The organism is Oceanimonas marisflavi (assembly GCF_003049725.1).
Classification (GTDB): Bacteria; Pseudomonadota; Gammaproteobacteria; order Enterobacterales; family Aeromonadaceae; genus Oceanimonas; species Oceanimonas marisflavi.
On record NZ_QAGM01000013.1, the window covers coordinates 1 to 98,171 of the forward strand.

Annotated in this window: 94 protein-coding genes, 3 pseudogenes and 1 riboswitch; of the genes and pseudogenes, 56 read left to right on the forward strand and 41 right to left on the reverse strand. The window is 60.4% G+C overall.

The window, feature by feature from the left end; translation table 11 throughout:
* Window positions 1–799: ISAs1 family transposase (locus tag DA373_RS09565; RefSeq protein WP_107852085.1), on the reverse strand; the 799-nt coding region annotated here is incomplete at its 3' end.
* A gap of 86 nt (window positions 800–885) precedes the next feature.
* Here DA373_RS09565 and DA373_RS09570 point away from each other — a divergent pair.
* The 3 genes and pseudogenes from DA373_RS09570 to DA373_RS09580 form a co-directional block, all read left to right on the forward strand.
* Window positions 886–1,311 (forward strand): annotated as a pseudogene (locus tag DA373_RS09570) (ISAs1 family transposase); the annotation flags it as partial.
* Window positions 1,312–1,338: 27 nt separating this feature from the next.
* Window positions 1,339–2,124: pseudogene (locus tag DA373_RS09575) on the forward strand (TAXI family TRAP transporter solute-binding subunit); the annotation flags it as partial.
* Window positions 2,125–2,227: 103 nt separating this feature from the next.
* On the forward strand, window positions 2,228–4,804 hold the full coding sequence (locus DA373_RS09580; protein ID WP_107852087.1) for a TRAP transporter permease: 2,577 nt from the start codon (window positions 2,228–2,230) through the stop codon (window positions 4,802–4,804).
* Window positions 4,805–4,865: 61 nt separating this feature from the next.
* Here the strand turns inward: DA373_RS09580 and DA373_RS09585 are convergent, their stop codons facing one another.
* Window positions 4,866–7,526 (reverse strand): bifunctional acetate--CoA ligase family protein/GNAT family N-acetyltransferase, encoded by a 2,661-nt coding sequence (locus DA373_RS09585; RefSeq protein ID WP_107852088.1) that lies wholly within the window; start codon window positions 7,524–7,526, stop codon window positions 4,866–4,868.
* A 107-nt stretch (window positions 7,527–7,633) separates the two neighbouring features.
* Here DA373_RS09585 and DA373_RS09590 point away from each other — a divergent pair, with 107 nt between their 5' ends.
* The gene (locus DA373_RS09590) at window positions 7,634–8,251 is read left to right on the forward strand and encodes a LysE family translocator (protein WP_107852089.1); all 618 of its coding nucleotides are present in this window, start codon (window positions 7,634–7,636) and stop codon (window positions 8,249–8,251) included.
* 64 nt (window positions 8,252–8,315) lie between these two features.
* Entirely contained in the window at window positions 8,316–9,206 is an 891-nt protein-coding gene (gene cysM, locus DA373_RS09595) for a cysteine synthase CysM (RefSeq protein ID WP_107852090.1), read from the forward strand.
* Here the strand turns inward: cysM and DA373_RS09600 are convergent.
* From DA373_RS09600 to DA373_RS09640, 9 genes are all read right to left on the reverse strand, one after another.
* On the reverse strand, window positions 9,176–10,426 hold the full coding sequence (locus DA373_RS09600) for a benzoate/H(+) symporter BenE family transporter (protein WP_107852175.1): 1,251 nt from the start codon (window positions 10,424–10,426) through the stop codon (window positions 9,176–9,178). The two genes, cysM and DA373_RS09600, sit on opposite strands and share 31 nt — an antisense overlap.
* 78 nt (window positions 10,427–10,504) lie before the next feature.
* Window positions 10,505–11,845 carry an MFS transporter gene (locus tag DA373_RS09605; protein ID WP_107852091.1) on the reverse strand — a complete coding sequence of 447 codons (1,341 nt, stop codon included), beginning with the start codon at window positions 11,843–11,845 and terminating at the stop codon, window positions 10,505–10,507.
* 101 nt (window positions 11,846–11,946) lie between these two features.
* A complete protein-coding gene (benD, locus tag DA373_RS09610) occupies window positions 11,947–12,726 on the reverse strand; it encodes a benzoate diol dehydrogenase BenD (protein ID WP_107852092.1) in 780 nt (259 codons plus the stop codon).
* The gene (gene benC, locus DA373_RS09615) at window positions 12,723–13,751 is read right to left on the reverse strand and encodes a benzoate 1,2-dioxygenase electron transfer component BenC (RefSeq protein WP_107852093.1); all 1,029 of its coding nucleotides are present in this window, start codon (window positions 13,749–13,751) and stop codon (window positions 12,723–12,725) included. The genes benD and benC overlap by 4 nt, the downstream gene beginning before the upstream one ends.
* Before the next feature lie 17 nt (window positions 13,752–13,768).
* The gene (gene benB, locus DA373_RS09620) at window positions 13,769–14,290 is read right to left on the reverse strand and encodes a benzoate 1,2-dioxygenase small subunit (protein WP_269801426.1); all 522 of its coding nucleotides are present in this window, start codon (window positions 14,288–14,290) and stop codon (window positions 13,769–13,771) included.
* Window positions 14,287–15,663: a Rieske 2Fe-2S domain-containing protein gene (locus tag DA373_RS09625; protein WP_107852094.1), complete on the reverse strand. Its 1,377-nt coding sequence runs from the start codon at window positions 15,661–15,663 to the stop codon at window positions 14,287–14,289. Before DA373_RS09625 ends, benB begins: the two co-directional genes overlap by 4 nt.
* A 75-nt stretch (window positions 15,664–15,738) precedes the next feature.
* Complete coding sequence (catA, locus tag DA373_RS09630) at window positions 15,739–16,677, reverse strand: catechol 1,2-dioxygenase (protein WP_107852095.1); 939 nt, start codon at window positions 16,675–16,677, stop codon at window positions 15,739–15,741.
* 55 nt (window positions 16,678–16,732) lie between these two features.
* A complete protein-coding gene (catC, locus tag DA373_RS09635; RefSeq protein WP_107852096.1) occupies window positions 16,733–17,023 on the reverse strand; it encodes a muconolactone Delta-isomerase in 291 nt (96 codons plus the stop codon).
* Window positions 17,024–17,063: 40 nt separating this feature from the next.
* On the reverse strand, window positions 17,064–18,182 hold the full coding sequence (locus tag DA373_RS09640; protein WP_107852097.1) for a muconate/chloromuconate family cycloisomerase: 1,119 nt from the start codon (window positions 18,180–18,182) through the stop codon (window positions 17,064–17,066).
* A 108-nt stretch (window positions 18,183–18,290) separates the two neighbouring features.
* On the opposite strand from DA373_RS09640, the gene DA373_RS09645 reads away from it, so the two are divergent.
* The gene (locus tag DA373_RS09645; RefSeq protein WP_107852098.1) at window positions 18,291–19,193 is read left to right on the forward strand and encodes a LysR family transcriptional regulator; all 903 of its coding nucleotides are present in this window, start codon (window positions 18,291–18,293) and stop codon (window positions 19,191–19,193) included.
* A 1-nt stretch (window position 19,194) separates the two neighbouring features.
* Here the strand turns inward: DA373_RS09645 and DA373_RS09650 are convergent, their stop codons facing one another.
* A complete protein-coding gene (locus DA373_RS09650) occupies window positions 19,195–19,980 on the reverse strand; it encodes an IclR family transcriptional regulator domain-containing protein (RefSeq protein WP_107852099.1) in 786 nt (261 codons plus the stop codon).
* Between the two features lie 253 nt (window positions 19,981–20,233).
* On the opposite strand from DA373_RS09650, the gene DA373_RS09655 reads away from it, so the two are divergent.
* The 4 genes from DA373_RS09655 (at window position 20,234) to DA373_RS09670 (ending at window position 24,000) form a co-directional block, all read left to right on the forward strand.
* Window positions 20,234–21,052 carry a CoA transferase subunit A gene (locus DA373_RS09655; protein ID WP_107852100.1) on the forward strand — a complete coding sequence of 273 codons (819 nt, stop codon included), beginning with the start codon at window positions 20,234–20,236 and terminating at the stop codon, window positions 21,050–21,052.
* Window positions 21,052–21,846 carry a CoA-transferase subunit beta gene (locus DA373_RS09660; protein WP_107852101.1) on the forward strand — a complete coding sequence of 265 codons (795 nt, stop codon included), beginning with the start codon at window positions 21,052–21,054 and terminating at the stop codon, window positions 21,844–21,846. The genes DA373_RS09655 and DA373_RS09660 overlap by 1 nt, the downstream gene beginning before the upstream one ends.
* Complete coding sequence (gene pcaF / locus DA373_RS09665) at window positions 21,843–23,048, forward strand: 3-oxoadipyl-CoA thiolase (protein ID WP_107852102.1); 1,206 nt, start codon at window positions 21,843–21,845, stop codon at window positions 23,046–23,048. The genes DA373_RS09660 and pcaF overlap by 4 nt, the downstream gene beginning before the upstream one ends.
* Window positions 23,049–23,217: 169 nt before the next feature.
* A complete protein-coding gene (locus DA373_RS09670; RefSeq protein ID WP_107852103.1) occupies window positions 23,218–24,000 on the forward strand; it encodes an alpha/beta fold hydrolase in 783 nt (260 codons plus the stop codon).
* Between the two features lie 66 nt (window positions 24,001–24,066).
* On the opposite strand, the gene DA373_RS09675 is transcribed toward DA373_RS09670, so the two are convergent.
* Window positions 24,067–24,972 carry a LysR family transcriptional regulator gene (locus tag DA373_RS09675; RefSeq protein ID WP_107852104.1) on the reverse strand — a complete coding sequence of 302 codons (906 nt, stop codon included), beginning with the start codon at window positions 24,970–24,972 and terminating at the stop codon, window positions 24,067–24,069.
* Window positions 24,973–25,087: 115 nt separating this feature from the next.
* On the opposite strand from DA373_RS09675, the gene DA373_RS09680 reads away from it, so the two are divergent.
* From DA373_RS09680 to DA373_RS09690, 3 genes are read left to right on the forward strand one after another with little or no spacing between them, the layout of a single operon-like run.
* A complete protein-coding gene (locus DA373_RS09680) occupies window positions 25,088–26,554 on the forward strand; it encodes a sodium/glutamate symporter (RefSeq protein ID WP_198650285.1) in 1,467 nt (488 codons plus the stop codon).
* A complete protein-coding gene (locus DA373_RS09685; protein WP_107852106.1) occupies window positions 26,551–28,179 on the forward strand; it encodes an amidohydrolase in 1,629 nt (542 codons plus the stop codon). The genes DA373_RS09680 and DA373_RS09685 overlap by 4 nt, the downstream gene beginning before the upstream one ends.
* Complete coding sequence (locus tag DA373_RS09690; RefSeq protein WP_107852107.1) at window positions 28,166–29,059, forward strand: CobW family GTP-binding protein; 894 nt, start codon at window positions 28,166–28,168, stop codon at window positions 29,057–29,059. Before DA373_RS09685 ends, DA373_RS09690 begins: the two co-directional genes overlap by 14 nt.
* An 86-nt stretch (window positions 29,060–29,145) precedes the next feature.
* Here DA373_RS09690 and DA373_RS09695 read toward each other — a convergent pair whose 3' ends face one another.
* Both DA373_RS09695 and DA373_RS09700 read right to left on the reverse strand, forming a co-directional pair.
* On the reverse strand, window positions 29,146–31,125 hold the full coding sequence (locus DA373_RS09695; protein WP_107852108.1) for an exoribonuclease II: 1,980 nt from the start codon (window positions 31,123–31,125) through the stop codon (window positions 29,146–29,148).
* 107 nt (window positions 31,126–31,232) lie between these two features.
* A complete protein-coding gene (locus DA373_RS09700) occupies window positions 31,233–32,144 on the reverse strand; it encodes an o-succinylbenzoic acid (OSB) synthetase (RefSeq protein WP_107852109.1) in 912 nt (303 codons plus the stop codon).
* Between the two features lie 177 nt (window positions 32,145–32,321).
* A riboswitch (TPP riboswitch) is annotated at window positions 32,322–32,425 on the forward strand.
* A gap of 76 nt (window positions 32,426–32,501) precedes the next feature.
* Between DA373_RS09700 and thiC the strand changes: the two genes are divergently transcribed.
* From thiC to DA373_RS09735, 7 genes are all read left to right on the forward strand, one after another.
* Window positions 32,502–34,457, forward strand: a complete 1,956-nt coding sequence (gene thiC, locus DA373_RS09705) for a phosphomethylpyrimidine synthase ThiC (protein WP_107852110.1) — start codon at window positions 32,502–32,504, stop codon at window positions 34,455–34,457.
* Window positions 34,454–35,962, forward strand: a complete 1,509-nt coding sequence (gene thiE, locus DA373_RS09710) for a thiamine phosphate synthase (protein ID WP_107852111.1) — start codon at window positions 34,454–34,456, stop codon at window positions 35,960–35,962. Before thiC ends, thiE begins: the two co-directional genes overlap by 4 nt.
* 2 nt (window positions 35,963–35,964) lie before the next feature.
* Window positions 35,965–36,717 (forward strand): HesA/MoeB/ThiF family protein, encoded by a 753-nt coding sequence (locus DA373_RS09715; RefSeq protein ID WP_107852112.1) that lies wholly within the window; start codon window positions 35,965–35,967, stop codon window positions 36,715–36,717.
* A gap of 5 nt (window positions 36,718–36,722) precedes the next feature.
* Window positions 36,723–36,923 carry a sulfur carrier protein ThiS gene (thiS, locus tag DA373_RS09720; protein ID WP_107852113.1) on the forward strand — a complete coding sequence of 67 codons (201 nt, stop codon included), beginning with the start codon at window positions 36,723–36,725 and terminating at the stop codon, window positions 36,921–36,923.
* Window position 36,924: 1 nt separating this feature from the next.
* Entirely contained in the window at window positions 36,925–37,695 is a 771-nt protein-coding gene (locus DA373_RS09725; RefSeq protein WP_107852114.1) for a thiazole synthase, read from the forward strand.
* Complete coding sequence (gene thiH, locus DA373_RS09730; protein WP_107852115.1) at window positions 37,692–38,813, forward strand: 2-iminoacetate synthase ThiH; 1,122 nt, start codon at window positions 37,692–37,694, stop codon at window positions 38,811–38,813. The genes DA373_RS09725 and thiH overlap by 4 nt, the downstream gene beginning before the upstream one ends.
* A gap of 224 nt (window positions 38,814–39,037) precedes the next feature.
* A complete protein-coding gene (locus tag DA373_RS09735) occupies window positions 39,038–39,439 on the forward strand; it encodes an NINE protein (protein ID WP_107852116.1) in 402 nt (133 codons plus the stop codon).
* Between the two features lie 6 nt (window positions 39,440–39,445).
* On the opposite strand, the gene DA373_RS09740 is transcribed toward DA373_RS09735, so the two are convergent.
* Window positions 39,446–40,015, reverse strand: coding sequence for a TetR/AcrR family transcriptional regulator (locus DA373_RS09740; RefSeq protein WP_107852117.1), 570 nt, complete (start codon window positions 40,013–40,015; stop codon window positions 39,446–39,448).
* Between the two features lie 105 nt (window positions 40,016–40,120).
* On the opposite strand from DA373_RS09740, the gene DA373_RS09745 reads away from it, so the two are divergent.
* Entirely contained in the window at window positions 40,121–40,609 is a 489-nt protein-coding gene (locus tag DA373_RS09745) for an HPP family protein (RefSeq protein WP_232821242.1), read from the forward strand.
* Between the two features lie 10 nt (window positions 40,610–40,619).
* Here the strand turns inward: DA373_RS09745 and DA373_RS09750 are convergent, their stop codons facing one another.
* Window positions 40,620–41,777, reverse strand: coding sequence for a hypothetical protein (locus DA373_RS09750; RefSeq protein ID WP_107852118.1), 1,158 nt, complete (start codon window positions 41,775–41,777; stop codon window positions 40,620–40,622).
* Between the two features lie 218 nt (window positions 41,778–41,995).
* On the opposite strand from DA373_RS09750, the gene DA373_RS09755 reads away from it, so the two are divergent.
* A complete protein-coding gene (locus DA373_RS09755) occupies window positions 41,996–43,378 on the forward strand; it encodes an NAD(P)-binding domain-containing protein (RefSeq protein ID WP_107852119.1) in 1,383 nt (460 codons plus the stop codon).
* A 172-nt stretch (window positions 43,379–43,550) separates the two neighbouring features.
* Here the strand turns inward: DA373_RS09755 and DA373_RS09760 are convergent, their stop codons facing one another.
* From DA373_RS09760 to DA373_RS09770, 3 genes are read right to left on the reverse strand one after another with little or no spacing between them, the layout of a single operon-like run.
* On the reverse strand, window positions 43,551–44,471 hold the full coding sequence (locus DA373_RS09760; protein WP_107852120.1) for a 5-oxoprolinase subunit C family protein: 921 nt from the start codon (window positions 44,469–44,471) through the stop codon (window positions 43,551–43,553).
* On the reverse strand, window positions 44,468–45,172 hold the full coding sequence (pxpB, locus tag DA373_RS09765; RefSeq protein WP_107852121.1) for a 5-oxoprolinase subunit PxpB: 705 nt from the start codon (window positions 45,170–45,172) through the stop codon (window positions 44,468–44,470). Before pxpB ends, DA373_RS09760 begins: the two co-directional genes overlap by 4 nt.
* Window positions 45,169–45,915, reverse strand: coding sequence for a 5-oxoprolinase subunit PxpA (locus DA373_RS09770; protein WP_107852122.1), 747 nt, complete (start codon window positions 45,913–45,915; stop codon window positions 45,169–45,171). The genes pxpB and DA373_RS09770 overlap by 4 nt, the downstream gene beginning before the upstream one ends.
* A gap of 330 nt (window positions 45,916–46,245) precedes the next feature.
* On the opposite strand from DA373_RS09770, the gene DA373_RS09775 reads away from it, so the two are divergent.
* Window positions 46,246–47,778: a TerC family protein gene (locus DA373_RS09775; RefSeq protein ID WP_107852123.1), complete on the forward strand. Its 1,533-nt coding sequence runs from the start codon at window positions 46,246–46,248 to the stop codon at window positions 47,776–47,778.
* Between the two features lie 520 nt (window positions 47,779–48,298).
* Here DA373_RS09775 and DA373_RS09780 read toward each other — a convergent pair.
* Complete coding sequence (locus DA373_RS09780) at window positions 48,299–48,838, reverse strand: glutathione peroxidase (protein ID WP_107852124.1); 540 nt, start codon at window positions 48,836–48,838, stop codon at window positions 48,299–48,301.
* A 59-nt stretch (window positions 48,839–48,897) separates the two neighbouring features.
* A complete protein-coding gene (gene zntB, locus DA373_RS09785; RefSeq protein ID WP_107852125.1) occupies window positions 48,898–49,869 on the reverse strand; it encodes a zinc transporter ZntB in 972 nt (323 codons plus the stop codon).
* 145 nt (window positions 49,870–50,014) lie between these two features.
* Between zntB and DA373_RS09790 the strand changes: the two genes are divergently transcribed.
* From DA373_RS09790 to DA373_RS09805, 4 genes are read left to right on the forward strand one after another with little or no spacing between them, the layout of a single operon-like run.
* Window positions 50,015–50,674, forward strand: a complete 660-nt coding sequence (locus DA373_RS09790) for a DUF2459 domain-containing protein (protein WP_157953700.1) — start codon at window positions 50,015–50,017, stop codon at window positions 50,672–50,674.
* Between the two features lie 3 nt (window positions 50,675–50,677).
* Complete coding sequence (locus DA373_RS09795) at window positions 50,678–52,477, forward strand: ABCB family ABC transporter ATP-binding protein/permease (RefSeq protein ID WP_107852127.1); 1,800 nt, start codon at window positions 50,678–50,680, stop codon at window positions 52,475–52,477.
* Window positions 52,474–52,758 carry a DUF1294 domain-containing protein gene (locus DA373_RS09800; RefSeq protein WP_107852128.1) on the forward strand — a complete coding sequence of 95 codons (285 nt, stop codon included), beginning with the start codon at window positions 52,474–52,476 and terminating at the stop codon, window positions 52,756–52,758. The genes DA373_RS09795 and DA373_RS09800 overlap by 4 nt, the downstream gene beginning before the upstream one ends.
* Window positions 52,759–52,797: 39 nt before the next feature.
* On the forward strand, window positions 52,798–53,427 hold the full coding sequence (locus tag DA373_RS09805; protein WP_107852129.1) for a DUF3047 domain-containing protein: 630 nt from the start codon (window positions 52,798–52,800) through the stop codon (window positions 53,425–53,427).
* Window positions 53,428–53,433: 6 nt separating this feature from the next.
* Here DA373_RS09805 and DA373_RS09810 read toward each other — a convergent pair whose 3' ends face one another.
* Together DA373_RS09810 and DA373_RS09815 are read right to left on the reverse strand one after the other, a co-directional pair.
* On the reverse strand, window positions 53,434–54,651 hold the full coding sequence (locus tag DA373_RS09810; protein WP_107852130.1) for a BCCT family transporter: 1,218 nt from the start codon (window positions 54,649–54,651) through the stop codon (window positions 53,434–53,436).
* 404 nt (window positions 54,652–55,055) lie between these two features.
* A complete protein-coding gene (locus DA373_RS09815; RefSeq protein ID WP_107852131.1) occupies window positions 55,056–55,472 on the reverse strand; it encodes a universal stress protein in 417 nt (138 codons plus the stop codon).
* A gap of 221 nt (window positions 55,473–55,693) precedes the next feature.
* Here DA373_RS09815 and DA373_RS09820 point away from each other — a divergent pair, with 221 nt between their 5' ends.
* Window positions 55,694–56,155 (forward strand): c-type cytochrome, encoded by a 462-nt coding sequence (locus DA373_RS09820; protein WP_107852132.1) that lies wholly within the window; start codon window positions 55,694–55,696, stop codon window positions 56,153–56,155.
* Window positions 56,156–56,259: 104 nt separating this feature from the next.
* On the opposite strand, the gene DA373_RS09825 is transcribed toward DA373_RS09820, so the two are convergent.
* The 3 genes from DA373_RS09825 to DA373_RS09835 form a co-directional block, all read right to left on the reverse strand.
* Complete coding sequence (locus DA373_RS09825; RefSeq protein WP_107852133.1) at window positions 56,260–56,934, reverse strand: cytochrome b/b6 domain-containing protein; 675 nt, start codon at window positions 56,932–56,934, stop codon at window positions 56,260–56,262.
* Window positions 56,935–57,069: 135 nt separating this feature from the next.
* On the reverse strand, window positions 57,070–57,756 hold the full coding sequence (locus tag DA373_RS09830) for a hypothetical protein (RefSeq protein WP_107852134.1): 687 nt from the start codon (window positions 57,754–57,756) through the stop codon (window positions 57,070–57,072).
* A gap of 71 nt (window positions 57,757–57,827) precedes the next feature.
* The gene (locus DA373_RS09835) at window positions 57,828–58,145 is read right to left on the reverse strand and encodes a DUF3634 family protein (RefSeq protein WP_107852135.1); all 318 of its coding nucleotides are present in this window, start codon (window positions 58,143–58,145) and stop codon (window positions 57,828–57,830) included.
* A 67-nt stretch (window positions 58,146–58,212) separates the two neighbouring features.
* Here DA373_RS09835 and DA373_RS09840 point away from each other — a divergent pair, with 67 nt between their 5' ends.
* The 4 genes from DA373_RS09840 (at window position 58,213) to gltS (ending at window position 62,685) form a co-directional block, all read left to right on the forward strand.
* Window positions 58,213–59,328 carry an endonuclease/exonuclease/phosphatase family protein gene (locus DA373_RS09840; RefSeq protein WP_107852136.1) on the forward strand — a complete coding sequence of 372 codons (1,116 nt, stop codon included), beginning with the start codon at window positions 58,213–58,215 and terminating at the stop codon, window positions 59,326–59,328.
* A gap of 419 nt (window positions 59,329–59,747) precedes the next feature.
* Window positions 59,748–60,470, forward strand: coding sequence for an IclR family transcriptional regulator (locus tag DA373_RS09845; protein ID WP_107852137.1), 723 nt, complete (start codon window positions 59,748–59,750; stop codon window positions 60,468–60,470).
* A gap of 21 nt (window positions 60,471–60,491) precedes the next feature.
* Window positions 60,492–61,442 (forward strand): formimidoylglutamase, encoded by a 951-nt coding sequence (hutG, locus tag DA373_RS09850; protein WP_107852138.1) that lies wholly within the window; start codon window positions 60,492–60,494, stop codon window positions 61,440–61,442.
* A gap of 34 nt (window positions 61,443–61,476) precedes the next feature.
* Entirely contained in the window at window positions 61,477–62,685 is a 1,209-nt protein-coding gene (gene gltS, locus DA373_RS09855; protein WP_107852139.1) for a sodium/glutamate symporter, read from the forward strand.
* 177 nt (window positions 62,686–62,862) lie between these two features.
* Here the strand turns inward: gltS and ftsZ are convergent, their stop codons facing one another.
* Window positions 62,863–63,948, reverse strand: a complete 1,086-nt coding sequence (gene ftsZ, locus DA373_RS09860; protein WP_107852140.1) for a cell division protein FtsZ — start codon at window positions 63,946–63,948, stop codon at window positions 62,863–62,865.
* Window positions 63,949–64,017: 69 nt separating this feature from the next.
* On the reverse strand, window positions 64,018–64,980 hold the full coding sequence (locus DA373_RS09865) for a helix-turn-helix transcriptional regulator (protein WP_107852141.1): 963 nt from the start codon (window positions 64,978–64,980) through the stop codon (window positions 64,018–64,020).
* 200 nt (window positions 64,981–65,180) lie between these two features.
* Between DA373_RS09865 and DA373_RS09870 the strand changes: the two are divergent.
* Window positions 65,181–66,734, forward strand: a pseudogene (locus tag DA373_RS09870) (M14 family zinc carboxypeptidase); the annotation flags it as partial.
* Window positions 66,735–66,753: 19 nt separating this feature from the next.
* On the opposite strand, the gene DA373_RS09875 reads toward DA373_RS09870, so the two are convergent.
* Entirely contained in the window at window positions 66,754–67,143 is a 390-nt protein-coding gene (locus DA373_RS09875) for a SirB2 family protein (RefSeq protein ID WP_107852142.1), read from the reverse strand.
* Between the two features lie 142 nt (window positions 67,144–67,285).
* Between DA373_RS09875 and DA373_RS09880 the strand changes: the two genes are divergently transcribed.
* The gene (locus DA373_RS09880) at window positions 67,286–67,708 is read left to right on the forward strand and encodes a DUF411 domain-containing protein (protein ID WP_107852143.1); all 423 of its coding nucleotides are present in this window, start codon (window positions 67,286–67,288) and stop codon (window positions 67,706–67,708) included.
* On the opposite strand, the gene DA373_RS09885 is transcribed toward DA373_RS09880, so the two are convergent.
* Complete coding sequence (locus DA373_RS09885) at window positions 67,689–68,045, reverse strand: DUF2500 domain-containing protein (protein ID WP_107852144.1); 357 nt, start codon at window positions 68,043–68,045, stop codon at window positions 67,689–67,691. The two genes, DA373_RS09880 and DA373_RS09885, sit on opposite strands and share 20 nt — an antisense overlap.
* A gap of 68 nt (window positions 68,046–68,113) precedes the next feature.
* On the opposite strand from DA373_RS09885, the gene DA373_RS09890 reads away from it, so the two are divergent.
* From DA373_RS09890 to DA373_RS09905, 4 genes are all read left to right on the forward strand, one after another.
* Window positions 68,114–69,907, forward strand: coding sequence for a YdbH domain-containing protein (locus tag DA373_RS09890; RefSeq protein ID WP_107852145.1), 1,794 nt, complete (start codon window positions 68,114–68,116; stop codon window positions 69,905–69,907).
* Window positions 69,904–70,086 (forward strand): YnbE family lipoprotein, encoded by a 183-nt coding sequence (locus DA373_RS09895; protein ID WP_107852146.1) that lies wholly within the window; start codon window positions 69,904–69,906, stop codon window positions 70,084–70,086. The genes DA373_RS09890 and DA373_RS09895 overlap by 4 nt, the downstream gene beginning before the upstream one ends.
* Before the next feature lie 10 nt (window positions 70,087–70,096).
* Complete coding sequence (locus tag DA373_RS09900; protein ID WP_232821243.1) at window positions 70,097–70,411, forward strand: YdbL family protein; 315 nt, start codon at window positions 70,097–70,099, stop codon at window positions 70,409–70,411.
* A 175-nt stretch (window positions 70,412–70,586) separates the two neighbouring features.
* A complete protein-coding gene (locus tag DA373_RS09905; RefSeq protein ID WP_232821244.1) occupies window positions 70,587–72,740 on the forward strand; it encodes a S9 family peptidase in 2,154 nt (717 codons plus the stop codon).
* Window positions 72,741–73,172: 432 nt separating this feature from the next.
* Here DA373_RS09905 and DA373_RS09910 read toward each other — a convergent pair whose 3' ends face one another.
* Entirely contained in the window at window positions 73,173–74,522 is a 1,350-nt protein-coding gene (locus DA373_RS09910; RefSeq protein ID WP_107852148.1) for a sodium-dependent transporter, read from the reverse strand.
* Between the two features lie 308 nt (window positions 74,523–74,830).
* On the opposite strand from DA373_RS09910, the gene fabR reads away from it, so the two are divergent.
* Window positions 74,831–75,442, forward strand: coding sequence for an HTH-type transcriptional repressor FabR (fabR, locus tag DA373_RS09915; protein ID WP_107852149.1), 612 nt, complete (start codon window positions 74,831–74,833; stop codon window positions 75,440–75,442).
* Window positions 75,443–75,465: 23 nt separating this feature from the next.
* A complete protein-coding gene (locus tag DA373_RS09920) occupies window positions 75,466–75,843 on the forward strand; it encodes a YijD family membrane protein (RefSeq protein ID WP_107852150.1) in 378 nt (125 codons plus the stop codon).
* A 51-nt stretch (window positions 75,844–75,894) separates the two neighbouring features.
* Here DA373_RS09920 and DA373_RS09925 read toward each other — a convergent pair whose 3' ends face one another.
* On the reverse strand, window positions 75,895–76,752 hold the full coding sequence (locus tag DA373_RS09925; RefSeq protein WP_107852151.1) for a sulfurtransferase: 858 nt from the start codon (window positions 76,750–76,752) through the stop codon (window positions 75,895–75,897).
* Window positions 76,753–77,338: 586 nt separating this feature from the next.
* Between DA373_RS09925 and DA373_RS09930 the strand changes: the two genes are divergently transcribed.
* Window positions 77,339–77,650 (forward strand): putative signal transducing protein, encoded by a 312-nt coding sequence (locus DA373_RS09930; RefSeq protein WP_107852152.1) that lies wholly within the window; start codon window positions 77,339–77,341, stop codon window positions 77,648–77,650.
* Between the two features lie 81 nt (window positions 77,651–77,731).
* Here the strand turns inward: DA373_RS09930 and DA373_RS09935 are convergent, their stop codons facing one another.
* Together DA373_RS09935 and rsmD are read right to left on the reverse strand one after the other, a co-directional pair.
* Window positions 77,732–78,016 carry a DUF1145 domain-containing protein gene (locus DA373_RS09935; RefSeq protein WP_107852153.1) on the reverse strand — a complete coding sequence of 95 codons (285 nt, stop codon included), beginning with the start codon at window positions 78,014–78,016 and terminating at the stop codon, window positions 77,732–77,734.
* Window positions 78,016–78,612, reverse strand: coding sequence for a 16S rRNA (guanine(966)-N(2))-methyltransferase RsmD (gene rsmD, locus DA373_RS09940; protein ID WP_107852154.1), 597 nt, complete (start codon window positions 78,610–78,612; stop codon window positions 78,016–78,018). The genes DA373_RS09935 and rsmD overlap by 1 nt, the downstream gene beginning before the upstream one ends.
* A 132-nt stretch (window positions 78,613–78,744) precedes the next feature.
* Between rsmD and ftsY the strand changes: the two genes are divergently transcribed.
* The 7 genes from ftsY (at window position 78,745) to DA373_RS09975 (ending at window position 86,301) form a co-directional block, all read left to right on the forward strand.
* Window positions 78,745–80,448: a signal recognition particle-docking protein FtsY gene (ftsY, locus tag DA373_RS09945; RefSeq protein ID WP_107852155.1), complete on the forward strand. Its 1,704-nt coding sequence runs from the start codon at window positions 78,745–78,747 to the stop codon at window positions 80,446–80,448.
* Window positions 80,449–81,111: a cell division ATP-binding protein FtsE gene (gene ftsE, locus DA373_RS09950; RefSeq protein WP_107852156.1), complete on the forward strand. Its 663-nt coding sequence runs from the start codon at window positions 80,449–80,451 to the stop codon at window positions 81,109–81,111. It abuts the gene before it with no gap.
* Entirely contained in the window at window positions 81,108–82,058 is a 951-nt protein-coding gene (gene ftsX / locus DA373_RS09955) for a permease-like cell division protein FtsX (protein WP_107852157.1), read from the forward strand. Before ftsE ends, ftsX begins: the two co-directional genes overlap by 4 nt.
* A gap of 176 nt (window positions 82,059–82,234) precedes the next feature.
* Entirely contained in the window at window positions 82,235–83,092 is an 858-nt protein-coding gene (rpoH, locus tag DA373_RS09960; RefSeq protein ID WP_107852158.1) for an RNA polymerase sigma factor RpoH, read from the forward strand.
* Window positions 83,093–83,195: 103 nt separating this feature from the next.
* Window positions 83,196–83,855, forward strand: a complete 660-nt coding sequence (gene can / locus DA373_RS09965; protein WP_107852159.1) for a carbonate dehydratase — start codon at window positions 83,196–83,198, stop codon at window positions 83,853–83,855.
* A gap of 17 nt (window positions 83,856–83,872) precedes the next feature.
* Window positions 83,873–84,880, forward strand: a complete 1,008-nt coding sequence (gene glpX / locus DA373_RS09970; RefSeq protein WP_107852160.1) for a class II fructose-bisphosphatase — start codon at window positions 83,873–83,875, stop codon at window positions 84,878–84,880.
* 74 nt (window positions 84,881–84,954) lie between these two features.
* Window positions 84,955–86,301 carry a DASH family cryptochrome gene (locus DA373_RS09975; protein WP_107852161.1) on the forward strand — a complete coding sequence of 449 codons (1,347 nt, stop codon included), beginning with the start codon at window positions 84,955–84,957 and terminating at the stop codon, window positions 86,299–86,301.
* Window positions 86,302–86,563: 262 nt separating this feature from the next.
* Here DA373_RS09975 and DA373_RS09980 read toward each other — a convergent pair whose 3' ends face one another.
* Together DA373_RS09980 and DA373_RS09985 are read right to left on the reverse strand one after the other, a co-directional pair.
* On the reverse strand, window positions 86,564–87,946 hold the full coding sequence (locus DA373_RS09980; protein WP_107852162.1) for a class II fumarate hydratase: 1,383 nt from the start codon (window positions 87,944–87,946) through the stop codon (window positions 86,564–86,566).
* Window positions 87,947–87,975: 29 nt separating this feature from the next.
* On the reverse strand, window positions 87,976–88,347 hold the full coding sequence (locus tag DA373_RS09985; RefSeq protein ID WP_107852163.1) for an acetyl-CoA sensor PanZ family protein: 372 nt from the start codon (window positions 88,345–88,347) through the stop codon (window positions 87,976–87,978).
* Window positions 88,348–88,473: 126 nt separating this feature from the next.
* Between DA373_RS09985 and DA373_RS09990 the strand changes: the two genes are divergently transcribed.
* Window positions 88,474–88,725, forward strand: coding sequence for a YkgJ family cysteine cluster protein (locus DA373_RS09990; RefSeq protein WP_107852164.1), 252 nt, complete (start codon window positions 88,474–88,476; stop codon window positions 88,723–88,725).
* Here the strand turns inward: DA373_RS09990 and envC are convergent.
* Together envC and gpmM are read right to left on the reverse strand one after the other, a co-directional pair.
* On the reverse strand, window positions 88,722–89,945 hold the full coding sequence (gene envC / locus DA373_RS09995) for a murein hydrolase activator EnvC (protein WP_107852165.1): 1,224 nt from the start codon (window positions 89,943–89,945) through the stop codon (window positions 88,722–88,724). The genes DA373_RS09990 and envC overlap by 4 nt on opposite strands.
* A gap of 10 nt (window positions 89,946–89,955) precedes the next feature.
* Window positions 89,956–91,488: a 2,3-bisphosphoglycerate-independent phosphoglycerate mutase gene (gene gpmM / locus DA373_RS10000; protein WP_107852166.1), complete on the reverse strand. Its 1,533-nt coding sequence runs from the start codon at window positions 91,486–91,488 to the stop codon at window positions 89,956–89,958.
* Window positions 91,489–91,705: 217 nt separating this feature from the next.
* Between gpmM and DA373_RS10005 the strand changes: the two genes are divergently transcribed.
* The 3 genes from DA373_RS10005 to gpsA are packed head-to-tail and all read left to right on the forward strand — an operon-like array spanning window position 91,706 to window position 93,657.
* On the forward strand, window positions 91,706–92,134 hold the full coding sequence (locus DA373_RS10005) for a rhodanese-like domain-containing protein (protein ID WP_107852167.1): 429 nt from the start codon (window positions 91,706–91,708) through the stop codon (window positions 92,132–92,134).
* A 33-nt stretch (window positions 92,135–92,167) separates the two neighbouring features.
* Complete coding sequence (gene secB, locus DA373_RS10010; RefSeq protein ID WP_107852168.1) at window positions 92,168–92,656, forward strand: protein-export chaperone SecB; 489 nt, start codon at window positions 92,168–92,170, stop codon at window positions 92,654–92,656.
* A complete protein-coding gene (gene gpsA / locus DA373_RS10015; protein ID WP_107852169.1) occupies window positions 92,656–93,657 on the forward strand; it encodes an NAD(P)H-dependent glycerol-3-phosphate dehydrogenase in 1,002 nt (333 codons plus the stop codon). The genes secB and gpsA overlap by 1 nt, the downstream gene beginning before the upstream one ends.
* Before the next feature lie 145 nt (window positions 93,658–93,802).
* Here gpsA and nfuA read toward each other — a convergent pair whose 3' ends face one another.
* Together nfuA and DA373_RS10025 are read right to left on the reverse strand one after the other, a co-directional pair.
* A complete protein-coding gene (gene nfuA / locus DA373_RS10020; protein ID WP_107852170.1) occupies window positions 93,803–94,381 on the reverse strand; it encodes a Fe-S biogenesis protein NfuA in 579 nt (192 codons plus the stop codon).
* A 72-nt stretch (window positions 94,382–94,453) separates the two neighbouring features.
* The gene (locus tag DA373_RS10025) at window positions 94,454–95,149 is read right to left on the reverse strand and encodes a ComF family protein (RefSeq protein WP_107852171.1); all 696 of its coding nucleotides are present in this window, start codon (window positions 95,147–95,149) and stop codon (window positions 94,454–94,456) included.
* A gap of 27 nt (window positions 95,150–95,176) precedes the next feature.
* Here DA373_RS10025 and bioH point away from each other — a divergent pair, with 27 nt between their 5' ends.
* From bioH to DA373_RS10045, 4 genes are all read left to right on the forward strand, one after another.
* Window positions 95,177–95,947, forward strand: a complete 771-nt coding sequence (gene bioH, locus DA373_RS10030; protein WP_107852172.1) for a pimeloyl-ACP methyl ester esterase BioH — start codon at window positions 95,177–95,179, stop codon at window positions 95,945–95,947.
* A gap of 60 nt (window positions 95,948–96,007) precedes the next feature.
* The gene (locus DA373_RS10035; RefSeq protein ID WP_107852173.1) at window positions 96,008–96,718 is read left to right on the forward strand and encodes a ferredoxin--NADP reductase; all 711 of its coding nucleotides are present in this window, start codon (window positions 96,008–96,010) and stop codon (window positions 96,716–96,718) included.
* A gap of 86 nt (window positions 96,719–96,804) precedes the next feature.
* Window positions 96,805–97,521, forward strand: a complete 717-nt coding sequence (locus DA373_RS10040; RefSeq protein ID WP_107852174.1) for a YebC/PmpR family DNA-binding transcriptional regulator — start codon at window positions 96,805–96,807, stop codon at window positions 97,519–97,521.
* 349 nt (window positions 97,522–97,870) lie between these two features.
* The coding region (locus DA373_RS10045) for an aspartate/glutamate racemase family protein (protein ID WP_232821245.1) at window positions 97,871–98,171 on the forward strand (301 nt) is incomplete at its 3' end.

Here is a 98,171-nt window from a genome sequence, read left to right on the forward strand (position 1 = left end):
TACCATTGATGGTTCGGTGCCGTTCAACCGCGATAATACTGCGGATAGTCGGCCATTTTTCTGCCAGACCCTCAGGAAGTTTCGCTTTTAATTGAAAGACATAGCGCTCTTCCTTGCGGCCATGACCGGTTTCTTTGTGCTCGACCACGACCTTCTCTTTACCGGCGTCGAAGACGGCCTGGAACTGAGACTGGACTGCTTCGCGTAGCTTCCGCTGATTGTGTTTTACCTGCACCACCACATGAGCTTTTTTATCCTGAATTTGCTCCAGTGTTTCACGCTGACAGTGCAGCGCATCAAGCGTAACCACAGCACCTTTGAGATTGAGCACTTCGAGCATTTCTCGAACAGTCGCGATTTCCCCTTTCTTGGAAGGCGTCGCTTTTTGGCTTAACACCAAGCCGTTTTCGGTATCGTAAGCGGTAACCAGCTGTACTGCTTTGGAGGCATTCTTTCGGTAAGCGCCGCGCAGCACCTTACCGTCAAAAGCAATCACGGGCTTGCCATGATGGGTTCGGTGCTCATTAACCCACCCCAGCAAGGCGTCCATCAAAGACTCAACGACCACGCACCGCATAATGCGTGCAATGGTATGCCGACGAGGAATGCCGTGAGCGAAAGGACGATACTTTCGTAACCAGTCTGCTTTAGAATCACCATATGTTTCAATATCTTGCCAACCTTCAGCACCGGCCATGATAGCACTGACAACCAAGAACATGACATCGACTAAATCATGCTTTTGATTGATATCTGAGCGAGTTTCTTCAACAAGTGTGAGGTGTTCAATCAGGGTCATGGCAGGCTCCTTTAGCAAGAAGCGCTGATTAGATCACAGACGATCTGCCTGTTCAAATTTCATTAACAAAGTTTGATCCCGCCCTGGGTCATGGCCGCAAGGAAGAGCGCTATGTCTTTCAATTAAAAGCGAAACTTCCTGAGGGTCTGGCAGAAAAATGGCCGACTATCCGCAGTATTATCGCGGTTGAACGGCACCGAACCATCAATGGTAAAGGGACAGTTGATACCTCTTATTATGTCAGCTCACTGTCGCCGAAACACAAGCTGCTGGGGCACTATATTCGTCAGCACTGGCGTATAGAAAACAGCCAACACTACATTCTTGATGTGGTGTTTAACGAAGATACTTCACGGATTGCCACGGGAGACGCTGTGGAGAACATGGCGTTGTTCCGGCGGTTTATCATGAACATCCTCAAGCAAAGCGAGTGTGGCTCACCGAGTCAACGCAACAAACTGAAACGGGCCAGTTGGAACGACGATTACCGGGCTCAATTATTCTTTGGTTAAATTAACAGCAAAGTATGCTCTTGCCCTGAGTGTAATGCCCCATCATCAGCGGGAAGTGTCGGAAATATTGTGTCGCTGCAAAATGGGGACTATGACTTTGGATTTATCCAGTCAGATCACCAGTATAAAGCCATAGAAGGTTTGGCGCCTTTTGATGATAAGCCGGTAAAAGAGCTACGTGCCGTTTTCTCTCTGCAAAGCGAGATACTAACCGTGGTGGTACGTAACGATAGTGCCATTGATGACTTTGATGATCTCAAAGGTAAGCGGGTCAATATTGGCGTACCGGGATCTGGCAGCCGTGATACCTTTGATGAACTCATGCAGAAGAATGGCTGGAACAAGGGGAGCTTCTCACTTGCAGCCGAGTTGAAGCCGGCAGAAATGGCAGCGGCTCTGAGTGATAATAACCTGGATGCGATCACTTATGTGGTGGGTCACCCAAGCGGCGCAATACAGGAAGCATTGACAACAACCGATGCCAAAATAATCCCGGTAGAGGGTGACGGTGTCGATGCACTGTTAGATCAAGCCAGTTATTTTACTCGTGCTCATATCCCTGCTGGTCTCTATCCGGGAATTGATAAGCCAATTCCATCCATTGGTGGCAAAGCGGTGCTGGCCACTACAGAGCAGACTGATCCAGACATCGTTTATCAGCTGGTCAAATCTGTTTTTGAGAATCTCGAGCGCTTCAAACGCCTGCATCCCGCTTTTGCCAATATAAAGACTGAAGAGATGATCAGCGCTGGTATCACGGCTCCACTGCATGAGGGAGCAGAGCGTTACTACAGGGAAAAAGGCTGGCTGTAACCGGTTGATACCGGGTCAGTATTTTTGTGGCAGCCAAACCTCTCTTGCTGCGGTGAGAGAGGTTTTTGACTTGTTGTTGAAAAATAAAGAATAGGTATCCCCTATGTCTGAAAAAAAACTGTCCGCCGAGGAAATGATCGCTCAGGATGTTGGTGCCCGCATGCCGAGTGGCATTATGGCTTGGGTGATTGCCGGGCTAGCTCTGTGCTGGTCGTTATTTCAGCTCTGGATTGCTTCGCCATTACCTTTCATTTTTGGTTTTGGTGTTCTCAATAATACAGAGACACGCTCTATCCACCTTGCCTTTGCCTTGCTGCTGGCTTTTTTGGTCTTTCCCGCCTTTAGTAGTTCGCCGCGTCATCGGGTGCCGCTCATCGATATGGTCTTTGGCTTGGCAGTATCTGCCGCTGCAGCCTACCTTTTTGTGTTTTATCAAGAACTCTCTCAGCGCCCTGGCAGCCTGACCCTGGCAGATTTGGCAACGGCGTGTATTGGTATAATACTGCTGCTTGAAGCCACTCGACGTGCACTGGGGCCGCCATTGGCGATTATAGCCCTGATTTTTCTTGTCTATAGTCTGGCTGGTCCTTATATGCCGAGCTTGCTGGCTCACCGGGGTGTAAGCTTTACCGCCTTGGCCAATCACCAGTGGATCACCACCGAAGGGGTCTTTGGTATCGCCCTTGGGGTGTCTACCAGCTTTGTTTTTCTGTTTGTACTGTTTGGTGCACTCCTCGAGCGGGCAGGGGCCGGTCATTACTTTATTCAGCTGGCTTTTAGTCTGCTCGGCCATTTTCGCGGTGGTCCGGCCAAGGCGGCGGTAGTTGCTTCGGGACTGACGGGCATGATCTCTGGTTCATCCATCGCCAATGTGGTTACCACAGGTACCTTCACTATTCCCATGATGAAGCGCACCGGTTTTTCTGCCGAGAAAGCGGGTGCGGTAGAGGTTGCTTCTTCGGTGAATGGTCAGATCATGCCGCCGGTTATGGGAGCGGCTGCCTTTCTGATGGTGGAGTATATCGGTATGCCCTATGTTGAAATCATCAAGCATGCCTTTCTGCCGGCTGCCATATCCTATATCGCGCTGCTTTACATTGTGCATCTGGAGTCGCTAAAACTCGGCCTGCAGCCGATAGGTGACCAGCAGCCCAGGCCCTGGTTACTCCGCCTGACCGGGTTTGCCTTCGGTGCGACACTGATCTGTGGCCTGTCACTGGCAGTCTACTTCGGTCTTGGCTGGCTCAAACCTGCTCTGGGTGATTATGCACTGGAGGGGGTTGGCGTACTGTTGACATTGAGCTATCTGGGACTACTGAAGATCGCTTCGAGCGTTGCTCCACTGGAACCGGAAGACGCTAACGCGCCGCTAGATGCTTTGCCGCAAACTCGTGCTGTTCTGTTATCCGGTTTGCACTTTCTGTTGCCGGTGGTGGTACTGGTCTGGTGTTTGATGGTTGAACGTCTGTCCCCCGGGCTGTCGGCTTTCTGGGGCAGCATGGTGCTGGTAGTTATACTGCTCACACAGCGGCCACTGCTTAGCTGGATGCGGACTGACGGCCTGTATGAGCATGGCTCCTTTATAGACGGAGCGATCGATCTGCGTGAGGGACTGCTGGCTGGTGCCCGCAACATGATTGGCATTGGCATTGCTACCGCTGCCGCCGGCCTGATTGTGGGTGCTGTCTCACAGACCGGTGTTGGGCTGGTGCTGGCCGAGCTGGTTGAACTGTTGTCGATGGGCAATTTGCTGTTGATGCTGATACTTATCGCAGTGTTCAGCCTGGTTCTTGGTATGGGTCTGCCGACCACAGCTAACTATATCGTTGTATCCAGCCTGTTGGCGCCGGTGGTTGTGAGCCTGGGTCAGCAGAATGGTCTGATAGTGCCCTTGATTGCTGTGCACCTGTTTGTATTTTACTTTGGCATTATGGCGGATGTTACCCCACCAGTAGGCTTGGCTTCATTTGCGGCGTCTGCTGTTTCCAAGGGGGCACCGCTCAAGACCGGGCTCACTGCTTTCTACTACAGCCTGCGCACTGCTGCTTTGCCTTTCCTGTTTATTTTTAATACCGATCTTTTGTTGATCGATGTGAGTTTCTGGCATGGCGTGTTGATTTTTATTATTTCAACTGCCGCTATGCTTATCTTCGCTGCCGGAACCCAAGGTTTTTTTCTGGTGCGAAGTCGTTGGTATGAAGGGGCGCTGCTACTGTTGGTTTCTTTTACCTTGTTCCGGCCGGGTTTTTGGATGGACATGTTGCATGATCCCTATCGAGAGGTATCACCGTCGCAACTGGAACAGGTGCTTGGTGAAGTTGAGGCCGAGAGTCAGTTGCGTTTACGCATTCGTGGAGAAAATGCGGTTGGCGACTTGCAGGAGTTCAGTATATTACTACCGACCCCTGCAGGTGCCAGCGGTGCAGAACGGCTGCAGAAGCTCGGCCTGACACTTTATGAGAATGCTGGTAGGGTACTGATTGACAACGTTGCTTTCAGCAGTCCGGCGGCCGATGCCGGCCTGATGTTTGACCAGCAGATCTTGATGGTGCATGCCCCTACTGAACGATGGGCAAAAGAACTGATGTGGTTGCCGGGCATCTTGCTACTTTTTCTTGTGGCTTGGCTGCAACGCAGGCGCCAAAAGTTAGCATCTGATCCGGTTATCTCCATGGCCTGACTATATGGGCTCATAAAGCCAACAAGACTCCGGCCGTGGAGTCTTGTTGGTCTGATGGAGCCTATGTGATTTCATTTAACAGCAGCTTCAGTTCGGCAATGCCATCTTCCAGCTGCATTTTCACCCTGAACCCCAGCTTTCTGGCCAGGGTCAGCATGCCCCGGTTGGACGGCATGGTAATGCCGCTCAGGCTGTTCAGACCGCGTTGCCGGGCATAACGAATGATCTTTTCCATCAGCATGCGGCCCAGACCGGCACCCTTGAGATCCGAGCGTATCAGCACTGCGAACTCGGCATCGTCGTTATCCGGATCCGACATGGCGCGCACCACTCCCAGGATCTGGCCACCCTCGGCCACGGCCACAAAGGCCATTTCCCGGTCGTAGTCGATCTGGGTCATGTGAGCCAGTTCTTCATGGCCGATTACTACATCGGCGAAAAAGCGTTTGTATCTGTCTTCATCGGACACATGGTTCACAAAGTCCTTATGGGCCGGTTCGTCTTCGGGCAGGATGGGACGCAGGGTAACGGCCGTGCCGTTTTTGAGCAGGGCACACTCCTCCCATTCTCTGGGGTAGGGCCGGATTGCCAGCCTGGCCTGTCCGTCCCCTTCAAAGGGTGCCAGTGTCAGGCTCACATCCAGAGCAAGAAGCTCGTTGCCGGTGGCCAGCAGCGGGTGAATATCCAGACTGATGATTTCCGGGTGATTGATAACGAGATGCGATACCTGAGTCAGCACCCGGCAGAGTGCCATCATGTCGAGGGGCTGCTGGGAACGGCTGGTACGCACCTTGCCGCTTTTGAGCGCCTGGATCACCAGATAGCGGGCCAGGGTCATGTTCAGCGGCGGTAATGCCACCGCGGCCTGCTCTTCTCCTTCCAGATCCACACCGCCATCCCCCAGCAGAATAACAGGGCCAAATACCGGATCGGAGCGCACCGCAATGTGCAGCTCCTGAGAGCCGGCCCGGCGCGCCATGCGCTGCACCATCAGGCCGTGAATACGGGCGCTGGGGTAGGCCTGCCGCACCCGATCCAGCAGGGCGCCGGCGGCCTGGGCCACTTCCGCTGCCGAACGCAGGTTGAGCACCACACCAGAGACTTCTGATTTATGCTCAATATCGGGAGATCGCAGCTTGATCGCGACAGGATAGCCGATCTGCTCGGCAATATGGGCGGCTTCAGTACCATCCGAGGCAATCCAGGTGGGCAGCACCTGAATACCGTAGGCCGCCATCAGCCGGCTGACTTCGTGGGTGTCGAGCTGGTGCAGACCCTCTTCAAAGGCCTGATGAATAAGCGCCCGCACGGTGTCGCCGTCGCTGGGCATGTCGGAGACCGACTCGGGGGTTTCCATCAGCAGCTTCTGGTTACGGCGGTACTCCACCAGGTGCATAAAGGCACCGGCGGCGCTTTCCGGCGTGCGGTAGGTGGGAATGCCCGCGTCGGTAAAACAGCGCCGGGCCTCAAAGGCGCTGGTTTCCCCCGACCAGTTGGTAAGAATGTTAAAACGTCTGGCGCGGGGATGAGTACGGATCACCTCAATCAGCTCTTTGGCGACACGGGTACTGTTCACGGCGGCAGAGGGGGCATGCATAATCAGAATGGCGTCGAAATCGTCGCTGTCGAGCAGCACCCGCAGGCTGGCGACATAGCGCTCTACCGGCGCATCACCCACGATATCAATGGGGTTGGTATGAGACCAGGACGGCGGCAGCACCCGATCCAGCGCCGAACGGGTGGCATCGGTGAGCGTGGCCAGCTTGCCGCCTCGGGCCAGCAGAGTGTCGATGGCGTTGATGGCCGGGCCGCCACCGTTGGTGAGGATCACCAGCCGCTCGCCACGCAGGGTATGGGAGTGGTTGAGGGTTTCCACCGCCGCAAACAGATCGTGGGTGTCGCGTACCCGCAGCATACCGGCCCGGCGAATGGCAGCGTCATAGGCGGCGTCCATGCCCACATCGCCACCGGTATGAATGTGACCCAGCTGGGCGCCGATACGGGTCTTGCCGCTCTTGACCGCCAGCACCGCCTTGTTGCGGGACGCGGCCCGGGCCGCCGACATAAAGGCGCGGGCGTCTTGCACCGCGTCCATATACAACAGAATGGCGTTGGTGTGTCTGTCCCGTGATAAATAGTCGAGCAGCTGGGCAAAGTCGATATCGCAGGCATCCCCCAGGGAAATAAAGTGGGAAAAGCCGATATCGTTGTGCCGGGCCCAGTCGAGAATGGTGGCGCACACGGCGGAAGATTGCGATACAAAGGCTATCCGCCCCGGTTTGGCTGGAAACGGCGCAAAACTCACATTCAGACCCAGGTGAGGCAGTATCACCCCCATGCTGTTGGGGCCCAGCAGGCGCATGCAGTGCTGCCGGGCGCTAGCTTTCATTTGCTCAAGCTGGCTGTTGCTGGTGCCGGCGGCAAGAATAATGGCGGCCTTGCAGCCCTTTTGGCCGAGCTGCTCGATAATGGCCAGGTTTTTGCCGGCTGGCGTACAGATAATGGCCAGATCGGGCACCCGGGGCAGGCTGGCGATATCGGGATAGGCCATCACGCCGGCCACCGCCTCGTATTTGGGATTCACCGGCATGACCGGGCCACTGAAATTACCGGCCAGCAGGTTTTTCATCACCAGTTTGCCGGCGCCGTTGTCCCGGTGCGAGGCGCCAATTACGGCGATACTGGCGGGCCTGAACAGGGCGTCGAGTCCTTGCTGCGGCATAGCGTCTCCTCAAATACAATGTGTGGCACCATAACGGTATTTGAAGCATATTATCAGCCAGTAACTGCTTTTGTGTTGACCGCCGACAAACACACCCGGAGACTGTGATGGAAGTCTGGTTACTGTTTATTCCCGCCTGCCTGGCCCTCAATCTGACCCCGGGGCCCGATATCTTTTTTATTCTGTCCCAGGCTCTTGGAGGTCGTCGCCGGGCCGGCATGCTGGCGGCCCTGGGGCTGGGGGTGTCCTACCTGGGCCATACCCTGCTGGCGGTAGTGGGTCTGTCGGCCCTGGTGTTGCAGTCCGCCACCGCCTTTACCCTGATCAAATACGTCGGCGCGGCCTATCTGCTTTACCTGGGCTGGACCAGCCTGCGCAGTGCCAGCCGCCTGGCCTTGCCGGCGGCGGCCGACACGCAAAGCGACTGGCAAATCTTTCGCCGGGGGCTGACGGTGGGCATGCTCAACCCCAAGGTGGCGCTGTTTTTCCTCGCTTTTCTGCCCCAGTTCGTGACCAGTGATGGTGGTTCGGTGCCCTGGCAATTGCTGCAGCTGGGGCTGGTGTTTACCCTGACCGCCACCCTGTGTAATGGTGCCTACGGCTTGCTGGGTCAGCGGCTGCAGCGCAGTCTGGCCGGACGGGAGCGTTTCTCCGTCTATCTGGGCCGGCTGTCCGGCGGGCTCATGATGGCACTGGGTGCACGACTGGCTCTGACGCAACAATAAGCGGTCGAGGCTGTCAATGGCATCGGGTAAACTGGAGCCAGTTTCACCCATGCAAGGATTTACCATGTCATTTCCGACCATAGAGGACTTTGTCGGCAACACGCCCCTGGTGCGGCTGCAGCGCATGGCCGAGCACACCGGCAGCCAGGTGCTGGTCAAGCTGGAAGGCAACAATCCGGCCGGCTCGGTAAAGGACAGGCCTGCGCTGAACATGATTCGGCAGGCCGAGCTGCGCGGTACCATTCGGCCCGGTGATACCCTGATTGAAGCCACCAGTGGCAACACCGGCATTGCCCTGGCCATGGCCGCCGCCATCAAGGGCTATAAGATGGTGCTGATCATGCCCGACAACGCCACCGAAGAGCGCAAGGCCTCCATGCGCGCCTATGGCGCCGAGCTGATTCTGGTGAGCAAGGAGGAAGGCATGGAAGGCGCCCGGGATCTGGCCGACAGCATGGCCGCCGCAGGCAAGGGTATGATCCTCGATCAGTTCAACAACCCGGACAACCCCCAGGCTCACCTGCTGAGCACAGGGCCCGAGATCTGGCAGCAGACCGAGGGCCGCATCACCCACTTTGTATCCAGCATGGGCACCACCGGCACCATTATGGGGGTGTCGGAGTATCTCAAGCAGCAGAACCCCGAAGTGCAGATTGTGGGCCTGCAGCCCTGTGAAGGCAGCCATATACCGGGCATCCGGCGCTGGCCCGAGGCCTACCTGCCGGGTATTTTTGACCAAAGCCGGGTGGATACGGTGCTGGATATCAGCGAGGCCGAGGCGGTAGACACCATGCTGCGCCTGGCGCGGGAAGAAGGCATCTTCTGCGGCGTCAGCTCCGGCGGCGCCGTGGCTGGCGCGCTCAAGCTCGCCGAGCAGGTGAACAACGCCGTGATCGTGGCCATTATCTGCGACCGGGGCGACCGCTATCTGTCATCGGGAGTGTTTAACGGCTGAGCGCCAGTTTGAAGCCGTATATCGGAATTTGGCTGGTGGCCGGCTTCCGGTTTTTTTATGCACCCATTGAGTATCTGGTGAGCGGTCATTCCAAACACCACCCCCCACAGCGCCGATGACAACCCAAACAGTGACAGCCCGGAGGCGGTGACTACAAAGCTCAGCAGGGCCGCTTCCCGCTCCCTTGGTATTTCCAGCGCGGTTACCAGGTTGCCGCCAATGGCCCCGAGCAGGGCCAGCCCCGCCAGCACCGCCACAAAGGCTGCCGGCAGCGAGGAGAACAGGGCAACAATGGTGCCGGCAAACAGGCCGCCCACCAGATAGAAGAGCCCGTTGAACACCCCGGCCACATAGCGCCGGCGCGGATTTTCATGGGCGTCTTCGCCGGTGCAGATGGCAGCGGTAATGGCCGCCACCACTATGCTGATGCCGCCAAACAGCGCCATGGGCAGCGATGCCAGGCTGGTAACGGCCAGTACCGGTCGGGCGCTGATCCGGTAGCCGGTACCGTGCAGTATGGCCATGCCCGGCAAATACTGACCGGACAGGCTGACCAGCACCAGCGGCAGCGCCAGGCTCAGGGTGGTGGTCAGCGACCATTCCGGGGTAATGAATTGCGGCGTGGTCAGTGACCACCGAAGGCCGGCAAGGCTGGCGCCTTCCAGCACCACCGCCAGTCCCATGCCCACCAGCAACAACAGGATCAGGGTGTATCTGGGGCAGCAGCGGCGACACACCAGGTAGGTGAGCACCATGCCGGTGGCCAGAGCCGGCGCCGTTTCCACGGCCACAAAGGCATTGGTGCCGAACTGAAACAAAATACCGGCCATCATGCCGGCGGCGACCCCTCTGGGAATGAGGTGCATCAGGCGATCAAAGCTGCCCGACAGGCCAATGATCAGGGTAATGGCGGCGGCGGCGAGGTAGGCGCCCACCGCTTCACCCAGGCTCAGCTCGGGAAACATCGGCACCAGCAGTGCGATGCCAGGAACTGACCAGGCGGTGACCACGGGCACCCTGAGCCAGAAGGACAGCACCATGCCCGATACCGCGGCGCCGATGGAAATGGCCCATACCCAGGAGGTCATCATCTCCTGAGAGATGCCGGCGCTGGCGCCGGCCTGAAACACGATGGCCAGCGGGCCGGCGTAAGAAACCATCACCGCCAGAAAGCCGGCGGCCACCGCCGGCAGTGAAAGATCGCGCAGAAAAGCCTTCATGTCCGGCTCCTTGGAAAAAGCAAACAGCATAGCCCCGGCGCAGGGCCGGGGCTATGGCGGAGTGGCGGCAAGGGAGGGTTATCCCTCGTTGGCCACCTGGGCTTCGGGGGCAGGCTGTACCGCCCCCTGACCCCGTCCCACCAGGGCGATGGCCAGGGTGGCGATGGCGCCGGGAATGGCCAGGGCCAGAAAGTTCATCTGGTGTGGCAGCGCCAGGGCCAGCAAAGTGCCGCCCAGCATGGGGCCGATGATGGCGCCATTGCGGCCTACGCCCGAGGCCCAGCCCAGGGCGGTGGAACGAATGTCCGCCGGGTAAAACTGGGCCACATAGGCATACAGCAAAATCTGCGAGCCAATGGTGGTGGCACCGGCCACGGCCATCAGGCTGTACAGCAACCACATGGGGTGGGGGTAACCAAGCAGCACCAGGGAGGCGGAGGCCAGCACAAAGAAGCTGACCAGCACCGAGCGCAGCGAGAAGCGATCCGCCAGCCAGCCGCCGCCCACGGCGCCGACAATGGCGCCGATATTGAGCACCATCAGGAACATCAGGCTGGAGCCCAGTTCATAGCCGGCGGCCGACATCAGTTTGGGCAGCCAGGAGCCGAGGGCATAGACCATCAGCAGGCAGCAGAAGAAGGCGGTCCAGAACATCAGGGTGCTGAGAGCACGGCCGCCGCGCAACAGTTCCAGCACCGGCGCCTTCTGCACATTGGCCGGCGGCACTACCAGAGTGTCATGGCGCTCAATACGCTGGTCGGGGGCTACCTTGCGCAACAACTCCCGGGCTTCCCGCTGGCGGTTTTGTGCCATCAGAAAGGCCACCGATTCGGGCAGGTATTTGATCATCAGCGGCAGCAGCAGCAGGGGCACTATGGCCAGGTAGAACATGATCTCCCAGCCGAAGTTGGGCACTATCCAGATGCCGAGACCGGCCGACATCATGCCGCCCACGGCATAGCCGCTGAACATCAACGCCACCAGAGTGCTGCGGCTGCGTTTGGGCGAATATTCACTCATCAGCGACACCACATTGGGCATGACGCCGCCGATGCCGAGGCCGGCGATAAAGCGCAGAATGCCGAACTGCCAGGGGCTGGTGGCCAGGCCGTTGATCACGGTGGTGAGGCTGAACAGCACCACGCAGATAAGAATGGTTTTCTTGCGTCCGAGCCGGTCCGACAGCATGCCAAAACCCATGGCGCCAAACATCATGCCAAACAGCGCGCTGCTGCCCAGCAGGCCGGCCACATAAGGGTTGAGTTGCCACTGATCCATCAGCAGTGGCAGCACCACGCCGTAGATCACCAGGTCGTAACCGTCGAAAATAATAATGAGGGAACACCAGAACAGAACTTTCCAGTGAAAGGGGGTAAAGCTGGCGTTGTCTATGGTCTGGTTTACATCTATCTGTCTCATCGCATATTACTCCGTAAGCTATCCATAAGTCAGGAGTTGGAGAAAACGTCTCCGGTCGAGTAAAAAAGGCCGCCCCTCCTTCGGGCGGCCCTTATTGCCTGTCAGCCCAGATCGCCTCCCGCCACGGGAAGCACGGTGCCGGTGATGTAGCTGGCGTCATCAGACGCCAGGAACAAAATGGCCGCCGCCTGTTCGTCCAGGGTGCCGTAACGGTGCATCAGGCTGGTGTCCTTGGTCTGATCCACCAGGGTCTGGTACCACTGCTGTTCCCGCTCCCCCTGGGCCTCGCTGTTGCGCGGGGTCAGCCGGGGCGGGGCCTCGGTGCCACCCGGCGCGGTGGCATTAACGCGAATGCCGTGGCCGGCATATTCAAAGGCCAGGTTGGCGGTCATGGCGTTCACTCCGCCCTTGGCGGCGCCGTAGGGCACTCGCATCAGGCCGCGGGTGGCCACCGACGACACGTTGACGATGGCGCCGCCGCGCTGCTCCACCATGCCGGGCAGCACGGCCCGGCAACACCACAGGGTGGGGAACAGGGAGCGCTGAATTTCCTTCTGGATCTGCTCCGGGGTGTAGTGCTCGTAGGGCTGGGCCCAGATGGTGCCGCCCACGTTGTTCACCAGCACGTCGATGCGGCCAAAGTGCGCCCGGGCCCGGGACATCAGGGTTTCCGCCCCTTCCCAGGTTTCCAGATCTGCCTGCACCGCCAGGGCCTGGGTGCCTCGCTGCTGCAGCCCGGCCGCCAGCTCGTGCACATAATCCGCCAGATCCGCCAGCACCAGGCGAGCGCCTTCCGCCGCCGCCCGCTCGGCCACCCGCCGGCCAATGCCCTGGGCGGCGCCGGTGATCACCATCACCTTGTCGGTAAAGCGGGCACTCATGCGACCTGCTCCCCAACCCCGGTCACGCTGGGGCTGAACTTCTCGTAATGGAAGGACGCGGGTGAGATGCCCTGGTCGCGGAAGTAACCCAGCACCGCATCCACCATGGGGGGCGGGCCGCACAGATACACGTCCACTTCGCCGTGGCCGATGGGCGCGTCTTCCATGTGGTTGGTGACATAGCCCTTGTGCGGGTGCGCGCTGTCGGGATTGGCCACCACGGTTTTGAAGGTGAAGTTGTCGATGTCGGCGGCAAACTGCTGCAAGGCCTCGACCCCGACCAGATCATCGTCGTTGGTCACGCCGTAAAGCAGGTGCACCGGCTGATCGCAGCCCTTTACGCGAAGCTCTTCCAGCATGGCCAGGAAGGGGGCCAGGCCGGTGCCACCGGCCAGCATCAGCACCGGCAGGGCCAGCGGGCGCAGATAGAACACGCCCAGAGGGCCGGTCAGGCTGAGGCGGTCGCCGGTCTTGGCCTGACCCACCAGCCAGGAGCTCATCAGGCCGCCCGGTACGTTGCGGATCAGAAAGCTCAGTTCCCGGCTGCCCGGCAGTGAGCTGAAGGAATAGGCGCGTACTTCCTCGGTGCCCGGTACGCCGATATTGACGTACTGGCCGGGCAAAAAGGCGATGTCCTGATCTGCGGTCACCTTCAGCTCGATGGCGGTGGGCGAGATCAGGTTGACCTCGGCCAGGGTGCCGCCGATCTCGGCGGTGCCGGTCTTGCACAGGGTGGACGCGGCCGGAATCTCCACCACGCAGTCGCTGACGGGAATCATCTGGCAGGTCAGAATTTTGCCGTCGGCCACTTCCTCGTCGGTCAGGGCCTCGTCGATGTATTCGTCGCCGAGCTCAAAGTCGCCCTGATGGCAGCTGCCCTTGCAGGTGCCGCACACGCCGTCGGAGCAGTCCATGGGCAGGTTGATCTGGTTGCGATAGGCCGCATCCAGCACGGTTTCGCCGTCGTTGCAGGTGATGAAACGGGTAACGCCGTCTTCAAAGTTGAGGGCAATGTTGTAACTCATAATGCTTTCCCCACCTGTTACAGGTGATAGATATCAATCACCTGATTGATGTAGTCGTTGTTCAGAATCACCTTTTTCTCGGTGATCACCGGCTGCCCGCCGCTGGTGTCCAGGGTGTAGAAGGAGGTGCCGAAATAGGTCTCCGTCTTGTGGTAGCGGTGGCTGTGAGTCTGCCAGTTAAAGCGCAGCTTCACGGTGTGGCCCTGCTGCTCCAGGATTTCCAGGTTGCTGGTCAGGTGCGTGGTGCGCGGCTCGGGCAGTGAGCTGGCGCCGGAGCGCTCGGTCTTGATGCGGTACACCCGATCTTCCAGGCCTTCCCGGTTGGGGTAGTAGATCAGCGAGATCTCCCGCTGCGGGTCCTCGGTCAGCTTGTCCTCATCGTCCCAGGCAGGCATCCAGTACACCGCCTCGGGGTGGTAGCAGGTCAGCCACTCGTCCCACTGGCGATCGTCAAGCAGGCGGGCTTCGCGAAAGACAAAGGCCTGGATCTGTTCAAAGCTCATGCTCATGCTCATGCTCATGCTCATGCTCATGCTCATGCGCAAGTCTCCTGTTCCTGAATGGAAATCAGCTGGGAGCGCTCGGTGTCGACCGCCTGCAGCATTTCTTTTACCCAGTGCTGGTGGTGAGTGACATACAGGCCTTCATCTTCCGGCCTGGCGCCGCTCAGAATGGGCTGAAGGCCAATGCGCTCGGCGCCCGCATCCGGGCCCTCGATCCAGTGGGCGGCGCCCCGGCTCATGTCGTTCCATTTCAGGCCGCTGGCCTCGTAGCCGTTCTGGCAGGCGCGGAATTCTTCCAGATCGTCCGGGGTGCCCATGCCGCTGACGTTGAAGAAGTCTTCATACTGGCGCAGGCGCTTGGCGCGATCCGCCGCCGGCTCGTTCTTCGGCGCCCAGCAGTAGATGGTGATTTCGGTCTTGTTAACGGAAATCGGGCGCAGCACTCGAATCTGGGTGGAGAACTGATCCATCAGATACACGTTGGGGTACAGGCACAGGTTCTTGGTGGTGTTGACGATGGCGTCGGCCCGGGCCTCACCCAGCTCGTTCTGCAGCCGCTCCAGGTGGTTGAACACCGGACGCACCTGAGGATTGGTGAGCCGGGTCCACAGCATCATGTGGCCGTTGTCAAAGGAGTAGAAGCCGCCTTCGTTGGACCAGCTCTTGGCGTCTACCGCCTCGGTGCCGCCCTTGTCGTAGTTGCGCTGACCCATGGTGGACAGGTAGTTCCAGTGCACCGTGCCCACGTGGTAGCCGTCGGCGCCGTTTTCGGCGGTCAGCTTCCAGTTGCCTTCATAGGTATAGGTGGAGCTGCCGCGCAGAATTTCGAGACCGTCTTCCGCCTGATCGACCATGTTGTCGATGATCTTGGTGGTTTCACCCAGGTACTCCTGCAGCGGCTGTACGTCGGCGCTCAGGCTGCCAAACAAAAAGCCGCGATAGGATTCGAACTTCGGCAGTTGTTTCAGATCGTGGGAGCCGTCGGTGCTGAAGCTCTCGGGGTAGCCGCCTTTTTTCTGATCCCGGGCCTTGAGCAGCTTGCCGTCGTTCTTGAAGGTCCAGCCGTGAAAGGGGCAGGTGAACGAGGCCTTGTTGCCGCGCTTCTTGCGGCACAGGGTGGCGCCCCGGTGGGAGCAGGTGTTCAGCAGGGCGCGCAGCTCGCCGTCCTTGGTGCGGGTGATCACCACCGGCTGGCGGCCCACCGTGGTGGTGTAGTAATCACCGGGGTTTTCCATCTGGCTTTCGTGGGCCAGGTAGACCCAGTTGCCTTCAAAGATGTGCTTCATTTCCAGGTCAAACAGTTCCTGGTCGGTGAAGATGCCCCGGTCGCAGCGGTAGTGGCCGGTTTGCGGATCGGCTTCCACCGCGCCACGGATTTTTTGTTCGAGTCGGTCGAGTTGGCGAGTCATGTCTCTCACTCCATGTGATGTTACTGCCCGGCCCGCCTGAAGCGGGCCGGCCGGCTGCAGGCAGCCGTGTCAGGTTCAGGCGATGTCGTCTTCCAGGGCGCGCTTGCGCTCGTGGCGCTGCTGGTGCTCGGGCTTGTCGGATGCCACCAGCTGAATATTGAATTCCACCTTGGTGAACGGCTGGTTCAGTCCGTACTGCTCGGCGGCGGCCGCGTCGTCGACGCGCACGGCGTCGCACACCAGCTCTTCGCGGGTGGCAAAGGCGAAGTCGTCGTAGGTGTATTCATCACCGGCCAGGTTGATCTGGGTGGTCAGGTGCTTGTAGCCAGGCTGGGACACGAAGTAGTGAATGTGTGCCGGGCGGCGGCCGTGGCGGCCCAGCTGGTTCAGCAGCGCCTGGGTGGCGCCCTCGGGCGGGCAGCCGTAACCGGACGGAATGATGCTTTGCGCGGTATAGCGGCCGTTGGCATCGGTGCGAATGCTGCGGCGCAGGTTGTATTCGCTCTGGGACGGGTCGAAGTAGGAGTAGCCCCCCTTGAGATCGGCGTGCCAGACCTCCACCAGGGTGTTGGGCAGGGGCTGGCCGTCCTGGTCGGTGACCACGCCGGTCAGGATCATGGTCTCGCCGTCCTGGGTGCCGTCGTCCATGCGGGCGAAGCCCTCGGACTCCGGGGCGCCGGCCACATACAGCGGGCCTTCAATGGTGCGCGGGGTACCGCCGGCCAGGCCGGCCTGCTCGTCTTCGGCATCCATGCGAATGTCCAGGTACTTGTCCATACCCAGGCCGGGGGCCAGCAGGGCGGCTTCGCCGTTCTTGCCCAGCTCGTTGATGTAGTAAACGGCGCTCCAGAATTCTTCCGGGGTGATGTCCAGATCTTCAATGATCTGAAAAACGTCGTGCATCACGCGGTGCACTATGGTCTTGACCCGCTCGTTGCCACCGGCCTGGTTCAGACCGGCGACTTTTTCCAGCAGTTCTTTCACCTCGGGGGTGTGCATGGTTTTGACTGACATTGCCTTGCTCCTTGCGTATTTCTTATGATTTGGTCGTAGGGGTGACGAACGTCGGTTAACGGTCATCCGAATGAATGGAGGACGGGTGCCGGCACAGGGGCGCTACCTGAATGTCCATGTAGGGGAACAGCGGCAGGCGGCTTATCAGCTCCTGCAGCTCGGCGTTGTCGGCCACATCAAAAATGCTGACGTTGGCGTAGCTGCCGGCCACCCGCCACAGGTGGCGCCATTTGCCCTGGGTCTGCAGCTCCTGGGCATAGGCCTTCTCCCGGGCCTTGATCTCGGCGGCCACCTCGGCCGGCATGTCGTGGGGCAGATTGACCTTCATTTCGACTTTGAACAGCATGCTATATCTCCTTGGGTATTCTGCAGTGCCTGCGGCAGGCTTACTGGCGGCGGTATTCCGCCAGCTTGTCTTCGTTGAGGGTGACGCCCAGGCCTGGCCCGGCGGGCAGGGTCACGCCGTTGTTATGGAAGTTCAGCGGCGTTTCCACGATGTCGTCCTTCAGCAGCAACGGGCCAAACATTTCGGTGCCCCAGTGCAGGGTGTCCAGGGTGGACCAGGCGTGCAGGGCGGCGACGGTGCCGATGGTGCCTTCCAGCAGGGTGCCGCCATAGAGGCCAATGCCGGCGGCGCTGGCCACATTGGCCACCTTCAGCGCCTGCAGCGGGCCGCCGGCCTTGGCGATCTTGAGCGCCACCGCGCCGGCAAAGCCGGCCGAGGCCAGGGTGAACATGTCGGTGGCGTCGGCCACGGCTTCATCCGCCAGAATGGGCAGGTGAAACTGCTGCGACAGCCGCACCAGGGCGGCGTGCTCCTTCATGGGGGTGGGCTGCTCCACCAGATCGATACCGGCGGCCTGCAGCTCGGCCATGCCCCGGGCGGCGGTGCTTTCATCCCAGGCCTGATTCACATCCACCCGCACGCTGGCGCTGTCGCCCACGGCGGCCTTGATGGCGGCCACATGGCGCACGTCGTCCATCAGCGCGCGGCTGCCGATCTTGAGTTTGAAGTCGCAGTGGCGCTGGTCGGCGAGCAGGCGCCTGGCCTCGTCGATGTCGGTTTGGGTATCGCCGCTGGCCAGGGTCCAGAGCACCGGAATGTGCCGGTGCACGGCGCCGCCCAGCAGCTGGTGCAGGGGCTGGTTGAGGCGCTTGCCCATCAGGTCGAGCAGGGCGGTTTCAATGGCGGACTTGGCCAGGTTATTGCCGCGGGTGGCGCGATTGAGCCTTACCTTAAGGGTATTGATGGCCTCAGCGGGCTGGTTCAGCAGCAACGGCGTGAAGTAGGTGTCTATGGTCAGCTTCACACTTTCGGGGCTTTCCGGGCCGTAGGCCAGGCCGCCGATGGTGGTGGCTTCGCCCAGGCCTTCCAGGCCATCGCTGTCCTTGATGCGCACGATAACCATGGTCTGAACGCCCATGGTGGCCATGGAAAGCTTGTGCGGCCGTATGGTCGGAATGTCGACCAGGATTGCCTCGATGGACTGAATGATTGCTGCCATGTAACCTCTCTTGCCTCAAGTGATAACACTGTGTTGCGACGAGGTTACAATTCTGAAGCAATACCCACCAATATTGATTAAGTCACAACCAATACCCTGGAGGTATGGATGGAGCTGAGGCACCTGCGTTATTTTATTGCCGTGGCCGAAGAGCTGAACCTGACCCGGGCGGCGGAGCGGCTGTTTATCGCCCAGCCGCCCCTGACCCGGCAGATCAAGCAGCTGGAAGAGGAGCTGGGGGTGCAGCTGTTTATTCGTAAGCCCCGGGGGCTGGAGCTGACCCAGGGAGGACTGTATTTTCTGCAGCAGGCCCGCACCATCATGGAGCGGCTGGAGGCCAGCATTGAAGGCACCCGGCAAATCGCCCAGCTGCGCAAAACCGTGTTTGCCATCGGCTTTGTGCCGTCGGTGTTTTACGGCCAGCTGCCGCTGATGGTGCGCCGGCTAAGGCGTAACAAAAACCTGGAAATTGTGCTGCACGAGCTCAAGACCCAGGATCAGATCGAGGCGCTCAAGAGCGGCAAAATCGACATCGGTTTTGGCCGGGTACGCATTGACGATGCCGACGTGGAGCAGGAGGTGCTGTTCAACGAGCCGCTGATCGCCGCCCTGCCGTCTTCCCATTCCCTGACCCGTGAGTCGCCGACCATGGCTGAGCTGGCCGAGGTGCCCATGGTTACCTTTCCCGCCGGCTCCGGCCCCAGTTTTGCCGATGTGGCCCAGGGACTGTTTCACCGCCGTGGCCTGAAACTCAATGTGATCCAGCAGGTTAACGATCTGCAGACGGCGCTGTCGCTGGTGGCTTCGGACATGGGCTTTGCCCTGGTGCCGGAGCAGGTGCGCAAAATCCAGCGGGAAGGAGTGGTGTTTGTATCGGTGCGGGACGAGCAGCTCAGCATTCCGGTGATCGCCTCACGCCGCCGGGGCGAGAACCCCAATGCGGCGATGCGGCTGGTCAACACCATACTGGCCGAGCTGGTGGAAAACAGGCTGAGCGGACGCTACCCCTGAGTCAGCCCGCCAGGGCGTCCCGGATCAGCCTGGCCTTTTCCAGCAGCAGGGGCAGAAAGCGTCCGGTGAGGGTGTCGAGGTCTACCCGGGCGGCGTTGGTGCTGATGTTGATGGCGCCGAGCAGCCGGCCCTGCTGATCAAAGGCCGGCACCGCCAGCGAGCGCAGGCCCGAGTCCAGCTCCTGATCCACAATGGCGTAGCCCTGCCGGCGCACTCGCTCCAGCACCCTTCGCAGGGCCTGCCTGTCGGTAATGCTGTGGGCCGTGTGTGCCTGCAGCTGCACGGTTTCCAGGTAATTGCTCAGCTGCTCTTCAGGCAACTGGGCCAGCAGCACCCGGCCCATGGAGGTGTAGGCCGCCGGCAGCCGGGTGCCCACCGACAGCCGAATGGCCATCAGCCGGTGTTCGGCGGCGGAGCGGGCAATGTACACCACCTCATCGCCGTCGAGCACCGCCAGTGAGGTGGACTCGCCAATTTCCCGCGTGATCTCCTCCAGATAATGCTGAATCACTACCCGGTGCGGATTGGCGGCCAGAAAGGCGTTGCCCAGTTGCAGCACCCTGGGGGTCAGCGCAAAGTGGCGCTGCTGCTTGTCGAGATAGCCCAGGGCATGCAGGGTCAGCAAAAAGCGCCGGGCCTTGGCCCTGTCCATGCCGGTTTTCGTCGCCACTTCGCTCAGGGTCATGCGCGGGTGGTGCTGGTCAAAGGCTTGCAGCACTTCCAGACCGCTGGCCAGGGCGGCAACGAAGTCCCGGTCTTGCGGGTTGAGCCGGTCGTCGGTGGTCATGATGGGATCCTGTGACGAGATCAAAGGGCCTTCATGGTAGCAAAAAGTTCGCATAACGAACATCTGTTTTATCTTGTCTCACTTTGTGCTCTCGATCACAAAAAATAAGTTCTTATTTTTCAGTTTCTTAACTTTTTTACTCGCCATTTTCCTGAAAACGGGGTTTGTCACTCCCATAAAACCGGAGTAAACATGTTCGCAATGCAAACCAAGGTTCGTAGTGCGAACATAACCCACCAGGGAGGCGATACCCATGGCCCAATTCATGAGCCTGCACGACGCGGTTGCCCGTTATCTCCAGGACGGCGCCACCGTCGCCATGGAAGGCTTTACCCACCTGATCCCCTTTGCCGCGGGACACGAAATCATTCGTCAGGAAAAGCGTGGTCTGACGCTGATCCGCATGACCCCCGATATTCTCTACGATCAGCTGATCGGCGCCGGTTGCGCCGAAAAACTGATCTTCTCCTGGGGCGGTAACCCCGGCGTGGGCTCGCTGCACCGTCTGCGCGATGCCGTGGAGCGGGGCTTCCCCCGCAAGCTGGAAATCTTCGAGCACAGCCATGCGGCCATGGCCTGCGCCTATGAAGCGGGCGCGGCCGGTCTGCCCCTGGCGGTGCTGCGCGGTTACATCGGCAGCGACCTGCCCAAGGTGAACTCCCAGATCCGCTTTATCGAATGCCCCTTTACCGGCGAACGCCTGGCGGCGGTGCCGGCGGTACGTCCGGATGTGAGCATCGTTCACGCCCAGCGCGCCGACCGCAAAGGCAACGTTCTGGTATCCGGCATCGTGGGTGTGCAGAAGGAAGCGGTGCTGGCGGCCAAGCACAGCATCGTCACCGTGGAAGAGATCGTGGACGATCTGCAGGCCGAACCCAATGCCTGCGTGATCCCGGGCTGGGCCATTACCGCCATTGCCGAGGTAAAAGGTGGTGCCGCGCCGTCCTACGCCCACGGCTATTACCCGAGAAACAACAGCTTCTACAAGGAGTGGGACGCGATCTCCCGTGATCGTGACACCTTCAACGACTGGCTGCAGCAGAACGTTTACAACGCAGGAGGGCAGGCATAATGACGCTCCAATACAACTCTTCAGAAATGATGACGGTCACCGCCGCTCGCGCCCTTAGCAACGGCATGACCTGTTTTGTGGGCATCGGCCTGCCCAGCGAGGCCGCCAACCTGGCCCGCCTGACCCACGCCCCCGACGTGACCCTGATCTACGAATCCGGCACCCTGCAGACCAAACCCGACATTCTGCCGCTGTCCATCGGTGACGGTGAGCTGTGCGAGCAGGCGCTGACCACGGTGGCCGTGCCCGAGATGTTCCGCTACTGGTTGCAGGGCGGCCACATTGACGTGGGCTTTCTTGGGACCGCCCAGATCGACAAGTACGCCAACCTTAATACCACCCTGATTGGTGATTACCAGTCTCCCAAGGTTCGCCTGCCCGGCGGCGGCGGCGCCCCCGAGATCGCCTCCAACGCCAGGGAAGTGTTCATCACCCTGAAGCACTCACCGCGCGCCTTTGTGGAAGCGGTCGACTTCATCACCACCCTGGGCTACGGTCGCGACGGCAAGGGCCGTGACAATGTGCCCAATATTGGCCGTGGCCCGACCAAGGTGATCACCGATCTGTGTGTGATGGCCCCCGACGCCGAGACCAGGGAACTGACTGTGGTGTCCCTGCACCCCGGGGTGACTCAAGAGCAGGTACGTGAGGCCACCGGCTGGCCGGTACGCTTTGCCGACGAGCTGGCGCTGACTCCCGAGCCGAGCGCCGAGGAGCTGGCCATTCTGCGTGACCTCAAGGCCCGCACTGCCGAGCACCACGCCAAACCGATCTCCCAGGAGGCCGCCCAATGAAGCCGGTTTATCTGTGTCATCCCCGCCGTACCGCCATTGGCCGCTTTGGCGGCACCCTGGCGGCGGTGCGCCCCGACGATCTGGCCGCCCGCGTATTTGAAGCCGTGCTGGCCCAGGCGCCGGATCTGGACCCGGCCGCCATCGACGAAGTCATCATGGGCTGCGCCAACCAGGCCGGTGAAGACAACCGCAACGTGGCGCGCATGTCCTCCCTGCTGGCCGGTCTGCCGGCGAGCGTGCCCGGCACCACCATCAACCGCCTGTGCGGCTCCGGTATGGATGCCGTTGGCACCGCCGTGCGCGCCGTCAAGGCCGGTGAGCTGGATCTGGTGCTGGCCGGGGGGGTGGAGTCCATGTCCCGCGCCCCCTATGTGATGGGCAAGGCCGACACCGCCTTCAGCCGCAACCAGGGCATTGAAGACACCACCATCGGCTGGCGCTTTATCAACCCGCTGATGAAGGCCCAGTACGGCGTGGACTCCATGCCGGAAACCGCCGAGAACCTGGCCGAGCAGTTCAACATCTCCCGGGAAGATCAGGACGCCTTTGCCGCCCGCTCCCAGGAGAAGGCTGCCGAGTCCCAGTGCAACGGCCGTTTTGCCGAAGAAATCGTGCCGGTGGCAATTCCCCGCCGCAAGCAGGAGCCGCTGATCTTCGCCGACGACGAGCATCTGCGTCCGGGCACCACGGTTGAGAAACTGGCCAAGCTGCCGACCCCGTTCCGCGAAGGTGGCAGCGTGACCGCCGGTAACGCCTCCGGCGTGAACGACGGCGCCGCCGCCATGCTGATCGCCAGCGCAGACGCCGTGCAGCGTCATGGCCTCAAGCCCATGGCCCGAGTGCTGGGCATGGCCACCGCCGGCGTTGAGCCGCGCATCATGGGCGCCGGTCCGATCCCGGCGGTGCAGAAGCTGCTGGCTCAGCACAACCTGACCATGGACGACATCGACCTGTTCGAGTTTAACGAAGCCTTTGCCGCCCAGGCCCTGGCCTGTATGCGCGAGCTGGGTCTGAAGGACGACGACGCCAGAGTGAACCCCAACGGCGGCGCTATCGCCCTGGGTCACCCGCTGGGCATGTCCGGCGCCCGTCTGCTGCAGACCGCTGCCCATGAACTGCACCGCCAGAACAAGCGCCTGGCCCTGTGCACCATGTGTGTGGGCGTGGGTCAGGGTATCGCCACCCTGATTGAGCGGGTATAACAACGGCTGCAGGCGTCCGCCGGCTGAATGGAGCGCGGGCGGCTCGCCCGCAATTTGGCGCGCAGCGGCAACCTGTGCCCGTTTCATTGGATAAGAAGTGAATTCAGGGGTTAACTGTATTTTTGACGCGGGCTTGTGCCGGCGTTCCCCTGACTATTTTGGAGGCCGAATGTCTTTTCTGAACATCAATGGCCGCACCGTCGGCTACCGCCTGCTGGGCGACGCTTCACGGCCGCTGGTGGTGCTGGCACACCCCCTGGGCATGAGCCAGGCGGTGTGGGATGACCTGCTGCCGACGCTGCTGCCCCGTTACCGGGTGCTGACCTGGGATCTGCCCGGTCACGGCAGCAGCGCGGCCTGGAACGGTGAGCGCATTACCCCCGCCGATCTGGCGGCAGAAGCCCTGGCCCTGGCCGATGTAGCGGGTGCCGAACGCTTCCATTTTTCCGGCACCTCCATCGGTGGCGTGATCGGCCAGCAACTGCTGTGTGCCCATGCCGACCGCCTGCTGTCCGCCACCCTCACCAACACCGGTGCGGTGATCGGCACCCCTGAGGCCTGGCAGGCCCGGGCCGCTGCGGTGCGGGAGTTGGGCCTGGCCACCATGGCGGTGGACATAGTGCCGCGCTGGTTCGGTCCGGCCGCCTGTCTGGCCCAGCCCGCCCTGCTGGCCGGCTGGAACACCATCATGGGCCGGGGTGACGCCCACAGCTACGCCCTGCTGTGTGAAATGCTCGGCGAGGCCGACTTCAGCGAACGACTGCAGGATCACAACGTGCCCCTGCTGTTGGTGGGTGGTCGCGAGGACGTGGCCACCCCGCCCGAGTCGCTGGAGCACCTGGCCTGCTGCGCCGAGGCAAACGGCCCGGTGATCCTGGATAAGGTAGGTCATGTGCCCTCGGTGGAAGTGCCGGCGCAATTTGCCGAATTGTTGCTGCAGCATCTGGGTTGAGCATAAAAGCACCAATAAAAAGAAAGGCCTGCAATTGCAGGCCTTTTCCGTTGTGGTCTTTCCATATCAGGGCACGGCTTTTTCCGAGCGTCGTGCAGGTGTCAAGGCGTCAGTGAAATGCCGGACCAGAGGACTGTTGTTTTCGTTGTGCCATACCGCTTCGGTAATAACGGTGGAATCTGTGCCTGTGAGCGGCAGCATGACTACACCGGAACGTTGATAATTTCTGGCGCATTCCAGGTGAATGGTGATGCCGATATTGGCGCTGATCAGGCCAAACATGCCTTCACTGTTGTAGGCTTCCTGCACAATCCGTGGCTGAAACCCCGCCTGCAAGCAGAGAGCGTCCAGATGCCTTCTGAAATGACGCCAGCGTGCCATTACCCCAACGACAAAGGGCTCATCGGCCAGCTCGTGTATATCTACTTCATCTTGTGAGGCGAGGGGGTGGGACTCGGGTAATACAGCCACAAAGCGATCTACCTGAACGGGATAATGTTCAAAGCTGTCGTTATTCAGCGGGCTGGTTAGAAAGGCAACGTCGATCTTCCGGTTGGCCAGTGCCTCCAGCTGCTCCTGGGTTGAACCGTATTCAAGATCAATGGAAATTTCCGGATATTGCCGGCGAAAAGTGTCAATCAAGCCGGGTAATATGCCGGTAATGGCGAAATCGGTGTAACCAATGGTCAGACTACCCAAGACGCCGCTATCTGCCTGCCTTGTTTTTCGCACCGTCTCCTCAAGCTCAATCAACAGCTGATCACACCCCTTGAGAAATACCGCCCCAGCGGCTGTGAGCGCCACTCGACGATTGTTACGGTCAAACAGGCGCACTCCCAGTTGGTGCTCAAGAAGCTGTATTCCCCTGCTCAGGGCCGGCTGAGCCACTGCCAGGTTTTCGGCTGCCTGACGAAAATTCAGGGTCTCGGCCACAGCCATAAACTGGCGAATTTGACGAAGTTCGACACGCATGGTGATACCTGAATGTTATCAATAGGAAAACCAATAGTATTATACAAGTTAACAACGTGGCTCTAGTTTGAATACTGCGTTCGTACCCGGGAAGGCGGGGACGGAAGCGGCAACCATGCCCATGGGATGGATCACAACCGAAGCCTTTTGCTTTGGAACTATCATGGAGATTGCTATGGAAAGCTCGTTTCACGGTGTTATTGCATTTGCTCTGATGGCAGGAATGCTGGTAATCGGCAGCCTGTTGAGAAAAAACATTCCTGTATTAAGAAACTCCCTTGTTCCCGCCAGCATTGTTGGTGGCTTGCTTGGGTTCGTCCTACTGTCGTTGGATTTGATTCCCGGTTTTGGCTCCGGCGACTTCACTGGGCTGACCTTTCACTTTTTTACCCTCAGCTTCATGTCCCTGTGTCTGACCAGCAGCAGTGGCGACAAGTCCCTGTCCGGTGGCAGCATTGTGCGCGGCGGACTCTGGCTGACGATCATCTGGACCATCAGCCTGGGTATCCAGGGAGTGCTGGGGTATGGCGTTATTGCCGTCTATGACAAGGTCACGGGGTCGAATATCAGCGCCTTTCTCGGCGCCATCATTACTCACGGTTTCACACAAGGACCCGGTCAGGCACTGACCTACGGCAACATCTGGGAGCAGGAATACGGCATTGCCAATGCAGCCCAGGTTGGCATGATTTATGCCTCACTCGGCTTCCTGATGGCGTTTCTGGTTGGTGTTCCCTGGGCCAAGCGAGTGATCGCCAGAGGTCAAAACCTGAACAAAAAATCCAGCATTGATGGTGATTTCCTGTCAGGCTTTTACCCCGCCGGCAACAAACCGGAAACCGGCCGAATGGTTACTCACAGTGCCAATATGGACTCTCTGGCCTGGCATCTGGGACTACTGGCCATTGCTTACGTACTTACCCATCTCTGGCTGTTATCGGTGCGTGACCTGGTTGCCGGCTTCACCCCCTGGGGTCTGAATTTGAGCGTATTGTTCAGCCACAATATGTTTTTCGTACATGGTCTGGGCGTGTGTGTACTGATGCGGCTGCTTGTCGATAAACTGGGTTTTGCCCGACATGTTGATAACGACACCCTCAAGCGCATTACCGGCAGCTCGGTTGACTTTATGGTCGTCGGTACCCTGATGAGCATACAGTTTGCCGTGCTGTACGCTCTGCTTACCCCTATCCTGCTGGTAACTCTGGTGATTACCCTGGCCACCCTTTTTGGGTGCTGGTGGATGGGACGCTTGAGCGGAAAGCTGGGCCACGAGCGGTCACTAACCGCGTTTGGCTGCTGCTGTGGCTCAACCGGAACCGGCTTGCTGCTGCTGCGCATGCTGGACTCGGATTTCAGTACATCGGTAGCCAAGGAGCTGGCTTTCTTCAATCTGGCCATCGTGCTGGCCAACATACACGTACTCTATATCTTTGCCCCCATTGCGCCTTCTCTGAGCCCGGCAACCTATTTGTTGGCCTTTGGTGGTACCGCCCTCGTTGCTTTGGCAGTGGTTCCCGTGCTGATGGGCAAACTGAAGCTGGCCGTACCGCGGGCCACCGTCAAGGAGACCATTCAATGAGCATTACCTTATTTTGCGCCCGGCGTATTATCACCATGGATCCGTCGCTGCCTGAAGCCACTCACATTGCTGTGCAGGATGGCAAGATACTGGCCGTTGGCCCTCTTGAGGAATTGAGGGATTTGGGTGAATACCACCTGGATGATCGCTTTGCCGGCAAGGTGATTTTGCCCGGCTTTGTTGAAGGTCACAGTCATGCTCTGGAAGGTGCCATGTGGCAATATCTTTACCTGGGTTACTTTCCCCGTAGGGATCCCAAAGGTGTCTGCTGGAACGGGATCACCAGTCTGGCAGCCATGCAGCAGCGCCTGAGGGAGCATGCCGCCGCACTGCCGGCCGGTGAGCCCATGGTGGCCTGGGGGTTTGATCCTGTCTATTTCGAAGGCGTGCGCCTGAACCGAGAAGTGCTGGATCAGGCGGTAAACGACAGGCCGTTGGTGATTTTTCATGCCAGCCTGCATGTGATGACCGTCAACAGCCGCATGCTGGAATATGCCCGGCTGGAGCAGCATGCCGGCATGGAAGGCATCATGCTCGGCAGCGATGGTCGACCCAACGGCGAGCTGCAGGAAATGGCCGCCATGCATGGCGTGTTTGACGCCCTCGGCAGAAACCTGTTTGAAGAAGTGTCTTCCCTGTCCACCCTCCAGGCTTACGGCGAAGTGGCCAGGCGGGTGGGGGTCACTACCATTACCGATTTGTATAATCCCCTCACCGACACTGGGATTGCCGCCCTGCAGGAGATAACCAGCCTGCCCGGCTGCCCGGTGCGTCTGGTACCGGCCATGGCTGCCTTATCCTGGACTTCGGAGCAGGGCATAGAGCGACTGCAGGCGTGCCGGAATATGGGCAATGACAAGCTGCACTTTGGTTTGGTCAAGCTGATGACGGATGGCTCCATTCAGGGTTACACCGCCCGTATGCAATGGCCGGGCTACCATGATGGCCATCCCAACGGTATCTGGAATGCCCCGCCGGAAACCCTGCATCAATTGGTGCTGGATTACCATCAGGCCGGGCTGCAGCTGCATATTCATACCAATGGTGACGAAGCCGTGGAGCTGATCCTCGATGCCATTGAAGATGCGCAGACCCTCTGGCCCAGAGCCGATCACCGCCATACCCTGCAGCACTGTCAGTTTATCAGTCAGGCCCAGCTGCGCCGGGCGGCCCGGCTGGGGGTGTGCCTGAACATGTTCGCCAATCATATTTATTATTGGGGCGATATCCATCGCCAAAAGACGCTGGGTTTTTCCCGCTCCCGGCGACTGGAGCCGCTGGCCTCGGCACTGCGGCTGAATATTCCTACCGCCATACACTCGGATGCACCGGTAACGCCGCTCGGCCCCCTGTTCACCGCCTGGTGCGCGGTGCAGCGGCAAACGGCCAGCGGCGCCAGCTTGGGAGAAGCCGAAAGGATCAGTGTTGCGGATGCCCTGCACATGATCACTCTGGGCGCGGCCTATACCCTGCGTCTGGATCATCTGGTGGGAAGCCTGGAAGTCGGCAAATATGCGGACATGGTGATTCTGGACGAGGATCCGCTGGAGCAGGATGCCGCACGGCTACGGGATATTGGAATTCACGCCACCGTAGTGGGAGGAGAGGTGTATGAAAATGATTAAACCCATTCCGGTGACCCTGCTCACCGGTTTTCTTGGTGCGGGAAAAACCAGTTATCTGAATAATTTATTGCGTGAGGGAATTCCACCGGACAGCCTGATCCTGGTTAACGATTTTGGCAGCATCAATATCGATGCAGAGCTGATCGAATACAGTGATGAGCATATTATGCGCCTCAATAATGGCTGTATCTGCTGCACCCTGGGTGGCAGCCTGGCGGAAAAACTGGCCGAGCTGTTGCGGACGCCACCGTTACCGGCTGCCCTTTATATCGAGGCCAGCGGGATTGCCAACCCCGCACGGATTGTCGACACAATCCGGATTTCCCCCAAATTGTGTTTGAATGAGGTGATTTGTCTGGTGGATGGTAGTCAGGCAGATCGTTACAGCGAAGATCCTTTGGTAACGGAGGTTTGGCATCAGCAAATACTCAGCGCCGACCGTGTGCTTGTTAACCGACTGCCCCCTTCACTGGAGTTACCTCTTGTACTGAAGCAACTCCTGGTTCATTCCCGGGCGCAAGTGGAGCGAATGACTGGGGCCGACGAACAGCCTGCTGTGAAAGACGATCATGATTTCTGCTCAAAAAACACCGGCACCGGGCGCTGGGACTCTTTCAGTCAGACTTTTGATACTGCCATTGATGGGCAGCGGCTGGCAGAGCTGTTTATGGAATATGGAGATGTGCTTATCAGAGCCAAGGGAATGGTTCGGCGTCAGGGAAAACCCCAAAGTGAAGTCGTCCAGCTCAGTGGCGGTAAAGTAAGTTGGTCACCTGCCATCAGGACAACGCCAAAAGGGCTGCTGGTCTGTATCGGTGCGGAAGGGATACGATTCAATCAATTGGCTAGAGATGTATCCCGGCTGCGTGGAAATCCGTAACGAGCTACCTCGAATGAGTCTTTTACTATCGACAATTTGATGAAAAAGGCCTGCATTCGCAGGCCTTTTCAGTATCAGGGGTCAGCTCAGGAAGCGGGCTTTTCCTGCTTCTCCGGTACCAGCGGAATGGCCGGTTTGGCAATGAGAGAGCGGGTGTCTTCAATGGCTTCGGTGAGGATCACCTGAATGTGCTGGCCCAGTTCGTACACCGGCTGTTTGTCGAGGTATACCCGGCCGTCATCCCAGCTGCATTCCAGCCGATCCCGGTTGGGCAGGATCAGGGAAGAGGGCATAAACACCACGGCGCCGTTTTCCTGCAGGCGCAGCTTCACGCCGCCCCGGCCGATGTCGATGATCTCGGCATCAAAGGCGTGGCCGTTGGCCACCGCCGGCTGCAGGTAGCGCACATACAGCCAGTCGGCAATGTCGCGCTCGGCACGGCGGTGCATGCGGCGCTGCTCCGACAGGTGCACCGCCAGCTCGGCGTTGGGAGCGTGGGCGTCGTGGGCCTTCTCGGCCAGAATGGCCTTGATCAGCCGGTGGTTGATGATGTCACCGTATTTACGAATGGGCGAGGTCCAGGTGGCGTAGGCATCCAGACCCAGGCCGTAGTGCTCGCCCGGGGTCACGCTCATGGCGGCAAAAGACTGGAAGCGGCGCACCCGGTTGTCCAGGTAGCTGGTATCGCGGGCGTCGAGCCAGCGGCGCAGCTCGCAGAAGCCTTCCAGGGTGGTCAGCTTGTCCGGATCGACCGGGGCCTCGTGCTCTTTCAGCAGTTCCTGCAGCTGGGCCAGCTTCTCTTCATCAAAGCCGGCGTGCACGTTGAATACGCCGGTGCCGCAGTGTTTGGTCAGCCAGTTGCCGCAGGCCAGGTTGGCGGCGATCATGGATTCTTCCACCATCAGGTTGGCAATGCGGCGGTGATCGGCGTGAATGGCCACCACGTTGCTGGCGTCGTCCAGCTCAAAGCGGAAATCCGGACGGTCCGGGAACACAATGGCGTGGGTGCTGCGCCAGCTGTTGCGGGCCAGGGTCATGGCGTTCAGCTCGCGCAGCTGCTCGGCAATGATTTCGCTTTCGGGCTGCCAGTCGCCGGTGCCTTCAATCCAGTCGGATACCTTGTTGTAGGCCAGGCGGGCATGAGAGCGAATGCGGGCGGCAAAGAATTCGGCGTCGTCGGCCACCTTGCCGTCGGCGTCAATGTGAATGCGGGCGCACAGGGCGTGGCGGTCTTCGCCTTCCTTCAGAGAGCACAGCTCGTCGGCCAGGGTGCGGGGCAGCATGGGAATGTTGCGGCCCGGCAGATACACGGTAAAGGCGCGTTCGGCGGCAATCTTGTCCAGATCGCTGTCGTGGGCCACATAGGCGGTGGGATCGGCAATGGCCACGGTCAGTTCCCAGCCGCCGTCGTCCAGCCTTTTCACGCTGAGGGCGTCGTCCATATCCTGGGTGGACTCGCTGTCGATGGTGAAAAAGGGCACCTCGGTCAGGTTCTGGCGGGGCAGGGTGTCTTCCAGCAGTTCCCACTGTTCCCGATCCTGAGGGGCCTGGTTGGCCAGGCTGTTACGGGCCAGCACCACCCACCAGGGGGCGATGGGATCGTCCACGCCGGCAATCACTTCTACCACGTCGGCGAAAAAGCCGTTGTCTTTCAGGGCGTGGCGCTTGAGTTCCGCCAGCACCCAGTCGCCTTCCTTCAGGTCCTTGTCGTTCATCCCCTTGATGGTGCGGGCCTTGATGGCGTCTTTCATCAGCGGGTGATCGGGCACAATATTGAGCCGATCACGGAACCACTTCACCCGGGCCACAAAGCGGGTCAGGCCGGGCTCGATCAGGGTCTCGGGCTCCACCAGTTCCTTGTCGTTTTCGGTGCGCAGCACGGCGGTGATGTGATCGCCATGCATCACCTTTTTCATGTGCGGGGGCGGAATGAAATAGCTTTCCTTGTCACTGACTTCGAGAAAGCCGAAGCCTTTGGAGGTGCCTTTGACCATGCCTTCCTTGGTGGGAAGGGTGTCGCGGATTTGTTGCTTGAGCTGGGCCAGCAGGGGATTGTCTTGAAACATGTGTTTGGGAACCTGTCGAAATATCGGCCTGACTATACGGATTTACCCGCATAATGCCAAGAAAACCTTGCGTTTTGCACCAATTTGGTGCGCATTTTATGGCGGTTTTATAAACAGGCTGGGCCGTAAATCAGGGTGAGATTTTGCGCCTGCGGCTGCCCTTCCGTATTCACGCCGCTGTGCAGCAAATAGCGCAGGCCGTCGAGCTGGGCTGTACTCTCTGGCGTCAGCTCTCCCGCCAGTTGTGCAATATGATGATGGCCCAGGCCGCTTTCCAGATTGCCCGCCAGCATGACCTGCAGCCCTTGTGCCTTTGCGCTGTTGGCCAGTTGCCGGCACCGGGCCGGTTCACCCAGCAGGGACGGGCGCAGCACCAGGGCTTTCAGCCCCTCGAATACCGCCGGCACATCACCGCCACAGCGGTCGGCGCTGAGCGCCACCGGCCAGCCGTGCTGCCGGGCCAGTCGTTGCGTGTCGGCCGCGCTGGCACCCGGGTCCAGCAGCCAGTCGGTAGCCCGGCCACCGGTGTGCCGCCACAGCTCAACCAGTTGTGCCTCGCTCAGGCGGCCGCCGGCGTCCAGCACCAGCCTGAGCCCCGGCACCAGCAAGGACAGCTCCCGTACCAGGCCGGCATCAAACTGCCCATCGCCGGTCAGGGTCAGCCAGGCTTGAGTGGGATGTACCCGGCGGCAGCGCCAGGCGCGAATAATGGGTTCCCGCTCGCCCTCCAGCAGCGGCAGGCTGGGGGCAGGGGAGGCGGTGAGCGGTGCCAAGGCGCAGCCCAGACCAAAGCGTACCCAGGGCAGGGTGGCCCCGGGTTCAAGGCCCTGCTCCAGCCGCTGGCAGGCGGCCAGCAGTTCGGTTTCGGTGGCCGTGATATCGGCGTTAATGGGCGGCGCCACCTCGCCCCAGTAGCCGTCAATATTCACGTAAAAGCCGTGACGGCGGCGCACGGCAACGCCGTCAATCACCTTTTCTTTGGTCAGCGGCAGGGCATAGCGATAAACCGAGATGGGCATGGGCGAGGCTTCCGAATAATTACTTTTATATAAAGTTAACACGCTGCTCTGGCCGGCAACAGAACTCTCCGGCCGGGAGGTGAGTCATGCCAAAAAGTTTGCGGTCGCTGCTTTTTCGGCTGTGCAGGCCGGGGGAGAAGTCCTTTGCTTTTGTAAACGGGCTCTGGTTATACTGCGACCATCTTGTCGGAGTGCCCTGCATGGGCTGAGACCGCTAAAAGCGGGATCCGTTGAACCTGATCAGGCTAATACCTGCGAAGGGAAGCAAGTAAAGAACCCGCCACCGGATGTACGCAGTTCTTTATCAACACTCCCGACAAGCATTTTCACCACAATGGACGCAAAAGTGAGATTGCTATGTCAAAAAAAGTAAACCGTCGTGAAGTTCGCAGCCAGGCCCAGGAATATATTCACAACCTGAAGGGCGAACCCTTTCCGAACTCCTCCCGCATTTATCTCGAAGGCTCACGCCCGGACATAAAAGTGGCCATGCGTGAAATCGCCCTGGCCGACAGCTACAAGGGCGGCACCGAAGAAAACCCCATTTTCGAGCCCAACGAGCCGGTGCCGGTATACGACACTTCCGGTGCCTACGGCGATCCCGAGTCTGAAATTGATGTGCGCCGTGGTCTGCCCCAGCTGCGCCAGCAGTGGATTCTGGAGCGTAACGACACCGAGGAGCTGGAAAGCGCCACTTCCCACTTCACCCAGCAGCGCATGGCAGACGACGGCTTGGATCACCTGCGCTTTGAGCACCTGCCCAAGCCGCGCAAGGCCAAGGCCGGCCAGTGTGTGACCCAGATGCACTACGCCCGCCAGGGCATTATCACTCCCGAGATGGAATACATCGCCATTCGTGAAAACATGGGCCGCGAGCGGGTGCGGGACGAGCTGCTGCTCAGGCAGCACAAGGGCGAGAGTTTTGGCGCCAACCTGCCGGAAAACATCACTCCGGAATTCGTGCGCAAGGAAGTGGCCGAAGGCCGCGCCATTATTCCCGCCAACATCAACCACCCGGAAGCCGAGCCCATGATCATCGGCCGCAACTTCCTGGTGAAGATCAATGCCAACATCGGCAACTCGGCGGTGACCTCTTCCATTGAAGAAGAAGTGGAGAAGCTGGTGTGGTCCACCCGCTGGGGCGCCGACACAGTAATGGACCTGTCCACCGGCCGCTATATTCACGAAACCCGTGAGTGGATCCTGCGCAACAGCCCGGTTCCCATCGGTACCGTGCCCATCTACCAGGCGCTGGAAAAGGTCAACGGCGTGGCCGAAGACCTGAACTGGGAAGTGTTCCGCGACACCCTGATCGAGCAGGCCGAGCAGGGCGTGGACTACTTCACCATTCACGCCGGCGTGCTGCTGCGCTATGTGCCCATGACCGCCAAGCGCGTGACCGGCATCGTGTCCCGCGGCGGCTCCATCATGGCCAAGTGGTGCCTCACTCACCACAAGGAAAGCTTCCTGTACGAGAACTTCCGCGAGATCTGTGAAATCTGTGCCGCCTACGACGTCTCCCTGTCCCTGGGGGACGGCATGCGTCCGGGCTCCATTGCCGACGCCAACGACGAGGCCCAGTTCGCCGAACTGCACACCCTGGGTGAGCTGACCAAGATCGCCTGGGAATACGACGTGCAGGTGATCATTGAAGGCCCGGGTCACATTCCCATGCACATGATCAAGCGCAACATGGAAGAGCAGCTCGAGCACTGCCACGAAGCGCCCTTCTATACCCTTGGCCCGCTGACCACCGACATCGCCCCGGGTTACGACCACTTTACCTCCGGTATCGGTGCCGCGCTGATCGGCTGGTACGGCTGCGCCATGCTCTGTTACGTTACGCCCAAGGAACACCTGGGTCTGCCCAACAAGGAAGACGTGAAACAGGGTCTGATCACCTACAAGATCGCCGCTCATGCCGCCGATCTGGCCAAGGGCCATCCGGGCGCCCAAATCCGCGACAACGCCATGTCCAAGGCGCGCTTCGAGTTCCGCTGGCACGATCAGTTCAACCTGGCGCTGGACCCGGAGACCGCCCGGGAATATCACGACGAAACCCTGCCCCAGGAGTCGGGCAAGGTGGCGCACTTCTGCTCCATGTGCGGACCCAAGTTCTGCTCCATGAAGATCACCCAGGACGTGCGCGACTATGCCGCCAGCCTGGAAAACAACATAGAAGTGCAGCTGGTGGGCATGGACGGCCAACCCGAAACCGTACAGGCCGGCATGGCGAAAATGTCGGAAGAATTCAAGAAACGCGGCGGTGAGTTGTATCATCAGGCCGACAAACTGGAGCAAGAATCTCTATGACCAAACCCATTGTCTGGACCATAGCCGGTTCCGACTCGGGTGGCGGGGCCGGCATTCAGGCCGACCTGCACACCATACAGGCGCTGGGCGGCCACGGCTGCTCGGTGATCTCCGCCATTACCGCCCAGAACTCGGTGTCGGTATCCATGGTGGAGCCGGTACTGATGCAGGCCTTTACCAGCCAGCTGGTATCCCTGTCCACCGACATGCAGGCCGCCGCCATCAAGGTGGGCCTGCTGCCGGGCGGATTGCGCGCCGAGGTGCTGGCGCGCTACCTCAAGGAATACCGCCGCCAGTGGCAGCCCTGGGTGGTGCTGGATCCGGTGGCCATTGCCAGCACCGGCCAGTCCATGGCCGAGCCCAACCTGCTGCCGGCCATCAAGACCCACCTGCTGCCGGAAGTGGACTTGATCACTCCCAACGCGGTGGAGCTGGAAGCATTGTCGGGCATTGCGCCCGACTCGCCCCAGGCCCTGCGTGCCGGCGCCGCCGCCCTGCGGGAAATGGGCGCGGGCGCCGTGCTGGTGAAGGGCGGCCATCTCGGCTGGACCGGCGATCAGGCCATTGACTTCTACAGCGACGGCGAGCGGGAAATCTGGCTGGCCAGCCCCCGTCTCGACACTCAACATGGTCATGGCACCGGCTGCACCCTGTCGTCGGCCATTGCCACCGCCGTGGCCCAGGACTACCCGATTGAAGATGCCCTGGTGCTGGCCAAGGCCTACGTCAATCAGGGCCTGAAAGGCGCCGAGGCCATTGGTGCCGGCGCCGGCCCGGTGGCCCACCTGGGCTGGCCCACCAAGCTGGACGACTTTCCTGCCGTGGTCATGCCCGGCAGCAAACTGGCCGTGCAGCTGGGCATTGAAGGGCCGCATCCCGAGGGCGCCTTTGCCGCCATGGATACCAACCGGCTGGGCCTGTACCCGGTGGTGACTACTGTGGCCTGGCTGGAGCGGCTGCTGGAGCAGGGCGTTCGCACCCTGCAGCTGCGCATCAAGGACAAGACCGACGCCGAAGTAGAAGCCGACATCAAGGCCGCCGTTGCGCTGGGCCGGCGTTATAACGCCCGCCTGTTTATCAACGACTACTGGCGGCTGGCCATTGAGCACGGCGCCTATGGTGTGCACCTGGGTCAGGAAGACATTGAAGTGGCGGATCTGGAGGCCATTCGCGCCGCCGGCCTGAAGCTGGGACTCTCCACTCACGGTTATTACGAAATGCTGCGGGCCCGGGAGCTGAAACCTTCATACCTTGCGCTGGGGCATATTTTCCCCACCAAGACCAAGGACATGCCGTCCCGCCCGCAGGGCCTGGAGCGGCTGCACCGCTATGTGGCGCTGATGCAGAGCGAGTTCCCGCTGGTGGCCATTGGCGGCATCAGCAAGGACCGGGTACCGCTGGTGGCACAAACCGGCGTGGGCAGCATTGCCCTGGTTACCGCCATTACCGAGGCGGCGGACCCGGATGCAGCCACGCAGGAACTGCTGCACATGGTGGAGGGCTAATCATGCTCAGCGATAGCGAATTCATGCGATACAGCCGGCATCTGCTGCTGGAAGAGGTGGGCGAGGAAGGTCAGCTCAAGCTGAAAAATGCTTCCGTGCTCATCGTGGGCCTGGGCGGGCTGGGCTCGCCGGCCTCCCAATATCTGGCGGCGGCCGGCGTGGGCACCCTGTGGCTGGCCGACTTCGATCAGATTGAGGTCAGCAACCTGCAGCGCCAGACCCTGTATGACGTTGACAGCCTGAAAATGGCCAAGGCCGAAGTGGCCCGGGAAAAGCTGCAAAAGCTCAATCCCGAGGTCGAGCTGGTGGCGGTCAATCAGAAAATGGACGAGCACAGTCTGGCCGGCTTTGTGGCCGAGGCGGATCTGGTGCTGGACTGCACCGACAACATGACGGTGCGTCAGGCCCTGAACGCCACCTGCTATGCCCAGGGCAAGCCCCTGCTGGTGGGCGCGGCCATTCGCTTTGAAGGCCAGCTGCTGGCGCTGGACCCGTCCCGCGACCATGGATGCTATCGCTGCCTGTATGGCCCTGAAATGGAAGAACGGCTGACCTGCAGCAACGCCGGTGTGATTGGCCCGGTAGTGGGCACCATTGGCCTGTTGCAGGCGCTGGAAGCCATCAAGTATTTAACCGGCACCGGCACCGTGCCCTGGGGTGAGCTGAAGCTGTTTGACGCCAAGGCCCACCGCTGGCACGGCCTTCGAGTGCCGAAGGATCCGGCCTGTCCGGTATGTGGACCCAAGGGGAGCTAATAACGATGCACATAATACTGAATGACGAACAACACCCCCTGACCGAGGGCACCACCCTGGCGCAACTGCTGGCCGAACTGGAGCAGGACAAGCCGGGCGTGGCGGTGGCGCTCAACCGCGAAGTGGTGGCGCGCAGCCAGTGGGCCGAGCGTCAGCTTGCGCCCAACGACAACATTACCCTGTTCCACGCCATTGCCGGAGGCTGAAATGAGTCTGAAAATTGCCGATGAAACCTTTGAATCCCGCCTGTTTACCGGCACCGGCAAGTTTGCCAACGGCAGACTGATGCAGGATGCGCTTGCCGCCTCCGGTTCCCAGCTGGTGACCATGGCGCTGAAGCGGGTGGATCTGAAAAACCACAGCGATGATATTCTGCCGCCGCTGTTGGAGCTGGGCGTGAACCTGCTGCCCAATACCTCCGGCGCCAAGGATGCCGACGAAGCCCTGTTTGCCGCCCGTCTGGCCCGGGAAGCCCTGGGCACCAACTGGCTCAAGCTGGAAATTCATCCGGATCCCAAGTACCTGCTGCCCGATCCCATTGAAACCCTCAAGGCCGCCGAGCAGCTGGTGAAGGAAGGCTTTATTGTGCTGCCCTATTGCGGTGCCGATCCCGTGCTGTGCAAGCGTCTGGAAGAAGTGGGCTGTGCCGCCGTCATGCCCCTGGGCGCGCCCATCGGCTCCAACAAGGGCCTGGTGACCCACGATTTCCTCGAGATCATCATTGAACAATCCACTGTGCCGGTGGTGGTGGATGCGGGCATCGGCGCCCCCAGCCACGCCGCCTACGCCATGGAGCTGGGTGCCGACGCCGTGCTGGTGAACACCGCCATTGCCGTGGCCGGTGACCCCGTGGCCATGGGCGACGCCTTCCGCCGGGCGGTGATCGCCGGCCGCATGGGCTATGAAGCCGGTCTGGCCGGGCAAAGCCAGCAGGCTCAGGCGTCCAGCCCGCTGACCTCCTTCCTGGAGACCTTATGAGCTTCTTCGATGTCTGGTCATCCATGGACTGGGATGACATCAAAATGACCATCTACAGCAAGCGCGCCGCCGATGTGGAGCGGGCGCTGGCCAAACCGAAGCGGGATCTGAACGACTTTATGGCGCTGATCTCGCCGGCCGCCGAGCCCTACCTGGAGCAGATGGCCCAGCAGTCCTACCGGCTGACCCGGCAGCGCTTTGGCAATACCGTGGGGTTTTACATTCCCCTGTATCTGTCCAACCTGTGCGCCAACGACTGCACCTATTGCGGCTTTTCCATGAGCAACCGGCTCAAGCGCAAGACCCTGAGCGCCGAGGAAATCGAGCAGGAGTGCCTGGCGATCAAGGCCATGGGCTTTGATACCGTGCTGCTGGTGACCGGCGAGCACGAGGGCAAGGTGGGGCTGGACTACTTCAAGCAAATGCTGCCCATCGTCAAGCGTCACTTCAGCTATGTGATGATGGAAGTGCAGCCGCTGTCGCAGCAAGAATACGCCGAGCTGCGCCAGTACGGCCTCGACAGCGTCATGGTGTATCAGGAAACCTACCAGCACCTGACCTACGACGAGCACCATATTCGCGGCAAGAAAAAGGACTTTCGCTGGCGCCTGGAAACCCCGGATCGGCTGGGCAAGGCCGGCATCGACAAGATTGGCCTGGGCGCCCTCTACGGTCTGGAAGACTGGCGCACCGACAGCTTTTACACCGCCTCGCACCTGCGCTACCTGCAGAAGCACTACTGGAAGACCCGCTATTCGGTATCCTTCCCGCGGCTACGCCCCTGCACCGGCGGCCTGCAGCCCAAGTCGATCATGACCGACCGCCAGCTGGTGCAGCTGATCTGTGCCTACCGCCTGCTCGACGGCGAGCTGGAGCTGAGCCTGTCGACCCGGGAAGCTCAGGAGTTCCGCGACAAGGTGATCCCGCTCGGCATTACCAGCATCAGCGCCGGCTCCAAAACCCAGCCCGGCGGCTATGTGGAGAACGTCAAGGAAGAGCTGGAGCAGTTCGAAATCGACGACGACCGCACCCCCGCCGAAGTGGCCAAGGCCATTGCCGCTACCGGCCTGCAGCCGGTATGGAAAGACTGGGACAACAGTTACTCCGCCAGTCGCTGAAGCCGTCTGACAGCGCAAATCTTGCCGTAGGTTGGCGATGAGCGCAGCGAATCCCAACATTCCGCAGCCGCCTTTGGTGTTGGAATTCGCTGCGCTCATTCCAACCTACCAGTGCTTACAGCTCCCGAAGGGTCACGACGAACCGGGTCGCCGCTGTGCCCACAGGAATGGCAGTTGCACCCCGCAACGACTAGAATGGTCGTTTTGTCACCCCCCGAGGCAGCATGAACAACACGCACAGCAAGGTGATTGGCTATATATTGTGGATCTTCGGGTTCATGGGCGCTCACCGCTTTTATTATGGCCGCCCCGTCAGCGGCACCATTTACTTCTTTACCCTTGGCCTGTTCTTTATCGGCTGGATTGTGGATCTGTTTCTGATCCCGTCTCTGGATCGCGCCGCCGACCAGCGTTACGCCACCGGCCCCAAGGACTACAGCCTGACCTGGATACTGATGACCTTTCTTGGCTTCTTTGGTCTGCACCGGCTTTATATGGGCAAGTGGATCACCGCCATTATCTGGTTCCTCACCGGCGGCCTGTTCCTGATCGGCTATCTCTACGATTACTGTACCCTTAACACCCAGATTGACGAGGTTAACCGCCGTTCCCGGCGTTTTGGCTGAGCAGAGTCAGGTCGCCATCAGCCGCAGGGCGAGTGCCCAGGCCTGCAGGGCGGCGGTTTTGTCGCCCTGCACCTGTGCCTGCACGATGGCACCTTCCTTCAGCAGGCTCAGGGTCTGTGCCTGCTGCGCCGCCGCCCCTTCCTTCAGACCTGCCTTCATTAAACAGGATGTGAGCATTCGTGCGACCGCCGCCTTGTGTTGCGCACACTGCCGGTGCAGCTCATGTTCTGGGTCGCCATATTCGGCGCAGGTATTAATAAAAAAGCAGCCGTGAAACGGGGTCAGCTCGTGTTCACGGTCGTTGATCCAGTCGTCCAGAGCGGTAAACAGGGCCTCAATCACGCCCTCAGGGCCGGGCTCACGCCGCTCCAGGCGCCCCTCTAACCATTCCAGAAATGCGCTATCCCGGTAGGCAATCACGGCGGCTACCAGTGCCTCCTTGCCGGAAAAGTGGTGATACAGGGTTTTTTTGGCCACCCCCGACTCCTGCAGTATCTGATTGATGCCCACGGCATGAATGCCCTGCCGGTAGAACAGGTCAAAGGCGGTGGTTACGAGCTGCTGGCGTTTATCCATAAGGTTCTCCTGTTGCTGAGGCCATATTGACAGGGGTAGACCAATCTGTCTACATTGAGTGCGTGTAGACAGGTCGGTCTACTTTCTGAATAAGGGACAGTGAAAATGAAAAACAGTGAGAATGGTCTGGTTCGGTTAATGGAGCGTTATTCGGCGCTGGTAGCGGGGCTGGGAGCCATGTTGTGCATTACCACCCTGGCCGGGCTGGATGGGTTGCAGTCCAGCGGGCTGTGGCTGATGGCACCTTTTGGCGCCACCATGGTGATCCTGTTCGGGCTGCCCGACAGCCCCCTGGCCCAGCCCCGGAACATTTTCCTTGGTCATCTGCTCACCACCCTGGTGGGATTACTCGTGCTGAACAGTCTCGGCGTGCAGCCCTGGTCACTGGGACTGGCGGTGGGTCTGGCGGTCAGCCTGATGCTGCTGACCGGCACCACCCATCCACCGGCGGGGGCCAATCCGCTGATCGTGATGCTGAGCGGCCAGGACTGGGACTTTCTGTGGTCGCCGGTGGCGCTGGGAGCGGGGTTGATCATAGTAAGCGGCCTGGTGTTTCACCGCAGCACCGGCCGGCGTTATCCCGTGCGCTGGTAATACAGGCGCTTCATGTCAGTAATCCGGCTTTTTTGAGCCGGGTTACCCAGGCCGGGCGCCTGGTATGCTGCTGTTGCAGCCTTTCCAGAGCCTGCCTGAATTCTTTCTGTCTTCCGGCCTGCGCCAGTGCCTCTGCCAGGGATTTGGCCAGCTCCAGCGCCCGATCATAGCTGCGGCCCGAACCCTGCTTGAGCTCGGTATCCATTTCCTGCCAGATTTGGTCTGCGTTTGCCGCCACTCCGGCAAGGTATTTCTTTCGCTCGGCCAGACGCCTGGCTTCTGCCTTGGCCTGGGCGCGCCGTTCACGCTCAAGGCGCTGTTCGCGAGCGGCAGCATAACCGGTGGCGATATCTGCCAGAGTTCGACGGGCAGAGGGAGCCGGCTGGGTGCTGTGTTGCCGGTGCCAGTCCAGAAAACGCCGGTTCAGGCTGCTTTCCGCCTCCATGGTGCGGCCTTCCAGCAGCAGGCGGGCGGTGGTTCTGAGCTCGGCCGGTGATTGCTGTTCCAGCCAGACGTTGTGGTCTGCTGCTGCATGGGTGGTTTCGGTCGGGCTGCTGGCCGCTGCGGCCTGCAGCCAGTCGGGATCGATCTCCAGAAACTCCACCAGTGCCTGCTGGGCAGGGGTGAGCGTCGCCAGGCCGGGCGGCAGAGGCGGTTCAATGTCTTCGTCATTCAGCTCCTGGGCGCAGAGCCGGGCCAACCAGCCCAGATACAGGGGACGGGTGTCTCCTCGTAGCAGTTCCTGCCGCAGGGGCAGCAGCCGGCTCAGCCAGCCGGGGCCATCCTCATGAGTCCAGAATCGGTCGTGTTCGCCTTCCTCATCGCTGAAGTGCCAGGTCAAAATGCAGTGTTGACCAGCAGCGGAAGCCTCAAACACATCGGATCCGGCAGGCTGCAGACAGGCGTCCAGCATGGCCTGGTCCAGGCAGCTTGCCGGGAGTTTCAGCATCAGCAGGCAATGCCCCCAGCTGGCGGAGTAGACATGGGCATCAAAGTAATGCCGCATCCACTCCAGGGGCTCTCCACTGAGATCGCCCCAGTTGTATTCGTTGATAAAGCTGTTGCAGGTAATGGTGGCCCGGCTCGAACGGGCACGCAGTTCACTCTGTTGCCGGGCGGTCAGTGGCTGATCGACGGCGGTAAATTCGTAGTACTGATATTCACTCATGATGTTGGGCTGGTTTGAAAAAGGATCTGTTAGTCAAGCATTGTGCTAACGAAACTGGATTGTGTCCAACCGTCACTGCTGCCTCCTTTTACATAACCCCTTAGCGCCCTATTATTTAGGGTTTTTATCTACTTTTGTCGTATTTTTACGCAAGATTCTATAAATACATGAATAATTCCTTTAGTATCGCAAGGTTTTTACAACAAGGGAGTTAATGTGTGAGCAAGCAAAAAATCGCGATTTTGGGCGCCGGCCCCAGTGGCCTGGCACAGTTGAGAGCGTTTGAAGCAGCTCGCAAGGCAGGCGTTCAGGACCTGCCGGAAATCGTTTGTTTTGAAAAGCAAAGTGACATCGGTGGCATGTGGAACTACACATGGCGCACGGGTTTAGATAAAAATGGCGAGCCAGTTCATGGCAGCATGTATCGGTATCTGTGGTCCAACGGCCCGAAGGAATGTCTGGAGTTTGCCGATTACTCCTTTGACGAGCACTTCGGTCGTGCCATTCCCTCCTATCCGCCGCGTGCCGTGCTGAAAGACTACATCATGGGTCGTATCGACAAGCAGGCCATTTCTAAATACATCCGTTTTGAGTGCCCGGTGCGCTGGGTAAGCCATGACGACAGCACCGGCAAGTTCACCGTGACCGTGATGAACCACAAGACCGGTCAGCAGGAAACCGACGAGTTTGACTATGTGGTGGTGGCCACCGGTCACTTTTCCACTCCCAACATGCCGTACTTTGAAGGGGTGGAGCAGTTTCCGGGCCGGGTACTGCATGCCCATGACTTCCGTGACGCGCTGGAATTCAAGGACAAGAACGTGCTGCTGGTGGGTGCCAGCTACTCGGCGGAAGACATCGGCTCCCAGTGCTACAAGTACGGTGCCAAATCGGTGACCATCAGCTATCGCAGCAACCCGCTGGGCTTTGACTGGCCCGAAGGCATGGAAGAAAAGCCGCTGCTGGCACACTTTGACGGCAACACCGGCTACTTTGCCGACGGCTCCAGCAAGGAGTTCGACGCCATTATCATGTGCACCGGCTACCTGTTCCACTTCCCGTTCCTGCCGGACGCGCTGCGGCTGCAGACCCACAACTGCCTGTACCCGGACAACCTGTACAAGGGCATTTTCTTCCAGAACAACCCGAAGCTGATTTATCTGGGCATGCAGGATCAGTATTTCACCTTCAACATGTTCGACGCCCAGGCCTGGTATGCCCGCGACGTCATCATGGGCAAGATCACCCTGCCGGATGCGGACGAGCGCCGCAACGACATGCAGCACTGGCTGGATCGTCATGCGCAGCTGGGTGGCTGCTGCGACTCCATCGACTTCCAGGCCAGCTACATTCGCGATCTGCTCGGCCCCACCGATTACCCCGAGTTCAAGGTGGAAGAACAGGCGGCGTTGTTGAAGGAATGGCAGCAGGACAAGCAGGCCGGCATCATTAGCTTCCGCGAGAAGTGCTACCGCTCTACCGTGACCGGCACCATGGCCACCCGCTTGCCGGGCACCTGGCTGGACATCAAGGACGACTCGCTGGAAAGCTTTATGTCCCTCGACTTTATCGAGAACAAGAGTTTCGACAAGGTTGATTGATACCGCCGCGGCTAATATGTAGCTGCCGCTTTAGCCGGCAGAGCCTGTGCAACAGGCTGTGAATGCATCACTGTCTGCTATTTCGCGCCAACTAAAGTGGCGCCTACAGCTTGCCGGCGTGACCGGTATTGAGAATAGAAAGCCCGCTTTATCAAGCGGGCTTTTTGGTTGCTTAAAACTGCGCTCTGAACTTCCGATACTCTCGCTGAGCCTCACTGGCGGTGGTAACTGTCAGCCGCAGCGACTGGCCCGGGCGGCACTGGGCCAGCTGAGCGCAGGACAGGGGGGTGAGGGTACCCAGGCGCGGATAACCGCCAATGGTCTGGCGGTCATTGAGCAGAACGATGGGCTGGCCGTCCGGCGGCACCTGCACCGCGCCCAGGGTCAGGCCTTCCGAGACAAGTGAATCCATGTTGCACTGCAACAAGGATCCTTTAAGCCGGATCCCCATGCGATCCGATCGAGGATCCACGGTCCACGGGCGGCTCAGGGCCTTGATCAGGCTCTGATCCTCAAAATGACGGAACTGGGCGCCGGGGATCAGTGCCAGCACCGGCTCGTCCTGATAATGCCGCCTCTCCCTCTCGGGCAGGGAATGGTTTGAGCCAGCATTCTGTGTGGCCCTGTCAAACCTCAGCTCGTCACCGGCCGCCAGCGGGCTGCCATCGCCCTTGTGACCGCCCAGACCATCCCGCACCACGCAGGCGGTGCTGCCCAGCACCTCGGGAGCAATAAAGCCGCCGGCCACCGCCAGATAGGCGCGAACCCCGCTGCGGGACATGCCCAGGGCAAGGGTCTCACCGGGTTCCAGGGTAAACGATTGCCAGTGGGGCAGGGGCCGGCCATTCACCCGCGCCTGCATATCGGCACCACAGAGCGCCAGCCGGCAGGGTTGCTGTGCGGTAAGTGTGAGCCCCCCAAGGGTGATTTCCAGCGCCGTGGCGCCCCAGCCATTGCCCACCAGCCAGTTGGCCCAGGCCCAGGCGTGCAGGTCTGTCGGTCCCCCTTGAGCCACCCCCAGATGCCGCACACCAAAACGGCCGGCATCCTGCAGGGTACTGAGGGGGCCGGGCTTTTCAATCAGCAGACTCATGGCGCCTCCATGGGGCTGGCGTCGCCCCCCAGCCGTTCAAATTCGGCCTTGCTCACCGGCTCAAAGCGCACGCGATCGCCCACCCGCAGCAGGCTTAAACTGCGGCTGGCGGGGTCAAACAGCCTGGCCGGAGTACGCCCCAGCAGGTTCCAGCCGCCCGGGGTGGTGCGGGGGTAGGCGGCGGTCTGGCGGCCGGCCAGGGCCACGCTGCCGGCGGGCACGCTTGACCGGGGGCTGTCGTGCCGGGGCGTTTCAAGCTGCTCGGGCAGGGTGCCCATAAAGGCAAACCCGGGGGCAAACCCCAGGGCAAACACCCGGTAGGTGTGGCCGCTGTGCAGTTCAATGATTTGCTGTGTGTTCAGGCCGGTATGCTGTGCCAGCCGGGCCAGATCCGGCCCCACGCTGGGGTGATACCACACCGGCAGGGTTTTCACCGTATCTTGAGTGTTGTCTTCCAGCGGCTCCAGCTTTGCCAGCAATTTTTGCAGCAAGCGACCGGCCTCGGCGTGATCCAGGGTGAGCGGGTCAAACTGCACCAGCAATGTGGTGTAGGACGGCACCAGATCCACTAGCTGGTCGCCAAAGGCCTGCTCGCAGTCCTGCACCAGGGCGGCGATCCAGTTCATGTTGGCTTCGTCGATGTCGTCGAACAGCCGCACCAGCCAGGCATCGAAGCCGGCGTTTTCCAGCCTGGGGTTCATACCGGGCCATCCAGCATGCGGCGAATGGCGGCCACGGCGGCAATGGACTCGGGATTGTCGCCGTGCACACACAGGGTATGGGCGCTGAGCCTGAGCGGGCTGCCGTCGATGGCGGTGAGCGGCTCACCGGCGGCAATGCGCCGGGCCTGCTCCACGATCACCTCGGGGGCATGGTGCACGGCGCCGGGCTGACTGCGGGGCACCAGAAAACCGGCGGCGTCGTAGGCGCGATCGGCAAAGGCCTCAAACCACAGGGTAACGCCATGCTGGTCGGCCAGTTCCTGCGCCGGCTGCGGATTGGCGGTGGCCATCAGCATCAGCGGCAGGCTGGTATCAAAAGCGGCCACGGCGCGCATAATGGCCGCCAGGATGGCCTGGTTTTTCATCATGTCGTTATAGAGGGCACCGTGGGGCTTAACGTAGTGCACTCGTGTGCCCTCGGCCCGGCAAATGGCATGCAGTGCGCCCAGCTGGTAGAGCACCATATTTTCCACCTCGGCGGGTGAAGCGGCCAGGGAGCGGCGGCCAAAGCCCACCAGATCCGGGTAGGCGGGATGAGCGCCCACTTTTACCCCGTGAGACGACGCCAGTGCCACGGTGCGGCGCATGGTGTCGGGGTCGGCGGCGTGAAAGCCGCAGGCCACGTTGGCCAGGTCCACAAAGGGCATGACCGCCTCGTCCTGCCCCATGGTCCAGGGGCCGAAGCTTTCTCCCATGTCGGCGTTCAGCTGTAATTTGGCCATGATGTTTCGTTCCCTGAATAATGAATAAGTCCCATTTTACTGCGCCGGCGAAACCAGTGCATGAAAGACTATTGCCAGTGGACGGTTTCCGATTATGATATGCGCTCATTTTAACCAAGAGGTCCGGCCAAACGCCGGTGTACGATATGGACTGCTCGCGAAGTTGCTTGCAACACGCTGTTAATCATTCATTTTCCTGCCTTTCCCCGCTTTTTCCGGCGTCCGCCGTTTTGTTCCGACCTGCTCGCTGCCGTGGCTATACTCACGTTGCCGGCCTGGCGCGCGTTGTTCGCTGATCCGCTAAACCACATTCTCTTAACGAGGTAAAACATGGAATTCCTGATGGATCCGTCTGTGTGGGCGGGTTTGCTGACACTGGTTATTCTTGAAATCGTACTGGGTATCGACAACCTGGTGTTTATCGCCATTCTGGTGAAAAAACTGCCGCCCCATCAGCGCGACCGGGCGCGGGTGATTGGCCTGACCCTGGCGCTGGTCATGCGGCTGGGTCTGCTGAGCGTGGTGTCCTGGCTGGTAACGCTCACCACGCCGCTGGTGACCCTGGGTGAGTTCAGCTTCTCGGGCCGGGATCTCATTCTTATGGCCGGTGGTCTGTTCCTGCTGTTCAAGGCCACTTCAGAGCTGCACGAGCGGCTGGAAGGCAAAATGCACGAGGAGGAGACCAGCAACGTCTACGCCGGTTTTGGCGTGGTGATTGCCCAGATCCTGGTGCTGGATGCGGTGTTCTCGCTCGACTCCATTATTACCGCCGTGGGCATGGTGGACAGCCTGGCGGTGATGATGATCGCCGTGGTGGCGGCCATGGTGGTGATGCTGGCGGCCTCCAAATCCCTCACCGACTTTGTGAACGCGCACCCCACGGTCGTGGTGCTGTGTCTGAGCTTCCTGCTGATGATCGGTTTCAGCCTGGTGGCGGAAGGCTTTGGTTTCCATATTCCCAAGGGCTATCTGTATGCGGCCATTGGCTTCTCTATTCTGATCGAGTTCTTTAACCAGCTGGCCCAGCGCAACAAGGTGCGACAGGAGGCTCACCGGCCCCTGCGTGAGCGCACCACAGACGCCATTTTCCGGCTGATGGGCGGCAAGGAAAAAACCGAAGACGAGTCTGAGGAAACGCCCAAGCAAACCGAGCAGCAGGGCTTTGTGGAAGAAGAGCGCAACATGATCAGCGGCGTGCTGTCGCTGGCCGAGCGCTCCATTCGCACCGTGATGACGCCCCGCTCCGACATTGTGTGGCTGGATGTGAACGACACCCGGGAAGAGCAGGTGGCGGAGCTGATGGCCTCGTCTCACAGCCAGTTTCCGGTGTGCGACGGCGAGCTCGACAACCTGCTGGGGGTGGTGCGCGCCAAGGATCTGATGGCCGGTCTGAAGGCGGGCAAAACCCTGGCCGAGCTGGCCGAAGGCGGCACTCCCATTATTGTGCCCGACAGCATCAGCGTGATCCGCCTGCTCAATGTGCTGCGCGACGCCCGCGGTAACATGGTGCTGGTGAACGACGAGTTCGGCACCGTACAAGGCCTGGTAACGCCTCACGATCTGCTGGAAGCCATTGTGGGTGAGTTTCTCGACGAAGACGAAGATCCGGAAGTGATCACCGAAGACAACGGCTGGCTGGTGAAGGGCAGCACGGATCTGCACTATCTGGAGCAGGTGCTGGCGCGCAAGGGACTGGTGGACCCGGACGACGAATACGCTACCCTGGCGGGCATGCTGCTGGCGCTGGCCGGCCAGCTGCCGGAAGCCGGCGCGGTGTTCGAGCATGAAGATCTGCGCTTTGAGGTAACGGAAGTGGAAGACTTCCGCATCGCCCAAGTGCGTATTACCCCGCTGGCCGCCTGAGCCGGCGGTTAATCAGCAAGGGAGCACGATGTGCTCCCTTTTTTGTCTGCACCTTCCCATGCGAAGCAGCAGCGCGGTTGCGCTCCGCCGACACGCTTCGTTGAATGCCACTCACTAAAAAGCCTGCTGCGAACATATGCAATGTTCGTTCAGGCTTCTTTACTTCGTCACGGCGAGCAAGCTCGCCCCATGGACGCTCGGCAAATGCTTCTGACCGCCAAGGATGGCGGGAATGCCGGAAATGCAGGAGCAACTTTTCGGCCCTGGCATTTGACGGTCGGCTACGGCAATCCCCGCTGTTGCCTCATGTAACATCGGCGTTGTTTTCATACAGTCAGCGCTGTGCGTACCGAGAAGGGCAAAGGGTGTCTGCTTCGCCGCGCCCTTCGCGCCATGGATGGCGCAACGGAGCCTACATGGATGTATTTACGGCGTGCCGGCGAAGTAGTGCGCTTTGACCGACGGTAGTGCACGGCCCTGAAAACGATCAGATTTGTGACTAAGTGACACGCTTCAAGCCTTACAAAACCTGCTCTATCGCCGCCTTCAGCCGCTTGCTCTCGGGCCCGGTAATGCTGGAAAACACCTCGGTCACCCGGCCTTCCCGGTCGATCACGAACTTGTAGAAGTTCCAGCGGGGCTGCTTGCCGGTCTGGCGGGTGATCTCCCTGAAAATGGGATGGGCATCGTCGCCTTTCACGCTCACCGGCGCCGCCATGTCAAAGGTCACGCCGTAATTCACAAAGCACATTTCCGCCGCTTCGGCCTCGCTCTTGGCCTCCTGCTTGAAGTCGTTGGACGGAAAGCCCACCACCTTTAACCCCTGATCCTTGTATTGCTGATGCAGGGCTTCCAGCCCCTCAAACTGGCCGGTAAAGCCGCAGTGGCTGGCGGTGTTTACCACCAGCAGCGGCTGACCGGCAAACTGGCGCATGTCCAGGGTGGTGTCGGAATGCAGCCGGGGCAGCTGGTGCTCATACAGAGCGGCGGTATTCGGCTCCGTGGCCATGGCGGAAGAACAAAACAGGGCGGTGCACATAGTGCCGATCAGTCGTTTCATTTCATGCGTCCTTTTCATCATGAACGGTAATCAACAGACCCGGCGGCGGCCAAAATGCTTCACCACCAGCGGTTGCGGTGCAGCCAGAACCCCAGGCCGCCGCCCAGAGCCAGCAGGCCCAGGAAGAAAATCCAGAAGGCGGCGGGGTTGTCGGCCCCCGGCATGCCCGCCAGGTTGATGCCGAACAGGCCGGTAAGAAAGCTGGCGGGCAGAAACAGCAGCGCCATAATCGACATCTGATAGGCGCGCTGGTTGGTGGCCTCGGCCATCAGGTTATTGACCTCGTCCGCCAGCACGGCGGTGCGGGCCACGCCGGCGTCGAGATCGTCCAGCCAGCGGCGCAGCCGGTCGGCAATGTCGAGCAGGCGGCGGCGATCGTCGTCGTTCAGCCAGCCGATTTTCTCGCTGGCCAGCCTCGCCACCAGATCCCGCTGGGGGGAAAGGTAACGGCGCACCAGAATCAGTTGTTTGCGAATACGGCCCAGCTGCCCCTGAGCCGGACTTTCCCGCTCCAGAATGCGCTCTTCCAGCTCCAGAATTTGATCGTGCAGGCTTTCCACAAACTCGCCGGCCCGGTCGGTGAGGGCGTCGCACATTTCCACCAGCCAGTCCCCTTGGGTGACCGGGCCCTCGCTGTCGGCGAGCTGATCGTATACGTCCTGCTCCGACAGCAGGGGCCGGTGCCGGCTGCTGATAATAAGCTGGGGCGTGATGTAAATGCGCAGCGCCACCATCTCTTCCGGGCTGTCGCCCTGATTGTGGTTAATGCCCCGCAGGGTCAGCAGCAGGTTATCGCCCTGGCGCACCAGTTTGGGCCGGCTGCTCTGGCCCAGCAGGGTCTCCCGGGCGCTGTCGTGAATCAGCGGCGTGGTTTGCAGCCAGCCGGCGATCTCGGGCTGCTCATAGTCCAGATGCAGCCATACCGGCTCTGCTGTGGTGGCCGCCAGTTCGGCCTCCGCCGCCAATGGTTTGAACCCGCCCTTGCTGCTGAGCTGCAGGCGGTAAATGCACTGTTTCGGCAACTGTTCCATCGGCCTTTCTCCTCCCCATCCGAAAGCACCAGCTTATAGCAAGGTGGTGCTGGGTTCATGCGACGCTTTATGTTTTTGCTGTGAAACAGTGACAACGGCGGTGAGTATTGCCGTACTGAAGATGTCAGGTGGTTGAGGAAATATGATGCGAGCCAGGCTTGTAATGCTACTTGCCCTGCTCTGCACCGGTTGCGGTGCGGCGAGTGAGTGGCGGCCGGTGGGGGAGCAGGGGCAAGCCCTGTATCTGGTGGATCACGGCCGGCATGTGGGGCTGGTGCTGCCGGCGGTGGGATTGCAGCGGCACCTGCCAGCACTGAAAAAAGCCTTTCCAGCCGCCGGGTTGATTGAATTGGGCTGGGGCGACCGGGCCTTTTATCAGCATGAGCAAGCGGGGGCCGGACTGGCATTGCGGGCCCTGCTCTGGCCCACGGATGCCGTGCTGCACCTGGTGCCGTTGTCGCAGTCACCGGCGGTGGCGTTTGCCGGGTTGTCGGTGCTGGAACTGAGCGTACCCCCCGCCGGCATGGAGCGGCTGCTGGGCGAGGTGGCGGCGTCCTTTGCCCGCAACGAGGCGGGCAATTTAAGGGGTGTGGGCGCGGGGCGCTATGGCGGCGGCCGCTTTTATGCCTCGGTGGAGTCCTATCATCTGCTGCACACCTGCAACACCTGGGTGGCCCGGCGGCTGGTGGCGGCGGGGCTGCCCCTGCGTCCGGCGCTGGCGTTTACCGCCGGGGCACTGATGCGCCAGGCTGCCTGCTGCGCCAAAGAGGAGTATGCTCAGCCTATTCCTCACATAACTGACTGACCTATGCGCCACGGCTCTTATCACCCGGATATGGATGATGCCACCATCAATATTCGCACCCTGAAAACCCTGCTCCCCTACCTGCTGCCCTGGAAGGGCCGCATTGGCCTGGCGCTGTGCTGCCTGGTGGCGGCCAAGCTGGCCAGCGTGGGCCTGCCCTTTATTCTCAAGCACATAGTGGACGGCATGGATGCCGCCGTGAGCACGGTGGTGGCCCTGCCCCTGGGGTTGCTGCTGGCCTATGGCACGGTGCGTTTTGCCAACGTGCTGTTTGGGGAAATTCGCGACGCCCTGTTTGGCCGGGTCACCGAGCGGGCCATGCGGCGCATTGGCCTGAATGTTTTCAATCACCTGCACCGGCTGGAGCTCGACTTTCACCTCAACCGCAGCACCGGCGGCCTGTCCCGCGATATAGAGAGAGGCGTGACCGGGGTGGGCTTTTTGCTGCGTTTTATGGTGTTCAATATTGTGCCCACCCTGCTGGAAATCGGTCTGGTGGTAGGGCTGTTGCTGCTCAATTACTCGGTATGGTTTGCTCTCATTACCCTGGGGGCTGTGGTGGTATATGTGGCCTGGTCGGTGGTGGCCACCGACTGGCGTACCCGTTATGTGCGCGCCGCCAACAAGGCCGACTCGCAAACCCACAGCCGGGCGGTAGACAGCCTGCTCAACTTTGAAACGGTGAAATACTTCAACAACGAGCAATATGAGGCGGGCCGTTACGACCAGGAGCTGGCCGAGTGGGAGCGGGCCCGGCGCAACAACCGGCTCAGCCTGTTTGCCCTGAACGGCGGCCAGGCGCTGATCATCGCCCTGGCCATGACCGCCATGATGATACTGGCGGGCCAGCAGGTGGTGGCGGGCACCATGACCCTGGGCGATTTTGTGCTGATCAACGCCTTTATGATGCAGCTGTTTCTGCCGCTCAACTTTCTCGGCTTTGTCTACCGGGAGATGAAGGGCTCGCTGGCCAACATTGAGCGCATGTTTGCCCTGCTGCGTCGCCGGCCGCAAATCAACGATGCGGAAAATGCCCCCGAGCTTAAGGTCACTCAGGGGGAAATCGAGTTTCGCAACGTCAGCTTTGGTTACCGTCCCGACCGGCAAATTCTGCATGACCTCAGCTTTACCCTTAGGCCGCAACAAAAGCTGGCGGTGGTGGGGGCCAGCGGCTCGGGCAAGTCGACCCTGGTCAAGCTGCTGTTTCGCTTTTACGAGGTGAACGCAGGCGCCATTCTGATCGACGGCCAGGATATTCGCGAAGTGAGCCAGGCCTCGCTGCGCCGGGCCATCGGCATTGTGCCGCAAGACACGGTGCTGTTTAACGCCTCCATTTACGACAACATTCGTTACGGCCGCATCGACGCCAGCGAGGAAGAGGTGAACGAGGCCATACGCCTGGCCCACCTCAGCGACTTTATCGCCAGTCTGCCGGAAGGCAGCGCCACTCTGGTGGGAGAGCGCGGGCTTAAACTGAGCGGCGGCGAAAAGCAGCGGGTGGCCATTGCCCGCACCATTTTAAAGCGCCCGCCGATACTGGTGTTTGACGAGGCCACCTCGTCATTGGACAGCCGCTCCGAACGCAGCATATTGCAGGCCATTCGCGAGGTGTCCCGGGGCCAGAGCAGTCTGGTGATCGCCCACCGCTTGTCCACCATAGTGGACGCCGACCATATTCTGGTGATGCAGGAAGGGCGCATTGCCGAGCAGGGCAATCACGAGCGGCTGCTGGCGCAGGACGGCCTTTACGCCCAGCTGTGGCGGCTGCAACAGCAGCAAAAGCAACGGGAGCAACTCGCATGATTAGAATTTATGCCGGGCTGGCGCTGTGGTATGCGGTGCTCAGCCTTGTCACCTTTGGCGTGTACTGGTGGGACAAGCGTGCCGCCCGCCTGGGGCAATGGCGGGTGCGTGAGCGCACCCTGCACGGGCTGGCACTGCTGGGCGGCTGGCCCGGTGCCTGGCTGGCGCGGCACTGGCTTCGGCACAAATCGCGCAAGCCCTCGTTTCAGGCGGTGTTCTGGCTGACGGTGCTGCTGAACCTGCTGCTGCCGGTGGCGCTGTGGTGGGCGCGCTGGGAGTAATACCTATACTGGCAGAAGATCCTGTTTGCGGAAATCGCCATGCGCTCTCGTCTGTTTGCCATGCTGTTGTCCTTGCTGGTGGTGGTGCCGGCACAGGCGCTGACCTTTACCCCGGCCGAGATACTGAGCTGGAAGCAGGAACGTTTTGAGGGCCGCACCGGTTACCGGCTGGTGCCCGACCCCGAACTGGGGCGGCAGGTGCTTCGGGCCGAGAGTCGGGGAGCGGCCTCGGGGCTGTTTTACGAGGGCCGTATCGATCTGCAGGCCACCCCCTGGCTCAGCTGGCAGTGGCGGGTTGAGCGGTTTTCGGGCACCACCGATGAGCGCGACAAGGCCGGCGACGACTTTGCCCTGCGGGTGTATGTGGTGGTGCGCGACGGCTGGACCCGGCTCAGCAGCAAGGCCATCAGTTATGTGTGGACCCGCGAGGTGCCGGCGGGGCGGCACTGGCCCAATCCCTTTGCCGGCAACAAGGCCATGATGCTGGCGCTGCAGCAGGGGCCGGCCTCGGGCTGGGTGCGGGAAAAACGTAACCTCAGAGACGATCTGCGCCGGCTGTTCGGCAAGGACTTTCGCTACCTTGAGGCGGTGGCCATCATGACTGACGCTGACAATGGCGGCGGCACCGCTGTCGGCTATTATGGCGACCTCGTCTTCAGCCGTGAATAACGGCGCTCAGTTTACCCACTCCAGTTTGCGGTAATCCATGCGGTTGGCGGCGGGGGAGCCGGCAATGGCCAGCACCTCGGCGCGCTTGTACAGCAGCATATAGCCGGCACAGGCAAAGAACAGCCCGATCACCAGGGCGCCCACCCACTGAATCTCCAGAAAATCCAGCTGGAACAGCAGAGTCAGGGCGGCCAGCGCCACCAGATGACCCGCCAGATAGCGCCCCTTGCCCAGTTTCGCCACCGACAGGCCGAGGTTGTCGCTATAGAGCCGTATCAGCGAGTCCAGGGAGTTGATCACCATGGAGATCCCCACCACCACCATGGCCCAGTTAAAGACACCGGCGGTGCTCAGCTCGTTGATGTGGAAGTAATAGAGCACGCTGAACCAGGTGCCGATGGCCAGGGACGGAAAGATCAGCATGGCCGCCAGCAGCTGCCAGGTGCGCAGGCCACCCGCGAAACGGGCGGTAAACTGGCCGATCATGATGCTCCAGGAGAACCACCAGTACAGATAGAACTCGTGGTAGTCATTGATGGGCAGCACAAAACGGTGCAGGTTGCCGAAATAGTCCCCCAGCAGGGCAAAGGTGCCGGCAAACTCCCCAAGGGCATTGCCGGTGCCAATAAAGGCGCTGCCCCACATGGCGGCAATCAGGGCAAGAAACAGCCAGCTGGTGCCCAGGCTGAGTATTTTCACGTAGCGCAGGCTGGTGCTGGAATAGACGGCGGCGGCGATCACCAGCAACACAATCAGATAAAAGCTTCCCACCACGGTACTGCCGTCGCCCACGTCCGGTATATACCAGGGCAGGTTGCTCAGCAGCAAAAAGGCGGTAAAGGCGCAGGTGCCGATGATCACCAGGTTGTTGATGAACTTGACCGGCGCCAGCTCAAAAAAGCCGACCCTGGGCTCGATAACGCAGAAATAGAAGCAGGTCAGAAAGTAAAACCCCCAGATCAGAAAGCCCCAGAAGCCGAACTCGATGGCCAGCGGGTTGCTGAAGGCGTATTCCGGGCTGGCGGCCAGATCGGCGTAGCCGGCGAACTCGGTGAGCGGGAACATGATCAGGCCCACGTCCAGACCTGAGGTAAACAGAATGGCGATAAAGGTGAAGGTGTGCACCGGGGTAACGCCGATACAGCGGATATTGCCCCAGCGGTAAAGGATCAGGGCGATGGCGACGAAGGTAAGCAGGATCCCTGCAGACAGCAATGTGGTCATTGTTGTTTGCCTCCGGTTATTTCCTTATTCATCAAAGACACTGTGTTTTCTCCTGTTGTTGATCCACAAAAGGAGCTTCCATGTGCGCAGCGCGGGCTTGCGCAGATCAGGTCTTAACTATCGCCCGATCGGTGGCGGCTGCCTTCGATTGCGATAGGTAAAAACTGAATGGACGCTGATGCGATATTGCTCGTCTAATATTTAATTGAACGTTCAATCAATAATGAGAAGACTAAAGGTTAGGGGTGTAATGATCAACCCCTGTCGGCCGATAACGTGATCCCGACAAGCGAACAGGACGTATAAGTGTCTGACTGAACGAAGTGTTGTTGTGAAAGGGAGTCTGGTGGATCTGTATTAATTAGCTTAGTGTCGTTAGGTTTTTTTGAAGGCCGGGGTGCGCATCAGCGCACCACCAGCACAGACACTCCGGCGTGATTGGCCACATAGCCGGCGTTGGAGGCAAACAGGTGCTCGGCCAGCCCCGGAACATGGGATGCCATCACCACCAGATCGGCCCCGCTGTTCTTCACCGCCTTGAGCAGGGTTCTGTCCAGATCGACGGCCGGATCGGGACTGACACAGGCCTGGGTGCAGACCTCGCGCAGGCGGTGTCTGGCTGCCTGTGCACTGGCGAACGCTTTGAGCTTTTGTTCAAACTCCTGTGGGTTGTGGGCCACTTCACCGGGGGCGCTGGAGGTCACGCCCACATAACACACGGGAATATCATACAGACGGGCCAGATCGGCACCGGTTTTCAGGGCCTTGTCGAGCCGCTCTTCGTGGGCCAGATCCACCGGAATCATGATGCGCTGATACATGCAGGGCTCCTTGTTGTGGTGAGTGCGAAGGTATCTTCACAGTATTGCAGAGCCCGGACGAAGCCGGGGGGAATTTGTGAGTTCAGATCTGTGCCCGTGATGGTGGGCGGTCAAATTTCAGGATCTGGCGCTAGATCCCGGCGAAGGGGTGATATACCGTGGAGCGTCTAATAAAAACGGTGTCCAGTGAGCACCATCTCAACCCCGCAAGGAGCATAGCAATGTTGAAAAAAGTACTGTTAGTGGCCGCCGCCGGCCTGTTTGCCGGTACGGCTTCCGCCCAGGCCAACCTGTTCAAGCCCGAAGACGCAGTCAAGTATCGTCAGTCCCTGTATCAGGTGATGGCGGCCCAGGCCGGCGTCATTGGCGGCATGGCCAAGGGCGAAATCGATTTTGACGCCGCCGCCCTGCATCAGCGCGCCATTAACCTGAGCAATGCCGCCAGCCTGCTGGGTGAAACCTATTTCCCCGAAACCCGGGGTGTGGAAGCCAGCAACATGCTGGACAAGGGCTGGGAAGATGCCGAAGGCAGAATGGCCAAGGCCAAGGATTTTGGCGCCGCCCTGAAGAATCTGGTACAGGTGTCCGGCGAAGAAGGTTTTGATCAGGCCCAGGCGCGCGAGGCGGCCGGTGCCCTGTTTAAAACCTGTAAAGGCTGTCACGACGAATACCGCAAGGACTGATATCTTCAGTAGTTGTTATCTCCGCCTTCGCGGGAGTGACGGCAGGGAAGTGATTTTTCAGTGACTTGAAACGCCGGGGCTTGCCCCGGCGTTGTTGTATTTACTTACAGCCTGAACAGGGCTTCTACCGCGCCCCAGGCCAGGCCGGCGGTCAGCACAAAACGCAGCCAGGGAAAATGATGCACCCGCTCCAGGTAGTCCGCCACCCGTCCGGCGGGGGCCTGTTTGCGGCCGGTAAGCATGGGACGCACCAGATTTTCGCCCCGCAGCCGGTACAGCAATACGGCCAGTATATGCAGGCCCACCAGCACCAGCAGACCCCAGTAAAACCAGCGCTTGTGCCAGCGGGTCATCTGTTCGGCGGTATCACTGGTGACATAGTCGTAAAGCGGGCCGGTATAGAAAATATCGTCGGTGGCAAAGAGCCCGGTGCCGCTCTGCAGCAGCAGGCTGCCCAGCAGCACCAGCACCATAATGCCGCCCAGGGGATTATGGCTGAGATAGACCGGTTTTTGCGGGCGCAGACTGGCGCGCAAATAGGCTGCTATATGGCGGGGGTGATATACAAAGTGGCTGAAGCGGGCATAGGGCGTGCCCACAAAGCCCCATATTACCCGGTACAGCACCAGGCTCATCAGTATTTGGGCGAACAACATATGTTTGTCCATGTCTTCACCGGCGTAATACCACAGCAGGGCCAACAGTACCGGCAGGCTCCAGTGAAACAGACGAATAGACCAGTCCCACACGCGTACCGGGGGCAATGTCTGTGTGCTCATAACGAGGGTTCTCCCTGTGATCCACCGCCTTGCTGTCAGGCGGATTGGTATGACCATTTACTGTTGAAGGAGGGTGCCAAAATAAAGCACCCCGGTAAAGACCGGGGTGAGGATAGGCGGATTAAATAAAACGGGCTACTGGGTCTGCTGACCAGACTGGCGGGTCCGGATTTCGTTGATGGCCTGCTCCAGGCCCTGGCGATACTGGTTGCGGGTCAGGGCGTCAATTTCCTGCCACTTCTCTCGTGGTGCGAAGTCTATTGTGGTTTCGGTGAGTACATCCCGGCCCTGCAGGGCTATCCAGCGCGGATCATAGTTGCGGCGTTGCTCGCTGTCCCATTTCAGTACCTGATTGACAATGGCCTGCAATCGCTCCGGGTTGCTCAGGGAGTGGGGGCCGATGCGCACACCAAACTTCTGGTTGAGCTGACTGACGGCGTCGTGAGTGGTTTCATCTCCCGACTTGTTGGCGTCGCTGCGGGCGCGCAGCTGGGCGGCGTAATACCAGAAGGTGCCCTGATCCTGATAGTCGTTGTCGAACATGATGGCCGACATCAGGTAGAGCACCGGTGGTGCATAGTCGTTGGGGCTTTGCAAAATGGTATTGATGGTATCGGCCTTGCCGCCGGTGATGTCATCCATGGCCTGCTGAGAGCGGCTGACATCGATCATGGCAAACTCGCCCTGAGGTGTAACCGGCCCCTGCTGCTGGGCGTTGGCCGTTGGGGTTGCATTGGTGGCCTTGGCGTCGGCGCCGGAGTCGGATTTGCCGGCACAGGCGGCCAGCAGTGCGCACAACAGAAGCGGGCTGAGTTTTTTCATGATGTAGCCTCTTGAAAAAGTAATATATCCAGCAAAGCGGGAAACACAAAACAAGTCAAGGGTGAGACTCATCACGGCCCTTTTGGTTCGGTGAGGTGGGCTTGTTTTTGCCAGAACAGACGAATGTCCTGACGGTAGGAGGCAGGAATACTGCGTGAGCACATCAGCACGACCTCCTTGCCCCGGCGAATGCCGCGAATGGTGCCTCGCAGGGAGCGGGTGTCATTGATAAGGTGCTGACAATGGCTCAGCAAACCGGGGGGCGGGTTGCCGCGCTTTACGTTAAGGTGGGCATCACGAATGGTAATGCAGAAGTGTTCCTGACGCCGGCGCAGCAGGTAAAGCAGCGCAAACAGTGAGGCCGAGGTTGCAGCCAGAGCTCCGAACATGGTTTTCTTCCCTGAAAACATTGAATGCAAAATGATGACATTTTGAACGCCAAAGGCAATCACTTCCGTGCAAAAAATACGAATCGCCAGCTTTAACGTGGCCCTGGACCGGACTGCTCCCGGCGAGCTGGCGGCGGAAATCACCGGGGTCGGCAGTCCACAGCTGCGTCATATCGCCGCCATGGTTCAGCAAGTGCGCCCCGACATTCTGCTGCTCAACGAGTTCGATCATGATGGTGACGCGATCGACAGCAGTCACCTGACGGCCTTTGCCCGCCGTTACTTGGCGGCGGGCGAGCGGGGCATGGCATATCCGCATTGTTATCTGGCCCCGGTCAACACCGGACTGGCCGGGCCGCGGGCGCTTGACGGCGGTCCGGTGCCCGTGTTGCCTCAGGATGGCCTCGGCTTTGGCGCCTTTCATGGCCAGTATGGCTTTGCCGTTTTATCCCGTTTTCCGCTGGAAGTGAGCGGAGCGCGCAGCTTTCGCCGCTTTTTATGGAAGGACATGCCCGGCGCCCGTCTGCCACGGCTTGATGGCAGGGCGTATTATCCGCCCGAGGTGCTGGCGTTTTTGCCCCTGTCGTCCAAGAATCATCTGGATCTGCCGGTGCGCCTGCCCGGTGGTCGTGTGCTGCACCTGCTGGCCTGTCATCCGGCGCCGCCCATCGACGAGGGGCCCGAGCGGCGCAACAGTTGCCGCAATCACGATGAGCTGCGGCTGTGGCACGACTATATTCGGCCGGGCAAAAGCGACTATCTGGTGGACGATGCCGGCGGTTGCGGAGGCCTGCAAGCCGGCGCCGGTTTTGTGATCCTCGGCGATCTGAATGCGGATCCGCAGGATGGTAACGGCTATCGATCCCGGATCCGCGCTCTGCTGGCGGATCCGGCCCTGAACCAGGCGATCAGCCGGGGGCGCTTAAGGCCATCTTCAGCCGGAGCGCGGCGGCTGCGGCCGGTTGAGCCGCGTCGGGGCAACCGGCGTCTGTGGACTCATGTAAACGGACTGCGGCTGGATTATGTGCTGCCCTCTGCCGGGCTTGATGCGCTGGCCAGCGGCGTGCTCTGGCCCACGCCGGAGCAGGATGAAGCTGGCTGGTTCTGGCGAGGCAATGGCCGCCCGGCGCGGCGTTCGGCAGGCTCGGATCATCGTCTGGTATGGGTGGATATCGCCCTGTGATGTGAGAGTCTTCACGCTTTGGCCGGTGCGAAAATCAATAACGCGAGCGACATCAAACATTGGGGATGAAAGGCTGGGAAGCGGTCATTTTTAAAGATTAAATATCTGTCGAGACCCTAGATTGCTTTCGAAGTTTCAGTCGTCCGGGATGGTGACCCGGAGCATTCGCTGAATTCCTTCATATCGGGGCAGGCCGTTTGGCCTGCCCTTTTTTTCGTGCGTTTTTCACTCGGTTTTCTGCTGCTGGCCTTCCTGCAAGGCGGGCGTTTCCGGCTGCCTGTTATTCCCCGCGTCGATGTTGCATTTTTTTCACATTAGTAGAATAAGCACATTTAAATTCCACTTTTTTCTCATATTTTGAGAAATGTGTTTTACAGCGCTCGCTTTCTGAGCGAAGGTCGCGCCCCCAGGAGGACGTTATGTCTGAAAAAGTATCATCTCAGGACAAGATATTTGCACTGCTGTCGGCTCTGGCTGTGGCTTCCGAGCCACTCACGGCCCGGGTTCTGGCGGAACAAACCGGTATGCCGCTGTCCAGTACCTATCGTTATCTGGCGACCCTGATGCGCTGGTCGATGGTTCAGGAGCGACACAGTGGCCAGTACGCCCCCGGTCCCATGGCGGTGCAGCTGGCGGCGGGTTTTGAGCAGCATAACAGTGTGCTCACCTGGGCCCGGCCCTTGCTCAGCGAGCTGGCGGTGCGCACCGGCGAAAGTGCCGCCCTGATGATGCTGTCCGGCCGGCGCGCCCTGTGTGTGGAAATGATCGACAGTGTTCAGGCGCTGCGTTGCTGCTACCAGAAGGGCCATTCCCAGCCGTTGTTGCGCGGTGCCAGCGCCAAGGCGCTGCTGGCCTTTGCCGATGAGACGCTGCTTGGCACCGTGATGACCGGGCTGAAAGCCGAAGAGCAGACGGCCTTGCAGACAGAGCTGGCCATTGTACGCGCGCAGGGCTATGCGGTCTCGGAAGGGGAAATCGATCCCACTATCTGGGGGGTGAGTGCTCCCGTGCTGAGCAGCCGGGAACACCTGCTGGGTGGCATCAGCCTGATGGCGCCTGCGGAGCGGGTCGGGCCCGCCGCCAGCCAGTGGATTCGCTGGACCTGTGAAGCGGCACAGCGTCTGGGCGCCATGAGTTACTGAAAGCAAGAAGCAGGAGTCAAGATGAAAGATACCACCCATAAAATGGCTGACATGAATCTGTGGCAGGGCCGGGTTGACGCGGAAGAAGGTCCGCAGGCCCGGCGCTGGCACCAGCAGGTGCAGGCGCTGGCCGGCTCCTCACCGGCCGGGGTGGCCCTGCTTGGCTTCTGCAGTGACGCCGGTGTGCGCCGCAATCAGGGTAATCCCGGTGCAGCCCAGGGCCCCAAAGCCCTGCGTGCCGCCGCCGCCAACCTGTCCTGGCACGGAGAGCATCCGCTCTATGACGGCGGCGATGTTATTTGTCATGAAGACGAGCTGGAAGACGCCCAGGCGCTGTATGCCGAGCAGGTGGCCCGGTTGCTGAACGAAGGACACCGGGTGGTGGGCATGGGCGGCGGCCACGAGATTGCCTACGGCAGTTTTGCCGGCCTGATGCAGCACCTGCAGACCCGGGATGAGCTGCCCCGGGTGGGTATTATCAACTTTGATGCTCACCTGGATCTGCGTCGCTCTGCCCGGGCCAGCTCGGGTACCCCATTTAACCAGTGTGCCCTGCTGTGCGAGCAGCTGGGCACCCCTTTTCACTACACCTGTATTGGCGTCAGCCGTTGTCACAACACGGCGGCGCTGTTTGAACGGGCCGAGCAGCTGAATACCCGCATTGTGCTGGATGAACAGCTGAACGGCTGGAACCCGATGCCCATGTTTGACGCAGTGGATCAGGCGCTGGCCGAGGTGGATGTTATCTACCTGACCATTTGCCTGGATGTATTGCCCGCCAGCCTGGCCCCCGGCGTGAGTGCGCCGGCGGTGCGGGGCATGGACATGGGTCTGCTGGAAGCGGCGCTGGAGCGCATTCTTGCCAGCAACAAGGTGATGATGGCCGATATTGCCGAGCTCAATCCGGGCCGTGATCACCAGTCACTCACGGCCCGCGTGGCCGCCCGCCTGTTGGCCAGACTGGCCGGCTGACAGGCCCCTCAAGCTGTATCTATAGGGAAATATTATGAACGTGATTTCATTCGATGTGATGACCACCACCACCCTGGCGGCGCTGTTGCTGATGCTGGGCATGTACCTGCAACGGCGTATTCCGGTGCTGCACCAGCTGTGCGTGCCGGCCCCGGTGATCGGCGGCTTTGGTTTTGCCGTGTTTGCCTGGCTGGCCCGGGACTGGGCTCAGGTGGAATTCAAATTCGATCTGGCGCTGCAAAGCCCGCTGATGATTGCCTTTTTCGCCACCGTGGGCCTGGGCGGCAGCCTGGCGCTGCTGAAAAAGGGCGGCAAGGTGCTGGGTGTGTATCTGGTGGCCTGCTGGTTGCTGGCACTGATGCAGAATGGCATCGGTATCGGCATTGCTTCTGCGCTGGGTGAGCATCCGCTGCTGGGCCTGATGGCCGGTGCGGTGTCGCTGGAAGGCGGCTTTGGCGCCGCTGCCGCCTTTGGCCCCGAAGCCGAGGCCCTGGGTGTGACCGGCGCCACCACGGCGGCGCTGGCGGCAGCCACCTTTGGCATGGTGGCCGGCGGTCTGCTGGGTGCGCCGGTGGCCCGCTTGCTGATCAAGCGTCACGGCGTGACCATTGAAGCCGAACAGGTGCACGAACTGGAAGCGCTGAAGGAGTCGGAAAAGCCGAGCCGCGAGCCGGTGACCGGCACCCTGCTGCTCAAGAGTGTGGCCGTGGTGTTGTGCACCATGGTGGCGGGTCTGTGGCTGAGCGGCAACCTGCGCGAGCATCTCGACATTATTCTGCCGTCTTATGTGGGCGCCATGTTTGTGGCCATCCTGCTCCGCAACCTGAATGAAGTGGTGCGGCTGCTGCCGCTGTCCGACAGCGCCAACAATGTGATCGGGGATTTCTGCCTGGGTATTTTCCTGACCATGGCGATGATGTCGCTGAAACTGTGGCAGCTGGCGGATCTGGGCGGCACGCTGGCGATTATTCTGGTGGTGCAGACCCTGGCCATCATTCTGCTGGCCTATTTCCTGATGTTCCGGCTGATGGGCGGCAACTACGACGCCGCCGTGCTGTGCGCCGGCTTTGTGGGCCATGGTCTGGGGGCCACCCCCAACGCCGTGGCCAATATGGGCGCGGTGTGCGATCGCTACCGGGTGTTTTCCCACAAGGCCTTTATCGTGGCGCCGCTGTGTGGTGCCGTGCTGATCGACATTGTGGCCATTCCCGCCATTACCTGGTGTCTGAACGTGTTCGGCTAAGGCCGGCACTTCAGCATTAAAAAAGGCCGACGCATGCGTCGGCCTTTTTTGTTCGCATTTGGTCATGCCCATGAAGATGGGCATCCAGTGCAGACGTGCACGGTTTTAAACACGGTACCGTTTGCGGCATGGACCCCGTCCCCGCTTTCGCGGGGTGACGACAGAGCAACTTTGAGCTTACTGCTGGCGCTGGCGCAAAAAGGCGGGTATGTCGAGGCCTTCCGGCTCGGGGCCATTGTGGCGATGCTCTTGTTGTGCCGGCCGGGGTTGCTGCACCGGCGCTATGGTGTCCTGGGCCGGCTGAATGCCGGTGGCGATCATGGTGACCTGAATGCTGTCGGTGAGCTCCGGGTCCAGAGTGATGCCCGACACCACGGTGGCGTCGTCGCCCACGCATTCGGCCACCCGGTCGCCGATCTTCTGAAAATCGTCGAGGCCGATGTCCGCCGAAGCCACCACGTTGAGCAGCACGCCCCGGGCGCGTTCCAGCTCTACCTTTTCCAGCAGCGGGTTGTTCAGCGCCTGCAGGGTGGCTTCTTCCACCTTGTTTTCGCCTTTGGCCAGGCCGATGCCCATCACCGCCTTGCCCTGCTGGCTCATGATGGTGCGCACGTCGGCAAAATCGATATTGATCAGGCCGGTCTGACCGATGATGTCGGCTAGGCCGCGCACCGCATTCTGAATGACCTTGCTGCTTTCGGAAAATGCCTTGAGCAGGGGAGTGCGGGCACCCAGCACCTTGAGCAGATAATCGTTGGGCAGCACCAGCAGGGCATCCGTGTGTTCGGCCAGAGTGTCGAGGCCCTGCTCGGCCACCTGAGCGCGCTTTTTGCCTTCAAAACCAAAGGGACGGGTGACGATGGCCACCGTCATAATGTTCATTTCCCGGGCCAGGCGGGCGACCACGGGAGCGGCGCCGGTGCCGGTGCCCCCTCCCATGCCGGCGGTAATAAAGCACAGATCCGCTCCCTGCAGCCGGGCGCGAATATCGGCTTCGCTTTCTTCGGCCGCATTGCGGCCTACTTCCGCTTCGGCACCTGCTCCCAGGCCCCGGGTCAGCTCCCGGCCCAGCTGCAGGGTTTCCACCCGGCATTGCTGCAGCGCCTTGGCATCGGTGTTCATGGCCATGGTGCTGACATGAGCCGGCAGATCGTAGTCGGCCAGCAGGTTAACGGTGTTGCCGCCACAACCGCCCACGCCCACCACGCTGATGCGGATGGTGTCGCAGTCGGGGTCGGCGGGCTCAAAAAGGATCTGATCCATCCTGGTCTCCGTGGAAAAACAAAAGGGCTGAACCAGTCAGCCCTCGCTATTTGTATGAATTAAGTAGCGTTACTTGGCGGTTTTCAGTGATTCCGGTGCCAGTACTTCTACCTTGCCTGCCATGTCAGTCAGCCAGCGACGAAATTCGGGCGAATCTTTGACGTCGGTTTCCACCATCATGCTTTGCTTGTCATAACGGGTCAATCGGGGATTGTGGCCCGGAATGGTTTCTTCCAGCATGGAACGGCTCGGATTGGCGATACGGCCCACGAAATGAATGGTGTCCGTTTCTTCCTGATAGCCCTTTTCACGGATCAGCTTGTTGACGCTGAATTCCCGCGGCTGGGTTACCGGCCGGCTGGTCAGCTCCACGTCCTTGATGTGCTCAAAGGGAATGCCGTAGATCTTGGGATCCATGTCCGATACGGTGCACAGCAGCATGGGACCGTCCTTGCGGGTGACGATGCCGAGCGGGTTGACCTGCTCATAACGCAGCCACACGGTACGGCCCTTGATCAGTCGCTTGATCTCGGCGCTGAACTTGCGGCCACGCCACAGGGCATCACGAATGGTGGTGGCCCGGCGCATTTCCGGACTGCCCGGGAACGGTCTGGGCAGCTGTACCACGTTTTCCATCCAGCGGCTGGCCAGCTCACTCTGGCTGTCGTTAATGACCTGAGTGGCCTTGTCGATGATGGGGTTGAGTTCGGTGAGCACGCTGGCCGGCAGCAAATCGGCAGCCTGGTCGTTCCAGGTCTTGAGCGCCATGGCCAGGCTCAGCGGCATAAAGTTGGCGAAGTCATTCAAACCATTGCGTTCAAAACACCAGCCATGGGGTTTGCTGCGATCATCCGAGGTCAGATCGAACAGGCCCATGCCCGACATTTCTTCCAGATCCCGCTGCACGGTCCGCAGGCTGACCTGAATTCCTTCTTCTTCCAGTTTCTCTTGCAGCTGGCGCGCGGTCAGCTTGTATGGACGGTAGGGAACACAGCGCGCCAGGGTCAGTTGTCTCAGCAGTTTCTTACTCATGGTTATGCCCTCTTGCTTGGGATGATTGTATCCTAGGCAGGGGGTGTGACAAGTTTTGACGCAACCTTTTTGAGGTGGAGTGTTGCCATTTTTCCACACATGTCGATTTGGGGACCATTTCTGACGCTGCAAAAGGCTTGTGCAAATGGTCCTGGTGGCTCTATAACTTACTGAAATAGCTGAGTCTTTATGGAGTCGTCATGAGGTTTCTGGCCATATTGGCGGTGCTGTGCGCAAGCCTGGTATGGGGGGCGCCGGTACCGCCCACCCCCTTTGAAAAAAACGAATTTATGGTGTTGCCCGACAGTCGCGACATTCATCAGTACCTTGTGGCGCTGGCAAAGGGGCACGAACGGGCCCGGCTGGTGACGCTGGGGAACTCAGCCGGCGGCCGCCCCATTGATGCCCTGCTGGTGTCGTCGTCACCGGTCTTTCTGCAGACGTTCCAGCCCGAGCCGGGCAAGGCTACCGTGCTGGTGCTGGCCGCCCAGCACGGCAACGAGCCGGCGGGGGCGGAGGCGGTGCAGCAGCTGGCACGGGAGCTGCTGAGCGGCCAGCATGCCGGCTTGCTGGAGCGGCTGAATCTGGTGCTGGTGGCCATGGCCAACCCGGATGGCCGTGATCTGTCCCGCCGTCACAACGCCAGTGATGAGAACACCAATATTGACTATGTGGCGCTCAACGCCGGCGAAACCCGGCTGCTGGTCAATGCCCTGCACCGTTTTGATCCGGATCTGGTATACGACGCCCACGAGTCCGGTATATGGAAGCGCCAGCTCACCCGGGAGCAGGGCTGGCTGACCGATGTGGAAACCCAGTTCGAAACCGGCAACAACCCCAATATCGATGGTCGCCTGCGCGACTATACCGAGCGCCGGCTGTTGCCGGCGCTGGTGCAAAGAGTCACTCAGGCAGGACTGGAAGCTGCCCCCTACCGGGGCGAAGTGACACAACTTGGGCAGAGTGTGGCACGGGGCGGGCTGGGTATTACCAATCTGCGTAACTATGCCGCCCTGCAGGGGCGGGTGTCGGTGCTGATCGAGAGCCGGCTGGATCACAAGGCCGGCCGTTACGCCACGCCGCGCAATATTGCTGAACGGGTGCGCAAGCAGCATCTTGCCTTGCTGACCCTGCTGCAGCTGACCGCCGACGAGGTTCCCCGACTGGTCCCCCTGTCACGGCAGGCGCGCACTGGCTGGCGTTCCGCCGCCGGTGACGGCCGCGTTCTGTGGATGGATGTGCGTTTTGGCCGCAACCCCGAACAGCCCGAGCTGTGGCTGCCGCTGGTGCGCCTGACCGATGGCGAGCGTCGTTTCCATGCCTTTGCCAACCATGACCGTATTATCACCGGCGAGCCGGTGACCATACCATGGGCCTATGCGGTGACCCGGGAGCGGGAACGCATGGCACGCTGGCTGGGCCATCACCATATTCGTTTTGAAACAATTCGGGCTCCTCGCCGGGTGGATGCCGAACGTCTGTTGATTGAGGCAGTGCGGCCCCCGTCTGGCTCAAGGCCGGGCATACGTGAGAAATGGCGGGTGCAGGCCAGCACCGAGCCAGCCACACTGACGCTGGGACCCGGTGATTTGCTGGTTCCCATGGATCAGCCCCTGGGGCCGCTGGCGGCGCTGATGCTGGATGCACGCTCCGCCAATGCCCTTTATCAGGAAGAAAACTGGCGCTGGCTGATGCCGGGAGACTTTCCGGTGTTTCCGGTGTGGGCAAAGGGGCCCGGCATTAAGCAACAGAACTGACGCCGGGCGCCCGGCGTTACAGTGCCAGCCAGGACAGGGGGGACTTGCTCATGGCGACGCCGTAGATGTAGGCGAAAATGGCGATGGAGGCCACAGCCGCCACCAGGCGTTGCTGTTGTGTCTTGCCGCGTTTGATGGCGATGGTGCCGACCACGATATACAGCACCAGCGCCACCACCTTGGCGGTGAGCCAGGGGCTGTTGCCAAAGGGGATCTGGTTAATGTTCACTGCCAGCCAGATACCGCACAGCAGCAGCAGGGTGTCGTTGATATGGGGCAGTATTTTCAGCAGCTTGTTGCTGACCCGGGCGGGTGAAGGGACGGCCAGCCAGGCTCTCAGCATAAACAGTACAATACTGAGTATGGCAAACATCATATGGGCATGTTTTACGGCAAGATAAGACATGTTGACTCCGGACAAAGCGGTAGAATGAAAAATGAGTGACGCTAGCATAACCGTTTGGCGCCGGCCTGAATACCGGTGGCGGCGGACCAGACTCGCGGATGCCGCGGGCCTGGAGCAGCCTGAACAAGAGAGGTAACCACCAATGAAAAAGAGTTTATTGAGTCTGGCTCTGTTGCTGGCGGGACCGGCGCTGGCGGCACCGGTCACCGTATACAAGTCGCCTGCCTGCGGCTGCTGCGAAGACTGGGTAGCGCACATGCGCGAGTCCGGCTTTGAGGTGAACAGTATCGATACCGAGCACATGGGGGCCATCAAGGCCAGAGCCGGCGTGAAGCGGGAGCTGGCATCCTGCCATACCGCCCATGTGGGTGGCTATGTCATCGAGGGCCATGTGCCGGCAGCAGATGTGAAGCGATTGCTGCAGCAGCAGCCTGAAGTGCGTGGCCTGACCATTCCGGGCATGCCCCAGAGTGCGCCGGGTATGGACATTCCCGGCACGCCCTATGAGGTGCTGAGCTTCGGTGAGCAGGGAGATACGGCGGTATTCAGTCGTTATCCAGGATGACCTCGTCCGGCTCAAAGGCGATAAAGCGCCGGCCCTTGATCACCAGGGTGCCGGTGGCATTGGGCACAAGCTGCTCGTAAAGGTGCTCGCTGACCTGAAACTCCCGCTCACGGCCGCCGCTGTGAGGCCTGAAACAGACATAGTAACTGACCCGGGGCGGAGGCAGGTCGGTTTCTTCCTGGCGAGCGCGCCCCATGAACTTGCGTACCTGCTTGCCGGTGATCACTACCCTGAGGCTGTGTTGAGGCTGAATATGGTCGTAAAAACGCCGGTACAGCTGCCGGCCTATCACCACGAAGGCGATGATAATAATGGCCCAGAGCACAAAGGTGTCCATGACTGCATCCTCCTTGTTGTTGGCTTCAGCTTAAAACCTGTGCCAGCTGGTGCAAGTGGATTTTGAGTATGAGGGGCGGTGTACGGTGGTTGCTGGCCTGCCTGGCTGTTCTGATGGGGACGACTTCGGTTCCGGCCCGGGTGCCGCCGCCCTGGCTGGAGCTGAGTGCCCGCCTGGAGCGGGCGCATGTACCCGCCTGTCCGAAGGAGTGGGCGCAGGGATTTGAGCTGCACTGGCGCGATGGCGCGCTGAGCGGCCGGCTGGCGCAACTCAGTCTGGATCTCGGCTGCTCGCGCAGCGGCAATCAGGGAGCGGAAGGGGAGCGGGATGCCCTGTCGCTGCTTCTGACCCTGCCCCCGGTCGACTTTGTCATTGAGCAGCTGGTGCTGCACCTGCCTCAGGGCGAGCTGAGCGGGCCGGCGCGGCTGCGCCGGGATGATACCGGCATGCATATTGACTGGCAGACAGGCAGCGGTGAGCTGACCTTGCTGCTGGCCCCCTGGAAGGGTGGCTGGCGCTGGCATGGCACCCTGCCGGGGCCGCTGCTGTTGCCGCTTCTCACCGGGCCTGTGCCCATGAAGGGGGAATGGCAGCCGGGGCAGGATCTGTACCTGAGCGCCACCACGGCGCTGCCGGCGCCACTGTCGGGTACTCTGCGCTTGCAGGGACGGCTGGGTCCCGGTGAACAGGGCTGGCAATGGCATCCGGATTCACGTCTGACCGTTGCCGGGCTCTCCTGGCAACGAGGACGGCTGAGCGGAATAACATTGCGGCCAGCAAGCGCGTTACCACTGAACGGCATAGGGCGCTGGACGCTGACCTGGCAGGATGGACGCTGGCAGCAGCAGCGCTTGCCCGGCGCACAGCTGGAGCTCAGCCTGACTGACCACCAGCATGGTGAACTGGCCTTGCGGCTGAGCCCGGGCGTGAAAGTGAGCGGTCACTGGCAGCGCAATGGCGGCCTGGCCCTGCAACTGCCCGAGCAGTCGCTGCCACTGGCGGCGGTGGCCTCCTGGCTGCATGGCTGGCTGGCATTGCCTGAGCTGGAGGTGGGTGGCGGTGAACTGAGGCTGTCGGTCCGGGCCGGCAACCTGCTGGATGCCAGTCAACCGGTGGCGCTGGATCTGGCCCTGAGTGACGGTGAGCTGGGCGCGGGCGGGGTGCTGGCACAGGGCGTGACCGGGCAGCTGGGGTTGCACTGGCGGCGCGGGCGGCTGGCGCTGAGCCCGGGCAGCGGCCTGACCATTGGCGAGCTCAACACCGGGGTGCCGGTCACGAACATGCATGCCGCCCTGGACTGGCGAGAGGGAGCGCTCTGGTTATCGGGACTCACCGGCAGAGTGCTGGAAGGCCGGCTGGCATTGTCGCCGATGAAACTGAGTGCTCACACACGGGGTGAGCTGCATCTGCAGGACATTTCCCTGGCGAAGTTGCTGAGTCTGGCGGCGGTGCCCGGGCTGACCGGCGATGGTGGCCTGCATGGCCGGCTGCCCTTTGTGTTCGACGGGCGTTTCAGTGTGGAAAACGGCCGGCTGTGGGGGCGTGACGGCTGGATATCCTATCAGGCCGGTGATGCCCTGCTCGCTTCGGCAGAAGACAATCTTTCCCTTGGCCTGACCCTGGGCATGCTTGAGGATCTGCGTTATCGCCGGTTGGAGGCCGAGCTGGCCATGACCCCGGACGGCCAGGCCGTTATTGTCAGCCGGCTGCGGGGCCAGGCGCCGGTCAGCGGGCGCATGCATCCGGTCAACTTCAATTACCGGCATGAGGAAAACCTGTTACAGTTGCTGGAAAGCCTGCGTTTTGCCGGGCAACTGAGCGAGCGGCTGCCGGCCAGGCTGCAAGGGGGAAGCAACGAATGAAAGTAGCAATCCTGGTGTTCTGGAGCCTGTGGCTGGCGGCCTGCACCCCCAGGGTGGAGGTCATGGTGCCCGACAAACCGATTACGGTGAACCTGAATGTCAAGGTGGATCACGAGATTCGGGTGCGGGTGGATCGGGAGCTGGAAAAACTGTTTGAACAAGAGCAGGAGCTGTTCTGAGGAGGTTGATATGCGATGGTTGGCTATGATACTGGCGGCAACCCTGAGCCTGTCGGCCTGGGCGCTGGACCTGCAGCAGGCCAAACGGCAGGGGCTTATCGGTGAACAGCTTAACGGCCTGGTGGGGGCGGTGCAGAACGGTGGCCAGGTCAGCGCCATTGTCGGCGATATCAACCGCAAACGGCTGGAAAGCTACCGGGACATCGCCCGCAAAACCGGCACCAGCCTGGCGGTGGTACAGGCCCGGGCCGGCCAGCTTAATATTGAGCGCACCCCTTCCGGACAATATGTTCAGCTGGCCGACGGGCGCTGGCAACGTAAGTAGTCACTTCCCTTGAAAAAGCCGCACCATGCGGCTTCATTTGACTTTGTTTCCCGTTTTATTTGGCATTTTTTACCGGTTTTACTGGCTGGCGTCGTATTCTGAAGATAATATCTGTTCGTTTTTTGTACGGATCGAAAAGGAGTGACGCGTGCGTAATAGGGTAAGGCTTTGCCTGATGTTAGCATGGGTGGCGTGTGCCAAACCCTATGCCAAAGGAACCAACGTGGAAGTGAAACCACCTGTCGCCAAGAAAATTCCCCATGTGCTCTACAACCACGATGATTTTCGGGTAGACAACTATCACTGGATGCGTGACGACGAGCGTGAAGACCCCGCCGTGCTGGAGTATCTGGAGCAGGAAAACCAGTACAGTGAGCGAGTGCTGACTCCGCTGGATGACCTTCAGGAAAAACTGTTTCAGGAAATGGTGGCGCGCATTCGTCAGGACGACAACAGTGTGCCCTATCTGAAACAGGGCTGGTGGTATCGTACCCGTTACCAGCAGGGGCAGGAATACGGTATTACCGAGCGCTATCCGGAAAGCAATCCGGAGCAGGTAGAAGTACTGCTTGACGGCAACCAGCGGGCCGAGGGTCAGGGCTATTACGGCCAGGGCCAGATGGCGGTAAGCCCGGATCAGCAGACGTTGGCGTTCTCTGAAGACTTTGTGTCCCGGCGTCAGTACCAGATCCGCTTCAAGTCGCTGGAAACCGGCGAGCTGTATCCCGAGGTGCTGGAAAACACCTCCGGCAATCTGGTGTGGGCCAAGGACGGCAAAACCCTGTTTTACGTGAAACAGGATGACAGCACCCTGCTGCCCTTTCAGGTGTACCGTCACACCCTCGGCACCGACCAGAGCGAAGACGTGCTGGTGCATGAAGAAGCGGACAGCAGCTTCTACACCAGCCTCTACAAGAGTCGCTCCGGAGACTATATCTTTATTGGCGCCTGGAATACCGACGCCAGCGAAGTACACATGATTGCCGCCGATGATCCAGAGGCCGAGCCTCAGCTGTTTATGGCCCGCAAGCACGGCCATGAGTACGATCTGGAGCATTATCAGGGCCGGTTCTATGTACGCTCCAACAAGGACGGCGCCAACTTTGGCCTTTATGTGACCGACGAGGCCAACACCCCCGATCAGTGGCAGCCGGTGATTCCCGCCCGGGACGACGTGCTGCTGGAAGGCTATGCCCTGTTCCGCGACTGGCTGGTGCTGGAAGAGCGCAGCGAGGGTCTGCTGCATTTGCGCCAGATACACCGCCAGGACGGCCGCGAGCGCCAGATCCAGTTTGATGATCCCGCCTATGTGAGCTGGATGGGCACCAACCCCGAGGCCGACACTCCCTGGCTGCGTTACGGTTATTCTTCGATGACCCGGCCGGTGACCATTTATGAAGTGAACATGGATACCCAGGAGCGACGGGAGCTCAAGCAGCAGTATGTGGGTGAGGATTTCAATGCCGATGACTACCGCAGCGAGCGGGTCTGGGTGACCGCCCGGGACGGTGTAAAAGTGCCGGTGTCGCTGGTGTACCGGGCCGACAAGTTTAAAGGCGATGGCAGCAACCCGCTGCTGGTGTATGCCTACGGCTCTTACGGCGCCAGCATGGATCCGGACTTCAGCAGCGCCCGCCTGAGCCTGCTGGATCGGGGCTTTGTCTATGCCATTGCCCATGTACGGGGCGGCGAGGAGCTGGGCCGGGACTGGTATGATCAGGGCCGGCTGATGAGCAAGCAGAACACCTTTAACGACTTTATCGACGTCACCAAATCCCTGGTGCAGCAGGGCTACGGCGACAAGCACAATGTGTTTGCCTCGGGTGGCAGCGCCGGTGGCCTGCTGGTGGGCGCCGTGGTCAATATGGCGCCGGAGCTGTACAAGGGCGTAGTGGCCGCAGTGCCCTTTGTGGACGTGGTCACCACCATGCTGGACGAGTCTATTCCGCTCACTACCGGTGAGTACGGCGAGTGGGGCAACCCCAACGACGCCGACTATTACCACTACATGAAGTCCTACAGCCCCTACGATCAGGTGAAACCGCAGGACTACCCCAACATGCTGGTGACCACCGGTCTGCACGACTCCCAGGTACAATACTGGGAACCGGCCAAGTGGGTGGCCAAGCTGCGTGAGATGAAGACCGACGACAACCTGCTGCTGCTGCACTGCGACATGGACAGCGGCCACGGTGGCAAGTCCGGCCGGTTTGAGTCTTATCACGAGCTGGCCCGGGAATACGCCTTCCTGCTGGCCCTGGCCGACGAAGAGCAGGGCACTCAGCTGGCCGCCGGCCTGAACGCCCCGGACGACGAAGAAACCCGCTGATTTGCCTGCAAGAGAGAAGCAAAAGGGCCGCAATGCGGCCCTTTTGATCGTTGTCTGCTCATTGGGTGCAAGTGCGAAGCACCGGCCGGGTTACCTGCGCCGACACGCTTCAGGCCCCTCCTTGGGACGCTCGGCAAATGCCATCCTTGGCATTTGACGTTCGGCTCCGGTAATCCCGGCAGTTGCTTCGTTGTGACCCTACAGTCGCATAACGGATGTATCTGGCAGCTCGGTGCCGAACGAGGAGGACAAAGGGTGTCTGTTTCGCCGTACCCTCTGCGCCATGGATGGCGCAGTGGAGCCTACAGGGAAGTATTCACGGCGTGTCGGCGAAGCAGTGCGCTTTGTCCGACGGAGTTGCACCAGGCTAACAGACGACAAAGCAAAAGGGCCGCAATGCGGCCCTTTTCTGTTTCTGGAAAGCAGTCGGATTCAGCCGCCGATGGACTGAATAATCACCACCAGCACCAGTACCGGGCACACAAAGCGCACGTACCAGGGCCAGATTTTCCAGAACAGGCCCTGCTCTACCTCGGGGCAGCCGGCTTTCAGCTCGGCCAGCACCTTGTTGCGCTGCCACACCCAGCCGGCGTAAATGGTGATGCACAGGCTGACCAGAGGCTGGGCGTACTGGGTGGTAAGAGTAATGATCAGCCCGAACAGGCTGCCGAAGTTGAACACGATAATAACGCTGACCAGGGTGCACAGGGCGGTCATCAGCCAGGTGGCCTTGAGTCGCGACATACCGGTACTCTCAATGGCCAGGGACACCGGTGCTTCCAGCATGGAGATGGAGGAGGTCAGCGCCGCCACTATCATCAGCATAAAGAAGGCAAAGGCGATCAGATACTGGGCCTGGCCCATGGTTTCGAACAGCGCCGGCAGCACCGAGAACACCAGGGTGTCGGAGCTCAGCAGGCTGCCGTCCTCGGCGAAAATGGCCACGCCGTTGTGCTGGGCCACATACATGGCCGGCAAAATCAGCAGGCCGGCGAGAAAGGCCACGCTGGTGTCGAGCAGGGTTACCTGGGCCGCCAGCGCCGGAATGCTGGACTGACGGCTGAGGTAGGAGCCATACAGCATCATGACCGCGGCCCCCAGCGACAGGGAGAAAAAGCTCTGGCCCAGGGCACCGATCAGCACGTCCCGGTTCAGCACCCGGGAGAAGTCGGGCACCAGGTAGGCGCGCAGGCCTTCACCGGCGCCGGGCTGGGTCAGCATATAACCGGTCAGTATCACCAGCATCAGCAGCAGCAGTGGCATCAGCCGGCTCGACCACTTTTCAATGCCCTGCTCCAGACCGCGGCTCACCACATACAGGCTGAGCAGAGCGAATGCCAGGGTAAACACCAGATTGCGCGGGGTGGAAAAGCCGGTAAGCCAGGTGGCGGCGGCATGTTGCCCAAACAGGCTGGCGACGGGCTCCAGGGCATAGGCGATAAACCAGCCCGAGACGATGGCGTAAAAAGTGAAAATCAGGCTGACGGTCAGCACCGCCGCCAGCCCGACCAGGCCGGCAATGGTCCTGCCGGGGCCCTTGCCGGTGAGCTTTTGCAGGGCGTGAAAGGGGCCGGCCTGACCATGACGGCCGATGGTGATCTCGGCCACCAGCATGGGATAGCCCAGCAGCAGTATCATCAGCAGATACATCAGCAGAAAGGCGCCGCCGCCGTTGCTGGCTGCCTGCGTGGGGAAGCCCCATATGTTACCCACCCCGATAGCCGAGCCGGCGGCGGCCATCACAAATCCCAGCCTGCTGCTGAATTGCGCCCTTGCGTTCACGTTTGCTTGCTCCCAAATACTGTAAAGATTGGTGTACGTCTTGCTTCAACAGAAAATGGCGAAGACTATGGAGTTTTGCAGAGTTTTTGTCAAAGGAAAGCGGAAGTCGCAGATTTCGGTAGGGCGCTGTGTCATTGACGGGGCGGAAAATAGGGTAAAAAAGGAAGCGTTGGCGTGTTGCTCAGCGCTGTGATGCGGCGGGTATTTGCGGTTCGGACTGCTAACAATCACAAATTGAACCATCGGGGCTGACCGGCCCGGCACAACAAGGTATGATTCGGCCATTAACGTTTTGAGCGTGGTGTGTCGTGGGCGTTCGCGCACAACAAAAAGAGAAGACCCGGCGGTCTCTGGTGGAGGCCGCGTTTCGTCAGCTCAGTGCCGAGCGCAGCTTTTCCAGTCTCAGTCTGCGTGAAGTGGCCCGTGAAGCCGGGCTGGCGCCGACTTCCTTTTACCGTCATTTCAAGGATATGGAAGAACTGGGGCTGACGCTGGTGGATGAAGGCGGCCTGACTCTGCGTCAGCTGATGCGTCAGGCGCGTCAGCGCATTGCCGATGGTGGCAGTGTGATTCAGATTTCGGTAAAAACCTTTATGGAATTTATCGATAACAGCCCCGATGTGTTCCGGTTGTTGTTGCGGGAACGATCAGGCACTTCTGCGGCCTTTCGTCAGGCGGTGGCGCGGGAGATCCAGCATTTTACCGCCGAGCTCACCGACTATCTGGAAGAGAAGCAAAAGACCAGCCGTGACTATGCCGAGGCTCAGGCCCAGGCCATGGTCACCATAGTGTTCAGTGCCGGCGCCGATGCGCTGGACATGAACGATGAAGAGCGTGCCGTGCTGGCGGAGCGCATGATTCTGCAACTGCGCATGATCGCCAAGGGCGCAGATGCATATAACAAGGCAAAACGGCTCTAGGCCTTAAATCAGGAAGGATCACTATGTCTGGAAAAAAGAATGTTCGCCGTAAACCCATTTTGCTGGCGCTGCTGGTGGGCCTGTGTGGCAACGCCACCCTGGCCACCCTCAGCGTAAGCGAGCTGGCGTTTTCCGTATTCCCCATTATCTCTCTGGTGCTGGCAGCTTACATGCTGTATCAGGAGTATCTGAGTTCGCCCATGGAGGGTGACACCCCGGTCTGTGCTCTGCTGAGCTTTCTGATCGGTGTGTTTGGTTACTCCGCCTTTTTGCGCACCCAGTTTCCGGAAATGGGTACCAACTATCTGTCGGTGATGATCACCCTGGTGCTGGTGATCTGGCTGGCTATCAAGATGGGTGTGGCCGAGCGTCCGGAACCCAAGGTCGAAGCCGAGAAGTAATCTCTTCTCTCTGCTTCGAGCTAAAAAACCCGCCATTTTGGCGGGTTTTTTTTAGGCATCCTTCTCCACCGGCAGGTGAGCAGAGCCGCCCCATTCGGTCCAGGAGCCGTCGTACACGGCGATATGGTTGTGACCAGCCAGCTCGGCCCCCAGTGCCAGGATGGCGGCAGTGACCCCGGAGCCACAACTGCACACCAGTTTCTGCCCTGTGTTCACCAGCGGGGCAAATTTTTCTGCCAGCCGCTCGGCCGGCAACAGGCGGCCGTTTTCCAGCAGCTCGTTAAAGGGCAGGCAGACGGCGCCGGGCATATGGCCGGGACGCACGCCCGGACGGGGATCGGCGACGGCACCGCTGAAACGTTCGCGGCTGCGGGCATCCAGCACCCGGCTGCCGTCGTCCTGCAGCGCCTGCTCCACCTCGGTGGCATCGGCAATCCACTGCGGCTGACGGTGAGCGATAAACCGGCCGGGTTCAACGGGGGCAGGTTCATCCTGCTCCAGCGGCAGGCCGGCCTGCTGCCAGGCGGGCAGGCCGCCGTTGAGCACGGCAACCCTGTCGTGCCCCATGGCGCGGAACATCCACCAGACTCTGGGAGCGGCAAAGATGCCCAGACTGTCGTAGATGACGATGGTCTGGTGGTTGCTGATGCCCAGGGCTGATACCTCTCTGGAAAACAGCGCCTCGTCCGGCAGCATATGGGGCAGGCTGGCATGCTGATCCTTGATGCGGCCGTCAAAGTCAAAGAAGCGGGCACCGGGAATGCGTTGCTGCCGCCATTCCTCCAGGCCATTGCGGCCGCTGGCGGGCATGTGCCAGCTGGCGTCCAGCACCACCAGATCGGGGTGATTCAGGTGTTGCGCCAGCCACTGTGGTTCCACCAGCACCGATGGTAATTCCAGTTTGTTCATAAAACCTCCCTTAACAGACATTCTGATCCTAAGTAAGCCGTATCGGGCGCGCCACCATTTTGTTACCGGGAACAGCCATAACGAAAAGAACCCGGCCGCTTGTGCGAGATCTCTTACTTTGCGTGTGGGAGAAGGCGCTTTTGTTTACGGACTGCAGCCCGGACTTTTTTATTTTTCCTTTTATAAACATTAGTTTGTATCTCATGTGCATATTGTGGAAGCTTGCCTTGAACGTTTTGGTACCACTCAGCCGCTTGAGGCAAAATGAAAGTTCCCTATAGTTAGAAGGGCAAGGAGCAAGGAAAGTGGGTCAGGACAGACCGGCTGCCAGGAACGGCGAAAGGAACCCCGCAGGATGCGGTAAGGGACACCTCCCAGGACGGAGACAGTCTAGCAGCTCAGGATGAACTGCGGTCAGGATGACCAAAAGGACACGCCGACGGAACGGTAAGAGGATCGCCTTAAGGAAAAGGTATTGTCAGGGATTGCAGGGAGCAACTTGGTTTACGGACTAACCATACGACAACCCAAAAGGGGGTGACATGATGTCACCCCCTTTTTCTATTGTGCGTTCGGAAGGGAATGAATGAGCGACTGGATACCTGTATTTGAAGCGGCCAACAGCCTGGAGGCGCATACCCTCAAGGGTGCGCTGGAAAGCCGTGGCATGGCCGTGCAGCTGAGAGGTGAGGCTCTGTCGGGGGCCCTTGGCGAGTTGCCCATGGATGTGGCCCAGGTCACTCTGCTGGTACAGAAACGAGACTGGCAACGGGCAAGAGCGTTTTTGCAGGAGTATCAGCAGAAGGAAAAACGCACCTGGCATTGCGCTCAGTGCGGCGAGGAAAATGACGCCAGCTTTGAGATCTGCTGGCGGTGCGGGGGCGGCCCGAAAGATTAGCAGGGCGGCAGGTATCATATGGAGCGCAGGCTGTCCGCGCTCCACGAAATGCCGTAGCAGTTACACAAAAAGTGATGGGTTTCAGCGCTTTTGTTGTTCGCTCAGTTCTTTCAGGCGGGCGCGGTGGCGGTGCATGGCAAAGGAGCCGAATACCAGCACTTCCAGGTAGTCGCCGGCGCTGGGGTTGAGCAGGCTGGACACCTGTTTCAGCATCAGCATCTGCAGCCCGTGCATTACCAGCACCACGGCACCCAGGATCAGCGGCATGGAGCCGGCCTCTTCAAAACCGGGGCCGAGCAGGGCGTAGATGATGCCGGCCCAGAACGTCAGCATCACCAGCCGCATCAGCAGGTTAAGTACCTTCATTATTTCATTTGCTCCCTTTGGTAGAGTTGATAACTGACCTGGCCGGCCTGCTTGTCTTTGTGCAGAGACCAGTGGGCGGGCAGGGTGGGCAATGCTAGTCCCTGTTCCCGTTCGATATAGATAAGGGCATTGTCGGCAAGCCAGCCGTTTTGTTCCAGCAGCTCACACACGTGAGGCAGCAGTTCCTTGTGAAAGGGCGGATCGAGGAACACCACATCAAAAGGTGTGGCCGGCTGCTGCAGAAACTGTACGGCATCGGCCTGCACTACAGTGCCCGGGGCCGCCGGCAGGCTGGCCAGATTGCGCTTCAGCTGGCCGGCCACGGTGGCGTCTTTTTCCACCATCACCACCTCGGCAGCATGGCGGGACAAGGCCTCAAAGCCCAGGCTGCCGCTGCCGGCGAACAGATCCAGACAGCGCCTTCCGCGAATATCAAACATCAGCCAGTTGAACAGGGTTTCCTTGACTCTGTCTGTGGTGGGTCTGAGTCCTTCGCTGTGTAATACCGGCAGTTTTCGCCCACGCCACTGGCCGCCGATAAGCCGGATCTGGCCGCTGGCCGCAGCGCTTTTTTTTGCCGGTTTTGCTTTTGCCATCTCGTTTCGCCGTCTTTCAATAAAGTGCTAGTATAAGGCGGTTTTGCATCCCCCAAGGGGCGAATATTCTAATGAAGCGGCCGAATCACGGCCAGTCCTAATCGTCCCGAACAACAGCGAGTATTGGCAAGAATGGCGAAAAAAGGTTTTTTCTCCTGGCTGGGCTTTGGCAAAAAGAAAGACGAGCAGCCGGAAGAGACACAGGAACAGCAAACAGCCCATGATGCGGTGGAATCCGAAGCGGAAGCCGGTCATGGCGCGGAAGTGGAAGCGCAGCTGAAGCAGCAGGAAGCCGAGGCGCGGGCGGAAGAGGCCCGTCTGGCAGCCGAGGCCAAGGCGGCGGAAGAGGTCCGTCTGGCAGCCGAAGCGAAGGCGGCGGAAGAAGCGCGCCTCGCGGCCGAAGCCAAAGCGGCGGAAGAGGCCCGTCTGGTGGCCGAAGCGAAGGCGGCGGAAGAAGCGCGTCTGGCGGCCGAAGCGAAAGCGGCGGAAGAGGCGCGCCTCGCGGCCGAAGCCAAAGCGGCGGAAGAGGCCCGTCTGGCGGCCGAAGCGAAAGCGGCGGAAGAGGCGCGTCTGGCGGCCGAAGCCAAAGCGGCGGAAGAGGCGCGGCTGGCGGCCGAAGCGAAGGCAGCGGAAGAAGCGCGCCTCGCGGCGGAAGCCAAGGCGGCGGAAGAGGCGCGTCTGGCGGCCGAAGCCAAAGCCGCGGAAGAAGCTCACTTGGCGGCCGAGGCGAAAGCGGCGGAAGAAGCCCGCATTGCTGCAGAAAAAGCCGAGGAAGAAGCGCGGCAGGCGGTGGAAGAAGAGGCCCGCCTTGCGGCCGAAGCGGAAGCTGCCGAGCAGGAGCGCCTGGCCCGGGAGGCCGAAGAGCAGCAGCGTCTGGCCGCCGAGGAAGCCGCTCAGGCAGAAAAAGCACCGAAAAAGGGCTTTTTTGCCCGTCTTAAGGCCGGATTGCTTAAAACCCGGCAAAATCTGGGCTCGGGCTTCTTTGGCCTGTTCCGCGGCAAGAAGATTGACGACGATCTGTTTGAAGAGCTGGAGACCCAGCTGCTGACCGCCGATCTGGGGGTGGAAACCACCATGTCGATCATCGACAACCTGACCAGCCAGGCCAGCCGCAAGCAGCTCAAGGACGGCGAAGCCCTGTATGAGCTGCTGAAGGAAGAAATGGGCGAGATTCTCGCCAAGGTCGACCAGCCGCTGGAAATCAACAGCGAGCACAAGCCCTACGTGATCCTGATGGTGGGCGTGAACGGGGTGGGTAAGACCACCACCATCGGCAAGCTGGCCCGCCAGTTCCAGGCCGAGGGCAAGTCGGTGATGCTGGCCGCCGGCGATACTTTCCGCGCCGCCGCGGTGGAGCAGCTGCAGGTGTGGGGCGAGCGCAACGACATTCCGGTGATCGCCCAGCACACCGGCGCCGATGCCGCCTCCGTGATTTATGACGCGGTGGAAGCCGCCCGTGCCCGCAAGGTGGATGTGCTTATTGCCGATACCGCCGGTCGCCTGCAGAACAAGGCGCACCTGATGGAAGAGCTGAAGAAAATCGTGCGGGTGATGCAGAAAATCGACCCCGCCGCGCCCCACGAGATCATGCTGACCCTGGACGCCGGCACCGGTCAGAACGCCCTCAGCCAGGCCAAGATCTTTAACGATGCCGTGCCCATTACCGGTATTACCCTGAGCAAGCTGGACGGCACCGCCAAGGGCGGGGTGATTTTTGCCGTGGCCGACAAGTTCGGCATTCCCATTCGCTATATCGGCGTGGGCGAGAAAATCGACGATTTGCGTCCCTTTAATGCCTCCGAATTTATCGAGGCGCTTTTCAGCCGGGAAGACTAAATGATCCGCTTTGAGCAGGTTAGCAAGGTATACAGCGGCGGCTTTCAGGCGCTGCAAAAAGTCAGCTTTCATTTAAACAAGGGTGAAATGGCGTACCTTACCGGCCACTCCGGGGCCGGTAAAAGCACCCTGCTCAAGCTGATCAGCGTGATGGAACGGCCCAGCGACGGCCAGGTGTTTTTCAACGGCCGCAATGTCAGCCGCATCGCCCGCCGCGACATTCCCTTTGTGCGCCGGCGCATCGGCATGATTTTTCAGGACCACCACCTGATCAACGGTCGCACCGTGTTTGACAACGTGGCGCTGCCGCTGGTGATTGAAGGCTACAGCCATCACGACATTCAGCGCCGGGTCTCGGCCGCCCTCGACAAGGTGGGCCTGCACGGCAAGGATCGTTACTTTCCTCCCATGCTCTCCGGCGGTGAGCAGCAGCGGGTGGGCATTGCCAGGGCCATCGTCAACAAGCCGCTGCTGCTGCTGGCGGACGAGCCCACCGGCAACCTGGATCCCGAGCTGTCCATGGACATTCTGCGGCTGTTCGAGTCCTTTAACCGGGTGGGGGTGAGCGTGCTCATCGCCACTCACGACACCGGCCTTATCAATTCCCAGCGTTACCGCACCCTGCGGCTGAACGCCGGACGCATGCAGGAGGAGGTGGCATGAGCGGCACTCACAAGCTGGGCTGGCACCGGCGCCTGATCATGTACTGGGTCGATCACCTGCGTCAGCTGTTTGCCAGCCTGGGCGAGTTGTGGCGCACACCGCTCAGCTCGCTGATGACCATTGCCGTGCTGGGCGTCAGCCTGGCGCTGCCGGCGAGCTTTTACGTGCTGCTGAAAAACGCCGAGTCGGTGAGCAGCTTCTGGCAGAGTCAGGCGCAGATCAGCCTTTATCTCAAGCAAAACAGCGGTGAAGATCAGGTAAAGGCGTTGCAGACCCGGCTGGAAGGCATGAGCGAGATTCGTCAGGTCACCTACATCAGCCCGGAGCAGGGCCTGGCCGATTTCAGCGGTGCCGCCGGCTTTGCCGAGGCGCTGGACTTGCTTGAGCAAAACCCGCTGCCGGCGGTGCTGATCCTGAACCTGTCGGAAAGCGGTCGCCAGCCCGACATGGCCGAACTGTTGCTGGCCGACATGAATGCCGAGCCCTTGGTGGCCACGGCCCGCCTCGACATGGCCTGGCTGGCCCGGCTGTCGGGCATAGTGGAGCTGCTGCGTCAGGCGGTGGTGGGCATGGCGGTGCTGCTGCTGGCCGGCGTGCTGCTGGTGGTGAGCAACACCCTGCGGCTCAACATTCTCAGCTGCCGTTACGAAATTGAAGTGATGAAGCTGGTGGGCGCCACCGACGGCTTCATTCACAGACCCTTTCTTTATGTGGGGCTGTGGTACGGCATTATCGGCGGCCTGCTGGCTTGGTGGCTGACCCTGATCATGGTGTTCTGGCTCAGTCACAAGGTCAGTGCCCTGGCGGCGCTGTATCAGAGTGACTTTTCACTGCTGGGTCTGGACCTGAACGAAAGCCTGCTGTTGGTGCTGACTGGCACCCTTTTAAGCCTGCTGGCATCCGGTTTTTCCGTGCGCCGTCACATAAGAGCCATAGAGCCGGCTTGAACCTTGCGGGCAGACTGTGGTCTTATGGGAGCAGCACAGCAGGGTGCTTCCCTTGACTTTTCATGGTGAATCCATAAATTTTCACTCGCCGGCAACCGGCCGGCCGAGTCAGTAAAGTCATTGCAGGGGAACAACCGAAGCCGTTCACACGGAGTCATGTAATGAACACGAGTTTGATGACGACAGATTTTCAGCGCCACTTTGCCCTGGTTCCCCAGGGCAGCCTGGAGGCCTATATCCAGGCGGTGAACACCATTCCCGTGCTCAGCGCGGAAGAAGAAAAGTCCCTGGCCGAGCGGTTGCAGAACGAAGGCGACCTGGCCTCGGCCCGTCAGCTGGTGATGTCACATCTGCGCTTTGTGGTGCATATCGCCAAGAGCTACGCCGGCTATGGCCTGCCTCAGGCGGATCTGATCCAGGAAGGCAATATCGGCCTGATGAAGGCGGTCAAGCGCTTTGATCCGGCGGTGGGCGTGCGCCTGGTATCCTTTGCGGTGCACTGGATCAAGGCCGAAATCCACGAATATGTGCTGCGCAACTGGCGCGTGGTCAAGGTGGCCACCACCAAGGCCCAGCGCAAGCTGTTCTTTAATCTGCGCAAGTCCAAAAAGCGCCTGGGCTGGTTCAATCAGCAGGAAGTGAACCGGGTGGCCGAGGATCTGGGGGTGTCACCTTCAGAAGTGCTGGAGATGGAATCCCGCATGAGCGCCCAGGATCAGGCCTTTGATCTGGCATCCGACGACGACGAGCGCGAAGGCAGTTTTTCCCCGGTACACTATCTGGAAGACAAGAGCTCCGACGTGGCCACCCAGGTGGAAGAAGCCAACTGGGAGCAGGCCGCCAGCAGCCGCCTGCGTGCCGCCCTTAACACCCTGGATGAGCGCAGCCAGCGCATTATTCAGGCCCGCTGGCTCGACGAAGACGACAAGACCACGCTGCAGAGCTTGGCCGATGAATACGGTGTGTCTGCCGAGCGTATTCGCCAGCTGGAAAAAACCGCATTGAAAAAACTCAAGGCTGCCATGGACGCATAAGCCGGCAGGCTGTTTGTTGATTTTCCGGTGTTTAAAGGCCCCTCGCGGGCCTTTTTTCCGCCTACCTTATACATATCCCACACAACATGGCAGGTAGTAATCCATGAAAGAACTGAAGCATCTGTTTGACAACAACCGGGACTGGTCCGAGCGAATCAAGAAAGAAGATCCGACCTTTTTTGAACAACTGTCGCTGCAGCAGGCGCCGGAATACCTGTGGATTGGCTGCTCCGACAGCCGGGTACCGGCCAACCAGCTCACCGGCCTGCTGCCCGGTGACGTGTTCGTGCACCGCAACGTGGCCAACCTGGTGGTGCATACGGACTTCAACTGCCTGTCGGTGGTACAATACGCCGTTGAAGTACTCAAGGTGAAGCACATCATCATCTGCGGCCACTACGGCTGCGGCGGTGTGCTGGCGGCCATGCAGAACAAGGAGCTGGGACTCATTGACAACTGGCTGCGCAACATCAAGGACATCTGTCACAAGCACGAAGACACCCTGAACGCCATCGAAGATCAGCAGATCAGGGAAGATCGCATGTGCGAGCTGAATGTGGCCGAGCAGGTGTCCAACCTGTGTCATACCACCATAGTGCAGAACGCCTGGAAACAGGGCCAGCCCCTGTCCGTGCACGGCTGGATTTATGGCATCAAGGACGGCCGTCTGCACGATCTGGACATGTGTATTTCGGGTATGGATCAAATTCCCGATGTGTATCGTGTGTTCCGTCAGCGAGTGCTGGGCGAAGAACAAAAATAACTGATTAGGAAATTTTCATGAGACGTGAACTGGCCATCGAATTTTCCCGGGTGACCGAAGCGGCCGCACTGGCCGGCTACAAGTGGCTGGGCCGGGGCGACAAGAACATTGCCGACGGCGCCGCCGTGGCGGCCATGCGTCATGTGCTGAACGAGATCGAGATCAGCGGCGAAGTGGTGATTGGCGAGGGTGAAATCGATGAGGCCCCCATGCTCTATATCGGCGAAAAGGTCGGTCAGGGCGGCGACGAAGTCGATATTGCCGTGGATCCCATTGAGGGCACCCGCATGACCGCCATGGGCCAGTCCAACGCCCTGGCGGTGATGGCGGTGGGCGAAAAGGGCGCCTTTTTGCGTGCTCCCGACATGTATATGGAAAAGCTGATTGTCGGTGCCGGCGCCAAGGGTGCCATCGATCTGAACAAGTCCATTGAGCAGAACATCAAGTCGGTGGCAAAGGCACTGAACAAGCCGCTGTCGCGTTTTACCGTGATCACCCTGGCCAAGCCCCGCCACGACAAGGCCATCAAGACCATGCAGGCCCTGGGCGTGCGGGTGTTCGCTATTCCCGACGGTGACGTGGCCGCCTCCATTCTGGCCTGCATTCCCGAAAGCGAAGTGGACATGCTCTACGGCGTGGGCGGTGCCCCCGAAGGGGTGATCTCCGCCGCCGTGGTGCGCTCCCTGGACGGTGACATGCAGGCCCGCCTGCTGCCCCGTTACGAGGTCAAGGGGCCGAACGAGGAAAATCTGGCCGCCGGCCAGGCCGAAATCGAACGCTGCAAGCAAATGGGCATCGAAGTGGGTACCGTGCTCAAACTGGAAGACATGGCGCGCACCGACAACGTCATCTTCTCCGCCACCGGCATCACCAAGGGTGATCTGCTGGAAGGCATCAGCAGCGACGGCAACTATGCCCACACCGAGACCCTGGTGATCCGTGGCAAGTCACGTACCGTGCGCCGCATTCGCTCCACGCATATTCTGTCGCGCAAGGATCAGAAGCTGCAGGAAATCATTCTGTAATTCACACTTGCCGTGAACGACAGCCTTCAGGAGCCCGGTCAGCGTACCGGGCTCTTTTTTTATGGGAGAACGGCATGCGGCTGCTGTGGTTACGCAACGATTTACGACTGGACGATCATTCGGGCTGGCAACGGCTGGCGGATTACTCGGGGGATGCGGCGGCGGTCTTTATACTGCCCGCTCACTGGCGGGCAACCGATAAAGACGGGCTGCACCGGCTGGGCGCGGCCAGAGCGGCCTATCTGCAGCAGGCGCTGGCTGACCTGAGCGAGCGGCTGGCAACCTTTCCGCTCACTCTGCTGGAAGGGGACCCGGTGGCACTGCTGCTGGCCTGGCACCGGCAGCAGCCCTTTGAGCTGGTCACTCATGCCGCCCAGGCGCCGGAAGAGGCCGACTGGCTGACCCGGCTGAGTGACGCCGGTGTGCCCCTGCATACTTTTGAGGCCCAGCCGCTGTTTGACCCCCAGCAGGTTGAGCCGTTATTTACGGCGTTTCCCGCCAGCTTCACCGGCTTTCGCAAACAGGTGGAGAAAAAACCGGCCTGGCCGGTGCCGGCGCCGCAACCGGCCATGGATGTGAGCGGGCTGCGGGCGGCGGCTTGCCACTTGACCACCGGCATTCACTGGCCCGCGGCGCCGGGTGCACCGGCCCATCCGGCCTGGCTGGGGGGCGAAACGGCGGCACGGGGCTGGCTGCACCATTACCTGTTTGAGCAACGGGCCCTCACCCATTACAAGGCCAGCCGCAACGAGCTGACCGGCCGCTATTTTTCCAGTCACCTTAGCGCCGCCCTGGCCTGGGGCTGCCTCTCACCCCGTGCCGTGTGGCATCGAATCCTGGCGTACGAGCAGCAGTGGGGCAGTGACGAGCACAGCTACTGGCTGCGTTTTGAGCTGTTGTGGCGGGAGTATTTTCATTGGTCGCTGCGGGTACACGGCAGCCAGCTGTTCGCCGCCGGCGGCCTTACCGGCAAGGCGGTGACTGGCGTTTTTAATGCCGAATACTGGCAGGCCTGGTGCCAGGCCCGCACCGGCTGGCCGATGATAGATGCCGGCTTAAAGGAGCTGGTCACCACCGGGTTTTGCTCCAACCGGCTGCGGCAGAACCTGGCCAGTTGTTTTATTCACGAGCTGGGGCTGGACTGGCGGCTGGGGGCGCGCTTTTTTGAGCAGCATCTGGTGGACTTTGATGTGGCCAGCAACTGGGGCAACTGGGCCTACATTGCCGGTGCCGGCCACGATCCGCGCCAGGGGCGCCACTTCAGCCCGCACCGGCAATGGCGCCAGTACGATCCCGGGCTCACTCACCTGCACCAGTGGCTGCCCGAGCTGGGCCCGGTCACCCTGGAGCAGGTGGAACGCCACCAGCGCGGCGAGCAATTACTGAATTACCCGGCACCCCTGGTGCTGCTTGAGTGTTGAGGCTTTTGCCTTCAGGCTCCGTTATGCATTCCCACGTAGAGCGTGGGAATGAGGCGGACGAATCGCAAATGGGCTATGAGCGTAGTGCATCATCAGAATTCCGCAGCCGGCTTTGTATTGGAATTCGCTGCGCTCATTCGCAACCTACTAATGACGAAAACTGGCAGTCAGCTTTGAAGCTCCATGAAACAGAAGCGTAGGTTGGCGATGAGCGTAGCGAATCCCAACAATGTGGTCCGACGAACCGCACGGCGCCGTAGGTTTAACCTTTTTCCTGCTGGCTGCCTTTGGTCAGGGCGGCAGGGTCCAGCAGTTCACGCAGTTCGGCTTCGGAGAGATCGGTTTCTTCCAGCGCCACTTCCATAATGGGGCGGCACTCGGCATAGGCCTTTTTGGCGATGTCCGCCGCCTTGGCATAGCCGATCACCGGGTTCAGCGCCGTCACCAGTATGGGGTTGCGGGCCAGGTGCTCGGCGATATGCGACTCGTTGACGGTAAAGCCGTCGATGGCCTCCGCCAGCAGCGGCGCGCAGTTGGCCAGCAGTTTCATCATGGTCAGCAGGTTGCTGGCCACCAGCGGCAGCATCACATTGAGCTGAAAGTTGCCCGACTGGCCCGCCACCGTGTTGGCGGCGTCCAGGCCGATCACCTGGGCCGCCACCATGGCCACCGCCTCGGGCACCACCGGATTGACCTTGCCGGGCATGATCGACGAGCCCGGCTGCAGCGCCGGCAGCTGGATCTCGGCCAGACCGGTAAGCGGGCCCGAGTTCATCCAGCGCAGGTCGTTGGCGATTTTCATCAGCGCCACCGCCAGGGTCTTGAGCTGGCCCGACAGCTCCACCGCCGTGTCCTGGCAGCTCAGGCTGTAGAAATAGTCTTCCGCCGGACAAAAGTCCTGGCCGGTGTGCTCATTGAGATAGTCGCAGGCCAGCCGGGCCTGGCGCGGATCGGCGTTGATGCCGGTACCGATGGCGGTGCCCCCCAGCGCCAGTTGCTGCAACCGGCTCTGCAGCCCCTGCAGCCGGTCACGGCCATACTGCACCTGAGTGGCCCAGCCCCCCAGCTCCTGATCAAAACGCAGGGGCATGGCGTCCATCAGATGGGTGCGGCCGGTTTTCACCTTGTCCTGCAGGCGTTCGCCCTTGCCGAACAGGGTTTGCTCCAGCTGGTGCAGGGCCGGCAGCAGTTCCCGGCTGAAGGCGAGGGCGGCGCTGACGTGAATGGCGGACGGGATCACGTCGTTGGAGCTCTGGCCCATGTTGACGTCGTCGTTGGGATGCACCGGCTTGCCCAGATGCCGGCTGGCCAGATGGGCCAGCACTTCGTTGACGTTCATATTGGTGCTGGTGCCCGAGCCGGTCTGAAACACGTCCACCGGAAAGGCGTCATCGTGCTTGCCGGCGACCACCTCGTGGGCGGCATGCACGATGGCGTCAGCCTTGTCCTGGCCCAGCCGGCCCAGATCCCCGTTGGCGTGGGCGCAGCCGGCCTTGAGCAGGGCCAGGGCATGAATAAAGGCGGGAGGCAGGGGCTGACCCGAAATGGGGAAGTTGTTGATGGCGCGCTGGGTCTGGGCACCGTAGAGGGCCTTGGCCGGTACCTCTATCTTGCCCATGGAATCCCGTTCGATGCGTGTTTTCATTGTTCCCCCTCTGTTTCAAGACCGTCAGGTTACAGGGAACAGCTTAGCACTCCGCCTTTTTGCTGAAAGCCGCAGGCGGTGAAAAAGGCCGTCAGCGCCGTGGCGTCACCGGCGGGCAGCCCGGCAACATTCAGCTCCAGCCGGGAGATGCCGTTTGCCCTGGCGTCGGCTTTCAGCTGGTGCAGCAGCTCGCTGCCCACGCCCCGGCGCCGGGTAATGTCCCGCACCGCGAAAAAGCCGATGTGCTCATCCTGGCGCCAGGCCAGGGCCACGGCGCGGTCGTTAAAGGTGGCCAGCAGAAAGGCCTGACCTGCGGGCAGGATGTGGTCCTGCAGAATGAGCTCCGCATGGGCTCTGTGCCGCTCGGGCAGTTGAGTAAGGTGATGTACGGTGAGACGCATAATGCCGCTCCTTAGCCATAAAAACCGGCATTCTAGCATGAGGTGAGTTCGACAAACGGGCCGTTCGGCGGCATTATGGCGCGGTATTTTTCAGGCGGTATATCCGCCCCTTAAAGGAGAGGATGGATGGAATGCCGGCCCAACTGCGGCGCCTGCTGCATTGCTCCCAGCATCAGTGCGCCCCTGCCGGGCATGCCAAATGGCAAGCCGGCGGGGGTGCCCTGTGCTCATTTGCTGGCCGACATGCGTTGCGAGCTGTTCGGCAAGCCCGAGCGGCCGGCGCTGTGCGCCCGTTTTAATCCTGCAGATGACGTGTGCGGCACCAGCCGGGACAATGCCATCTGGCTGATCAGCGAGCTGGAGGCGGCGACGGCTTAACCCCGTTGCAGCCAGGGCAGGGGATCGATGGCCTGACCCCGGTAGCGGATTTCAAAATACAGTCCGGGTTTTTCCTGACCGCCGCTTTCACCGCTCAGGGCGATGGCCTGGCCGGCCCTGACCTTGTCCCCTGCGTTCAGCAGCAGTGATTGATTGTGGCCGTACAGGCTCAGATAGCCCTTGCCGTGGTCGATCACCATCACCATGCCAAAGCCGTTGAGCCAGTCGGCGTACACCACCTGTCCATTGGCCACGGCGCTCACTTCCCGCCCGGCGGGAGCGCCGATCAGCAGGCCCTTCCAGTTCAGCTGGCTGGTGCGGGCGGCGCCAAAGCGGTGCAGCAGCGAGCCTTTCAGCGGCCAGGGCAGGCTGCCTTTGGTGAGGCCGCCAAAGTTGCCGTGAGTCTTGGCCACCACCGGGGTGTGGCCCGAGGGGCCGGGCTGAGTGCGGGCCGCGGCCAGTCGTTCCTGTTCCCGGCGTTCGCGCTCACGTCGTTCCTGCTCACGGCGGGCCCGCTCGGCGGCGGCCTTGATCTGCTGCTCCAGGTGGCTGGCGGCCTGCTTCAGGTTGGCCAGCCGGCGGTTGCCCTGCTCCAGCCGGGCATTGATTTTTTTGGCGGTCTGGTTGCGCTCGTGCTGGCGTTGTTGCAGGGATTGCTGCTGCTGTTGCTGGCCGGCCAGCAACTCCTTCAGTTGCGCGCGACTCTGTTCGGCCTGGCGACGGTTATCGGCCAGCTGGCGGCGAATGTCGGCGAGCCGGTGCAGGGCATCGGCCCGGGCCTGGTTGAGGTGGGCGTAATAATGCAGCAGGCGGTCGATGTCGCTGCTGTTCTGACCGTTGAGCAGCAGCTTGAGGTAGTCGTGGCGGCCATTCTGATAGGCGGCGCGCAGCTGGGTGGCCAGCTGGTGGCGCTGTTCGTCGGCCTGGCGGTTAAGGGACTGGTGCTCCTGTTCAAGCCGGGCCAGCTTCCGCTCGTTGTCTTTCAGCCTGTTTTGCGTCTGATTCAGTTCCCGGGCCAGGGCGGAAATGGCCTTTTCGTCCTTGGCCAGCTGTTGCTGCAGCGCCTTCAGTTCGCGCTGCTGGGCCTGAATGTCCTGCTGCTGACTGGCAATCTGGCCCTTTACGTTCTTCAGATCCTTGCTGTCGTCCGCCCATGCGCAAGCACCGGCCATCAGGCCGGTGCTCAGCAGTAACGAAACAATCAGTCTTTGTGCGCCCATAGGGCTCAGATTATTTCAGAACCATCAGGGGCTTGCCAGTCATTTGCGGCGGGATTTCCATCCCCATCAGGGTCAGCATGGTCGGCGCCAGATCCGACAGCCGGCCGCCCTCTACCGGGGTGGCATCTCGGCCGATGTAGATCAGCGGCACCGGCAGGTTGGTGTGGGCAGTGTGAACCTGTCCTGTTTCCGGGTTCACCATCTGTTCGGCATTGCCGTGATCGGCGGTGATCAGGGCTTCGCCACCTGTTTTTTCCAGGGCTTCGACCACCCGTCCCACTGAGCTGTCCACCGCCTCGCAGGCTTTTACTGCCGCTGCAAACACGCCGGTGTGGCCGACCATGTCGCCATTGGGGTAGTTGCAGATAATCACGTCGAACTCACCGCTTTCAATGGCCTCCACCAGTTTGTCGGTGAGCTGCCCGGCGCTCATTTCCGGCTGCAGATCATAGGTGGCCACCTTGGGGCTGGGGATGAGTTCCCGCTGCTCGCCCGTAAAGCATTCCTCGATGCCGCCGTTAAAGAAGAAGGTCACATGGGCATATTTCTCGGTTTCCGAGATGCGCAACTGGGTCTTGTCGTGTTTTGCCAGCCATTCCCCAAGGGTATTCTCCAGGCGCTCTGGCGGATAGGCGCAGCTGGTGTGAATGTCGGCGGCGTATTCGGTGAGCATCACAAAGTCGGACAGCGCCGGACGAGCCTTGCGCTCAAAGCCGGTGAAGTCATCTTCCACAAAGGCGCGAGTCAGCTCCCGGGCCCGGTCGGCGCGGAAATTCATAAAGATAATGGCGTCACCGTCCTGCATGGAGACCGGCTCACCCACTACCGTGGCCTTGATGAACTCGTCGTTCTCGTCCCGGTCGTAGGCCGCCTGCAGGGCGCTTACACCACTGGCGGCGCTGTATTCAGCCTGGCCCTGAGTCAGCAGGTTGTAGGCGGTTTCTACCCGCTCCCAGCGGTTGTCGCGATCCATGGCGTAGTAACGGCCGATCACCGAGGCCAGCCGGCCCTTGCCCAGTTTTGTAAACAAACCGTCAAAACGTTCGAGTGTACTCCGGGCTGAGCGGGGAGCCACATCGCGACCGTCGAGAAAGGCGTGCAGGTAGATTTGTTCGGCGCCCCGGGCGGCGGCCAGCTCAATCATGGCGGCAATGTGATCTTCATGGCTGTGCACGCCGCCCGGCGACAGCAGGCCCATAATGTGCACTGCCCGGCCCTTGCCGACGGCGCTGTCCACGGCCCGGGTCAGGGCCGGGTTGGTAAAGAAATCGCCGTCTTTAATGGCCTTGCCGATGCGGGTGAAGTCCTGATAGACAATGCGACCGGCGCCAATATTGACGTGGCCCACCTCGGAGTTGCCCATCTGCCCGTCGGGCAGGCCCACGTCGTCGCCGGAGGTGGAAATCAGGGTGGAAGGGCGGGTTTGCATCAGCTGATCGAGCACCGGGGTACGGGCGGTGTGAATGGCGTTATGTTCGGTTTTTTCGCTGTACCCCCAGCCGTCGAGAATCAGCAGTACCAGGGGCTTTTTGGTCGAGTTCATGGTGTAACCCTATATCTTTATTTGAAGTGTAATGCGATGAAAACTGAAACTGTGCGTCATATTACTACAATTGCCGAATTGGTCACCAGACAAGGGGCAGGGGTATTTGCCATTGGGTGATCCGGGCCGCGTTTGCGCGGGGGCGGGCGGCTGTTATTTGCCGAGTCCCCATGTATACTCGGGCTTTTCCGTCTTTTGAATCGCAAGAAGTAACATCATGCAAGAGTATCTCGACTTTGCCGCCCGGCATCCGTTGCTGACCATGGTCTGGCTGGGCCTGGCCTCGGCGGTGGTGTACACCTCGATTATTTCCCGCCTGTCAAAGGTAAAGGTGGTACCGGCCCAGGAAGCGGTCATGCTGATCAACAAGCAGAATGCCGCCGTGGTCGACATTCGTCCGGCGGAAGAATTCCGCAAGGGTCACATTGCCGGTGCCGTCAACGTGCCCAATACCCAGCTCAAGGCCAACAACCTGAACCTGATCGAGAAATACAAGGACAAGCCCCTGGTACTGGTGTGCGAAAGCGGCATGACCACCGCCAGCGCCGGCCGTCTGCTGAGCAAGGCCGGTTTCAGCCAGATTTTCACCCTGAGGGGCGGCATGACCGACTGGCGTACCCAGAACCTGCCGGTCACCAAGCGTTAATTTTTACCACCCATTGAGCAAAAGGATATTTTCATGGCCGAAGAAGCAAATGGCGCCGATGCCCAGGCGCAACAGCAGGTAGAATTTCAGATCCAGCGCATCTACCTGAAGGATGTGTCTTTTGAAGCGCCGGGCACCCCCCTGGTGTTTCAGAAGGAGTGGAAGCCCGAGGTCAAGCTGGATCTCGACACCAAGAGCGCCCGCCTGGGTGACAACGTGTTTGAAGTGGTGCTGACCCTGACCGTGACCTGCAACATGGGCGAAAACGAAACCGTTTACCTGTGTGAAATTCAGCAGGCCGGCGTGTTCACCATCGGCAACATGGCCGAGCCTCAGCTGGCCCACTGCCTGGGTTCCTTCTGCCCCAACATTCTGTTCCCCTATGCCCGCGAGACCGTGTCCAGCCTGGTGAACAAGGGTTCCTTCCCGCAGCTGAATCTGGCGCCGGTGAATTTTGACGCCCTGTTTGCCGCCCATGTGCAGCGTGCGCAGCAACAGCAAGCACCGCAGGCCGACGCCTGATGAAAGACGCCGCCATCAGTGTGCTGGGGGCCGGTTCTTACGGCACGGCCCTGGCCATCGCACTGGCCCGCAACGGCCACCGCACCTTGCTGTGGAGCCACAGGCCCGAGCAGGTTGCAGCGCTGGCGGCGGATCGCTGCAACCGGGTATTTCTGCCCGACGCCACCTTTCCCGACAGTCTGGAGCCCGAGGCGGATTTGCAACGGGCGGTGCAGGCCAGCCGTGATCTGCTGATTGTGGTGCCCAGCCATGTGTTTGCCGAAGTGCTGCGCCGGGTAAAGCCCTTTCTGCGTCCCGACAGCCGCATTGCCTGGGCCACCAAGGGGCTGGATCCGGCCACCGGTAACCTGTTGCAGGAGGTGGCCAGAGATATTCTCGGTGAGGAGCGCTCACTGGCGGTATTGTCCGGCCCCACCTTTGCAAAAGAGCTGGCCATGGGCCTGCCTACCGCCATTTCGCTGGCGTCTACCGATCCGCAATTTGCTCAGGAGCTGGCGGATCTGGTGCACTGTGATCGTTCGTTCCGGGTCTATCTGAACGACGACATGACGGGTCTGCAACTGGGCGGTGCGGTCAAGAACGTGATCGCCATTGGTGCCGGTCTGGCAGATGGTCTGGGCTTTGGCGCCAATGCCCGTACCGCGCTCATTACCCGTGGGCTGGCTGAGCTGCAGCGTCTGGGTGTGGCTCTGGGGGCCCAGCAGGAGACCTTTATGGGCATGGCCGGCCTGGGCGATCTGGTGCTTACCTGCACCGACAACCAGTCCCGTAACCGTCGTTTTGGCTTGGCCCTGGGTCAGGGCAAAAGCGTGGATAGCGCCATGGCCGAGATCGGTCAGGTGGTGGAGGGTTACCGCAACGCCGCCGAAGTGCATCAGCTGGCTGACCGCCACGGCGTGGAAATGCCGATCTGCGATCAGGTCTATCGAGTGCTGTATGAAGGCAAGAACGCCAGGGAAGCCGCCATTGACCTGCTGAGCCGGGACCGCAAGGCGGAATAACATGTAGGCCCCGATTTATCGGGGCTGTGGTGCTGCGGGCCGCTCTTATTGCCCGGTTAAAACCGGGCCTACAAGGCGACTATATTGCACCGAAACAAAAAGAGGAGCCCTTGTGGCTCCTCTTTTGCGTTCCGGCAAACCGAACTCAGTAGTAGGAGTGGTCGCCGCGCTCGTGCTCGGTAGCGTCGCGCACGCCGTTGAGCTCGCCCGGGAACAGCTCGAGCAGTTGCTTCTCGATGCCTTCCTTCAGGGTGACGTCCACCATGGAGCAACCGTTGCAGCCGCCGCCAAATTGCAGAATGGCGAGGCCGTCTTCGGTGATTTCGGTCAGTACCACCTTGCCGCCATGGTTGGCCAGGCCCGGGTTAATCTGGGACTGCAGCACGTATTCCACCCGGTCGGCCAGAGGAGCGTCGTCTGGCACCTTGCTCATCTTGGCGTTGGGCGCTTTCAGAGTCAGCTGGGAGCCCATCTGATCGGTAACGAAGTCGATTTCGGCCTCTTCCAGGAAGGGCGCACTCTGGGCATCGACGAGGGCTTCAAAACCGTCGAACGGCAGGCGGGTGTCGTCGCTGTCCACCGCATCGGGAGGACAGTAGGAGACGCCGCACTCGGCATTGGGAGTACCGGGGTTTACCACAAAGACGCGAATATTGGTGCCTTCCGGCTGTTGCGACAGCAATTTGCGGAAGTGTCCCTGGGCGGTTTCGGAAATCGTAATCATTGCTATCCTCGTAAACCTGACTAAACAACTCAACTTTTAATCATACTCCTGTTGCCGGCGCTTGAATAGCCATCAGTGTTCAAGAGTGCGGCACACCGCCCAGACTTCCACCCGTTCCACTCCCTGAGCGCGCAGCAAGTGTGTCAGCTCGGTCATGGTGGCTCCCGTGGTGATCACGTCATCCAGCAGCGCAACATGACGATAGGGGCATGGGGCGGCGGCAAAGGCGCCGTGCAGGTTACGCCGGCGTTCCATTCTGCTCAGGTGTGTCTGTGATGGCGTGGACCGAATGCGGCGCAGCAGCCGGTTATCTATCTTCAGGCCCGGCAACTGCTGCAGACCCCGGGCAATTTCATCGGCCTGGTTATACCCACGGCGCAGCCGTCGCCACCAGTGCAGGGGTACCGGCAGCACCGCCTCGGGCCAGGGCGGCCCGAGACATTCCGCCAGCAAGCCCCCCAGCAGACGGCCGTTAAGTGTCCGGCCGTGGTACTTGAGATCGTGTATCAGCCGGCTCCATGGCTCTGTAAAGGGAGCCCGTACGCGCATACGCTGCCAGGGCGGTGGCTGTTTCTGACAGCGGCCACAGTGGGCATCGGCGACGGACAAGGGAAAAGCACAGCCCGGGCAGGGAAATGCCAGTGATGGCAGGTCCTGGCGACAGTATTCGCACAGCAGGGGAGCATGCTGGCAATTTTGCCGGCACAGTAAACACTGGCCCCACCACAGCGGGCCGGATTGTAAGCGGGTGAGCAGGCGCTTTATCATGATCCGGGATCAGTGAGGAATCATGTAATGAGTGTATATACAGAACAACACGGCCATGGCCCGGATCTTGTGCTGCTGCATGGCTGGGGCATGAACGGCGCGGTCTGGCGTGAGCTGGCGGCCCGCCTTGAAAGCGACTTTTGTCTTCATATCGTGGATCTGCCGGGCTTTGGTCACAGTGCGCCGCTGCCGGCCGGCAGCAGTCTTGCCGACTGGGCCGGCAGCGTGCTGGCTGCGGTGCCGGAGCGGGCCGCCTGGCTGGGCTGGTCTCTTGGAGGACTGGTGGCGACTCAGGCGGCACTGCAGGCGCCGGAACGCATCAGTGCGCTGATCACCCTGGCCAGTTCCCCCCGCTTTGTCAGTGAAGAAGGCTGGCCCGGCATAAAGCCCGAAGTGCTGAGCGGGTTTGAGCAACAACTGGCGGAGGATCATCACCAGGTGGTGAACCGGTTTCTGGCGCTGCAGGCCATGGGCAGTGAGCATGCCCGGGAGGATATTCGCCGGCTGCGTGACAGTCTGGCCAGCAAGCCGGCGCCGGATCCTCGGGCTCTGGCGGCCGGCCTGGGCCTGCTGGGCGAGGTGGATTTGCGGGCGCAGCTGGCCCAGCTCGATATGCCATTATTGCGTCTGTATGGGCGGCTCGACGGCCTGGTACCGCGCAAGGCGGCCGTGCTGACCGATGCGCTTGCACCGGCCAGTCAAAGCCATATTGAGCCCAAGGCATCCCATGCGCCCTTTATCTCTCATCCCGACGCCACCGCCGGGCAGATCCGTCGCTTTTTGCAGAAGCCGCACTGACCGGGCATAAAAGAGGGGCAGGGGCCATACTGGAAGGCGAACCGACACAAGGAGCGCTCCATGGCCAGTTACGACATTATCCTCAAACGCAGCGAGCCGGTGGCCGATGGCACCCTGGCGCTGTATTTCGACAAGCCGGACGGTTTTTCCTTCAGGGCCGGCCAGTGTGTGCGGCTGGTGCTGAAGGAGCCGCCGGAAACCGACGACGAGGGCAATGGCCGCATACTGTCACTGGCGTCGGCGCCGGCCGAGAGTGAACTGATGGTGGCCACCCGGCTGCGGGATACGGCGTTTAAACGGGTGCTGAAAGGTCTTGAACCGGGCGCCGAGCTGACGCTCAAGGGCCCTTACGGCGATTTTGTTCTGCCCGCCGCCAGTGATGTCCCTGTGGTGTTCATCACCGGCGGTATTGGCATTACCCCGGTGCGCAGCATGCTGTTGCAGGCGCTGGATGAAGGAAGCAGCTGCCCCATAACCCTGTTCTACGCCAACCGCAGCCTTGGCGATGCCGCGTTTCTGTTTGAGCTGCAGCAGGCCTGTGCCGGACGCAGCAACTGCGAGCTGGTGACCATCATGACTCAGGATACCGGCTGGCAGGGAGAACAGGGGCACCTGGATGAAGCCATGTTGCGCCGTCATGTGGTGAATCTGCAGGCGCCGCTTTACTACCTGGATGGCCCGCCCGGCCTGGTGAGCGCCATGAGATCTGTGCTGGCCGGCGCCGGGGTACCCGAAGACAGAGTGCGAACCGAGGAGTTCGCCGGTTATTAGCGACCTGGTACAGGCCGTGAAAATAGACCTGATTCGGCTCTGTGTGTAAAATTCGTGCTCTTTTTGTTGAACGACGAGATCACGCCATGGGCAGAGCCTATCAAAACCGCAAAGAATCCATCGCCAAGACCGCCAACGCCAAGAGCAAGGTCTACAGCAAGTACGGCCGCGAAATTTACGTGGTCGCCAAAGCGGGCGGCGCCGACCCCGATGGCAATCTGAGCCTGCGTGGTCTGATCGATCGCGCCAAGAAGGATCAGGTGCCCTCTCACGTGATTGAAAAGGCCCTGCAAAAGGCGACCAGCGGCGCCGGCGAAGACTTCTCTCCGGCCCGTTATGAAGGTTTTGGTCCGGGTAACTGTATGGTGATTGTGGACTGTCTCACCGACAATCCCAACCGCACCATCGGCGACGTGCGCCAGTGCTTCAACAAGGTCAAGGCCAAGCTGGGCAGCTCCGGCACCGTCAGTCACATGTTTGATCACTGCGCCATTCTGGTGTTTGAAGGCGACGATGAGGAAGCCGTACTGGAAGCCCTGATGATGGCCGACGTGGACGTGACCGACATCGAGCTGGAAGACGGCAAGATCACCGTGTTTGCCCCCAATACCGAATACTTCAAGGCCAAGCAGGCTCTGAGTGAAGCTTTCGAAGGCATCGACTTCGAGGTGGATGCCATTCAGTTTGTGCCCCAGACTACGGTGGAAATCAGTGGCGACGACGTGGCCCAGATGGAGCGCTTCCTCGACATGCTTAACGATGTGGACGACGTGCAGAACGTCTATCACAACGCCGAATACTGAATTCGCGACACAGCCGCTTTACAAAAACCCTCCTTCCGGAGGGTTTTTTTATTGTTGTTTAACGTGTCGTGGATCACATAATTGATAACAATATTTTTTATTTTGGTGAAAAAAAAGCCTTTCAAGGGGGGCTGTATGTGTCCTTCCCTGAGGTGTCTTGTGATGTATTTTTAATTATTAATCAACATCTTTTGTTTCGTTCCGGCTCTTTTGTTCGAGGCTTGCCCTGTATGGGTAAGCAAGGACAGGGATAATTTAAAATTCACATACATGTTTACAGATCGTTAACGACTGAACCATAATCCAATCGTTAACAATTTATCCGGTTAGCTGTAAACAAGGAGTCTGTATGCGGATCAAGATTATCAACCCCAACACCACCCAGGCGTTTACCGATGCGCTGCAGCAGCTCGCCGACAGCGTGGCCCGGCCCGATACCCAGGTGCTGGCGGTAAGCCCGGCCAGCGGTCCGGCCTCCATTGAAAGCTTTTACGACGAAGCCCTGGCGGTGCCCGGTGTGCTGGAAGAAGTGGCCAAGGGTGATCGGGAAGAAGACATCGACGCCTATGTGCTGGCCTGTTTCGGCGACCCCGGTCTGTATGCCGCCCGTGAGCTGACCGACAAGCCGGTGCTGGGCATTGCCGAGGCCG

Coding starts and splice junctions, on each gene's coding strand:
- DA373_RS09905 (WP_232821244.1), top strand. CDS start 70,587: ATGTTAGCATGGGTGGCGTGTGCCAAACCCTATGCCAAAGGAACCAAC.
- DA373_RS09685 (WP_107852106.1), top strand. CDS start 26,551: ATGAGCATTACCTTATTTTGCGCCCGGCGTATTATCACCATGGATCCG.
- benB (WP_269801426.1), bottom strand. CDS start 14,290: ATGAGCATGAGCATGAGCATGAGCATGAGCATGAGCATGAGCTTTGAA.
- DA373_RS09795 (WP_107852127.1), top strand. CDS start 50,678: ATGCGCCACGGCTCTTATCACCCGGATATGGATGATGCCACCATCAAT.
- DA373_RS09980 (WP_107852162.1), bottom strand. CDS start 87,946: ATGAAAACACGCATCGAACGGGATTCCATGGGCAAGATAGAGGTACCG.
- can (WP_107852159.1), top strand. CDS start 83,196: ATGAAAGAACTGAAGCATCTGTTTGACAACAACCGGGACTGGTCCGAG.
- glpX (WP_107852160.1), top strand. CDS start 83,873: ATGAGACGTGAACTGGCCATCGAATTTTCCCGGGTGACCGAAGCGGCC.
- DA373_RS09880 (WP_107852143.1), top strand. CDS start 67,286: ATGAAAAAGAGTTTATTGAGTCTGGCTCTGTTGCTGGCGGGACCGGCG.
- DA373_RS10025 (WP_107852171.1), bottom strand. CDS start 95,149: ATGATAAAGCGCCTGCTCACCCGCTTACAATCCGGCCCGCTGTGGTGG.
- DA373_RS09900 (WP_232821243.1), top strand. CDS start 70,097: ATGCGATGGTTGGCTATGATACTGGCGGCAACCCTGAGCCTGTCGGCC.
- thiE (WP_107852111.1), top strand. CDS start 34,454: ATGACCAAACCCATTGTCTGGACCATAGCCGGTTCCGACTCGGGTGGC.
- DA373_RS09805 (WP_107852129.1), top strand. CDS start 52,798: ATGCGCTCTCGTCTGTTTGCCATGCTGTTGTCCTTGCTGGTGGTGGTG.
- pcaF (WP_107852102.1), top strand. CDS start 21,843: ATGAAGCCGGTTTATCTGTGTCATCCCCGCCGTACCGCCATTGGCCGC.
- DA373_RS09780 (WP_107852124.1), bottom strand. CDS start 48,838: ATGAAACGACTGATCGGCACTATGTGCACCGCCCTGTTTTGTTCTTCC.
- DA373_RS09645 (WP_107852098.1), top strand. CDS start 18,291: ATGGAGCTGAGGCACCTGCGTTATTTTATTGCCGTGGCCGAAGAGCTG.
- bioH (WP_107852172.1), top strand. CDS start 95,177: ATGAGTGTATATACAGAACAACACGGCCATGGCCCGGATCTTGTGCTG.
- nfuA (WP_107852170.1), bottom strand. CDS start 94,381: ATGATTACGATTTCCGAAACCGCCCAGGGACACTTCCGCAAATTGCTG.
- DA373_RS10005 (WP_107852167.1), top strand. CDS start 91,706: ATGCAAGAGTATCTCGACTTTGCCGCCCGGCATCCGTTGCTGACCATG.
- envC (WP_107852165.1), bottom strand. CDS start 89,945: ATGGGCGCACAAAGACTGATTGTTTCGTTACTGCTGAGCACCGGCCTG.
- DA373_RS09655 (WP_107852100.1), top strand. CDS start 20,234: ATGGCCCAATTCATGAGCCTGCACGACGCGGTTGCCCGTTATCTCCAG.
- DA373_RS09750 (WP_107852118.1), bottom strand. CDS start 41,777: ATGAGTGAATATCAGTACTACGAATTTACCGCCGTCGATCAGCCACTG.
- DA373_RS09650 (WP_107852099.1), bottom strand. CDS start 19,980: ATGACCACCGACGACCGGCTCAACCCGCAAGACCGGGACTTCGTTGCC.
- DA373_RS09695 (WP_107852108.1), bottom strand. CDS start 31,125: ATGTTTCAAGACAATCCCCTGCTGGCCCAGCTCAAGCAACAAATCCGC.
- DA373_RS09675 (WP_107852104.1), bottom strand. CDS start 24,972: ATGCGTGTCGAACTTCGTCAAATTCGCCAGTTTATGGCTGTGGCCGAG.
- DA373_RS09895 (WP_107852146.1), top strand. CDS start 69,904: ATGAAAGTAGCAATCCTGGTGTTCTGGAGCCTGTGGCTGGCGGCCTGC.
- DA373_RS09700 (WP_107852109.1), bottom strand. CDS start 32,144: ATGCCCATCTCGGTTTATCGCTATGCCCTGCCGCTGACCAAAGAAAAG.
- DA373_RS09600 (WP_107852175.1), bottom strand. CDS start 10,426: ATGAAGGCTTTTCTGCGCGATCTTTCACTGCCGGCGGTGGCCGCCGGC.
- benC (WP_107852093.1), bottom strand. CDS start 13,751: ATGAGTTACAACATTGCCCTCAACTTTGAAGACGGCGTTACCCGTTTC.
- DA373_RS10040 (WP_107852174.1), top strand. CDS start 96,805: ATGGGCAGAGCCTATCAAAACCGCAAAGAATCCATCGCCAAGACCGCC.
- DA373_RS09690 (WP_107852107.1), top strand. CDS start 28,166: ATGAAAATGATTAAACCCATTCCGGTGACCCTGCTCACCGGTTTTCTT.
- DA373_RS09810 (WP_107852130.1), bottom strand. CDS start 54,651: ATGACCACATTGCTGTCTGCAGGGATCCTGCTTACCTTCGTCGCCATC.
- DA373_RS09660 (WP_107852101.1), top strand. CDS start 21,052: ATGACGCTCCAATACAACTCTTCAGAAATGATGACGGTCACCGCCGCT.
- DA373_RS09775 (WP_107852123.1), top strand. CDS start 46,246: ATGGAATTCCTGATGGATCCGTCTGTGTGGGCGGGTTTGCTGACACTG.
- DA373_RS09835 (WP_107852135.1), bottom strand. CDS start 58,145: ATGTTCGGAGCTCTGGCTGCAACCTCGGCCTCACTGTTTGCGCTGCTT.
- DA373_RS10035 (WP_107852173.1), top strand. CDS start 96,008: ATGGCCAGTTACGACATTATCCTCAAACGCAGCGAGCCGGTGGCCGAT.
- DA373_RS09625 (WP_107852094.1), bottom strand. CDS start 15,663: ATGACTCGCCAACTCGACCGACTCGAACAAAAAATCCGTGGCGCGGTG.
- ftsX (WP_107852157.1), top strand. CDS start 81,108: ATGAGCGGCACTCACAAGCTGGGCTGGCACCGGCGCCTGATCATGTAC.
- secB (WP_107852168.1), top strand. CDS start 92,168: ATGGCCGAAGAAGCAAATGGCGCCGATGCCCAGGCGCAACAGCAGGTA.
- DA373_RS09845 (WP_107852137.1), top strand. CDS start 59,748: ATGTCTGAAAAAGTATCATCTCAGGACAAGATATTTGCACTGCTGTCG.
- DA373_RS09875 (WP_107852142.1), bottom strand. CDS start 67,143: ATGTCTTATCTTGCCGTAAAACATGCCCATATGATGTTTGCCATACTC.
- gpmM (WP_107852166.1), bottom strand. CDS start 91,488: ATGAACTCGACCAAAAAGCCCCTGGTACTGCTGATTCTCGACGGCTGG.
- DA373_RS09800 (WP_107852128.1), top strand. CDS start 52,474: ATGATTAGAATTTATGCCGGGCTGGCGCTGTGGTATGCGGTGCTCAGC.
- gpsA (WP_107852169.1), top strand. CDS start 92,656: ATGAAAGACGCCGCCATCAGTGTGCTGGGGGCCGGTTCTTACGGCACG.
- DA373_RS09670 (WP_107852103.1), top strand. CDS start 23,218: ATGTCTTTTCTGAACATCAATGGCCGCACCGTCGGCTACCGCCTGCTG.
- DA373_RS09740 (WP_107852117.1), bottom strand. CDS start 40,015: ATGGATAAACGCCAGCAGCTCGTAACCACCGCCTTTGACCTGTTCTAC.
- DA373_RS09825 (WP_107852133.1), bottom strand. CDS start 56,934: ATGAGCACACAGACATTGCCCCCGGTACGCGTGTGGGACTGGTCTATT.
- benD (WP_107852092.1), bottom strand. CDS start 12,726: ATGAGTGCCCGCTTTACCGACAAGGTGATGGTGATCACCGGCGCCGCC.
- DA373_RS09985 (WP_107852163.1), bottom strand. CDS start 88,347: ATGCGTCTCACCGTACATCACCTTACTCAACTGCCCGAGCGGCACAGA.
- catA (WP_107852095.1), bottom strand. CDS start 16,677: ATGTCAGTCAAAACCATGCACACCCCCGAGGTGAAAGAACTGCTGGAA.
- DA373_RS09865 (WP_107852141.1), bottom strand. CDS start 64,980: ATGAGTAAGAAACTGCTGAGACAACTGACCCTGGCGCGCTGTGTTCCC.
- DA373_RS09790 (WP_157953700.1), top strand. CDS start 50,015: ATGCGAGCCAGGCTTGTAATGCTACTTGCCCTGCTCTGCACCGGTTGC.
- DA373_RS09770 (WP_107852122.1), bottom strand. CDS start 45,915: ATGGCCAAATTACAGCTGAACGCCGACATGGGAGAAAGCTTCGGCCCC.
- ftsZ (WP_107852140.1), bottom strand. CDS start 63,948: ATGGATCAGATCCTTTTTGAGCCCGCCGACCCCGACTGCGACACCATC.
- DA373_RS09735 (WP_107852116.1), top strand. CDS start 39,038: ATGAACAACACGCACAGCAAGGTGATTGGCTATATATTGTGGATCTTC.
- DA373_RS09815 (WP_107852131.1), bottom strand. CDS start 55,472: ATGTATCAGCGCATCATGATTCCGGTGGATCTGGCCCACGAAGAGCGG.
- DA373_RS09680 (WP_198650285.1), top strand. CDS start 25,088: ATGCCCATGGGATGGATCACAACCGAAGCCTTTTGCTTTGGAACTATC.
- DA373_RS09830 (WP_107852134.1), bottom strand. CDS start 57,756: ATGAAAAAACTCAGCCCGCTTCTGTTGTGCGCACTGCTGGCCGCCTGT.
- DA373_RS09925 (WP_107852151.1), bottom strand. CDS start 76,752: ATGAACAAACTGGAATTACCATCGGTGCTGGTGGAACCACAGTGGCTG.
- DA373_RS09930 (WP_107852152.1), top strand. CDS start 77,339: ATGAGCGACTGGATACCTGTATTTGAAGCGGCCAACAGCCTGGAGGCG.
- DA373_RS09820 (WP_107852132.1), top strand. CDS start 55,694: ATGTTGAAAAAAGTACTGTTAGTGGCCGCCGCCGGCCTGTTTGCCGGT.
- DA373_RS09990 (WP_107852164.1), top strand. CDS start 88,474: ATGGAATGCCGGCCCAACTGCGGCGCCTGCTGCATTGCTCCCAGCATC.
- cysM (WP_107852090.1), top strand. CDS start 8,316: ATGTCATTTCCGACCATAGAGGACTTTGTCGGCAACACGCCCCTGGTG.
- zntB (WP_107852125.1), bottom strand. CDS start 49,869: ATGGAACAGTTGCCGAAACAGTGCATTTACCGCCTGCAGCTCAGCAGC.
- DA373_RS09580 (WP_107852087.1), top strand. CDS start 2,228: ATGTCTGAAAAAAAACTGTCCGCCGAGGAAATGATCGCTCAGGATGTT.
- DA373_RS09585 (WP_107852088.1), bottom strand. CDS start 7,526: ATGCCGCAGCAAGGACTCGACGCCCTGTTCAGGCCCGCCAGTATCGCC.
- DA373_RS09885 (WP_107852144.1), bottom strand. CDS start 68,045: ATGGACACCTTTGTGCTCTGGGCCATTATTATCATCGCCTTCGTGGTG.
- ftsE (WP_107852156.1), top strand. CDS start 80,449: ATGATCCGCTTTGAGCAGGTTAGCAAGGTATACAGCGGCGGCTTTCAG.
- rsmD (WP_107852154.1), bottom strand. CDS start 78,612: ATGGCAAAAGCAAAACCGGCAAAAAAAAGCGCTGCGGCCAGCGGCCAG.
- thiS (WP_107852113.1), top strand. CDS start 36,723: ATGCACATAATACTGAATGACGAACAACACCCCCTGACCGAGGGCACC.
- DA373_RS09975 (WP_107852161.1), top strand. CDS start 84,955: ATGCGGCTGCTGTGGTTACGCAACGATTTACGACTGGACGATCATTCG.
- DA373_RS09760 (WP_107852120.1), bottom strand. CDS start 44,471: ATGAGTCTGCTGATTGAAAAGCCCGGCCCCCTCAGTACCCTGCAGGAT.
- rpoH (WP_107852158.1), top strand. CDS start 82,235: ATGACGACAGATTTTCAGCGCCACTTTGCCCTGGTTCCCCAGGGCAGC.
- DA373_RS09745 (WP_232821242.1), top strand. CDS start 40,121: ATGAAAAACAGTGAGAATGGTCTGGTTCGGTTAATGGAGCGTTATTCG.
- DA373_RS09640 (WP_107852097.1), bottom strand. CDS start 18,182: ATGGCAGCAATCATTCAGTCCATCGAGGCAATCCTGGTCGACATTCCG.
- DA373_RS09725 (WP_107852114.1), top strand. CDS start 36,925: ATGAGTCTGAAAATTGCCGATGAAACCTTTGAATCCCGCCTGTTTACC.
- DA373_RS09920 (WP_107852150.1), top strand. CDS start 75,466: ATGTCTGGAAAAAAGAATGTTCGCCGTAAACCCATTTTGCTGGCGCTG.
- DA373_RS09605 (WP_107852091.1), bottom strand. CDS start 11,845: ATGAGACAGATAGATGTAAACCAGACCATAGACAACGCCAGCTTTACC.
- thiC (WP_107852110.1), top strand. CDS start 32,502: ATGTCAAAAAAAGTAAACCGTCGTGAAGTTCGCAGCCAGGCCCAGGAA.
- DA373_RS09890 (WP_107852145.1), top strand. CDS start 68,114: ATGAGGGGCGGTGTACGGTGGTTGCTGGCCTGCCTGGCTGTTCTGATG.
- pxpB (WP_107852121.1), bottom strand. CDS start 45,172: ATGAACCCCAGGCTGGAAAACGCCGGCTTCGATGCCTGGCTGGTGCGG.
- ftsY (WP_107852155.1), top strand. CDS start 78,745: ATGGCGAAAAAAGGTTTTTTCTCCTGGCTGGGCTTTGGCAAAAAGAAA.
- DA373_RS09715 (WP_107852112.1), top strand. CDS start 35,965: ATGCTCAGCGATAGCGAATTCATGCGATACAGCCGGCATCTGCTGCTG.
- gltS (WP_107852139.1), top strand. CDS start 61,477: ATGAACGTGATTTCATTCGATGTGATGACCACCACCACCCTGGCGGCG.
- DA373_RS09935 (WP_107852153.1), bottom strand. CDS start 78,016: ATGAAGGTACTTAACCTGCTGATGCGGCTGGTGATGCTGACGTTCTGG.
- DA373_RS09590 (WP_107852089.1), top strand. CDS start 7,634: ATGGAAGTCTGGTTACTGTTTATTCCCGCCTGCCTGGCCCTCAATCTG.
- thiH (WP_107852115.1), top strand. CDS start 37,692: ATGAGCTTCTTCGATGTCTGGTCATCCATGGACTGGGATGACATCAAA.
- catC (WP_107852096.1), bottom strand. CDS start 17,023: ATGCTGTTCAAAGTCGAAATGAAGGTCAATCTGCCCCACGACATGCCG.
- hutG (WP_107852138.1), top strand. CDS start 60,492: ATGAAAGATACCACCCATAAAATGGCTGACATGAATCTGTGGCAGGGC.